We start from the raw sequence: 109,882 nt of genomic DNA, 5'->3' as shown, positions 1-109,882 counted from the left end.
TCCTCAGCGCCGCCGCGTCCAGCCGGTCGTTGACGAACACGCAGACGGCCGGATAGCCGGCCGCCAGGGCGGCGGTGGTCGCGTCCAGCCGGGCCTCGAAATAGTCGATGGCGTGGCCGCCGGCGGCGTTGGCCCGGTCGAGGAAGCGACGGTCATAGGCCTTGGTCGAAAACACGGCGACGCGCACGGGCAAGCTCCAGACTGTGGAATGCGGCGACTATCGATGGTTCGTGCGATTGCGCCTAGCCCGGGGCTCAACCTATCCTCGCTTGAAGGCCTTCGCCGCCCAGGAGATCGACATGTTCGCCCGCACGCTCGCCGCGCTCTGCCTGCTCGCCGCCGCCACGCCGGTCCTGGCGCAGGACGCTCCCCGCACCGAGACGGTGCATTTCGCCAAGGGGACCTCTTCCAAGACCATCAAGGGCTCGATCAAGGGCTACGGCGCGGTGAACTACAAGGTCGGGGTCGCGGCCGGCCAGACCCTGAAGGTCGACTTCAAGCCGACCAACGCCTCGGCCTATTTCAACATCACCGCCCCTGGCGCGGACGCGGCGCTGTTCATCGGCTCGACCTCGGGAAACAGCGCGACGGTCAAGATCCCGTCCAGCGGCGACTACACCGTGCAGGTCTACCTGATGCGCAACGCCGCGCGCCGCAACGAAACCGCCAGCTACACCCTGACCATCGCCGCCAGATGAGCCTTTCGAGACGTGAACTCGGCCTCGTCCTGGCCGCCGGCCTGATGGCGCCCGGCGCGGCCCTGGCCCAGGGCGCCAAGGCCAGCTCGGCGGTGGAACTGGCCCGTACGAGCGAGAGCCTCAAGCCCGGCCAATGGGTGTGGGCCCCGCAGATCGCGCCCAAGGGGCCGGTCGTGGTGCATGTCGACCTGTCGCGGCAACTGGCCACGGTCTATCGCAACGGCGTGCGCATCGCCGTCTCCACCGTGTCCAGCGGCAAGGAGGGTCACGAGACGCCCACCGGGGTGTTCACGATCCTGCAGAAGGACGCCGACCACCGGTCCAGTCTCTACAACAGCGCCCCCATGCCCTATCAGCAGCGGCTGACCTGGGACGGGGTGGCGCTGCACGCCGGAGGCCTGCCGGGCTATCCGGAAAGCCACGGCTGCGTGCACCTGCCGATGGGCTTCGCCAAGCTGCTGTTCGGCATCACGCCGATGGGCGGCACGGTGATCGTGGTCGGCAAGGCCGGCGACCCGCCCGCCGACATGCCCAGCGCCGCCGGGGTTCTGGGCATGCCGATGAACGCCGGCTTCGAAGACGGGGCCGAACCGCCGCCCTACGGCGAGGACTGGCGCTGGGCGCCGGAGGCCGCGCCGACGGGGCCCGTCACTATCATCGCCTCGCGCAGCGACAGCCGAGCGGTGGTGCTGCGCAACGGCGTCGAGATCGGCCGCGCCGGCGTCGTCTTTCCCGACGAGGACTTCCAGACCCACGTGCTGGTCTGCACCGGCGTCGAGGGCGGCGTGCCGCGCTGGGCCTATGTCGGCGCGCCCGGACACGAGGACGAGGCCGACCGGCCGCTCGATCCCGAACTGATGGCCAAGACCAGGATGCCCGACGGCTTCCGCAAGGCGGTGCGCACGGTGATCGTCCCCGGCACGACGATCCTGGCCACCCAGTCGCCGGTGCTGCCCGACACGACCGGCAAGCATCTGACGGTGCTGTCTTCGGGGCGGTAGGTTCGCAGGCCCTTTTCAACCGAGCTTCCCCGCGAAGGCGAGGATCCAAGCGGCGTCAAGAGCTTGTCAAAAGAGACGCCACGCCAGCTGAACGTCGGCTTGGGTCCCCGCCTTCGCGGGGATTGTACGGATAGGTGGAACGGGGAAGGAAAGACCCCCTCACGCCACCAGCGCCGCGCTTCGCCGGATGGCCGCCTCGGCCTCGGCGACCAGGTCGGCGACGATCCGCCCGGCCGGCAGCACCTGGCGGATCCCGCCGGCGCTCTGGCCCATGGCCAGGCAAGAGCGGTCGGGGTCCAGGCCCTCGGTCTGGCCGCCGATGCCGCCCAGCACGCCTGCCTGGACGCTGGCCATGGCCTGCAAGGGGAAGGGCTGGATCTCGCCTGGGCGCGTCTCCCAGTCGTCGACATAGGGGTTGGCGCGCACCCGCATCGGCTTGCCCGAATAGCAGCGGGTGCGGACGGTGTCCTCGTCGCGGGCGGCCAGCACGGCGTCGCGATAGACCTCGCCGGCGTGGGCCTCGACGCTGGCGATGAAGCGGGTGCCCATCCAGACGCCCTGGGCGCCCAGCGCCAGGGCGGCGGCCAGGCCCCGGCCGTCGTGCAGGCCGCCGGCCGCGATCACCGGAATGTCGACCGCCTCCACCGCCTGGGCCACCAGCGGCAGGGTCCCGACCAGGCCGGTGTGGCCGCCGCCCTCGCCGCCCTGGCAGATCACCGCGTCGCAGCCGGCGTCGCTCGCCTTCTGGGCATGGCGCACCGTGCCGCAGACCACCATCACCTTCAGGCCCGCCGCGTGCAGCCGCTCGATGATCGGCGAGGGCACGCCCAGGCCCGCGACGAAGGCGCTGGCGCCCTCCTCGATGATGACGTCGACACTGGCGGTCAGGGCGTCGGGCGTGGCGGCCAGCAGGTCGACCCCGAACGGTCTGTCGGTGAGGGCGCGCACCTGGCGCATCTGCTGGCGGATGAAGTTCGGCGAGGTTCCGGCCATGCCCAGCACGCCATAGCCGCCGGCGCTGGAGACCGCCACCGCCAGCGGGGCGTAGGACACCCCGCCCATGCCGGCCAGCAGGATCGGGTGCTCGACGTGCAGCAGGTCGCACAGCGGCGTGCGCAGGGCCATGGCGGGTCTCCCTATCGTTGCGGCCCTTCGGCGGGGCCTTGGGCGATGAGTGTGCGCCCGACGCCGGCCGCCGCAATCCTTCCGCGACGGCGCCTTGTGAAGCGGATGTGATTGTTCACTCACTTTCCTGTGGCGGGCGAGCCTTGGTCGTGTTTTCCTCTCCAGGTTGGATCTGGGAGGCTGGCATGAGCAGGCGGATCGGATTTTCGGCGGCCCTGGCCGGGCTGCTGGTATTGGCGAGCGGGGCATCGCAGGCGGCGGCCGGCGAGGCGGCGATCGGCGACCTGATCGGGCTGGCGCCCGTCGAGGTGCGAGCCCGCCTGACCGGCGCGCCGTCCGAAACGCCGCTGACGCGCGGCTTCGAGGTCGCCCACGGCGGCGGAACGGACGTCTATTTCACCCTCGACCAGCTGGTCGCCGATCCCAGGCGGCTGCGCCAGCAGGCGGTCTGGCGCACCTATGGCGACGGCCCCCTCGACCCGGAGGCCCCGATCTGCCGCTCGCGGCTGGCTTCGGGCGCCGGTGAACCGGGAAAGGGCGATCCGGTCCTGGCGTTCCGCGACGGACGGCTGGCGGCGGTGCTGAGGCCGGTGCGGACGGCGGCGGGACCCCGGCCGCCGGCCCCGCCGCTCGAGGATCGCAAGGCCCATGAGCGCTGGGTCCGCCAAAGCCGTCCCTCGCCGTTCGCGCCGGCCTTCGGCCAGTTGCCGCTGGAGGACGGGCGGGGCTTTCTCGGACGCTGGTCGAAGGACGCGGCGGATCCGGCCGATCGGTTGTCGGCAGCCTGCGCGCCGGGGCCGCGCCCGCCGGTCGTGGGCAAGTCCGCCAGGCGCCCGGGGCTGAGCAACAGCGACATGCAGGGCCTGGCCCTGTTGCCGTTCGCGGTGAAGCTGCCGGCCATGAACCGCGATCGCGAACGCGCGCGCGAGCGAGGGGCGGCGATCCTGGCGGGGTTGAGCGTGGGCCAGCGCCTGCCGCGGGACCCCAAGGCCTTCGCGCGCGACCAGGACGGCCTGCGCTGGCACGCCTCGAACCGTCCCGACTATGGCGTGCTGACCATCGACCTGGGCGGCTGGAAGAGCCGCAATCTCTCCGACAAGCGCGACGCGGTCCTGGTCGGGGTGGAGGACGGGGTGGTGACCTGGATTTCGCCGCCGGGCGGCGCGGGGCCGCACGCGGGCCTGCTATGCGTCGACGGCGAAGGGCTGGCCGGCGCGCCGCGCCCCGGCTGCTGGGGCTGGGGGAACTACAGGCCTTAAGCGCCTCAGCGGCGCTCGTCGTCGAGAATGCGTTCGGGGTCCAGCTCCGGGGTCCAGAAGCAGGCGGCCATGGCCGACAGCATCAGCGCGATCATCGCCAGAAGTCCGCGCGGCGGGGTCAGGCCCACGATGTCTTGCGGGGTCATCTCTCTCGTTTCCTCGTGAGCCGGCGCCGCGCTCTGACGTCGAGGCTGCCGGTCACGAGGAAAGCGTCTCACCGAAGCTCTGGTTCGACAAGTGTATAAATTTCAATACCTTATTCTGGACTTTCGGGTCCAGAAATCACCTCTGGCGGCTTGGGCGAGGCGAAGGCCGCGGCGGCGGCTTTCGTCTTTTCGACGCCGGCCCGCGCCGCGGCGGCCTTGGCGGTCACCTCGGCGGCGTAAGCCTCGGCCTCGCCCCGGGTCTTGATCGCCGCCACCCGGGCCTGGATCGCCGCACCCGCGGCCGGGTCGCCATTGGTCAGGGCCAGGTCGGTCTTGGCCATGATGTGCAGGAAGCCGATGGTGTTGCCGGCGCCAGGCAGGGGCTGAGCCGCGACCTCGGCCGACATTGGCGCGGGACTCGCCGAAGCGGCCACCGCCTCGGGCGCCGGATCGTTCAGGGTCACCGGGCAGTCAGTGCGCGCGGTGGCCAGCGACAGCAGCGGCAGCACGGTGCTGGCGTGCTGGTCGCGGGCCGTCATGTACGGCAGGCCCCACAGGGCCTCCAGCGTGGCCGGCACCGAGGCGTGATCGTACTGGGTATGGCTCACCGAGGCCTTCGGGATCAGCGGAGAGACGATCACGGCAGGCACCCGCACGCCGTACCGGTCGAACAGGAAGCCGCCCGAGTTGATCGCCACGTCCTGGGGCGAGCCGTCGTTCGGCGGCGTTGCGCCGTAGGGGGTGACGGCGTCGTGAAAGCCGCCGTGTTCGTCATAGGTGACGATCAGCAGGCTGCGCGCCCAGCCCGGCGAATTGCGGATCGCCTCGTAGGTCGCCTTGATCAGGGCCTCGCCCTTGGCCATCGAGTCCATGGGATGCTGCGAGGAGCCGCCGACATAGGTGCCGCCCTAGATGTCGCCGTAGTTCGGCTCGATGAAGGTGTAGGGGTAGGGGTAGGGGCCCAGCAGGTCGTCGGCGAAGCTGGAGAAGGCTTCGGTGTCGATCTTGTAGGTCACGCCCTTCAGCGACGACACCTGGGGAATGCCGCCCAGGGTGTTGCCTTCCTCGTCGACATAGATCCGCCAGTTCATGTGGGCGGTGTTCAGCCGGTCGTAGATCGAGGCGCCGCTGGGATAGGTGAAGCCGCTGACGGTCTCCCACTTGGCGATATAGCTTTCGCCCGGCGAGTCCGACCAGCCGGCCGACGAGGCGCCGTGCACGAAGAAGCGGTTGGGCCAGGTGGGGCCGGGCAGCGACGACCACCAGCGGTCGCAGACCGCGAACTCGGTGGCCAGCTGGTAGATCACCGGCAGCTGGTTGGGCGTGTCGAAGCACAGCATGATGTCGCCATACTCGGCCTGGGTCGGCAGGTAGGCGGGGTTGTGGTCCTTGAGCTCGCTGGTGCTGGTGGCGTAGTTGGCCACGAAGCCGGTCGCCGTGGGCGATCCGTAGCTCGACCAGGGGCTATGCACGGCGCCCTCGCCGCACAGCTGTTCGTAGACGTCGGCGAACTCGTGCCCGGGATCGGTGGGCATGGCGGTCGGGGCCGGCGTGGCGCAGAAATATTGAACGCCTTTGTATTCGTTCATGTTCTGGCTCGAGGAGCCGACGATCCCCGGGATGCCGGAAAAGGCGAAGATGTTGTCGAACGAGTGGTTCTCCAGCATCAGCACGAAGACGTTGTCGACCTGGGCCAGCGGCGAGGTCATCTGCATCTGCGCGGACGTGCCGCCCGAGGGCAGGGGGATCTTCAGGGCGCCGGTGTCGACGGTCAGGGTGATCGATTGCCCGGCGTCGGGCGATTGCAGCTGGCACTCGGTCCAGTTGTCCGAGCCGACGCTGTGGAACACGCCATGGGCCGTGCCCTCCTCGACCACCAGCTTGACGGCCCAGTAGTCCTTCACGGTCAGAGAGCCCAGGCCTGTGTTGAAGAACACGGTCATCGGACCGACCTTGCCGTTGGGCGGGATCGTCCAGGTCTGGCTGGATATGCCGTAGTCGGAATTCTTGTGCCACAGCGTGACGATGGTCGGATCGCCGACGTTGCTCTGGATGTAGATCTGGCAGGAGTGCTTGGTGGACATCGACGCCTCCCCTTGGGCCGGTCGCCGTCAGGGCGCGGCCAGGCGAGGAGAAGCATCACGTCCAGAGAGTGGCGATCGCAACCTTAAATAGAATATTTCTTTGTGCGATTGTTACTTGCGCCTGGGCGCGATCGCTTATCGCCGGAACAGGTCGTAGGTCTGCGCGATGACCTGGCGGGTCAGGTCCCATTCGACCGCCGCCATGGCCTCCTCCCGCGTGAAGAACCTGGCGTCGGCGGCGTCGTCGCCGGCGTGGGGCTCGCCGCCGGTCCATTCGGCGGCGTAGTCGAACATCACGAAGTGGCGGGTGGTCTCGCCGGTCTCGCGCGAGGTGAAGACGCCGTCGACGACATCAATGAGGCCCAGAAGCCTGGCCTCCACCCCCGTCTCCTCGCGCAGTTCGCGCAGGGCGGCCGCTTCCGCCGTCTCGCCGAACTCGATGCGCCCGCCCGGCAGGCTCCATTGGCCCAGGCGAGGCGGCGTGCCGCGCTTGATCAGCAGCACCTCATGCCCCCGCAGGCAGATGACGCCGGCGGTGGGAGAAGGGGTCGGGGCGGGGGTAATCATGCGAAACCAGACTTCAGATCTACCGTCGAGCGCTCGCCCACCTGGGACATGCACTCGCCGAGCCAGTCTTCCGCCGCCTTGCGCCCGCGGGCCTTGAGGTCGGTCAGGAAGCTCCACTCGGTATTGAACTTGGACGCCAGCGACAGGTCGGCCAGCGGCCCGTCGGCCTTGATGGCGTGGACGAGCATGCGCCGATAGCGCCCCCGGGCATTGTCTTTCAAGAGGCCTTCGTCGAGCAGCTTCTGCACGAAGCCGATGGCGCGAAGCTCCGAGGACAACGCCGCGTTGAAGGTGATCTCGTTCAGGCGGTCCATGATCTCGCCCGGCGACTTGGGCGTCTCGTCGCGGACGAAGGGGTTGAGGCTGACCAGCAGGATGTCGTCGGGGGTCTGGTCGTAGAACAGCGGCCACAGCGGCGGGTTGGCGAGAAAGCCGCCGTCCCAGTAGGGCTCGCCGTCGATCTCGACCGCCTGGAACACCTGCGGCAGGCAGGCGCTGGCCATCACGTGGCGGGCGGTCAGCTCGGTCTCGCGGAACACCTTGGCCTTGCTGGTCCGCACCGCCGTGGCCGAGATGTAGAGCTTGACCGGCGAACGCTCGCGCAGGGCCGCAAAGTCGATGGTCTCGTCGAGGATGTCGTGCAGCGGGTTCAGGTTGAACGGATTGAATTCGTAGGGGCTGAGCGACAGGGCCAGGGTCTCGGCCATCCGCCAGCCGGGCGTGTTCTTGATCCAGTCGGTCGCGCCTCCGAACGCGCTTGTCCAGATGCTGGTGTCGCCGAAGACGTTGCGGCCGCCGTTGCGGTTGACCTGCTTCCAGAAGTCGTCGAGCGCGCTCTTGGCCCCGTCGCGGCCGCCGGCGATCAGGCCCGAGGTGAAGGCCACCGCGTTCATGGCCCCGGCCGAGGCGGCGGTGATCGCCTGGATCTCCAGGCCCTCCTCCTCCAGCAGGCGGTCGATGACGCCCCACTCGAAGGCGCCGTGCGCCCCGCCGCCCTGCAGCGCCAGGCTGATCGGGCGCGGCCCCTTGGGCTTCTTCCTCAGCGGCGCGATGGGCATGGGGCGGCCTTCGTGCTTGGAGCCTGATGCTCGTCTTTCGGTTTCGACTGTCGATCCGCCCCCGAACCGACCGACGTGAAGGCTACTGCGCGGTCCAGCCGCCGTCGACGGTGAAGGCCGCGCCGTTGGCCGAGGCGCCCAGGTCGCTGACCAGGTAGAGCAGCTGGCCGGCCAGTTGCTCGACGGTGACGAACTGCTTGGTCGGCTGGGCGGCCAGGATCACGTCCTTCATCACCGCCTCCTCGCTGATGCCGCGGGCCTTGGCCTGGTCGGCGATCTGGGCCTCGACCAGCGGGGTCTTCACGAAGCCGGGGCAGATGGCGTTGCAGGTGATCCCCTGTTGGGCGACCTCGAGCGCGATGGTCTTGGTCAGGCCCAGTATGCCGTGCTTGGCGGCCACATAGGCCGACTTGTAGGGCGAGGCGACCAGCCCATGAGCCGAGGCGATGTTGACGATCCGCCCACGCCCCTGCTCCTTCATGATCGGGATCGCCGCCTTGGCGGCGTGGAACGCCGACGACAGGTTGATGGCGATGATCAGGTCCCACTTGTCGTCGGGAAACTCGTCGACCGGGGCCACGTGCTGGACGCCGGCGTTGTTGACGAGAATGTCCAGCTCGCCGAACTCGGCCTTGGCGGCGCGCACCATGTCGGCGATCTCGACCGGCTTGGTCATGTCGGCGCTGTGGTAGAGCACTTCGACGCCGTGCTTTTCGGCCATCTCGGCGCGGGTGCGCTCGATGGCGTTCATCTCGCCCAGGCCGTTGAGCACGATGTTGACGCCCTGTGCGGCCATGGCGTCGGCGAGCGCGTGCCCGATGCCGCTGGTCGAGCCCGTGACGATGGCGACTTGACCCTGCAACCCGAAATCCACGGCCATCGGCGCGCTCCTGCTGTCCTGCCCGACTTGCTGCATTGCAGCATATAGCTCGCTATCGCGAAGAGCGAGCGCTTATAAATTCACCGATAGATGAAATTATGGCTGCGGGCGAGCGAAAACCCAGTCGGCCTGCGTGGAGAGGTCGGGACGGAAGCTGTAGCCGTCGAGATCGAAGGCCTTGAGGTCCTCGGCCTTCTCGACACGGCCCTCGATGGCGTAGCGGGCCATGCGGCCGCGCGCCTTCTTGGCGTAGAAGCCCAGCACCTTCAGGGCCCCGGCCTTCTCTTCCTTGAAGTGGCAGGTGACGACCGGCAGCTTCAGGGCCTTGGCGTCGACGGCGCCGAAATATTCCTGGCTGGCCAGGTTCACCAGCGTCGGGTCGGCGTGGTCGGCGGCGGCCTCGTTGAGGGTCTTGGCGATGGTCTCGCCCCAGAAGTCGTAGAGGTTGGCGCCGCGCTTGGTCTTAAGCCGGGTGCCCATCTCCAGGCGATAGGGCTGCAAGGCGTCCAGCGGTCGCAGCACGCCGTAGAGGCCCGACAGGATGCGCAAGGCGCCTTGCGCCCACTCCAGGGCCGGACGGTCCAGTTCGCGCGCGGCCAGGCCCGCATAGACGTCGCCGTTGAACGCGATCACCGCCTGAAGGCCGTCTTCGACCTCGGGGTCGAAATGCTGGAACCGCTCGCGGTTCAGGTCGGCCAGCTTTTCGGAGATGTGCATCAACCGGCGCAGGTCGGCCGCCGTCAGCTTGCGGGTGACCTTGGCCAGTTCCGCGATCTGCGGCTTCAGGGCCGGGGTGGTCAGGGGAAGGACCTGATCCGGGGCGGTGAAGTCTAGCGACTTGGCGGGAGAGATGACCATCAGCATGGGGGTGCAGATAGAGGCTTTGGTCTCGCTTCGCCAGCACCGGGGGCTGAGGAGCCGACCCTTAAGGTCGATCGCTTCTCCGCCGAGCATCCCCGCAAAGGCGGAGATCCAAGCCGAGTCAGCGGGTCTTGGCGCGGTATCTGGTCGATCCTGAAAGTCAGCTTGGGTCCCCGCCTTCGCGGGCAATTTGCCCGCGCCCGTTCACGCCAGGGTCAGCACCAGCGGTCCGTTGCGGGTGGCCACCAGGGTGTGCTCGTACTGCACCGTGGCCTCGCGACCCGGCGGACGCAGGGTCCAGCCGTCGTCCAGTTCCTCGACCCAATCCGCGCCCAGCGACAGGAAGGGCTCGATGGTGAAGACCAGGCCCTCGGTGATCACCCGGCGGTCGCGCGGCTCATGCCAGGTGGGGATCTCCTTGGGCGCGTCGTGCAACGAGCGGCCGACCCCGTGGCTGGCGAGGTTGCGCACCAGGCTGTAGCCGTTCTTGTCGGCGAAGGCCTCGATCGAGCGGCCGATCTCGTTCAGCCGGCCGCCGGGCCGCACCGCGCGGATGCCGGCCCACATCGCCCGCCGGCCGTCGCGGCACAGGCGCTCGATGCGCTTGGACGTCGGCGGCACGGAGAAGCTGGCCCCGGTGTCGCCGAAATAGCCGTCCAGCTCGGCCGAGACGTCGATGTTGATCAGGTCGCCGGCCTTGATCACCGTATCGCCCGGAATGCCGTGGGCGCAGTCGGGGCCCACCGAGATGCAGGTCGCGCCGGGAAAGTCGTAGGTCAGTTCCGGGGCCGAGCGCGCGCCGTCCTTCTCCAGCAGGGCGCGGCCGATGTCGTCCAGCTCGCGGGTGGTCATGCCCGGCTCCAGCGCCGCGCCCATGGCCGTCAGCGTGCGGGCCACCAGGGCGCCGACCGCGCGCAGCTTGTCCAGCTGGTCCTCGTTGTCGATGGTCATGCGCTGGTGGTCGCCGGCAGGTGGGGCGCATCGACGCCGGCCTCCTTCAGCTCGCGCGCCACCAGTTCCTGGAAGGTCAGGCCGGGGTTCAGCTCGCTGAGCATGCCGATCCTGATCCAGAAGGCCGCTTGGCCATTGATCGACCGGTACGAGGCCTTGCTGGCCCGACGCAGCTGTTCGTGCAGCTCGTCCTCGATGTTGACGATGCCCATGGCCTCGCTCTCGCATATACGTTTCGTATATGACTTATATGGTCGAGCGGTGGCCGGGGGCAAGAACCCTATTGGGCCGCCTGGGCGACAGCGCCCTGGTTCTTGGCCGCCGCCGTCAGGCGCTTGGCGTGGGTCTGCACCTGGCGCAGCGTGGCGCGGGTCATGGCCGCGGTGGTCTCGGTGAGCGCGTCGTCGACGCCGACATAGGTCGGATAGGCCGCCAGGTGGTTGGCGACGATCAGGCCGAAATAGCCCTGCAGGCTGTCGTAGTCGACGTCGGGCGGATCGGCCGCGAAGGTCTGGTGGGCGATCGGCTGGTAGCTGTTGAAGCCGATCAGGCCGTGGGCCAGGCCGTCCAGCGAGGCCAGCAGGGCGTCCATCGCCAGCTTGAAGGCGATGTCGCCGGTGTTGGTGAAGAAGCCCGTCAGCTTCACGTCGTTCCAGGCCGTGGGCACGACGTCGTGGGCGTTGACGAGGTCGGTGTTGAACGGGACCGGGCCGGCGTTGGCCGACCCTGGGGCGGGCGCCGGGAAGAAGTGGGTGTAGAGCACGGCGAAGTCGGGATTGCCCGGCGTCGGGCCGGCGCTGGGCAGGGTCAGCGCGGTGGCGCCCACGAACGGGCCGCCGTTCTGGCCGAGGGCCGCCATGGCCAGGCTGGGCGACAGCGCCCCGCCCAGGCTGTGGCCGGCGAAGATCACCGTCCCGCCGGGATTGGCCTTGGTCCAGCTGGTCACAAAGGCCTGGATCCCGCCGGCCTGGGGATCGCGCAGGGCCAGCAGGGCGGCGATCCCGGTCGCCGTGGCGTGCGAGATCTTCGGCGCGGGCGCGCCGTCGAAGCCGCCATTGCCGTAGGGCCAGTCGACCTGGCGGACGATCGAGAAGTCTTCCGCCAGCCAGTCGTAGGCGTCGTCCTCGTTGGTGCCGGCCATGGCCACCACCAGGCAGGGCGCGCCGGCGACCGTGGCGCTCGCCGCGTAGAGCATGTTGTCGGCGTAGTAGAGCGCGGTCGGGTCGGCGCCCTCGTGGCTCGACGCCACCGGACCCCAGGCGATCGACCAGTCGGCGATCCTGCTGGCGTTGTCGGTCAGGAAGGTCTCGACCGACTGGCGCACGTGGGCCTCGAGATTGGCCAGGGTGTCGACCTTGTCGGAGGCGGCGTTCGACAGCCAGGACAGGCAGAAGGCCTGCTGCTGCAGGGTCAGGCTGGTCGCGGCGGTCTGCGGCATGGTCGCCTCCGATGGCTTGGGCGCCGGGCCCTTGGAGTGTCGAAGGGGACGGTATCACGTCTTCAACTTCAAGATGTGACCGGCCGCACATGGGCCCCGCGTCGAGTTACTTTCCATCGTGGAAAGTTTCTACTTGCCGATATGGAAAGTGATCGCTAGCTTTCCGATATGGAAAGTAAGGAAACGCCCGTGAGCCCCACCTCCTCGATCGATCCCGCCGAGGCCGCCCGCATGCTGGCCGAGGTCGAGGCCGCCAACGCCGACCTCGCGCGCCGCGCCCGAGCGCCGATCTGGTATCACCCGGCCCTGGGGCTGCTGACCGGCGGCCTCGTGGCGGTCCAGGGCCAGGCGGTCCCGCTGATGCTCGGCGCCTACCTGGTGTTCGTGGTCGGGCTGCTGCTGCTGGTGCGCGCCTACAAGCGCCGCACCGGCCTGTGGATCAACGGCTATCGCGCCGGCCGCACGCGTTGGGTGTCGGTCGTCCTGGCGGTGCTGACCGCGCTGTCGGTCCTGGGCTCGGCCTGGCTGACCCGCGAGCACGGCCTGGCCGCTGGGCCGCTGGTCGTCGGCGCGGTCATCGCGGTGATCGTCACCATCGGCGGTTTCGTCTGGGAGGCCGCGTTCCGCCGCGACCTGCGCGACGGCGGCTCTCTGTGAGCGCCGCCGCCCTCGATCCGGTGATCCACGCCCCCAACCGCCTGCAGATCTGCTGCATGCTGGCCGGTGTCGACACCATCGACTTCTCCACCCTGCGCGAGGCGCTGGATGTCTCGGAGTCGGTGCTTTCCAAGCACTTCAAGACGCTGGAAGAGGCCGGCTATCTCAAGGTCGCCAAGACCCCGTCCGACGGCCGGGTGCGCACCTGGGCCTCGCTGACCGCCGCTGGCCGCAAGGCGCTGAAAGGGCACCTGGCGGCGCTGAAGGCGATGATGGCGGGCGTGCCGGAGATCTGAGGTGTATTGCCAAGCTTTTCAGGCATGGGTCTTGTGGGGGCAACGGAGTTCTCGCATGCGCCTTTTCCTCGGCTTCGTCCTCGCCTTCGTCCTGGGCCTCGCGCCCGGGGCGGCGCTCGCCGGCTGGGAGGCCACCGAGTGGGGCATGACGCCCGAGCAGGCCCAGGCCGCCATGCCGGATCTGAAGCCGGTGAAGTCCGGCGAGAAAATGGACGTCGGCCAGGTCAAGAGCGCCGGGCCGTTCATGCTGGAAGGCGTGAAGGGCAAGGCGGAGCTCTATTACGGACCCGCGGGCCTCGAGCGCGTCGGGGTCAAGCTGCCCGCCCAATCCTGCAAGGCGGTCGGCGACGCCATCCTGCGCCAGCGCGGCAAGCCGCTGGTGGTCTCCGACCAGGTCCTGTTCTTTCTGTTCATCTGGCACGACGAGCCCGGCCAGACCCGCATCCGCCAGATGTTCAGCCCGCAGGCCGGCATCTGTTCGGTGTATTTCGAACGCCTGTCGACCTATCGCGACGGCGACCTCCAGCGGGCGGCCGCCAAGCCGTGACGCGGGCCGCCCTTTTCTTTCGCGCGCCGCCCGCTAGGAAGGCGGGATGAACGAGACCCTCGCCCTCGCGGCCGCCCTGGCCTGGCCGCTGCCGATGATCGTGGCCCTCTATTTCGTGGCCCGCACCCGCGCGCTGAAGCTGCGCCTCATCTGGGCGGTGCTGTGCTTCGTTGGCGTCGGGGCCTTCTGGATGCAGCCGTCCACCGGCCAGTGGGGCTTCGTGCCCTTCGCGGTCAACATCCTGGGCCCCGGCCAGGCCGGCGGCTTCCTGAAGTCGACCTTCCCGGCCGGCGCGGTGCTGTCGCTGATCGCCGTCTACTTCGCCCGCCGCAAGGCCAAGGCGGCCCAGAGCGACGCCGCCTAGAACAGCACCCGCGGGTTCATGATCCGCTGCGGGTCGAGCGCGGCGCGGATGGCGCGCAGGGCGGCGACCTCGATGGGGTCCTTGTAGGCCAGGGCCTCGACCGACTTCATCGCGCCCAGGCCGTGCTCGGCGCTGATCGAGCCGTGGAAGCTGGCGGCGATGTCGTGGACGATGTGGGCGCCGGCCTCGCGGGCGGCGTCATGGGCGTCGTCGTCGCCGCCCTGGGGTTTCAGCACGTCGTAATGGACGTTGCCGTCGCCGACATGGCCGAAGGCGACGATGCGGGTTCCGGGGAAGGCCTTGTCGATCGCCGCGTCGGCCTGGCCGATGAAGTCGGGGATCTTGGAGACCGGCACTGACACGTCGTGCTTCCACACCGCGCCTTCGGGCTTCTGGCCGGCGGAGTGACCTTCGCGGATGTGCCAGAAGGCCTTCATCTGGGTTTCCGTCTGGGCGACCGCCGCGTCGGCGATCAGGCCGCCTTCCAGGGCGCCGGCCAGCAGGCGTTCCAGCGCCGCCTCGGCCGCGCCGGGCTCGCCGCTGGCGATCTCGATCAGCACGTACCAGGGATGCTCCGTGGGCAGAGGATCGCGCAGGCCGGGCACGTTCTTCACGGTCAAGGCGAAGCCCAGGCGGCCCATCAGTTCGAAGGCCTCGACCGCGCCGCCCGTCTCGTCCTTGGCCCGGGCGAGCAGCTGGATGGCCTCGGCGGGGGACGAGAGGCCGACGATGGACACGGCCCGCGAGGCCAGCGGCGCGTGCAGCTTCAGGGCCGCGGCGGTGACGATCCCCAGCGTGCCCTCGGCGCCGATCAGCAGCTGCTTCAGGTCATAGCCGGTGTTGTCCTTGCGCAGGCGCTTCAGCCCGTTCCAGATCTCGCCATTGGGCAGCACCGCCTCGATCCCCAGCACCTGCTCGCGCATCATGCCGTAGCGCAGCACGGCCGTGCCGCCGGCGTTGGTCGAGATCAGGCCGCCGATGGTGCACGAGCCTTCCGAGGCCACGCCCACCGTGAACCGGCGGCCGACGGCGGCGGCCTGCTGGTGGGCTTCATGGAGGGTGACGCCCGCTTCCAGCACCATCACGTCGTCCAGGGCGTCGACGTCGCGCACGGCGCGCAGCTTCTCGGTCGACAGCAGGATCTCGCCCTGCGGGATCTGGCCGGCGACCAGGCCGGTGTTGCCGCCCTGCGGGGTGATCGCCACGCCTTCGGCGGCGCAGATCCCCACCACGGCGGCGACCTCGGCGGTGCTGCGCGGCGTGACCAGCAGCGGCGTCTCGCCTTTCCAGCGCCCCCGCCACTCGACCAGCTTGGGCGCCAGCCGCTCGGGATCCTGGCTCCATCCACCCTCGCCCAGCACGGACTTCAGGCGCGAAACGACATCGGCGGGAACGGGCTTGGTCATGCCGCCAGGATAGGGCGGAATGGGGGAGGGGAGAAGGCGGGCTATGCGCTCCGCCCCCCATCCTCCCGTCATTCCCGCCCTTGTGGCGGGAAGCCCTGGTTCCTCCCGCACGTGAAGCGCCAGCGGACTGCTTGGCAGTCCGCCCCTCCCGCCTTTGCGGCTGACAGAGGGGTTCCCGCCACAAGGGCGGGAAAGACGGGAGTGATTGGGGGGGGCGAAAGGGGAAGGGCGGGAACCCGCGCTACTTCCCGTCGCGGAACGGATCGGCCGGATAGACGCCCAGGATCTCGAAGCGCTCGGAGAAGAACTTCAGCTCGTCGAAGGCCAGGGCCAGGCTGCGGTCCTCGGGGCGACCGTCGACCTCGGCGTAGAAGAAGGTGGCCGTGAAGGCGCCGTTCTCCATGTAGCTTTCCAGCTTGGTCATGTTGACGCCGTTGGTGGCGAAGCCGCCGAGCGCCTTGTAGAGCGCGGCCGGCAGGTTGCGCACCCGGAACACGAAGCTGGTCACGCAGCGGTGGGTGAACGACGGGGCCGGCGGGGCCGGGTCGGCGGTCATCACAAGGAAGCGGGTGGTGTTGTGGCGCTCGTCCTCGATGTCGCGCGCCAGGATGTCGAGGTCGTAGATCTCGGCGGCCAGGGCCGGCGCGACGGCGGCGCGGGTCGGGTCGGGCTTGGCGGCCAGGGCCTTGGCCGCGCCAGCGGTGTCGCCCGCGCCCTCGGTCGAAAGGCCCAGGCGCTTGAGGCTGTGCCGGCATTGGCTGAGCGCGATCGGCATCGAGACGGCGGTCTTCACGCTGTCGAGCGTCACGCCCTTGTTGGCCATCAGCTGGAAGCGGATCGGCTTGAAGCGCTCGCCGATGATCTTCAGGCCCGAGGCGGGCAGCAGGTGGTGGACGTCGGCGACGCGGCCGGCGATCGAGTTCTCGATCGGGATCATGCCCAGCTGCGCCGCGCCGGTCTTGATGGCCTCGAACGCCTCCTCGAAGGTGGCGCAGGGCAGGACCTGGTAGTCGGGGAAGTAGGTGCGGCACGCCTCGTGGCTGTTGGCGCCGAGTTCGCCCTGGAAGGCGATGGTCTTGAGGGTGCTCATCTAACTCTTCAGTTCTTTTCGGCGTGGTCGCGGGCGGCCTGCAGGTCGGACGGATTGTCGACGGAGATCGGAGCCTCGTCCGCCACGGCCGCGCGGATGGTCAGGCCCAGCTCCATGGCCCGCAGCTGTTCCAGCTTCTCGCGCCGCTCCAGCGGCGAGGGCGCGGCGGCGTTGAAGGCCTCCAGCGCCGCGCGGCGATAGCCGTAGATGCCGATGTGGCGCCAGACCGGCGCGTCGCCGTAGAGGGTCGAGCGGGTGAAGTAGAGGGCGCGGCCGCTTGCCCCGCCGGCGTCCATGGCCAGCACGGCCTTGACCACGTCGGGGTTGGCGCGGTCGGCGGCGGAGGCCTCCGGCGCGACCACGGTGGCGATGTCGGCGTCGGCATGGGCTTCCAGCTGGCCGGCGCAGGCCGACAGCACGGCCGGGTCGACGAAGGGCATGTCGCCTTGCAGGTTGATGACCACGTCGTGGGCGCCGGTCGGATCCAGCACGGCCAACGCCGCCAGGATGCGGTCCGAGCCCGAGGGCAGGGCCGGGTCGGTCAACACGGCGCGGCCGCCGGCGGCCTCGACCGCCGCCACGATCTCCGGATCGCCGGCCGCCACGGCCACCGGGCCGATGTTCGCCGCCTGCGCCTGGCGCAGCACGCGCACGATCATCGGCAGGCCGCCGATATCGGCCAGCGGCTTGTCGGGCAGGCGGGTGGCCGCCATGCGGGCGGGGATGAGGACGATCGGGTTCATGGTGTCACATCTGGAAGGCGAAACGCGGTTCGCCCGGGTTGCGCACGGGGCGGTAGCGTGTCAGAGACCGGAGCGCAACACGCGCGTGGGGAGACCATGGGGGGACCCGCGCTCATAAATCGGCTCCGTCCACGCAAGACGGGTCAATAAAGAGGCTGACAAGGCTGAGATGAGCGACCTTACGTTCAACAAGATTTTCGGCGGCGTGCTTCTGACCGGTCTGGTCATCTTCGGTCTGCGCGAGGCCTCCGACATCGTCTTCAAGAAGCATGAAGTCGAAAAGCCCGGCTACGCGATCGCCGTCCAGGAAGACACCGGCGGCGAAGGCGCCGCGGCCGCCGAGGTTCCGCCCGACTGGGGTTCGGTCCTGCTGCTGCCGGCCAACATCGAGGCCGGCAAGGCCGTCTCGGCCAAGTGCGCTTCGTGCCACACCTTCACCTCGGGCGGCGCCAACGGCACCGGTCCCAACCTCTTTGGCACCCTGGGCAAGAAGCCGGGCACGCACCCGGGCTTCGGCTATTCGGGCTCGATGACCGACTTCGGCGGCCAGAACCCCGTCTGGGACTACGACCACGTCGACCAGTTCCTGAAGGCTCCGGGCAAGTACATCTCGGGCACCAAGATGACCTTCGCGGGCCTGAAGAAGCAGGAAGACCGCATCGCCATCATCGCCTACCTGCACAGCCTGGGTTCGACCTTGCCGGTGCCGGCTCCGAAGCCCGCCGCCGCGGCCGCTCCGGCCGCCGACGCGGCTGCGGCTCCCGCCGCTGAAGGCGCCGCCGCTCCCGCCGCCGGCGCTCCGGCTTCGGCCGCCGCGACCGCGCCGGCGCCGGCTGCCGCCGACAAGCCGACCGCCGCGCCCGCCAAGCCGTAAGGCTGGTCGCAGCGATCGAAACGAGAAGGGCGCGGAGCTCTGGCTCCGCGGCCTTTTCTTTGTCCCGAGCCGCGATAGGCTCGCCCGCGAAGTTTCCGGGGGATCCGCGCCATGCGTCGTCGACAGTTCCTGCTTTCCGCCGCCAGCGTTCCCTTTCTCGGGACCCTGATGGCCGGCGTCGCCCAGGCCCGCCAGCAGGCGCCCGACCCCGATGTCGACACCTCCGTCGCCAAGCCGGCCTATCCGCAGGGCAAGGGCCCGCGCCTGGCCATCGACGGCGGGCACAACAATTTCCACACCGTGGACGGCCGCTTCGCCCCGTTCGCGGCGGTGGCCCGGGCTGACGGCTATCGGGTGTCGGGCCTGACCGCGCCGTTGTCGGCGCAGAGCCTGGCCGATATCGACCTGCTGGTCGTGGCCAACCCGCTGGCGGCCGTGAACGTCGGCGACTGGACCCTGCCCAACCCGGGCGCCTACACCCCGGAAGAAGCCGCCGCCGTGAAGGCCTGGGTCGAGGCCGGCGGCGCCCTGCTGCTGATCGCCGACCACATGCCCTTCCCCGGCGGAGCCGAGCCCCTGGCCAAGGCCTTCGGGTTTTCGTTCGACAACGGCTTCGCCCAGCGGGTTGGCGGCGGGCCCGAGTTCTTCCAGCGCGCCGATGGCTCGCTGCTGGACGATCCGATCACTCGGGGGATCGACCGGGTGCAGAGCTTCACCGGCTCGTCGTTCCGCGCCCCGCCGCAGGCCCGGCCGCTCCTGGTGCTGCGCGGCGGCTGGAGCGTGGCCATGCCGCGCAAGGCCTGGGAATTCGACGACAAGACCCCCCGCCACGACGGCGAAGGCCTGCTGCGTGGCGCGGCCCTGTCGGTGGGCAAGGGTCGGGTCGTGGCCATGGGCGAGGCGGCGATGTTCACCGCCCAGGTCGCCGGGCCCCAGAAACGCAAGATGGGCTTCAACGCCCCGACCGCCCCGCAGAACAAGGCGTTCCTGCTGAACGTGCTGGGGTGGTTGTCGGGGGCGTGAGGCGAAGATGCTCCCCCTGAAGGGGGAGCTGTCGCGGAGCGACTGAGGGGGAAGTGATCACCAGCTTTGCAGCCGCTCTGACCTCAGGAACTTCCCCCTCCGGTCCTTCGGACCACCTCACCCTTCAGGGGGAGGATCTTGAAGCAATCACCCCGCCTTGCTGAAATCCGGCGCGCGGCGCTCGGCGAAGGCCATGAAGGCTTCGCGGGCCTCGGCGGTCTGCAGGCGCTCGGCGAACAGGGCGCCTTCCTTGTCCATCAGGGCGGCGATGGCCTCGGCGTCGCGCATCAGGCCCTTGGTGACGGTCAGGGCGCCCAGCGGACGCTTGGCCAGTTGGTCGGCGGCGGCGCGGGCGCGCTCGCGCAGTTCCTCGGCGGGAACCACGGCGTTGGCCAGGCCCCAGGCGGCGGCCGTCGTTCCGTCCACCGCCTCGCCAAGGGCGAACATGGCATAGGCGCGGGCGTGGCCGATGCGGGCCGGCAACAGCCAGCTCGACGCGGCTTCCGGCGCCAGGGCCAGGTTGACGAACGGCACGGTCAGGCGCGCGTCCGGCGCGACAAACACCAGGTCGCAGTGCAGCAGCATGGTCGTGCCCACGCCCACGGCCTGGCCGTGGACGGCGGCGACCAGCGGCCGGGTGGCGTTGGCCAGGGCCTTGAGGAACCGCCACACGTGGCGCTCCTCGGTGAAGGCGCCGGTGGCCTGGGCCACGAAGTCGCCCAGGTCGTTGCCGGCGCTGAAGCTGTCGCCGTCGGCCTGGAACACCACCACCCGGATGTCGGGGTTGGTCTCGGCCCCTTCCAGGGCGTCGGCCAGGGCGCCGTACATGGCGTTGCTGAGCGCGTTCTTCTTTTCGGGACGCGACAGGGTGATGGTCAGCACGCCGGCCTCGAGGCTGGTCTTCACGTGCTCGGTCATGCGGGATCTCCCTTGGGGAACTTGGTTTGCAGGCTGGAAAGCCAGCGGGCGACCACGGCGATCTCGTCGTCCGTGAAGCCTTCGGTGAGGTGGGCGTTGAGGTGGGCGAGACCGGCCTTGGCCTCCGCGCGGGCGGCGCGGCCGTGGTCGGTCAGGTGCAGGCGCAGGGCCCGGCCGTCCTTGGGATCGGGTCGGCGCTCGACGAGGCCGGCGCGGGTCATGCGGTCGACGAGGCCGGTCATGGCCGAGGGGGCCAGGTCCAGGGCCTCGGCCGCCTCGCCGATCAGCGCGCCGTCGGCGGACCCCAGATAGAACAGGACCCCCGACTGGGCGGAGGTCAGGCCGTTGCCTTCCGTCGCCAGCTTGGCCTCGATCCAGCGCTGCACGCGCCGGTGGCCGGCGGCGAGCAGGAAGACGAAGCGTCTGTCCGGAGCGGGAGCGGGTGGCGTCGACATGCGGCGACTATATGCTTCGCGTGCGAAATATCAAACGGATGTTTTCCACTTGAATCCCTCTCTCTTCGAGAGAGGGAGGGGCCCGCGCCGAAGGCGTGGGAGGGTGAGAGGTGACAAACTCACCGCGTGAAGAGCGGAAGTCGCGACTTCGACGTCGGGGTGTGCGGTCGGGGGGATTTGCCTGCTGGCGGTGAAGCCCCTCACCCTCCCACCGCTTCGCGGCGGGCCCCTCCCTCTCCCTATGGAAGAGGGGACAAGGTCGCCGCCCGATACCACCCCACGCCCGCTTCATCGACCGTCCGCACCGCCTGGCCGCGGGCGATCAGGCAGTTGAGGTGGGCCAGGGCCTCGCCGGTGGCCATGCCCAGGAGATCGGGGCCGATCGGCCGGGCGAACAGCGCGCCGAACGTATCCACCGCCCGGCGCGGCTCTTCCAGCTTGCCCAGCAGGCGCGAGAGGCCGCGCTCGTGGCCGGCGATCAGCTGGTCGATGCGGGCGTGAAGGCCCCTGAAGGGCGCGTTGTGAGCCGGCAGCACCAGCACCTCGTCGGGCACGGTCGCCTTGACCTTGGCCAGCGAGGTCAGCCAGTCGGCCAGCGGATCGGCGTCGGGCTCGGTGGGGAACACCGAGACGTTGGACGAAATCTTCGGCAGCACCTGGTCGCCCGAGATCAGCAGGCCCAGCGACGGGCTCCACAGGCAGGCGTGGTCGGGCGAGTGGCCCTGGCCGGTCACCACCGTCCAGTCGTGCTCGCCGACCCGGAAGGTCTCGCCGTCGGTCATCCGGCGATAGCTGTCGGGCAGGGCGTGGACGGCGCGGCCAAAGCCCCCGAAGCGGGTCTTGTAGTTGTCGATGGCGTCGTCGTCCCAGCCGGCGGCGTGGAAGAACCGTACGCCGTCCTCGGGCGCCTCGCGGCCTGTGTCGGCCACCAGCATCCGGCACTGGAAATATTCCAGCCGGGTCATCCACAGCCGGCAGTCGAAGCGCCGGGTCAGCCAGCCGGCCAGGCCCACGTGGTCGGGGTGCAGGTGGGTGACGATGACGCGGGTGACGGGGCGGCCCTCCAGCGCGCCGGCGAAGGCGGCCTTCCAGGCGGCGCTGGTGTCCTTGGTGGCCATGCCGGTGTCGACGATGGCCCAGCCCTCGCCGTCGGCCAGGGCCCAGACATTGATGAAGCCCAGCGACCCGCCCAGCGGCTGGCGCAGCCACAGAACGCCGGGCGCGACCTCGACCGCCTGGCCCGAACCGGGTTCGGGCTCGACCTCGAACGGATAGACCAGGCGCGGGCGACGCGGGGTCTCGGCCTCGCCCGGTGTCTCCTCGAACCCGTCGCTCATCGCCGCTCTCTCCCCTTCTGGCCGTCTCGCCAGCCCATTTTTCATGGTCAAGCCGCGCCATGATTGCGCCCCCGTCGGACGACATCTTGACCCTCGATGCAAGGGGGGGCTTAAGTCCGCCCCGAGGAATCCACCCCCAGGAGACTACAGACATGAGGCCATTCGCGATCGGCCTGACGGCCGCCCTCGCGGTCGCCGCGCTCGTTCCGGCCGCCGCCTTCGCGGCGCCGAAGGATGCCAAGCCCGCCGCCGCCGCCGTCGACGCCAAGTCGCGTGAAGCCGGTATGAAGGAAGCCCCGCCCCTGCTCACCCAGGCCGGCGTGGCTTGCCAGGTGTCGGACGCTCGACTGATCGGCGCCGACAAGAAGTCGAACACCTCCTACTACGAAGTGGCCTGTCAGGACGCCATGGGCTTCGCCCTGGTGGCCAAGAAGGACGCCGCGCCGCAGGCCTTCTCGTGCGTCGAGACCGGCCAGCCGGGCTCGGACGGCAAGGATTCGGGCCTGAAGTGCCTGCTGCCGGGCAACGCCGATCCCAAGCAGGGCCTGAAGCCCTACCTGGCCACGGCCGGCGCCAGCTGCGACATGCAGAACGCCCGCGCCATCGGCACCGGCAACAACAACTCGTTCTTCGAAGTCTCCTGCGCCGGCGGCGCGGGCTACATCCTGCAGATCCCGGTGCCGATGAAGGTCGAGGGCACGGTGGCCAACAGCTGCCTGCTGTACGAGGAAACCGGCAACATCTCGTGCAAGCTGACCGACCGCGCCACCCAGCTGCAGGTCGTCGACACCCTGGCCGCCGCCGCCAAGAACAACTGCGCGGTCAAGGACAAGCGCTACATCCTGACCACCAAGACCGACAACTACTTCGAGGTCGCCTGTCAGGACGGCAAGGGCTACGTGCTGCAGCAGGCCACCGCCAACGGCGCCCTGGTCCGCGCGATCGACTGCGCCAACGCTCCGGGCGGCGCAGAGTGCACCCTGACCGACAGCCGCGCGGCCAAGACCGAGCAGGCCGGCCTCTACACCAGCCTCGCCAAGAAGGCCGGCTACGACTGCAAGGTCGAGTCCTACGGCCTGTTCCCGTCGAACGACCCCAAGAAGGAAGTCGTCGAGCTGAAGTGCGCGAACACGCCGCGGGGCGGCATCGGCGTCTTCTCGGCCGCCGACAACCGCGTCTATGACTGCGTCACCGGCGAACTGAACGGCTTCCGTTGCAGCTACACCAAGGCGGACGTCGAGTTCACCCGCCTGTGGGACGACCTGAAGAGCTACAACAAGGCCGGCTGCCAGGTCTCGGGCGCGCGCATCATCGGCCGCACCGACACCAGCGGCTTCGTCGAAGTGGCCTGCGCCGACGGCCTGCCGGGCTGGGTGCTTTCGTACCCGCTGAACCAGGCCTCGCCCAAGCCGAATGAACTCCTGTCCTGCCTGCAGGCCAAGGGCGTCGGCGGCGGCTGCAAGCTGCCGACCAACATCAAGAAGTAAGGGCTTTCCGAAGTCCTGAAGAGGCCCGCCGAGAGCGATCTCGGCGGGCTTTTTCATGCCTCCCCCTGAAGGGGGAGGTGGCCCGAAGGGCCGGAGGGGGGGAAGCGGCTGTTGAGGCGCCGTTATCACTTCCCCCTCAGTCGCTCCGCGACAGCTCCCCCTTCAGGGGGAGCATCTTGCTCAAAGCGCCGCCTCGATCAGCCGCGGCCCCTTGGCCGCCATGGCCTGGGAGAACGCCTCGTCGAAGGCTTCGGCCGTGTCGACGCGCTGCGCCGGCACGCCCATACCTTGCGAGACCGCCACCCAGTCGATGCGCGGATCGCCGATATCCAGCAGCTTGCTGGCCGCCGGCCCCGCCGCGCCCGCGCCGGTGCGGGAAAGTTCGATGCCCAGGATACGGTAGACGTGGTTGGCGAAGACCACGACCACGACGTCCAGCTGCTCGCGGGCGATCGTCCACAGGCCCTGCACCGTATACATGCCCGCTCCGTCGCCGGTCAGGGCCAGGACCTTGGCTTCAGGCCGGGCCACGGCCGCGCCGATAGCCAGCGGGATGCCCTGACCGATCGCGCCGCCGGTCAGCGACAGCCAGTCGTGGGCGCGGGCGGCGCGGGTCTGGGTGAAGATCGGCAGGCCGGCGGTCACCGCGTCGTCCGAGATCACCGCGCCCTCCGGCATGTGGCGGGCGATGGCCGCGCCGATGGCCCAGGCGTCCAGCTTGCCGGCGGGGGCGGGCGGCGGGGCGTAGGGTTCGGCGGGACCGGCGGCGGGGGCCTCCAGGGCGTCGGCCAGGGCGTTCAGCGCCGCCGCCGCGTCGACCTCGCGGCCGCACAGCGTCTCCAGCCCGCAATGCTCGGGCACGAGCACGCTGGGCCGGTCTGGATAGGCGAAGAAGGCCACCGGCCGCTCGGTGGCGACCAGCACCATCAGGTCGGCGCCGTCGAGCTCCTTGAGCGCCTGCTCGCCGAAATAGGGCAGCTTGTCGGGACGGAAGCGGCCCTCGCCGCGCGCCTGGCGGGCGGTGAAGGTGTCGGTCAGAACCCGGATCCCCTGGGCGGCCAGGCGTCCGGCGGCGGCGATCCCGTCCTCGCGGCAGGCGCCCGAGCCCAGCAGAAGCACCGGCGCCTTGGCCGCCTTCACCGCATGGGCGACGGCCGCCACGGTCTCGGCGTCGGGCGCGACCGGGGCGGGGAGCTCGGCCACCCCGCCGTGCACGGTCGCCGCGTTCCAGGCCGCGTCGGCCGGCAGGATCAGGCAGGCGTTCCCGCCGGGCGTCCCGTAGCTGGCGGTGATCGCCTCGGCGGCCAGGGGGGCTATGCTGTCGGCGCACTCGGCCGACTTCACCCACAGCGAGTTGGGCGCGGCCAGGGCGGCGATGTCGCTGTTGAGCGGGGCGTCGAAGCCGCGGTGATAGGTGGCGTGGTCGCCGACCACGTTGACGATCGGGGTGAAGGCGCGGCGGGCGTTGTGCAGGTTGGCCGCGCCGTTGGCGTAGCCGGGCCCCAGGTGCAGCAGGGTGCAGGCCGGCTTGCCCGCGATCCGGCCATAGCCGTCGGCGGCGCCGGTCGCCACGCCCTCGAACAAACAGAGGATCGAGCGCATGCGCGGCTCGCGGTCCAGGGCCGAGACGAATTGCATCTCGCTGGTGCCCGGGTTGGCGAAGCAGGCGGTCACGCCGTTGTCGGCCAGGGTGGTGATCAGGGCGTCGGCGCCGTTCATTGTTTTCTCCCTACTCACTGGATGCTCCCCCTGAAGGGGGAGCTGTCGCCCCCGGGTCCGGCCGCAGGCCGGCCCGAGGATAGACTCCGCGACTGAGGGGGAAGTGCGGTCAGCTTCGCGGAAGCTGAAAACGTCCCCCCTTTCGGCCCTTCTGGGCCACCTCCCCCAGAGGGGGGAGGATCTTAGAACACCATCACGCCCTCGTCCGGCTCGGCCGCGAACAGTCTTTCCAGCTCGGCCGGGCGTCGTTCCCGGGCCAGGGCCTGGTTGATGTAGCCCTTGTCGGTCAGCTCGCCGCTGGCCGCGTCGGGGGCGCCGGGCAAGATCAGGGCGCGGGCCACCTTGCCGCCGCCCCGGGCCTGGGCGTTGAAGCGCTCCAGTCCCGAGCGAACGGCCGCCAGCGCGGCGTCGGTCCCGCCCAGGCGCTCGCAGGTCCTGGGCTCGAGGAACAGCATCAGCCCGACGCCGTCGCGCCCCTCGCCGCAGACCACGGCGTCGGACGCCGCCCCGCCGATGGCCGAGATCGCCGCCACCCGCAGGGCGCCGGCCGCGACGAAGGTGCCGCTGGCCAGCTTGAAATTCTCCACCAGCCGCCCGTCGAAGACGAGACCGGCGGTGGGATCCTCGGGATCGGCCAGCCGGGCGGCGTCGCCCAGGCGGTAGAAGCCCTCCTCGTCGAAGGCGTCGCGCGTCGCCTCCGGCTGGTCGAGATAGCCGGGAGAGACCTGCGGGCCCTTGACCCGGATTTCCAGCTTCTCGCCGGCCGCGACCAGCTTCACCGCCGTGCCCGGCGTGGGCAGGCCGACCATGCCCGAGCGGGCGTTCAGCCAGTGGATGTTGCAGGCCGTCGGGCCGGTCTCGGTCGCGCCGTAGCCGGCCGCGAAGGTGATGCGCTCGCCGGTCGTCGCCAGGGCCACGGCCTGTACCCGGTCGAGGATCGACTGGGCCATCGACGCCCCGCCGTACTGAAGCACCCGAACGCGGGAGAAGAAGGCCTGGGCCAGCGCCCGGTCGCGCTCCAGCTCGCCGACCAGCAGGCCCCAGCCGGCCGGGACCATGTTGTGATAGGTCGGCGAGACCTCGTGCAGGTTGCGCAGCGTGTCGGAAAAGCGTCCGGGCACGGGCTGGCCGGCGTCGATGTGCAGCGTGCCGCCGCGGTGCAGCACCATGTGCAGGATGGCGTTGGCCCCCAGGCTGTGGCTCCAGGGCGCGGAATTGACCAGCACCGGCGGGTCCGGGTCGGCGTAGCAGGCCTCGATCTGGGCGGCGTTGAGGGCGATGTTGGCGTGGGTGCAGATCACCGCCTTGGGCCGTCCGGTCGAGCCCGAGGTCAGCAGCAGCTTGGCGACGTCGTCGCCCCGCGCCACGTCGGCCGCCGGCGGGCTGGCCAGCAGGGCCTCTAACGGCTGGTCGCCGGGACGCAGGTTGCGGCTGGCGATCACCGGCAGGCCGTCCAGGCAGTCGTGGTCCAGGGCCTGGGCGAAGGCCGCCGCGTCGTCGACATAGACCGCCGCCGGCTTAAGCCGCTCGACCGCGTGGGCCAGTCGCGACAGGTCGGCGCCGAGCAGGCCGTACTGCGGCGAGACCGGCGCGGCCGGCGCGCCAAGGCTCATGGCGGCGTAGGCGATCAGGGCGTGGTCGACCCCGTTTCGGGCCAGGATCAGCAGCGGCCGGCCACGCGACAGGCCAAGGCTCGCCAGGCCCCCGGCCAGGGCCGCGACCCGCGCCGCCGCCTCGCCGTAGGTCACCGTGCGCCAGCCGTCCTGCCCCTCGATCCGTTCGGCCAGCCAGACGCGGTCGGGCGCCTCGCCGGCCCAGCGGGCCAGAGGGGCGGTGACCGTACGCACGGCGTCGGAATAGGGCATGGGGTTGCGCAGGATGAGCGCATCGCCGCGACGTTCGACCTCCAAAGCGCGCGGGGCGTAGCGAGCGTCACGGAAGGGAGCGTCGTCGAGGGATTCCATCCCCTTTTATGTCCCGCCGCAAACGCGTGTTCAATCCTCGCCGAGCGCCGTTCGTCGGCGTTCCAGCCACAGCCGTTCGGCCGGGGCGGGATCCAGCGCCAGGGCCCGGTCATAGGCGGCGCGGGCCTCGCCTGGGCGAGAGAGGCGGGCCAGCAGGTCGGCGCGCACGGCGTGGAACGGCCGGAAGGCGTGCAGGCGTTCGGCGTCCAGCCGGTCTACCTCGGCCAGGGCGGCCGGCGGCCCCGCGACCTCGGCCAGGGCCACGGCGCGGTTGAGGCGGGCCACCGCGTCGTCGCGCCAGACCAGCAGGGCGTCGTAAAGGGCCAGGACGGCGCCCCAGCGCGGCGGTTCGTCGAGGCTCTTGCGGCCGCACCAGACGGCGTGGACGGCCGCCTGAAGTTGGCGAGGGCCGGGCCGATCGAGATCGGCGGCGCGGCGCAGATAGCTCTCGGCCTCGTCGATCAGCGGGCGGCGCCAGAGGGCGGGGTCCTGCTGCGACAGCGGCGTCATGGCCCCGGTCTCGTCGAGACGCGCCGGCCGCCGAGCCTCGGCGTAGCGGACCAGCGCCGCCAGGGCCAGGCACTCGGCCTCGCCCGGCGCCAGCTCGGCCAGCGCCGCCGTCAGGTCGAGGATCTCGCGGGCGTAGGCAGCGTGGGCCCCGGCGCCGGCGGCGTCCTCGTGGGCCTTGGAATAGGCGACCTCCAGCGTCGACAGCACCGCCGACAGCCGCTCGGGCCAGGCCTCGGGGCCGGGGACCTCGAAGGCGACGCCCGCCTGGGCGATCTTCTTCTTGGCGCGGGTCAGGCGCTGGAACATCGCGGCCTCCCCGACCAGGAAGGCGCGGGCGATCTCCTGCACCGACAGGCCGCAGACCAGGCGCAGGGTGAGGGCCGCCCGCGATTCCGGGGCCACGGCGGGATGGCAGCAGACGAAGATCAGCCGCAGGCGCTCGTCGGGGATCAGCCGCTCGTCCGAGGCCATGGCGTCCTCCACGGTGGAGTCCGGCTCGGGCGCGTCCGGCGACAGCCGAGATCGCACCGCCCGCTTGCGCAGGGCGTCCAGCGCGCAGCGGCGGGCGGCGGCGTAGAGCCAGGCGGCCGGCTGGCGCGGGACGCCGTCGCGCGGCCAGGTCGCGGCCGCCCGGGCGCAGGCCTCGGCGAAGCCGTCCTCGGCCAGGTCGAGGTCGCGGAAGCTTGCGGCCAGGGCGGCGATGATCCGGCCGCCGGCCTCGCGCGCCGCCCTGTCGAGCTCGGGGCTCACGCCGCCTCGGCCAGCGGGCGCACCTCGACCGCGCCGTCGCCCAGCGGCAGGCGGCGCGCCCAGGCCAGGGCGGCGTCCAGGTCGCGGGCCTCGATCAGGTAGAGGCCGGCCAGCGGCTCGCCCGTCTCGTCATGCGGGCCGTCGTGCAGGGCGCTGCCCCGCCGCAGGGTGGTGGCCGTGTCCGGGCTCTTCAGCGCCGCCTGCCCCCGCAGGACCCCCGCCGCCGAAAGGGCGGCGGCGAAGGCCCGGCGGACCGGCGCCAGCGCGGCGGCGGCGACCTCGTCCTCGTAGACCAGCAGGACGTAGCGCACGGCCTAGCCGCAGTTGTCGCCGGTGGGACGGATCTCGATCTTGCCGCCGGGCGACAGCGGGATCTTGCGCGCCCACTCCACCGCCGCGGCGTGGTCGGCCACGTCGACCAGGTAGAAGCCGCCCAACTGCTCGTGGGTCTCGGCGAACGGCCCGTCGTGGACCACGCCGTCCTGGGTCAGGGTCGAGGCCGAGCCGGTGGGCGCCAGTTCCGACCCGCTCCAGTCGACGCCGGCCGCCTGCAGCGCGTCGGTGAACCGCATGTGCCCGGCGATGACGTCGGCCAGCAGCTTTTGCCCGGCCTCGCCGGCGTAGTGGGTCTCGGTCTCGTAGATCAGCAGCATGTACTTCATGGCGGCTCTCCGTCCGGCGGACGCCCTGTGCGCCGCCTTCGTAGGAGAGACGCGCCGGACCGGCCGCATTCGACAGCGCCGGCGAAAAAAGTCGAGCCCCTGGATCCGGCGCTGGCGCGTTTACCAAAGGCTTCAATGCGGGTAGTTTCGCGTGAAGATTGTGCCTTGGGGGAGGCGACCATGATCCGGCTTGCGGTATTCTGCGACGGCACCTGGAACGGGCTGCAGATGCAGAACCTGACCAATGTGGCGCGGCTGGCGCGCTCGGTGGTGCGCGATCCGCCTGGCCAGAACGGCAAGGCCGGCGTGCCGCAGGTGGTCTATTACGACGAGGGCGTGGGCACCGCGACCGGGGTCAGCCGCACCAGCGATCGCCTCGAAGCCATCCTCGGCGGGGCCTTCGGCGCCGGTCTCGACCGCAAGATCGAGCAGGCCTACCGCTTCATCGTCCTGAACTACAAGGAACCGGACGACGAGATCTTCATCTTCGGCTTCAGCCGCGGCGCCTACACCGCCCGCAGCCTGTGCGGCCTGATCCGCAAGTGCGGCATCCTGCGGCCCGAGCACCTGCAGCGGGTGCCCGAGGCCATGGCGCTCTATCGCAACCGCAAGATCCACCCCGCCGGGCCCGAGTGCCAGGAGTTCCGCGACCGTTATTCGCGGCGCGAGGTGGTGGGCAGCGAGGACCTGCTGCGCAAGGTCGGCGAGACCACGGTGACCCGGCGGGCGGCCGATGCGGCCGAGGGCGAGGAATGCCTGCTGACAGACGAGGTCCGTCGCAGGCGGGCGGTCCGGATCCGCTATCTCGGCCTGTGGGACACGGTGGGCTCGCTGGGCGTGCCCGACCGCTTCCGGCTGTTGTCGGTCTTCAACAAGCGTTTCCGCTTCCACGACACCGAGGCCTCCAAGCTGATCGAGAGCCTGCGGCACGCCATCGCCGCCGACGAGGACCGCCGCACCTTCAGCGCCGCGCCGTTCTCGAACATCCGTGACCTGAACATCACCGCCACCGAGGAGCTCAACGCCGGGATCAAGGCGCGCAACGCGCGGGCCGCCAAGGCCGGGCGCGACGTCGCGCCCCTGGCCCAGGTCGTCGACCGCAGGGCGCCGGGCTACATCCCCTATGCGGAGCGGCGCTACCAGCAGAAGTGGTTCCCGGGCGACCACGGGGCGGTGGGCGGCGGCAATTTCGAGCTGGGCCTTTCCAGCGCCGCCTTGCTGTGGGTAGCGGAAGGCGCGCAGGCGGCGGGCCTGGTGTTCGACGACCGGCCGGACGGCGAGCTGGCCCAGGCCGGGGACCTGACCAATCCGCTGGTCGACTGGCGGATCGGGCGCCAGCCCGGAACGCTGCGGCCGGCCTGGATGACCGACCTCCTGGGCATGATCGGCGGCTATCGCTCGCGGGCGCTGACGATCGGCCGCGACGAGGTGCATCCGGGCGCGCGCCTGCGCTGGACGCGGATGGCCCACTACCGGCCCAAGGTGTTCTCGCCGTTTACCGGTGAGACGCGGCTTGGCCCGCACCGCTATGTCGAGCTGGTGACCGGCCCGCCGTTCCGGCTGCTGTTCCTGCTGGTCCTGGCGGGTGGGGCCCTGCTGCTGGTCTGGCTGCTGGGCGTGATCGCCCACGAGCTCTTGCGGCTGCTGCCCTTCGGGATCGGCGCGCCGGCGGCCGACGTCCTGGCGGGCGTCGGCGCCTGGGTGCGCGGTCTGTTCGGGGGCTAGTGCGCCAGGGTCTCGAGGAAGCGCACCGGCTCGCCCCGGCCCTCGGCGATGATCTCGTCGTCGCGCATGACCACGATGCCGCGGACGATGGTCGCCACCGGCCAGGCCTTGGCCTCGAAGCCGTCGAACGGGGTCCAGCCGGCGCGGTTGGCCATCTGCTCGTGGGTGATGACCTTGCGGGCCTTCATGTCGACGATGGTGAAGTCGGCGTCGAAGCCTTCGGCCAGGCGGCCCTTGTCGGCCAGGCCGAACACGCGGTTGACGCCATGGCTGGTCAGGTCGACGAAGCGCTCGAGGCTGAGCTTGCCGTCCACGACGTGCGTCAGCATCACCGGCACCAGCGTCTGCACGCCGGGCATGCCCGACGGCGAAGCCGGATAGGGGCGGGCCTTCTCCTCGCGGGTGTGGGGGGCGTGGTCGGAGCCGAGCACGTCGGCGATGCCGGCCTCGATGCCGCGCCAGACGCCGGCCACGTGATAGGCGTCGCGGATCGGCGGGTTCATCTGGGCGAAGCCCTTCAGGCGCTCATAGGCCTCGGGCGCGACCAGGGTCAGGTGCTGGGGTGTGACCTCGACGCTGGCGACGTCCTTGTTCAGCGCCAGGAAGTCGATCTCTTCCTTGGTGGTGACGTGCAGCACGTGGATGCGCTTGCCCAGGCTTTTGGCGATGCGCACCAGGCGGTGGGTCGACTGCAGGGCGGCCTGGGCGTCGCGCACCTCGGGGTGGCTGGTCCAGTCGCCGGGGCGCGCCAGGCTGCGGCGCTCGGCCAGGCGGTATTCGTCTTCCGAGTGGAAGGCCGCGCGGCGGTTGACGTGGCGCAGCACGTTCTCGACGCCCTCGTCGTCCTGCACCAGCAGGCTGCCGGTCGAGGCGCCCATGAACACCTTGATGCCGCAGCAGCCAGGCAGGCGTTCCAGCTCGCCCAGGAAGTTGGCGTTCTCGTGGGTGCCGCCGACATAGAAGGCGTGGTCGGTGTGCATCCGGTTCTTGGCGCGCGACAGCTTGTCGGCCAGGGCGTCCGGATCGGTGGTGGTCGGCTCGGTGTTGGGCATCTCGAACACGGCCACGACGCCGCCGAGGGCCGCGCCGCGGCTGCCGCTTTCCAGATCTTCCTTCCACTCCAGGCCCGGCTCGCGGAAGTGCACCTGGCTGTCGATGACGCCCGGCAGAACGGTCAGGCCCGAGGCGTCGAACACCTCGCCGGCGCTGGCCTGCGACAGGTCGCCGATGGCGACGATCTTGCCGCCGCGGACGCCGATGTCGGTGATCCCGCGCCCGGCGTGGTTCACCACCTCGCCCCCACGGACGATCAGGTCGAAGGTCTGGGACATGGGGCGCGCTCCTGCGGGGGTTTGGGGCGGTCTAGGTCTGGAGCGTGCGGGAGGCAACAGGTTTCCTGCCGCCCGCTCAGGGCCCCTTGCCCTCGCCCAGGTCGAACGACACCCGGAACAGGCGGCCGGGGCGGGAGAGCTCGTAGGTGAAGGCCTGGTCGGTCAGGCCCAGCGACCAGACGTTGGTGTTCGATACCGCACGGTTGAGGCGCGTGAACATCGCCTTGGACTCAGCGTCGACCGGGAAGCGTTGTAGCTCGGCCGAGCCTGGCTCCACCGTGTCTCCGCCATAGCGGGACAGCTCGTCCTCGACGCCGTCGGCGTGGCGGTGGTCGTGCTTGAGGCGCAGGCCGCCGCCCTCCAGGCGGGTGACGATCCAGGTGCGCGAGCGGTCCTCGCCGACATGGAAGGGGATGCGGATCTCGCGAGCGTCGCAGCTGGCGACGGTCATGACCAGCTTGGCCTTTCGGAACGGCTCGTCGGCGGCGTCGCCGGCGACGACCTGGCCGGTCAGGGTCTTGTCGCACAGGGCCGTCAGGCGGGCGAAGAACTGGTCGGCCGGCGTCTTGGGGGCAGCAGGGAGGGGCGCGGCGATCGCCGGGGCCGAGAGGCCAAGCAGCACGCACAGCGCAAGGACCGTCTTCACCGGATCAGGCCTGCGGGCTAGCTTCGCCGTCCGGACGCTTGCGGCGGCGCGGCGAGACCTTGAGTTTGGGTTCGGCCTCAGGCGCGGGCGGGGAGGCGGGCATGTCGAGCGGCAATTCCGGCGCGGCTTCGCTGGCCGTGGGACTTTCGAGCGGCGCCTCGATCGGCGTCTCCACCGGCGCTTCGGCCTCGACGGCGGGCTCGGGCTCTACGGCCGTCGGCGGAGCGGCGCTGGCGCGGGCCTCGTTCAGCAGCTCGATCGCGGCGCGCGCCACCTTGGCCACCGGCAGGTCGCTCATGTGGCGGATGGCCTGGGAGAGGTCGGGGTCGACGGCCTTGAACTGGTCGAAGTCGCGGGGGCCGCGCACGGCGCGGGTCAGCGGGCCCCACGGGCCGTAGCGGCGCTCGTCCGACGGGCCGAACAAGCCGACGGTCGGCGTGCCGGCGGCGGCGGCGATGTGCATCAGGCCGCTGTCGTTGCCGATGAAGAGGTCGGCGCGCTTCAGGCAGGCATAGGCGGTCAGCAGGTCGACCTTGCCGGTCAGGTCGATGCATCTGCCTCGGGCGGAAGCCATGCGCAGCTCCTCGACCATGCGGCCGTCCTCGGGACCGCCCAGGATCAGCAGGCGTCCGCCCTCCAGCCGGCCGCCGGGACCGAGCAGCTGGGCGGCGGTCTGGGTGAAGCGCTCGATCGGCCAGACCTTGCCGATCCAGTTGGCGGCCGGGCCCATGGCCAGGATCGGGCCGGCCGGCTCGCCGCCGCGCGGGGCAAGCATCTGGTCGGCCAGGGCCTGGACTTCCGGGGTGATATAGAGGTGCGGCGCCGGCGGCTCGCCGTCGATCTTCAGCACGCGGGCGGTCTCGACCACCTTGTGGGCGATCTCGCCGGGGGTCTTCTTCCAGATCGCTCGCTTCTCGCGACGCAGGAAGAGGGCGGTCGCCGAGCCCCGCAGGTCGACCACCAGGCCCCACTTCTTGTGGCGCACCTGGTTCCACAGCTTGAACCAGTGGCCCTTGCCCTTGCCCTTCTCCATGACGATCACGCGATCGAGGCCGGGCACGTGGGCGAACAGCGGCGCGGCCAGCGGGCCGGCGACGATGGTGAAGCGGGCGTTGGGAATCTCGTCGGCCAGCATTTTGATGAGGCCGGACGACAGCACGGCGTCGCCAATACGCGTGGCGGTGATGAAGAGAATCGGGAAGGCCCGCTGTGTCATCGGTCCATGTATAGGGTGAACCGGCTGTCAACGCATCCCGTTATCCCGCTTAAGCTTTCTTGAGCTGAAAGACTGGCGTCGGCGTCGCCTCGGCGCCACATGTGCGGCCATGAGCAACATGCGTCTCGCCCGCCTCCCGTCCCGCGCCGTCATCGCCGTCGCCGGCCCCGACTGGCGAAGCTTCCTGCAGGGCCTGCTGACCCAGGATGTCGACAGCCTGGCGCCGGGCGAGCTGCGCTTTTCCGGCCTGCTGACCCCGCAGGGACGGCTGCTCTACGACCTGTTCGTGGCCGGCCTGCCGGACGGCGCGCTGCTGGACGTGGCGGCCGAGCACCGCGACACCATCGTCGCGCGCCTTTCCATGTACCGCCTGCGGGCCAAGGTCGAGATCGGTCCGATCGACCTGATGGTCGCCGCCGCGTTCGATCCCGCCGGTGCGCCAGTGACCGGCGAGGGGCTCTACGCCGATCCGCGCCTGCCGGCCCTGGGCGCGCGGGTCTACGGTCCGGCGAGCGAGCCCGACGCCGACGAGGCCGCCTACGAGGCCCATCGCCTGGCCCTGGGCGTGCCCGGTCCGGCCGACTGGCTCAGCGACAGGAACTATCCGATCGAGGCCGACTTCGATCTCCTGGCCGGCATCGACTTCAAGAAGGGCTGCTTCGTCGGCCAGGAGACGACCAGCCGCATGAAGCGGCGCGGCACGATCAAGAACCGCATGCTGCCGATCGTCTTCGACGGTCCTCCTCCCGCCTTCGGCGCCGAGGTGCTGGCCGGCGAGCTTCGCGCCGGCGAGGTGCTGAGCGGAAGCGACGGCCGCGCCATGGCCCTGCTGCGCCTCGACCGCATCGAGGGCGCGCAGTTGACCGTCGACGGCCGCCCGGTGCGGGTGGAACGGCCCGAGTGGGTTCCGCAGACGCCGGCGGCGGGCTGACCCGCCGCCTTCGTTCCACGATCTAGCGGCAGCGACCGTAGCGGTCGGGCGAGGCGCCGGGACCGCCGCGCCAGCCGGGCGGGTTTTCCCAGTTGGTTCCGCGACCGCCATGAGGACCGGGCGGGTTGTCGTCACGGTCGAGCCAGCAGCGACGGGCCTGGTTCCACCAGCCGTGGTCGGGGTGCCAGTAGCCCCAGCGCGGGTTGTAGTAGTAGCCGCGGCGATAGTCGAAGCGGACCCGTTCGCCTTTCCAGCGGTAGTAGCGGCGATCGGGCGAGGCGCCGGGGCCGCCGCGCCAGCCGGGCGGGTTCTCCCAGTTCGTGCCGGGACCGCCGCGCGGACCGGGCGGATTGTCGTCGCGGTCGCGGTGCTGGGCCAGGACGGGGGTGGCGGTCATGGCCGCGGTCGCCAGGGCGAGCATGGCCAGGGTTCGGAAAGCGCGCATCAGCGGCTTCTCCTTGGTCTTTGGCGTCCCTCTGAACAGCCAAACGCGCGAGACCGGCGTTTCCGTCGCGGGCTTGCGAATGTTCCCTGAAAGTTCTGGTTTTCGGCGCGCGGTCTGCTAGCGTCGCCGCATGACAGAGATCCATCGCTGCACCTGGCGGGGCATGAACGGCGACCCGCTGTACGAGGCCTACCACGACACCGAGTGGGGCGTGCCCGAGTGGGACAGCCGCGCCCTGTGGGAGAAGCTGGTGCTAGACGGCTTCCAGGCCGGGCTGTCGTGGATCACCATCCTGCGCAAGCGCGAGGCCTTTCGCGCCGCCTTCGCCGACTTCGACCCCGAGGTCGTGGCCCGCTTCGGCGAGGCCGACCGCGCCCGGCTGATGGCGGACGCCGGCATCATCCGCTCCAACGCCAAGATCGACGCGGCCATCGCCGGCGCGCGGATCTATCTCGACATGCGCGAGCGTGGCGAGGACTTCTCGCGCTTCCTGTGGGACATCGTCGGCGACGCCCCCATCCAGAACGCCTTCACCGGCATGGGCGACGTGCCGGCCCAGACGCCGCTGGCGGTCGACATGGCCAAGGCCCTGAAGGCCAAGGGCTACAAGTTCTGCGGCCCGGTGATCGTCTATGCCTTCATGCAGGCGGTCGGCATGGTCAACGACCACTTCGTCACCTGCTTCCGCCACGAGGACTGCAAGGCGCTGGGGCATCGCCACTGACGGGGTCTTCCGGGGGCGCCGTCGCTGGGCGGGCTCAGCCGTTCCGTGCTAGAGGCGAGGGCGTAGCGTTCGGGGGCGTGTCGCGGCATGGAATGGGTGTTCATCGTCGGCCTGACGGTGTGGATCGCGGTGCAGCACCAGTCGCTGGACCTGGTGAAGCGCCAGCTGAGCAAGGCCTTGGCCGAACTCGAGGGCCTGAAGGCCTCGCGGAACTGGTCCGAGCCCTCCGCGCCGCGTGAGGCCGCCGCGCCGCTCCCGCCCGAGCCGATCCAGCCTGAGCCGAAACCTTCGCCCTGGGCTATCGAGCCGAAGGCCGCCGAACCGCCGCGCGCGCCGCCGCCTGCCGAACCGGTCTCCGATCCCAGGCCCATTCCAGCGCCGGCCCCGCGTCCGGCGAGCGTCGCCCGGCCGATCATCACCCGCGAGACCGCCTCCACCTGGCTGGCCGAGAACGGCCTGGCCTGGATCGGCGGCGGGGGCCTGGCGCTGGGCGGCCTGCTGCTGGTGGCCTATGCGGCCCAGAAGGGGATCTTCACCCCGCCGCTGCGGATCGCCGCGGCGGTGGTGCTGGGCGCCCTGATGGTGCTGGCCAGCGAGTGGATCCTGCGCCGCAAGGCCGATATGAGCCGCCACCTGCTCGCCGCCGCCATCGCCGCCGGGGCCGGGGCGGTCACCCTGTACGGCGCGGTCTGCGCCGCGCACGGCCTCTATCACCTGATCCCGTTCTGGCTGGCGGCGAGTCTGGCCGCCGCCGTGTCGCTGGGCCTGCTGGCGCTGTCGCTGCGCCACGGCGAGCCGCTGGCCCTGGTGGCCATGGTCGGCGCCGCCGCCACCCCGATCGTCACCGACATCTCGTCCTGGTCGCCGGTCGTCTTCGAGGCTTACGCCCTCCTGATCGGCGCCACCGGCTTCGTGCTGGCCGCCGGCCGCCGGTGGGGCTGGACCAGCCTGGCCACCGCCGCCGGCGTGGCGGTGCTGAGCCTGCCGCCCCTGGCCGACCGGCAGCACGCGGCCGCCGCCGTCCTCGTCGCCCTGGCCGCCGGCGGACCGCTGGCCGCGCTGTGGCGTCGCCGGCGGACGGGCGAGACGGAAGCAGAGGTGCTGCGCCTGCGCCAGGCGGCCATGACGGCGCTGCTCGGCGCGGCCGTGCTGGCCCTGGCGGTCTGGTACGCCCCGCCCAGCCCCGCCGGGGCCGCGGCCGGCGTGCTGAGCGCGGTCCTGCTGGGCCTGACCGCCCTGGCGATCGCCACGCGCGTGGCGCCGCCCGGCCTGTTCGCCGCGCCGGCCATCGCCACGGTCTTCGCCGCCATGACCTGCCTGCTGTTCGAGGGCGACGACGTGGGGATCGCCGCGCGGCCGCCGTGGCTGCACCTGCTGCTGGCGACGGCGCCGCTGACGGCCTTGCCGGCGGCGTTGCGGCTGCACGGGCGCCAGCGGACGCAGCTGCTGGCCATCGCCGGGATCACGACGGCCGTGGCCGCCAGCCTGGCCTGGGTGCTGCTCGACGAGGCCCGCTTCGGCTACGCCTGGAGCCCTGCCGCCCTGCTGGGCGCGGGCATGTTCGGCCTTTCGACGCTGATCGCCCGCCGGTCCGAAGAGCCGTCGCGGGACCTCGGTCTGGCGCTGTGGCTGGGGGCGGCCGCCGAAATGGTCTTCCTGGCCGTTCACGGCGCCGTCCAGCCGAGGTTCGAGCCGGCCGCCTTCGCCGTGGCGGCCCTGGCCCTGGCGTTCGCCGCCCGCCGGCTGCCCTGGCGAGGCCTCGCCGAGGCCAGCGTCGTGGCCGGCCTGCTGGCCCTGGTCGTGATGCTGCGCCCGGCCTTCATCGGTCCGGCGCTGGAGGGACGCTTACCGCTGCCGCTGCCGCTGGTGGCGGCCGTGTCGGGCGCGGCCGCCGCGATCGCCTTCGCCGCCGCCTGGCTGCTGAAGACCGCCGGACGCCGCAACGAGGCCGAGGCGCAAGGCGCCTCCGCCCTGATGGTTCTGCTGCTGGGCCTGTTCATCGGCGTGCACGTGGTCGTGGTCGGCAAGCCCGGCGGCGCCTCGACGTTCCTGCTGGAGGCCTCGCTGCGGACCCTGATCCTGCTGGCCGCGGGCCTCGTGCTGGTGCTGCGGCAGGGGCCGGTCGACGGCCCGCTGGCCCGTTGGCGCACCCTGCTGGTGGTCGGCGCGGGCCTCGCCCATGGCCTGCTGCTGCAAGGCCTGGTCGCCAACCCCTGGTGGGGCATGGGCGAGGTTCCGGCCGGACCGCCGCTGTTCAACACCCTGCTGCTGTCCTACCTGGCGCCGGCCCTGCTGCTGGCCGTCGCGGCGTGGCGACGACCGGTCGACGCGGCCGGGCGCGGCTGGGTTGTCGGGGCCGCCGCCTTCGGCCTGCTGTGGGCGGTCATGGCCCTGCGTCACGGGATCCATGGCGGGGCCATGGGCGTGGCGGCGATCGGGCGCGGCGAGATCGCCGGCTATGCGGTGCTCGCCCTGGTCGCCGCGCGCGGCTTCCTCGACCCGCGCCTGGCGGCGCGGCCGGCCGCCAGCTGGCTGGCGCGGGCCGCCCCCACGATCGGCTGGATCGCCGTGGTGCTGGCCATCCTGGTGTTCGGCCTGCTTGCCAATCCCTGGTGGGGACCCGAGCAGGCGAGGCTGTCGCCGCTGATCGCCGCCCTGCTGCTGGCCCTGGCCCACGGCGCGGGCGCGGCCTTGCTGCTGGAGCTCGGCCGCCAGGGCGGGCCGTTCGGAACGACGGCCAGGGCCAGCGCGATCGGCGTGCTGTTCGTGCTGGTCAGCCTGATCGTCCGCTACGGCTTCCATGGTCCGGCCATGGGCGCCTCGATCGACGCCGGCGGGCTCGAGACCTGGACCTTCTCGGCCGTGTGGGCGGCCTTCGGCCTGGTGGTCTTGAGCCTCGGCTCGGCCCGCAAGGACGCGGTGCTGCGCTGGGCGGGCCTTGTGGTGCTGCTGCTGACCGCGGCCAAGGTGCTGCTGGTCGACCTGGCGCGGCTGGAGGGCGTGGTCCGCGCCGCCTCGTTCCTGGCCGTCGGCGCGCTGCTGCTGGGCGGGGCCGTGCTGGTGCGCCGCCTCAACGCCCGGACGGCGAAGACGCCAGAGCCGCCCAGCGCCGACTAAGCCGGCCCGTCAACTCCCGGGCGTCGGCGTCTCCAGGCTCTTCAGCCGGTTGACCGCGTTGGTGTTGCCCGGGTCGAGCGCCAGCGAGCGGCGGTAGTGGACGATGGCGGCGGCCTTGTCGCCGTTGACGGCATAGGCCTCGGCCAGGCTGTCCTGGGCGTTGCCGCTCTTGGGGAACAGCTCGGCGGTCAGGGCCAGCACCGACAGCGCCTTGGCCGGTTCGCCGAAGGCCAGCAGGCGATAGCCCCAGTCGTTCAGCTCGTGCTCGGCCGGCTTGAAGCCCGGGGCCTGGCGCTGCCTGGCGATCACGCCGGCGAAGGCGGTCTTCGGCTGGCCGGCCAGCGCCGCGCGCAGGGCCGCGACCCCGGTCAGCTTCATGCCGGGGATGAAGAGCTGGGCGATCTCGTCGATGGCGTCCTCGGGCGTGCCGCCGGCCAGGTTGCTGAGGATCGCCACGCCGACCTTGTCGTCCGGATAGAGGTAGACGGCGTTGCGGCTGCCGCCGGTCATGCCGACGACCAGGCGGTCGGGCCGCTCCAGCACCAGCCAGCCCATGCCCCACTGTCCCAGCTGGCCGTCGGTGTAGGGAACCTGGGTCCACATGGTCTTGCGCGCGGATGGACCCAGCAGACGGCCGTCCATCAGGGCGATCATCCAGCGGCCCATGTCGTCGCCGGTGCTGTCGAGGCCGGCAGCCGCGCGGGCCAGCGGCGAGAACACCTCCTTGCGCACGCTAGGCTCGTCGGGCGTTGCCTGGCGATAGCCATAGGACGTGGCGCGCGAGGGACCCGGATCGCGGCTGTCGCCGTAGCGCGAGCTCGCCATGCCGGCGATGGCGAACTGCTCGCCGCCCAGGGGCGTGGTGACCGGCAGGCCGCGCAGGCGGTCGATCGCCATCTGCACCAGGGCGTAGTTGGTCTGGCAGTAGTGGAAGCGCTGGCCGGGGGGAAACAGCACCGGCGCGGCCAGGGCCTCGTTCCAGGCGACGGCCTCCTCGACCGCGCCGTCCTTCTGGCGTGGCACGAAGTCGGGCAGCCCCGACGTGTGGCTGAGCAGGCGACGCACCTGGATGGAGCGCCAGGTCTCCGGCAGGCCCTCCACGTAGGCGCCGATCGGCTTGTCGAGATCCAGCCGCCCGGCCTCGACCTCGCGCATGGCGGCGACGCCGGTGAAGGCCTTGGTGATCGAGTTGATCGGGAAGGTGGTGGTCGGCGTCACCTTGGCGCCGACGGCGAGGTCGGCCACGCCGTAGGCGCGCGAGAAGACGATCGCCCCGTCCTTGACCACCACCACCTGCGCGCCGGGCACGTGGCGCTCGGCCATGAACCGCCGCACGAGGGCGTCCGCGCGGGCGGCCGGGTCCGGTTCGGCCGCGAAGGCGAGCGGCGAAGCGACGAAGGTGGAAGCGGCGAGCGCCGGACAGGCCAGTCCGGCCGCCAGCAAGGCGCGGCGGTTCATGATGCGATTACCCCTGGAGCCGTCCCCGCCCCGGCGGGCAAGGGACCAGCCCCGCGCGCGGCGGGCCAGTTAATCTTCGGTCATGCGGCGCCGGTTTCCTTCGAAGGCGAACCCGCCTAGGAAGACCCCATGCCGACCGGACCCGACATGATGCTGGAAGCCGCCTGCGGACCGGGACCGGTCTGCGGGGTCGACGAGGCCGGCCGCGGGCCGTGGGCCGGGCCGGTCAGCGCCGCCGCCGTGATCCTGGATCCGGCGCGGATACCCAAGGGGCTCAACGACTCCAAGAAGCTCTCGGCCAAGGCCCGTGCGGCCCTGGAGGCCGAGATCAAGGACATGGCTGTCGCCTGGTGCGTGGGCATGGCCAGCGTAGAGGAGATCGAAGAGCTCAACATCCTGCACGCCGCGGGCCTGGCCATGCGGCGCGCGGTCGAGGGCCTGTCGGTGAAGCCAAGCTTCGCCCTGGTCGACGGCAACTACCGCTTCGTCCTGCCGTGCGAGGTCAAGACCGTGGTCAAGGGCGACAGCCTGTCGTGCTCGATCGCGGCCGCCTCGATCCTGGCCAAGGAAGCCCGCGACCGGATCATGGTCGAGATGGACACGGTCTATCCCGGCTACGGCTTCGCCGGCCACAAGGGCTATCACGCCCCGATCCACCTGGAAGGCCTGAGGAAGCTTGGCCCCTCGCCGATCCATCGCCTGGGCTGGGCGCCGGTGAAGCTGGCCCTGGCGGGCGGGCTGGCGGGCGGGCTGGCCGGCCCGTTGGACGGCGACGAAGCCTAGGTCGCGCTCAAGGCCGCTTTGCAGGCCTTCCAGCGCGGCGACTTCGGCGTGACGACCAGCTTCAGGGCGTTGTGGTCGGCCATGAGCACGTCGCCGCTGATCGGGAACGGGCCAAAGACATTCGTCAGAAAATCGGGGGCGAAGCCCTCGCCGCCGCGAACCCGCAACACCTCGCCGTCGGCGTCCAGCGTGAACAGGCCGTCCTTGGCGCGAACCAGCGCCAGCCGCTGCCTGGGCAGTTCGAAGAACTCGGGCGAAGGCGATCCGCCGGTGACGAACCGGGCCTCCACCTTCCGCAGGCGTCCGGCGGCCGTCAGCTCGAACAGCCCGCGCCGCGCCACGACATAGGTGCGGTCCAGCGAGGCCAGGCGGACCACTTCGGGATGGCGGCCGAGGGCGGCCGTGGTCCCCTCGGGGATCGGCGTCAGCACGCCCCGCCGATAGAGGGCTAGTCCCTCGTCGCCGCGGATCACCAGGCCTTCGCCGCCGGTCAGGTCGTAGGCGCGCGCCAGTTCGTCGAAGGCCGGCCAGGCGGGGGCGCTCATGGGAACGAACCGCTGCTCGACCAGGCGTTGCCAGCCCAAGGGAGCGCCTGGCCTGACGCGGCCGAAGCGGATGATGTCGCCGGTCGTCGGCGAGGCGGCGGTCCACCAGCCGCCCGGGTCCAGTTTCCTGTCATGGATCGCCGTCACGTCGACGATACCAGCGCGCCGGGACGAGGCCGGATCCGGCGACAGGGCCAGCACCAGGTGGTCCTGGTAGGTGGAGAGCAGGGCCACGCCGGCCTTGGGCACGGGCCGGACATCCACGATCCTGTCATCTTGCCGCCAGCGCAGCGGGGGAAGGCGGCCGGCCCTGCGCCAGGCGCCGTCGGTGTAGCGAACCGCCAGGGCGCCGTCGTCGCCCTCGAACAGCGCCGCGCCGAGGCCCGGCAGGTCATGGATGTCGATCACCCGGGCGACGCCCGCGGCCGTCAGGCTGGCCTGTTCGGACCAGGGCGTGACCGCGTCGCCGCGGACCTGACGGACGCGCCCCTGGCGCAGCACCAGGGTCAGGTCGGCGTCCTCGATCCGGCGGATGACGGGGCCGCCTGGCAAGACCTGGTCGCCAAGCTTGCCGATCGGCGCGAAGGCGGTCGCGCCGGCCTTGCGGGCCAGGACCACGTCGCCGCGCATGCCGACCACGCGGTCCAGGGCGGGCTCGTGGACCATCTCGAGGTCGAACAGGTCCCTGGGTGTCGGTCCGGGATAGGGGACGTAAGAGCCCCGGGCGTCGATCGTCCATTCCCCGCCGCGATTGTAGGGACGGATCCAGGGCTCGTCCGAGCCGGGGATCATGCGCACATTGGCGACCATGCGGTGGACCGCGTCGATGTCGGCCTTGGTCGGGCGGCCGTCCGCCACGGGCATGGCGCAGAAGCGGTCGGACCAGGCGTCCGCTGGCCGCGCCGGGGCGAGCGACGGAATCTCGGGCTCGGGGGGCGGGGTCTTCGCCTCGGGAGTGCAGGCCCCAAGGCCCAGCAGCGTCGCCAGCAGCGCCCATCGGTTCATCGCCGCTCAGGCCTCCGCTTCCCAGACCGCCAGCGCCCCCAGCTGGCGCAGGCGCGTGAACAGGCGCTTGAGGTTGGCGTGGTTGGCCTGCGCCATGGCGACCAGGCGGGGCGGCGCGTCAGGCGGCGCGGCGGCGACCCAGCCATCGGCCCGACGCAGGCAGAAGCCCTGCGCCTCCAGCCCGTTGAGGTGGCGGCGGACGGTTTCGGCCGGCACGCGCAGCGAGCGGGCCAGGCCCGCCGTTCGGGCGGCCTGCCCGGTCGTGGCCGGATCGCGGGCCCAGGCCGGCAGGTCTTCGGCCGCCAGCGCCTCGATATTGGCCACCACCAGTTCCAGCAGCACGCGGCTGGCGATCAGGGCCCCGGTCAGCGCGATCAGGTCGTTGCAGGCGCGCAGCACGTACTCCGACAGCGCCCAGTTCAAGGCCCGCAGGGGCGGGGGTCCGGCTCCGGCCGGCGCCGACTCGTCCGTCGCCAGGGCGCCGATCGCCTTCAGATCGTGATGAAAGCGGCGGGCCCGATCGCTGCGGGCCTGCATCTGGACGCGGTAGGCGTCGGTGGTCACCGCGCCGTTGGGGACAACCACGCCCTGCGGCCCGACCACGCACAGGCCCTCGCGCGCCAGCCGCAGCACCCGCCGGCGCACGGTCTCGAACGGCAGGACCAGCGACTGGGCTACGGCGTTGACGCTGACCGGCCGCCGCAGGTCGTCGGGCGCCGACTCCGCCGCCCCGCCATAGACGGCCATCAGCGCGGGGTCGCGCATCACCGTGGCCATGTTGGCGTCCAGCGCGGCGGTCAGGATCCAGGCGTCGAGCAGGTCGTGGTCGCCGCGGGTGATCTCGATGGTGTCGCGCACATAGACCAGCGAGGCGCGGACTTCCTCGCCAAGACGGCGCGCCGGCGCGGGTGCGGAGGGGCGGGATGTCGCCGGCGGGTCAAGCATCGCTGGAACAGAGCAAGCGCGAGGGCCGGGCGCAAGACCGCGGAACGCTCAGAATGAGTAGCGAGACGAGTATTTTTCTCCCGCGCGCGCCGCTTACAGTCCGCGCCGTCCGATTGCGGCCGTTCTCGGGGGAGGGCGGGCCGCGAACCGTTCGTGATCCGGCTGGGGGGCTGGAGCCGACGGGGGAGCGGGAAGCGTGCGGGGGCGCGCCTCCCGCTCCTGGGATCTTCCTTGGAAAATCGATCAGCGTCGCCGCGCCGCCAGCGCCCAGGCCGTCACCGCGATCGACGCGCCCAGCGCCGCGGCGCCGATCCAGTCCCAGATCCCGTCGTCGAGCAGGGCGGCCACGAGGCCAAAAAGGCTGAGCGCCGCCACCACGGCGGGAACGCGGAACACCTGCCATAGCGAAAGATGCGGGCGGCTCATCGCACGCTTCCACGCTTGACCAGCCACAGATAGACGCCCGAGCCCAGGATCACGATGGTGGCCAGGTCGAGCAGCGCCCACAGGATCTTCAGCGGCAGGCCGCCGTAGTCGCCGAAGTGCAGCGGCTGCGACAGCGACAGGGTCTTCACGTACCAGGGCGTGGGGGCCACGGCCGACAGCTGGCCGGTGCGGGCGTCGATCAGGGCCGGGGTGGTCAGGTGCGCCGTCAGCGGCGTGTCGCCGTGGAAGAACACCGCGTAGTGGTGGTCGGTCGAGTAGCTGCTGCCGGGGAAGGCCACGAACTGCAGCTGCTTGCCCGGCAGGGCCAGCTTGGCGCGCTCGACCGCGGCCGCCAGGGAGCTGCGCTCGTTCGAGGGCGCGGGCTTGTCGTAGGCCTGCGTCAGCTCCTTCAGCGCCGTGTCCTTCCAGTAGGCGATGATCGGCGTGGCCAGGGTGTTGACGACGCCGGTGACGCCCACGACCAGCACCCAGGCCAGGGTCACCGCGCCCAGCAGGTTGTGATAGTCGAGCCAGCGGGTGCGGGCGGCCTTGCGGGCCCGCACCGTGCCGAACGGGAGCTTGCGCATGAACGGGGCGTAGAGAACGACGCCCGAGACCAGCGCGGCCACCAGCAAGAGCCCCATGGCCCCCAGGAACAGCATGCCCGCCAGGCCCAGAAACATGTCGGTGTGCAGCTGGAGCAGGAACTCCATCACCGGATGGCCGGCGACCGAGGGCGCCGGATCGCCGCTGGTCTGGTCGATCGGCTGGAAGCTGTAGCCCGCCTTGCCCGGCTTGACGGTGGTGACGTTCACCACCGGCCGTTCGACGTCGAAGCTCATGAAGGCGGCGACCTCGCCCGGCTTGCGCGCGAGCGCCGTCTCCAGCACCTGGTCGAGGCTGAGCCTGGGGCCGTCCGGGTGGGCCGGCGTCCAGGCCTGGTGCATCGCGACCTCCTCGATCTCGTGGGTGAACACGAGCGGCAGGCCGGTGACGCACAGCATCAGCAGGAACAGGGTCGAGACCAGGCTCGACCACTTGTGGACCCACGACCAGGCGCGGAGCGTCGACGACTTCATCGGGGTCTTAGAAGTCCGTGGTGACCGACAGGCGCAGGGTGCGCGGGGCGCCCAGCGTCAGGTAGTTGGCGCCCGGATAGCCGCCGACGGCCACCCACTGGTTCTTGTCGGCCAGATTCTCGATGCGGGCCCGCAGGGTGATCGGACGGTCGCCGGCCTCGAAGGCATAGCGCGCGCCGATGTCGAAGCGGGTCCACGAGCCGAGCTTGACCGTGTTGGTCGCGTTGGCGGCCTGCGAGCCGGTGTAGACCGCGCGGCCCTCCAGGGTCAGGCCCTCGAGCGCGGCGAGGTCGTACTCGACATTGAGGTTGGTCTGGAACTCCGGCACGCCGATCGGGGCCTTGCCCTCCAGCGAGGCGTCGAGGGCGCGCTCGACCTTGGCGTCCAGCCAGGTCGCGCCGCCGATCAGGCGCAGGCCCGGCGTCAGCTCGCCGTAGGCGGTCAGTTCGACGCCCTGGTTCTTCTGCTCGCCGCCGGCGCTGTAGATGCGGCTGGCGGTGTCGAAATACTCGCTGGGCTGGGTGGTGCGGAACAGGCTGACCGTACCGCCGAAGGAGCCGGCGTCGTACTTGGCGCCCAGCTCGGTCTGTTCGCCGCGGAACGGCGACAGGATCTCGCCGGCGTTGGCCACGGCCACGCCGTTGACCGCGCCAGGGGCCGTCTTGCCGGGGATCAGGGCCTGCGCGTAGTTGGCGTAGAGCGAAACCTGGCCGGTCGGCTTGTAGACCACGGCCACCGCCGGAGTGGTGGCGTCGCCGTCATAGGCGCCGCTGCGCGCGCCGGTGTTGTAGTCGTACGAGCGGGTCTCGATCTCCTGGTAGCGCACGCCGGCGGTGACCAGCAGGCGCTCGTCCAGGAACGACAGGGTGTCGGCGATCGCGACGCTGCGGGTCTTGGAGCGCTCGGTGACGTTCGGGTCCGACAGCGAGCCGCCGATGAAGAAGTCGGCCGCCGGCTTGGCCACCTGCACCGGCGTATAGAGGCTGCTGGTGAAGCCCGCGAAGCTGGAGAAGGCGTAGGCGTTGCGCGACTTCAGGTTCACCTGGGCGATCGAGGCGACGAGGCTGTGGCCCACCGAGCCGGTCTCGAACCTGGCGCGCAGGCCCGCGTCCGCCGAGACGATGGTGTCCTTGCGGACGTTGTCGAAGCGATAGGCGCTGATCGTGCCGTCCGCCTGGGCGGTGGGGTTGGCCAGGACGTTGTCTTCCTTGCCCTTGCGGCCGCCGATCGCGGCCCAGGCGCTGACGCCGTCGGTCAGGTCGAACTCGCCGCGGGCCGCGCCGAACAGCTGGCGTTCGTCGGTATAGGTCCAGTCCTGGGCGAAGTTCTTGCCGGCCGAAGGGGCCTTGGGGATGGCGCCGGCCGGGGTGACGGTCGGGCGCGGGGCGTCGATGTGGTGGTCCTGCCAGCCGAGGTCGGCCGAGAAGCGGGCGCGCTCGCCGCGGCGGTCCAGGCCCAGGCCGATGACCTTCAGGTCGCGGTCCTGGCCGTCGATATTGGTCTCGCCGCCGTGCAGGCCCAGGTTCAGGCGCGCGCCGTAGGCGTCGTCCTGGCCGAAGCGGCGGGCCACGTCGGCGGTGGCGTAGAGCTGCTCGCCGCCGTCCCAGCCGGCGGTGACGCGGGTCAGCGGCGCACTGCCGGCCCGCTTGGGTACGAGGTTGAAGGCGCCGCCGACGCCGCTGCCGCCCGGGGCCGCGCCGTTCAGGAAGGCGTTGGCGCCGCGGAACACGTCGACGCGCTCGACCAGCTCGGCGGCCACGAACTGCCGGGGCAGCACGCCGTAGAGGCCGTTATAGGTCATGTCGTCGGAGTAAACGGGGAAGCCGCGCACCACGTACAGCTCCTGGAAGTTGCCGAAGCCCTTGGTGACGCGCACCGTCGGGTCGTTCTGCAGCACGTCGCCGATGCTGATGGCCTGCTGGTTGCGGATCAGCTCCTCGGTGTAGCTGGTCACCGAGAACGGTGTGTCCATGGTGTCGAGCGCGCCGAGCAGGCCCACCCGCGCGCCCTTGGCGACCTGGCCGCCGGCATAGGCGGGCGGCAGGCGCACCTGCGAGCCGGTGACGATCACTTCCTCGACGGCCGTGGCGTCGGCGTCCTGCGCCAGGACGGGGCTCGCGGCCAGGGGAGCGAGCAGGGCGGTGGACAGCAGCAGGGCGAGGCGGGGCGACACGGGACTTCTCCGACAGGTGAGAATGCGTCGCGATAGAGGGAAAGTGCTGAGGCTGCAATGTCTGAGCGCGTTAGGCGGGGATTCAAAATTTATATACTTTTGATTGCGTCCGCTCTCGTGCTTTGCTGGTCGAACTCGGTTAGGTCGGGCGTAGCTTCAACGGCATGGGCCGCATTCAATCGTTTCAAGAAACGCGTTTCGCACGATCCTTCACCTTAACATCTCCTAGATTTTTGTTGATCGTTATGCTTATGCTTCTTCTTGCAAGATGCGATACTTTTTCTGGATCTGGATCAGATCCCGCTACGCAATGTGAATCTGCGACTTGATGAATCCAGACCCTTCCTTTTACAATTTCTAAATTGCCTAGATCCTCGCCGGATATTGGGTCGATTACCCTCTGTCCGACCTCGTAGATTAGATACGAATATCCAGTTTCTACGCCGTCTGATTTTCCGGCGTTAAGTACGACTTGGTAGTCGTTCAGAACCATGGCCACGTAAAGGTCATTGATATTTTTTGTCATTGGCCGTTACTCTTTTATGATGATTCCTGGTCGCAGAAATACGCGACCGCGAACGCCGTCATTGTTTTCTGACAGTTTCAAAGCAATTTCTGTATTGATATCCGGATCGTAAGATATTTCCATAAGGGATCGCTTATCGGCTTGAACATTGGTTACTATGCATGTTCCGAGTAGCAATTCGTGATTTCCATCTTTATAGTATGCTCTTGCGGCCATGTCGAAGCCTATATGGTCATTTGGTTCTGTTAATAGGCTTCGCCCTGAGTTCAGTACTTGATCAATTTTTATTGAAACGACTGGTTTGCTATCGCGTTGTGAAAGGTGCCAGAGCAGCGATATAATAAGAGAAATCAAAATGGCCGAAATCGCCCCGGTTATCCAGACGCTAACCTGCCACTCCGCGGGGACAAATCTTGTCGCGTAGCCATAAATCCCTCCGGTCAGGCCGAAGGGCCAGGCAAATTCCTTTATTACTCCAACTATTTTTTTGAGCACGCGCCACCCCTAGGTTGTGAAGCGCTAGCTTAAATTTGCTTCTCCGTAAACGTATAAAGCGGCAACTACGGAGTGTGTGGCGTTAGTATCCGGCCCTTCTAAAAGCCCTACGGCCGCCGCCAACCGGTCGGTCGGCCCACGCCCGCGGCGTCGATGCGGGCGACAGCCTCGGCCAGGGGCTCGATCGCCACGGCCATGTGGTGGGCGTTGGCGTGGACGATGGTGTCGCGGTCCAGCAGGATCGCCACGTGACCCTTCCAGAACACCAGGTCGCCACGCCGACGGTCGGCCTCGTCGATGGGCTGGAAGAACGAGAACTGCATGTCGGTGTCGCGCGGGACGGCCTGGCCCGTGGCGGCCAGCGCCTGCTGCACCAGCCCCGAACAGTCCAGGCCCAGGCTCTCGCGCCCGCCCCACTGATAGGGCGCGCCCAGGAAGCCCTGGGCGACCTCGGCCGGGTCGACCGCGCTGGCCAGGCCGATCGGCGCCAGGTGGGCCTCGATAAACCAGCCCGTGCCCGCGCCCTTGGCGAAGCGGCCTTCGCGGGCCTCCACCGTGACCAGCGCGCCCAGGGAATAGAGGCCTTCGGGGCGCGACTTGATGTTGGGCTCGCTGAACGCATAGGTCCGCAGGACCGCCACCTGGTGGGTCGCCGGCTCGCCCAGGGGGGCCAGATCGGCCTGCGCGACCCAGCCCACATAGCCGTCGCGCGCGCCCTGGCCCCAGGCGAAGCCGTCCTTGACGTCGAGCACGGAAAAGCGCTCGCCGAACAGCAGCTGGGTCCATTGCTCGGCGTCGGCGTCCGGGGCCTTGCGCAGGGCGGCGGCCGGTACCGCGACCTGCCAGGCCTTGGGCGCGTCGTAGCGCTCTGCGGCCACCACGCCCTGCAGGGCGGCGTCGGCGAGGTCGGGGCGGGCCAGGGTCAGGCGCGGATCCATCAGGCGAACCTGCTCTTCAGCATCGCGTAGAGGCCGCGGATGGCCTGGGCCTCGCCGCCGCTGGGACGACCGGGCGCGCCCTTGGGGTTCCAGGCGAAGATGTCCAGGTGCACCCACGCGCCCGTGGTCGGGGCGAAGCGTTGCAGGAACAGGGCTGCGGTCACAGAGCCGGCCTGGGCCCAGCCGTCGGGATCGTTCTTCAGGTCGGCGATGTCGCTTTCCAGCGCCTCGCGATAGCCGTCCCACAGCGGCATGCGCCAGACGGGGTCGGAGGCCTTGCGGGCCCCGGCCTCGATCTCGCCGGCCAGGGCGTCGTCGGGGGTGTAGAACGGGATCACCTGCGGGCCCAGCGCGATGCGCGCAGCCCCGGTCAGGGTGGCCAGGTCGATGGTCAGGGCCGGCGACAGTTCGGCCGCCCGGGTCAGGGCGTCGGCCAGGATCAGGCGACCCTCTGCGTCGGTGTTGCCGACCTCGATGGAGAGGCCCGCGCGGCTGTCGAGCACGTCGCCCGGACGCATGGCGTCGCCGGCGATGGCGTTCTCGACCACCGGGACCAGTACGACCAGGCGCACCGGCAGCTTGGCGGCCATGACCATGCGCGCCAGCGCCAGGGCGTGGGCGGCGCCGCCCATGTCCTTCTTCATCAGCCGCATGCCGGCCGAGGGCTTGATGTCCAGGCCCCCGGTGTCGAACACCACGCCCTTGCCGACGATAGCGACGACGGGGTTCTTCTCGTCGCCCCACTGGATCTCGAGCATGCGCGGCGCACGTTCGGGCACGGCGGCGCGGCCCACGGCGTGGACGGCCGGATAGTTCTGTTCCAGCAGGTCGTCGCCGACGATCGCCGAGAAGCCGGCGCCGAACTGCTCGGCGATCTCGCGGGCGATGGTCTCGATCTGGCGGGGACCCATGGCGTTGGCCGGGCTGTTGACCATGTCGCGGGCCAGGGCGCAGGCGTGGGCGATCGCCTGGACCTCGGCGACGTCGACGCCGTCCGGCGCGACAAGGCGTCGCGCTCCGTCGGCGCCCCGGGCCTTGAAGCGGTCGAAGCGATAGGTCCCCAGGGCGAAGGCCAGGGCGATCTGGGCCGGGTCCAGGCCCTCAGGCGCGGCGTGCAGGCGATAGTCGCCGGCCGGCAGCTTGGCCGGCAGGGCGCGGAAGGCCATGGCGTCGGCCCTGCCCCCCTTAATCCGTTGTCCGAGGCCGAAAAGCACGCGGTCCAGCGCGCCTTCGGGGGTGGGCACGGCCACGGTCTGGCCGGCCTTGGCCGAGAAGTCCGACAGCTGGGCGAAGCCGCGCACGAAGCTGGGCCGCGCGTCCAGGAACGCCGCCAGCTCGTCTTCCCAGAGGGCGTGCACCGGGATCACGGGACCATCGGCGGCGCCGCGCGAGGAGGCGGTGATCAGGGGTTCGGTCATGGGCCGGGGCCTTCGCGAATTTATGCTTAACGATTCCTTGAGGGGGCCGCGCGATGCTCGGCCGACCTTCCGGAGACATGCCTTCCATGTGTCGCAAGCCCGCCCTGCTCGCAACCGTCCTGACGCCCATTCTTCTGCTGAGCGGTCCGGCCCTGGCCGCCGACAAGGGCGACAAGGCGGGCAAGACCCCTGTCAGCGCCCCTGTCAGCGCGCCGGTCGCCGCCCAGCCGGCCGCGCCGCGCAAGGCCGGCGCCGCCGAGCGCGCCGAGGCCGCCCGCATGGACCCGCTGGCCCGCGCCGCCTTCTGGAGCGGTGAATTCGAGGCCGACCCGCGCGACGCCGAGGCGGGGGTTGGACTGTCCCAGGCCCTGCGCGCCCTGGGCCGCTATGAGGACGCCGCCGCCGCCGCCGGCCGCGTGCTGGTTTCGCATCCCAACAATATCGACGCCCTGCTGGAGTCGGCGCGCGTGCAGCTCGCCCGCGGCGAGGGCTTCTTCGCCATCGAGCCGGCCAGGACCGCCGCGGCCGCCGCGCCGAAGGACTGGCGTCCGCAGTCGCTGCTGGGCGTGGCGCTCGAGCAGTCCAAGCGCGACGACGAGGCCCTGGCCGCGCACCGCCAGGCGGTGGCCCTGGCTCCGAACGAGGCCGCCCCGGCCGCCAACCTGGCCATGTACCTGGCCGGACACGGCGATCTCGCCGGCGCCGAGGCCCTGCTGCGCAAGGCCGTGGCCATGCCGTCCTCGACGATCCAGATCCGCCAGAACCTGGCCTTGGTCGTCGGCCTGCAAGGCCGCATCGACGAGGCCGAGCGCATGGCCCGCCAGGACCTGCCGCCGCAGATGGTCGACAACAACCTGGCCTGGCTGCGCGCGGCGTTGGGCCAAGGCTCCGCCACGCGCACCTGGGGCGCGGTCAAGGCCGGCGGCTAGGGCGCCAGCGTCACGCCCACATCCGGCCGGGTCTCGCCATTGACCTGGGCCAGCCAGGCCGCTGCGATCGCCTCGGGGCCCTGCGAGCGCCGGGCGTGCAGCCAGCGCGGGGCGTCGGCGACGAAGCCGGCCCAGGCCTCGCCGTAGCGCTGGTCGAACCCTCCCGGACCCCAGTCCTGCCGCCGCTTGGCGATGCGGTCGGGCGCGAAGAAGAACGCCGGCCTGGGCCCGGGCAGGGCGCCCTGGCGTCCGCCGGCCTCCCAGTGGGCGCCGCCCACCAGCATCGAATAGGCCAGGTCCTCGCCGAAGGTCTCGTGCAGGCTGCGCAGCACGCCCGCGTCGCCGGCGAAGTCAACCGAGACCGCCGGCCGCTCGATCTTCGCGCCCGGCAGGTCGTCATAGGCCAGCACCCGGTCGTAGACGCCCAGGCCCTCGACGAAGGCGCGGCCGCGCGGCGAGGTCAGGCCGACGACCTTGGCCGTCCCGCGTTGCTTCAGCAGGTGGGCCAGGCCGATCGCGGTCTTGGCCGAGGCGCTGGTCAGCACGACGGACGCCGCGCCGAACCCGGCGTGCTCGTCGAGGAAGTCCTCGATCAGGAACGAGGTGATGAACAGCGGCTGCAACAGGGCGCGGTGGTCGTCCTGGCCCTGGTCGTCTTCCACCGCCAGATAGTGGTTGTAGGCGGCCGCCAGCCCCTGGCGATGAGCCGCCGTGTCGACGAGACCCGCGCGGCCGGGCCGCGCCTGCACCGTCAGGTGCGTCGACATCGGCAGGAAGCCGTAGAACCGCCGCCCGACCGCGACCTCGGGATGGGCCGAGGCCTCGACCCTGGCGTGACCCCAGACCGGCACGCGGCCCCAGCCGTCGGGACCGGGAAAGAAGTCCCAGTAGCGCATGGTCTCGCCGAAGGCGGCGTAGGTGACGTTGTTGGCGGTCAACGCGAAGTTCTCGACCGCCAGCCGCACCTGGCCGTCCTCCAGGGGCGGCGGCTCGGTTGCTTCAAAGCGCGTAGTGCGCAGGTCGGACTTGGCGACCAGAAAATCCCAGGCCATGGCCAGCCTCCCTCGTCGATCGACGAGCAGGAGTAGGCGGCCGGCCTTGCTGGAAGTCAAACGATTGTTTGAAACGTCATCTTTCAATGCCGTCATCCCGGCCGGAGGTCCGCGTGGCGGACCGCGGAGCCGGCAACCCAGGGGCAGCCGCATTGAGTCAGCCGCCTCTTGGAGGTGGAGCTCAAGCACCGCGCCCAGTCCCACTGGGCCCCGGATAAGCGCTGCGCGCTTTCCGGGATGACGAGAGTTGGGAGACAGCGTGTCGAAACTACCCCACCGCAAACAGCCGCAGCGCCGCGTACTGTAGAAGCATGATCGTCTTGGCGTCGCGGATGCGACCGTCGTCGATCATCGCCAGAGTCTCATCGATCGTGACCTCGTGGACGGCGATGTCCTCGCCCTCGTCGACCTCGCCACCGCCCGCCGAGACGCGGTCGCCGGGGCCATACTCGCCGACGAAGAAATACAGGCGCTCGGTCACCGAGCCGGGGCTCATGAAGGCGTCGAAGATCTTGCGCACCTTGTCGACGCGAAAGCCGGTCTCTTCCTCGACCTCGGCGCGGATGCGGGTTTCGGGCTCGGCGTCGTCGAGAAGGCCGGCCGGCGCCTCGATCAGCAGGTCGTCGTGGCCGTTGACGAAGGCCGGATAGCGGAACTGCCCGACCAGCACGACGGTGCGACGGGTCGGGTCGTAGAGCAGGATCGTCGCGCCATTGCCCCGGTCGTAGGTCTCGCGCGACTGCCGCTGCCAGGTTCCGTCGGCGCGCAGGTAAGAGAAGGTGGTCTTCTTCAGCGTGTACCAGTCGTCGGACAGCACGGTGACGTCCTCGACGCGGATGCGATCGGCGATGGACATGGCGAAACTCCGTTACAGGCTTCGTGCTCGCGGCCTGGCGGCGAGCCTCAGGCGATCTGCTGCGGCGCCCGCCGGGCCTGCGTCAACCCGATGTTCGCCTCGACGACGAAGCGGCTGCCCTGGCCCAGGGTGCTGTCGACGCTGATCGTCCCGCCCATGGTCTCGACGATCTGGCGGGTGATGCTGAGGCCAAGGCCGGTGCCGCCCGCATGGCGCGAGGCGTCGCCGACCTGCTCGAACGGCCGGAAGATGGCGTCCAGCTGGTCGCCCGCGATGCCGACACCGGTGTCCTCCACCGTGAAGCGAAGGCGCGCCGTCTCGCCGCCCTCGCCCTTCAGGCGCTCGACCCGCAGGGTGACCGAGCCGGCGTCGGTGAACTTCACGGCGTTGCCCAGCAGGTTGATCAGCACCTGCCGCAGCCGCTTGGGATCGGCGACGATCTGGGAAGGGACCTCGCGCGCCAGGGCGACGGCGAAGTCCAGGCCCTTCTCCTCGGCGCGCAGGCGGAACATCTGGTCCAGTTCGGCCAGGCACGCGGCCAGGTCGAAGGCGACCGGCTGCAGGTCGAGCTTGCCGGCCTCGATCTTGGCCAGGTCGAGAATGTCGGTGATCACCGCCAGCAGGTGCTCGCCGCTGGAGCGGATGGCGTCGACGGCCGTGCGCTGCTTGGGGTCGAGGTTCCCGCGGCTGAGCCAGTAGCTGTAGCCGATCACCGCGTTCAGCGGCGTGCGCAGTTCGTGGCTCATGTGGCTGAGGAACTGCGACTTGGCGGCGTTGGCGGTCTCGGCGGCGATGCGGGCGTCGGACAGGGCGAGGGCCTCGTCGGCCTGCCGGCGTTGGCGGGCCTCGAAGTCGCGGCGCATGCCCAGCAGGCGGTGCACGAGGAACGCGCCGATCATCACCAGCCAGACGCCCAGGATGATCAGGTACCACTGCTCGTCCGACAGCTGGACGCCCTCGGCGCGCACCGAGTCCATCGACACCGCCAGCCGGCCGGGCTGGGCCCCGCTGACGGCGACGGCGATCGCGCGCACGTCGGAGAAGGTGGGGGTGACATCCCGGCGCGCCAGGCCGTGGCTGGTCAGCCACCACTGCTCGGGCTCTAGCCGGTCTAGCGGCAGGACGATGGCGTTGGCGCCCGGCGTGACCGAGACCTCCGTCGCCAGCGGCACGTCCAGGTCGCCCAGCCGTCCGCGCAGGGCGGCCGGCGGAGCGGTCTTGACCAGCACCTTCAGGCGATCGGCCTCGCCGCGCCAGTGCAGGCGCAGGGTCAGGGTCTGGAACCGCGAGAAGTCCAGGCCCCGGGCCTTGGAGCCGAGGGCCAGTTGCAGGCCGTAGCCGCAGTAGGGATAGGCGACGCCCGCGCGGATCTCGCACGACCAGGCCATCGGTCGGTCCGGATCGGACGTCACGGTCGAGCGGCCCCCGGTCTCGTCGTCGGCGAAGGCGTAGCCGGCGAACTGGGCCGATCCCGGCGTCAGTTCCAGCGCCTGGCGGGTGAGGGCGCTCTTGCCCAGCACCGCGGCGAAGGTGACCAGCACCAGCAGGAAGATCACCGCCTCGACCTTGAGGTGACGATAGCGCAGCCAGCCGGCGTCGTTCTCGTTCGACGCGGCAGGCCGATCGGCCCGGCGGTCGAGGAAACGGAACGGACGCTGGGGCACGAGGCGCTCCTGAAGGGCCTGCGCGGCCGCGGGAAAAGCGAGGAGCGGCGACCCTACGCGGTCATGTTTGATCGCCGTTTAACGGCGGGCGAAATTTCTTGCCGAACCGTCACGAATTGGCGGGTTTGCGTCTTTGCCGTGTCAATGTGTCGTGGTTCAACCGGGCATGGGGCGCACGACGCCGCCCCGACCCCGTCATGGAGCCGCCGCATGTCCGTCCGTCGTCAGCTTGTCGCCGCCGTCGCCCTGGCGGGCATGATCTCGGGGGCGGCGGTCGCGCCGGCCCGCGCCCAGATCCCGTCGAACCTTCGCGACCTGGTGGGCGCCCGCGCCGCCGGCGGCGAGAGCGAGTTGCAGGCCCGCGGCTACGCGCTGGACCACGTGGACGAGGGCGGCTCGGCCAAGTTCGGCTACTGGCGGCGCGGCGACGAGTGCGTGCAGGTCACCACCCGCGACGGCCGCTACCTGACCATCGTCGAGGCCCGCGACATGTGCCGCAAGAAGAGCTCGGGCTCCGACGCCTCGGCCGTCGTCGCCGGCGTCGCCATCGTCGGCCTGGCGGCGGCCCTGGCGGCTCACAAGAAGAAGCACGACGACGCCGACCGCGACCACGACGCCGAATACGAGCGCGGCTACCAGGCCGCGCTCTACGGCTCCGACTACGACGACCGCCACGAGAGCGAGGGCTATCACGAGGGTTTCCTGGCCGGTCAGTCCGAGCGCGACAATCGCCGCTTCTCCAACTCCCGCTACGTGCGCAACGCGCCGCGCGCGGCCCAGGACGCCTGCTCGCGCCGGGCCGACGAATACCAGAGCCGTCCCTACGGCAGCAGCGTGCCGATCAGCGTCCGCGACCTGGGCCGGGGCGACTGGGAGCTGACCATGGCCACGGGCTCGTACCGCTCGCGCTGCACGGTCTCGGCCGGCGGCCAGGTGCGGGCGATGACCCCCTACTGAGCGGTCACAGCAGCGCGGCCGGCACCAGGATCAGCAGCATGTAGCAGGCGGCGCGCGCCAGGGCGCCGAGGGCCGTCACGGTCGCGGCGCGGCGGCTGATCTCCAGGCGCCTGGACAGCCAGCGGACCTCGGTCAGGACCAGCCAGGCGGTCGCCGCCAGGATGACGGCAAGGCCGGCCGTGGTCCAGGCCGGGCCACCCCGCTGAACCGCCGACAGGCCCAGCGATAGGGCCAGGGACGTCGGCGCGGCCAGATAGCACTGGGCGTAGAACGGCCGGCGCAGGGTCCTGCGCGAGACGGCCACGCCCTGCTTGCGCAGCAGGGTCAGGGTCACGACCAGCGGCGTCAGGCCAAACAGCAGGCACCGGAACATCAGGAGGTTCTGCTGCGAGCCGAAGATCGTCTTGGCCAGCGGCGTGGCGCCCACCGGCTGGGGCGAATGGGTCGCCCAGCCGATGAGGTTGGCGATCACCAGGGTGATGATCAGCAGCACCGGCGGGTTGAGGGCGTCGTCGTAGCGCTGGTCCTCGGGCTGGCCTTCCTCGCGATCGGAATAGGCCATGGCGGTGAGCGGCCGGGTGACGATCCGCAACATGGTGCGCGGGTAGAAGTAGAGCCAGGTCATGGCTTCGAAGAGCAGCTCCTCGAAGCTTCTCAGGATCTTCAGCAGGTCCACGGCGTGCGCCTCGTTCGTCGCTCCATCCGGTGATAGCAGCGGCGTTCGGCGGCTTTCCAGCCTTTCGACCGTCGCGGGCGCATCGGGCGCTATACACGCTTCGCGAAGCCGGGCCTTAATCCCGCGACAGCGGAGCTTCGAGCATGGCCACCCGGCGCGACTTTCCCTACTACCGTGGCGAGCCGGTCGCCTTGTCGGGCCTCGGCTGGACGCTGGCCCTGGGCGGCTGCGTCGCCGGCTTCCTGGCCCTGATCCTGATCCCCCGCGGCGAGGCGGGCCAGGCGCCGGGCCTCATCGGCCCCTTGCTCTTCGTGACCCTGCCCCTGGTCGGCCTGGCGCTGGCGGCGGGCAGGGGATGGACGGCGCTGTTTCCGCGACCCACCGGTCGCGACCTGCTGCTGGGCCTGGCGTTCATGCCGCTGGCGCTGCTGGTCTCCGGCGTCGTGGCGTTCTTCTATGGCAAGGGAGGGCTGGCGCAGGCCAATCCCGTCGCCGGGATCCTGCTTCACCTTAAGCCCATGGAGCGGGCGGTGTTCATCGCCGGGACCGCGCCGCAGCTGCTGGGCGAGGAACTGGTGACCGTCCTGCCCTTCCTGGCGATGCTGACCCTGTGCCATCGGCGGCTGGCCCTGCCGCGAGGCGTGGCGATCATCGTCGCCTGGATCGCCTCGGCGATGATCTTCGGCGCCCTGCACCTGTCCACCTACGGCTGGAACCTCGTCCAGGTGCTGCTGGTGATCGGGATCGCGCGGCTGGTGCTGACGATTCCCTATCTGCTGACCAGGAGCGTCTGGGCCTCGTTCACGGCGCACATCTGCCTGGACTGGTCGATCTTCGCGCTCGTGCTATTGCAGGCCGCGCGGACCTGAGTGGCCCAAGCCCTTGGCCTGACTCAGCTTCCGGCGCTTTTGCGCGGTTGACATCGTCCGGCTCGTCGCTTATCCACCGCCCCTCACTCGCGGGGCCGACCGGTTTCCGCGTCAACGCTATTAGTTTCGGAGCCACGTCGTGAAGCGGACATTCCAGCCGTCGAAGCTCGTGCGAGCCCGCCGTCATGGCTACCGCGCCCGCATGGCCACCAAGAACGGCCAAAAGATCGTCGCGCGTCGCCGCGCCAAGGGCCGTAAGCGCCTGACGGCCTAAGAGCGGGTTTCCCGCTCTTCTTTCCTGCCTCCGGCAGGATCGTACGACATGACAAAAGCCGCCCCTTCCCAGAACCAGGCCTCCAGCCTGCGCCGGAAAGGGCGGCTTTTTTCATGACCGATTCCCAAGTCTCGGCCGCCGCCCCGCAGAAGGGGCCGAAGATCGAGCGCCTCAAGGTGCGCGCCGACTTCCTCAAGGCCGCCAAGGCGCCCTCCCTGTCGCGCGGCGCCGTCTTCATGCAGCTGCGCCCGCGGGCCGACGAGGACGCCCTGATCCGGGTCGGCTTCACCGCTTCGAAGAAGGTCGGCGGCTCGGTGGAGCGCAATCGCGCCAAAAGACGCCTTCGAGAGGCGGCCCGGCTGCTTCTACCCCTTCATGGACGCCCCGGTTGCGACTATGTGTTCATCGCTCGCGGCGGCACGCGCTCGCGGCCGTGGGGGCGTTTGCTTGACGATGTAAAAGCCGCGCTGATAAGCCTCGCGGCCGAAATCGACCGCGGGGGCAAGCCTGCCCAATCTGGGGCTGCCGCTCCCGCGCCCGCCTCACCCTCTTCGCACGCGCAAGCGCCCGAACCCTCCGATCCCGGTTAAGTCTCAATGCAGAACGACAACAAGAACACGCTGGTCTTCATCGTCAGCGCGTTGGCGATCCTGATCGGCTACCAATTCTTCGTGCTGGGCCCGAACCAGAAGAAGCAGGAAGCCGCCGCCCGCGCCAAGAAGGCCGCCGAGGCTCAGGCCGCGGCCGCCAATCCGGGCATGGCCATCGGACCGGACGGCAAGCCGCAGCCGATCAAGCTGTCGCGCGAAGCGGCCAAGGCCGCCAGCCCGCGCATTCCGATCGACACGCCCACCCTGTCGGGTTCGGTCTCGCTGAAGAGCGGCAGCGTCGACGACCTGCTGCTCAAGCGCTATCGCCAGACCACCGACAAGGCCTCGCCGCCGGTCGAGCTGCTGCGCCCCGCCGGCGCGGAGAACGCCTTCTTCACGCTGTTCGGCTGGAGCGGCCAGAACATCGGCGCCATGCCGGGCCAGGACACGGTGTGGACCGCCGCGCCGGGCCAGACCCTGCGTCCGGGCTCGCCCGTCACCCTGACCTATGACAACGGCGCTGGCCTGGTGTTCAACCGCACCATCGCGGTCGACGCCGACGCCATGTTCACCGTCACCGACAGCGTCCGCAACAACGGCGGCCAGCCGGTCTCGATCACGCCCTACGCCTCGGTGCGCCGCTGGGGCGTCCCGGCCGACCTCGGCAAGAACCACATCGTCCACGAAGGGGCGATCGGCATGCTGGGCGAGAAGGACTACAAGCTCGAGCAGTCCAAGTACCAGAAGTGGAAGAAGGACAAGCCGCAGCAGACCATCACCTCGGTCGGCGGCTGGACCGGCATCACCGACAAGTACTGGCTGACGGCCCTGATCCCGACCCAGAACGAGCGCATCAACGCCCAGTACAACGTCACGCCCGTCGGCGGCGTGGACGTCTACGAAGCCAACTTCGCCGCCGTCGCCAAGACCGTGAACCCGGGCCAGGCCGTCACCGAGACGACCCGCCTGTTCGCCGGCGCCAAGACCGTGCCGCTGCTGCGCAAGTACGAGTACGGCGACGGCCAGGCCCCGGCCTGGTGGCAGTTCTGGGACAAGAAGGCCCAGGCCATCCCGCGCTTCGAGTGGGCCGTGGACTGGGGCATGTTCGCCCTGATCACCCGCCCGATCTTCAACGTGCTGGAGGTCTTCTACAAGCTGGTCGGCAACTTCGGCATCGCCATCATGCTGCTGACCGTGACCCTGAAGCTCATCCTCTATCCGCTGGCGGACAAGAGCTACGAGTCGATGGCGAAAATGAAGAAGGTCGCTCCCGAGGTCGAGAAGCTGCGCGCCAAGCACAAGGAAGACCCTGCCAAGCAGCAGCAGGAGATGATGGCGCTGTACGCCAAGGAGAAGATCAACCCGTTCATGGGCTGCGTGCCCATGCTGATCCAGATCCCGGTGTTCTACTCGCTCTACAAGGTGCTGACGGTCACCATCGAAATGCGGCACGCGCCGTTCTTCGGCTGGATCCAGGACCTGTCGGCGCCGGATCCGACCACCATCTTCAACCTGTTCGGCCTGATTCCGTGGGATCCGGGCATGCTGCCCTTCGTCGGCGCGATGATCGCCCACCTGGGCGTGTGGCCGCTGCTCTACGGCTTCACCATGTGGCTGACCACGGCGATGAACCCGCCGGCCGGCGACCCGATGCAGCAGAAGATCTTCCAGCTGTTCCCGATCATCTTCACCTTCACGCTGTCGGGCTTCGCCGTCGGCCTGGTGATCTACTGGTGCTGGAGCAACGTGCTGACGATCATCCAGCAGTACATCATCATGCGCCGCTACAAGGTCGAGAACCCGATCGACAAGATCATCGGCCGGCTGACCGGCAAGTCCGCGACGGCGACCTGATGACCGATCCGATCGAACCGCTCTACTCCGACGAGGAGATCGAGGCGGCCCGGGTGCTGTTCGCCCAGCCGGTCTCGTTCATGATGGGGGCCGTCCGCATGGACGGCCTGCCGCCCGCCGATCTGCCGGAAGTGGCCTTCGCCGGCCGCTCCAACGTCGGCAAGTCGAGCCTGATCAACGGCCTCGTCGGCCAGAAGTACCTGGCCCGCGCCTCCAACGAGCCGGGCCGCACGCGCGAGCTGAACTTCTTCCTGCTGGCCGAGCAGCTGCGGCTGGTCGACCTGCCGGGCTACGGCTTCGCGCGCGTCTCGCGCACGACGGCCAGCAAGTTCCAGGACCTGGGTCGCCAGTTCCTGCGCGGCCGCCCGAACCTCAAGCGGGTCTATCTGCTGATCGACGCGCGCCACGGCCTCAAGAAGGTCGACGCCGAGGCCATGGACGCCCTCGACATCTCGGCGGTGTCCTACCAGATCGTCCTGACCAAGGCCGACAAGATCAAGCCGCCCGAGGTCGACAAGGTCGTGGCCGAGACGCTGAAGGCCATCGCCAAGCGTCCGGCCGCCTTCCCGCGGGTGATCGCCACCTCGTCGGAAAAGGGCCTGGGCCTGCCGGAACTGCGCGCCGAGATCGCCCGGACCTGCCTGAGCTAGCATCCTTCTCCCCTTGCGGGAGAAGGTGTCGGCGGCAGCCGACGGATGAGGGGTCTCTCAGAAATCAGACGCCGCGATAGCCGATCAGCTGTTGCGGCGTTTTGCGTTTGCACGACCCCTCACCCGACCCCGCAAGGGGAGAGGGTTAGGGTAATCCGTGCACGGATCATCCGCTTACCTACATAAAACCGCAATAAAACTGTCGTCGAAACTTCTCTGGCTCAGAAGTTGTGGCGAAACTATGCCCTCCCCCGACAAGAACACCCGTGTTCTCCAGGTGTCGGGCCTGGGCGCGGAGTGTCCGTGGGGATATTCCGATGAAGAAGACCGCTCTGCTGGCGCTGTGCGCCATCGCTCCGCTGGCGCTCGCCGCCCAGGCCGCGGCCGCCGACCTGGCCGACGCCCCCATCGCCACCGCCGCCGAAGAACCGGTCACTGCTTCCGAAGTGGTCGTCCAGGCCGGCATCGCCTATCGCAACCGCACCGAGGAGACCGCTCCGGTCCTCGAATACGGCCTCGACTACTTCCAGCGCTTCGAGCCGCTGAGCGCCGGCGACGCCCTCAAGCGCGTGCCGTCGGTGGCCTTCCTGTCGGACGTGCTGGAATCTGACGGCGTGCGCCTGCGCGGCCTCGACCCGGCCTACACCCAGATCCTGATCAACGGCGAGAAGGTTCCGGGCGCCGGTTCGGGCTCGGGCGCGTTCGGCGCCGGCGCCGACGGCTCGTTCTTCGTCGACCGCATCCCCGCCGAACTGATCGAGCGCATCGAAATCGTCCGCAGCGCCAGCGCCAACCGCAGCGGCGACGCCGTCGCCGGCGCCATCAACATCGTGCTGCGCGACGCCTACGCCCTGGACGGCGGCTTCGTCCGCGCCGGCGCGATGATGTTTGACGACAAGCGTATCCGCGAGACGGTCGGCGGCGTTTGGGGCGGCCAGGTCGGCCCCGGCCGCCTGCTGGTCGGCGCCAATCTGCAGGGCCGCCGCAATCCCAAGCTCAAGACCAGCCTGCGCTACGACGAGCCGAACGGCACGCTCGACAACAGCGAAGTCCAGACCGACACCCGCAACGGCACCGACTATTCGTTCAACGCCAGCTACCAGGTTCCGGTGGCCGGCGGCGACCTGTCGCTGGCCGGCTTCTTCGTCCGCACCGACCGCACGCAGGACGAGGACTCGATCGAGTACGCCAAGGACATCCGCACCAACGCCAACATCCAGACGATCAACAACAACGACGTCCAGATCGACCAGGACAGCTGGTCGCTGACCGGCAAGTACAAGCGCGACATGCTGGGCGGCCGCACCTCGGTGAAGCTCGGCTACGCCGGCTTCAAGGGCAAGGAAGACGAGTTCGAGGACGAGATCGAGTACCTGCGCGACGCGATCCCGTTCCCGGACGGCGACCGCATCACCCGCGACAAGTCGCGCCGCGAGATCGACGACACCGAAGTCTCGGCCAAGCTCGAGCACGAGCGTGACCTGTCGTTCGGCGCCGAACTCGAGTTCGGCCTGCAATACGAGAAGAAGGAACGCGACACCTACTTCACCGAGGTTCCGCGCAACCGCTACAACCTGCCCCAGGCCAACCCGCCCGCCTTCGGCGCCTACGCCCCGATCGCCGGCGGCGACTCGACCTTCGAGCAGACCCGCCTTGACCCCTACGTGATGCTGTCGGGCAAGTCCGGCGCGCTGAAGTGGGAAGCCGGCCTGCGCTACGAGACCACCGACGTCTCGATCGAGGACCGCACCGCGGGCGAGAGCTACGACACCGACTACAAGATCCTGCTGCCGTCGGCCTCGGTGCGCTACAACCTGACGGCCAGCGACCAGTTCTACGCCGCCACGGCCCGCACGGTCCGTCGTCCGAGCTTCGAGTACCTGTCGCCGGCGACCCTGGAAGCCGAACTGGGCGACAACGACTTCATCGGCGTGCCCACCCTGAAGCCGGAAACGGCCTGGGGCCTGGACGTCGGCTACGAGCGCCGCCTGGGCCGCGCGGGCGTCGCCGGCGTCAATCTCTTCTACCGCAAGGTCAACGACCTGCTGGAGCTCTACAACACGGGCGCCGAAGGCAGCGAAGGCGACGGCACCTTCGTCTACTCGGCGCGCAACGCCGGCGACGGCAAGGTCTGGGGCATCGAGTTCGACCTCTCGACCCCGCTGACCGTCATCGGCCTCGAGAACACCGGCGTGTTCCTGAACTACTCGTGGCTGGACAGCGACATCGACGACGAGTTCGGCTCGCGCAAGTTCAACAGCCAGTCGGACTACGTGCTGAACGTCGGCTTCATCCAGGACCTGCCGACCTGGGGCGCCTCGTTCGGCGTGACCTACCGCAAGCAGGGCGAGGCCTACAGCCGCGTCGTCGGCGAGGAAGTCACCACTACCTACGGCGGCGACCTGGAGATGTTCGTCGAGAAGCGCATCGGCAAGGACATCACCATCCGCCTGACCGGCTCGAACCTGCTGGACGCCTCCAAGAAGGAGAGCTTCAACAAGTTCACCACCATCGAGGACCAGGTCGACCGCAGCTTCGACGAGTACGAACTCGAGCGCGAGCAGGCCGGCCCGGTGTTCCAGCTGATCGCCCGCATGGCGTTCTGATCGGAAGCCTTCCGGTTCGAATGAAGAAGGCGGCGTCCGAAAGGGCGCCGCCTTTTTCTTTGTTCCTCCCCCGTGAAGCGGGGGAGGGGGGCCACGAAGTGGTGGAGGGGGCGAGACCGGGCTCAGAGGAGGCGGTCGCCCCCTCCGTCACGCTGCGTATCCGCAGCGCGCCACCTCCCCCGCTGAAGCGAGGGAGGAGTAGGAGGATCGTTCAAGCCGCGCGGCCGTTGCCCTCGTCGGTCATGAAACCCATCAGCACGTCGATGCGCTTGACCAGCTCGGCGCGGGCCATGGCGCCGGTGACCTCGACCTGGGTCATGGCGCTGAGCGCGTTGGCGGCTTCGATCAGGCGCGGTTCCTTCACCGCCTCGCCGACGGCGCGCAGTTCGGCGGCCTGGGCGGCCAGGGCGCGGCGGGCCTGGGCCGGATCGCTGTCCAGCGACTGGGCGGCGGACTTGACGATGCGCAGGGCCTGGGAGAGGCGGGCGGCGGGCGTGCCGGCCGCGTCGGCCTTGCGCTTGCGCGGACCCTTGTACTCGGCCGAGTTGAAGCGGCGGCGGTCGGGGCCGACGTACTGCACGGCCTCCACCCAGTCGCGCGGCTTCATCGTCACCGCTTCCAGGCGCCGTTCCAGGTCCTTGATCGTGAACGGCTTGCGCATGAACTCGTGGATGCCGGCGTCGCGGGCGCCGAAGATCGCTTCGGCCGTGGCTTCGGCGGTGCACATGATGATCGGGGCCTGGCGGCAGGCCAGGTCGCTGCGGCGGATCTTCTTGGCCAGGGCCAGGCCGTCGACGCCGGCGCTGGCGTGCTCGACGAAGATCATCTGCGGGTCGACGGTGCGCACCATCCCCCAGCCCTGCTCGATGGTCGGGGCGGAAAAGACCTGCACGTTGCCCACGTGGCGCAGCTGGTCGCCCAGCAGGCGGACGGCGGCCGTGCTCGGGTCGACGACCAGCACGCGCTGCATCTTGGCGGCGATGCGCTGCAGGGTGCGAGGGTTGCCGTCGAACACGGGGCGGGGTCTCCAGAGGATCGGACCCGACTCTTACGCCCAGGAGGGTAAAAAACCGCTTGATGAACGGGCGCGGTCCCGTGCGTCAGATCGACGGCTTCAGATCGCCAGCGAGGCCGAAAGCCCGGAGTCGAAGTCCTGCAGGATGTCGACGGCTTCCTCCACGTCGACGATGGCCGGCTGGCCCTCGGGGAAGCGGTAGCGCCAGAAGCTGGCGATGTGCGAGATGACCCCGACCTTCTCCCCCAGCGACAGGAACATGTCGGGCGCGCGCAGCAGGAATTCGCGGAAGGCCTGCGGCTTGCCGTTGTCGATCAGGTCCTCGAAGGCGTCGTCATAGACCTTGATGGTGCGCAGCACGGCGGCGCGTTCCAGCACGACGCCCTGTTGCAGGCGCTTGCGGGCGTCGTCGACATAGCGGGCGGTCTCGGCCTCGCGGGCGCCGGTGATGACCATCTGGCCGATCTCGCCGGCCGTGGCGGTCAGCTGCGGCCACAGGCGCGTGAGCATCCACTTGTAATAGAGGAAGCCCTTCCAGCTGAAGACGCCCTCCTTGAAGCTCTCGCCTTCCAGCACCAGGGTCTCGCGCAGCGGCTCCAGCCGCTCGTCGACGTCGGTGGACAGCAGGGCCTCGACCAGGCGAGCGGCGGCCGCGCCGTTGACCCGGCCGCTGTCGCGGTAGGCCAGGTCGATGAGCCGCGAGATCTCGACGGCGACGAAGCCCTGCATCTGCTCCAGGTCGCTCGGCGACAGGGCGAAGTAGCACGGGGCCACGATCATGCCGTGGCGGCGCAGGTGCTCGCGCAGCAGAAACGGGTCCAGCGACGGCAGCATGTCGATCATGCGCAGCGTGGCCAGGTCCCGCGTCATGTCCGACGGGTCGTTGCAGGCCTCGCGCAGCAGGTCGATCCAGCCGCGCTGGCCGACGAAGAACGACTGGCCGCCCAGGGAGAGGTCGCTGCGCTCGAACGGAATGATGATCTTGGTCGCCGTCGGCCGCGCTTCGTCGAACAGGAACAGGTCGTCGCTGCGCAGGCGGTGCTTGACGATCAGGGCGTTGTTCAGGACCCGGTTTCGAAACAGCGGGTGCTGGGAATATTCGGGGCGCTGGCTGCTGTCGGCGGCGATGGCCAGGAGGTTCAGCACCCGGCTGGTCGACGCGGTGCGCTCCAGGGCGCGCAGGCTGCGCGTCAGACGGTCCGGCTTGCGGACGGGAGCGAGCTTTCGGCGCGCGGACAAGATCAGGAGCCCCCTTGGTTACGGGGGAGGTTGTAGCGCTGGCGGCCTAAACAAACGCTAACCGTGACCGCAGGTAGTCCCCGGAATGGGGATTAGCGGATGGCGGGAGCCAAATCCTCCCCCCCCGAAGGGGGAGGTGGCCCGGAGGGCCGGAGGGGGAAGCGGCTGCTGAACCTCCGCAACCCCTTCCCCCCTCAGTCGCTCCGCGACAGCTCCCCCTTCAGGGGGAGCATCAGAAAGGTCACCCCTCGAAAGGATCCCTCATCAGGATGGTGTCGTCGCGCTCGGGGCTGGTCGACAGCAGGGCCACAGGGGCGCCGATCAGTTCCTCGACGCGGCGGACGTACTTGATGGCGTTGGCGTTGAGGTCCTTGAACGAGCGGGCGCCGGCGGTGCTTTCGCTCCAGCCTTCCATCTCCTCGTAGATCGGCTCGGCGGCGGCCTGGTCGCGCATGCCGGCCGGCAGGTAGTCGACGACCTTGTCGCCGATCTTGTAGCCGACGCAGATCTTCAGGGTCTCAAGGCCGTCCAGCACGTCCAGCTTGGTCAGGGCGATGCCGTCGATGCCGTTGATGGCCACCGACTGGCGCACCAGCACCGCGTCGAACCAGCCGCAGCGGCGCGGACGGCCGGTGTTGACGCCGACCTCGCGGCCGACCGTGGCCAGGTGCTTGCCCACTTCGTCAGAGAGTTCGCAGGCGAACGGACCCTCGCCGACGCGGGTGGTGTAGGCCTTGACGATGCCCAGCACGTAGCCCGGGCCCTTGGGGCCCATGCCCGAGCCGGCGGCGGCCTGGCCGGCGACGGTGTTGGACGAGGTGACGAACGGATAGGTGCCGTGGTCGACGTCCAGCAGGGCGCCCTGGGCGCCTTCGAACAGGATGCGGCGGCCGGCCTTCTTGGCCTGGTCCAGCACCCGCCAGGCCGGCTGGGCGTAGGCCAGGATCTGCGGGGCGATCTCCATCAGCTGGTCGAACAGCTGGGTCGCGTCGGCGTCGGGCAGGCCCAGGCCGCGACGCAGGGCGCCGTGGTGGCTGAGCAGGCGCTCGATCTTCGGCTTCAGGGCTTCCGGATCGGCCAGGTCGGCGACGCGGATGGCGCGACGGCCGACCTTGTCCTCGTAGGCCGGACCGATGCCGCGGCCGGTGGTGCCGATCTTCTGGCTGGAAGCGGCTTCACGCGCCTGGTCCAGGTCGCGGTGCAGCGGCAGGATCAGGGTGGCGTTGTCGGCCAGCACCAGCAGGTCGGGGGTGATGTTGACGCCCTGGTCGGCGATCTTGCCGATCTCGGTCAGCAGGTGCCACGGGTCGACGACGACGCCGTTGCCGATGACCGAGGTCTTGCCCTGCACGACCCCCGACGGCAGCAGGGCCAGCTTGTAGACCTTGCCGTCCACCACCAGCGTATGGCCGGCGTTGTGGCCGCCCTGGAAGCGCACGACGACGTCGGCCCGGTTGGAGAGCCAGTCGACGATCTTGCCCTTGCCCTCGTCGCCCCACTGGGCGCCCACGACGGTCACGTTGGCCATGATAGAGATATGCCTTGTCACCTGCCCGGTAGCGCCCGCGGCCCTTCGACAGGACTCGGCGGCGGACGTTGTCTCGATTGTAGGTGACGAGCGGGGGCCGTCAGGCGGCCCCCACGAAGTCAGAAGGCGTAAAGCAGGCGCACGCCCAGATCGTCAAGCCCCTGGTTCTTGCCCTGGTGGAAGATCTGGCCGTTCGACAGGTGGACGTAGGACAGCTCGGTCGCCCAGCGGTCGTTGAAACGGTAGCCGAGCGCCAGTTCCGGCTGGAACAGCACCTTCGAGCCGAAGTCGATGCGGGTGTTGTAGAGCTTCAGACGGCGCTGGATCTCGGCCTGGCTGATGCCGGGCTCGTTGACCGGCGGCAGGCCGGTCTCGCCGTCGGTGTAGGCCAGGCCCATGCCCGGACGGAAATAGAAGCCGCCCTTGTCGCCGAAATCGATCGGCCAGGAGAAGCCGGCGGCCACGAAGTTGGAGGTGTTCTCGCTGTTCAGCGAGACGAAGGCGTGGACCTGCGGCTTGCCCAGCCAGGTCAGGTTCTCCAGGCGATCGGTGCGGTAGCCCAGGTGCAGGTCGACCCCGTCCTCGCGGCCGGCGGCGCCCAGGCCCACGGCCTCGCCGATGAAGGTGACGTCGTGCTTGTAGGCGCCGACGATCAGTTCGCCGGCCGAGGCGGCGGTGGCGCAGGCGAGCGCGGCGCCGGCCACGGCGGCCAACAGTGCGAATTTCATGGTCTCTGACCCCTCAGCAGTATCCGGCTCCCTTATGGCGCGAACCGTCGGTGCGAGCTAGAGCAGGCGATCGAATGCTGTGGCCGCGTGGCCACATAGCCACTGAGCCATTGAGGGGCCTCATGACCGTCTCGCTCGCCGACATCCAGGCCGCCGCCGAACGCCTCAGGGGCCAGGCCGTGGTCACGCCTCTGCTGGAGAGCGCGGCCCTGTCGGACCGCCTGGGCGGTCGGGTGTTCGTCAAGCCCGAGACCCTGCAGCTGGCCGGCGCCTTCAAGTTCCGCGGCGCCTACAACCGCCTGTCGCAGTTCACCGACGAGGAGAGGGCGCGCGGCGTCGTGGCCTTCTCGTCGGGCAATCACGCCCAGGGCGTGGCCCTGGCGGCCGACAAGCTGGGCATGCCGGCCCTGATCGTCATGCCCGCCGACGCGCCGTCGGTGAAGGTCGAGGCCACGCGCGGCTTCGGGGCCGAGATCAGCTTCTTCGACCGCTTCAAGGAAGACCGCGAGGCCATCGCCGCGCAGATCGCCGCCGAGCGCGGCATGATCGTCGTGCCCTCCTACGACGACCCGCACATCATCGCCGGCCAGGGCACGGTGGGCCTGGAGATCATCGCCCAGGCGGAAGGCCTCGGCGCGACGCTGGACAAGGTGCTCTGCCCCATCGGCGGCGGCGGCCTGATCGCCGGGACCTCGACGGCGGTGAAGGCCCTTTCGCCCGCCACCCAGGTCTGGGGCGCCGAGCCGGCCGGCTTCGACGACACCCGCCGCTCGCTGGGCAGCGGCCATCGCGAGGTGATCGATCCCGACGCCCGCTCGTTCTGCGACGCCCTGCTGGCCCCGACGCCGGGCGCCCTGACGTGGCCGATCAACAGCCGCACCCTCACCGGCGTCGCCGCCGTCACCGACGAAGAGGTCGCCGCCGCCATGCGCTGGGCGTTCATGAACCTCAAGCTGGTGGTCGAGCCCGGCGGCTGCGTCGCCCTGGCCGCGGCGCTCGCCGGCAAGATCGACGTGAAGGAGCAGACGGCGGTGATCGTGCTGTCGGGCGGGAACGTGGATCCGGCGGTGTTCGCGGGGGTGCTGGGGGGCTAGTCGCGATCCTTCTCCCGCAAGGGGAGAAGGATCAGCGATGGGTAATCCTCTTTTTCTCAGCCCCCTAGCGGCGGTCAAAACCTCCCGCTAGGGTCCGCGACCTCGAAACGAACCGCTCGAAAAGAGTAGCGACGATGAAACGCCTTCTCCTCGCAACCGCGCTGATCGCCGCGCCCATGCTCTCGCATGCCGCCGACGCGCCCAAGATCGATCCCGCCAAGCTGTCGCAGCACATCAAGGTGCTGTCGTCGGACGAATTCGAGGGCCGCGGGCCCGCCACCGAGGGCGAGAAGAAGACCGTCGCCTATGTCGTCGAGCAGATGAAGGCGATCGGCCTGGAGCCGGCCGGCGACCTGCAGACCGACGGCAAGCGCGCCTGGACCCAGGACGTGCCGCTGGCCAAGTTCGAGATCGCCGGGCCTGTCAGCGCCCACATCATGGCCGGTCCCGACCACGTCATGCTGGCCCAGGGCGAGCAGATCGCCATCCGCGCGGCGATGACCAATGTCGACAAGGTGTCGATCAAGGACGCCCCGCTGGTCTTCGCCGGCTACGGCGTCACCGCGCCCGAGCGCAACTGGGACGATTTCAAGGGCCTGGACGTCAAGGGCAAGATCGTCGTCGTGCTGATCAACGACCCGGACTTCGAGACCGGGCAGGGCGACTTCGGCGGCAAGGCCATGACCTATTACGGCCGCTGGACCTACAAGTACGAAGAGGCCGCCCGTCGCGGCGCCGCCGGCCTGCTGATCGTGCACGAGACCGCGCCGGCCTCCTACGGCTGGGCCACGGTGAAGAACTCCAACACCAACACGATGTTCGACATCGTGCGCAAGGACCCGGCCAAGAGCCATCCGGCCCTGGAAGGCTGGATCCAGCGCGACCTGGCCGTCGACCTGTTCAAGAAGGCCGGCCTCGACTTCGAGGCCCTGAAGAAGCAGGCCCAGACCCGCGACTTCAAGCCGGTGGACCTGAAGGCGACCTTCTCGGCCGACTACGCGGTAAAGCACGAGGTCATCGTCTCCAAGAACATCGCCGGCCGCGTGAAGGGCACGAAGTATCCGGACGAGACCATCATCTACAGCGGCCACTGGGACCACCTGGGCGTGGGCCTGCCGGACGCCACGGGCGACAAGATCTACAACGGCGCCGTCGACAACGCCGATGGCATCGCCGCCCTGCTGGAGCTGGGGCGCGCCTTCAAGGCCGCGCCCGCGCCGCAGCGCTCGGTGATGTTCCTGGCCGTGACCGCCGAGGAAAAGGGCCTTCTGGGCTCGGAATACTACGCGGCCAACCCGCTGTTCCCGCTGGCCAAGACGGTCGCGGACCTCAACATCGACGCCCTGTCGGCCGCCGGCCCGGCCAAGGATGTCACCACCTCCGGCGACGGCAAGGTCGACCTGCAGGACATGCTGGTGGCCAAGGCCAAGGAAGAGGGCCGCTATTTCACGCCCGATCCCGTGCCGCAGGCCGGCCACTTCTACCGCTCGGACCACTTCCCGTTCGCCAAGCGCGGCGTGCCGGCCATCTCGGTGGGCTCGGGCAGCGATCTGGTGAAGGGCGGCAAGGAGGCCGGCGAGAAGGCCGAGGCCGACTACAACGCCAACCGCTACCACCAGCCGGCCGACGAATGGTCGGCGGACTGGGACCTGTCGGGCCAGGCGATGGACATCGGCCTGTTCTACAAGGTCGGCGCGGACCTGGCGAATTCGCGCGCCTGGCCCGAGTGGCAGGCGGGTTCGGAGTTCAAGGACCTGCGCGACAAGACCAAGGCCGAACGCAAGTAAGAGAAACTAACCCATGCGCTCCCCTCAGCCGTCATCCCGGCCGGAGCGCAGCGTAGAGCCGGGACCCAGGGGCCGCGCGCGCCGCCCCTGGGTCCCGGATAGCGCCTGCGGCGCTTCCGGGATGACGATCTATTTTGTGATTTCCCTAAGATGACCGCCTCCGTTTTCGACCTCTTCAAGCTGGGCGTCGGCCCTTCCAGCAGCCACACCATGGGCCCGATGACGGCGGGGGTGATGTTCGTCGAGCGGCTGCGCGCCGCCGGCAAGCTGCCCAGCGTCGCCCGGGTCGAGACCCGGCTTTACGCCTCGCTGGCCCTGACCGGCAAAGGCCACGCCACCGACCGCGCCGTGATCCTGGGCCTGATGGGGTTCGCGCCCGCCGACCTCGATCCCGACGCCGGCGAGGCTGCGCTGGCCGAAACCAAGGCGACGCAATGGATGATGCTCGGCGGCGAGGTCGGCATCGGCTTCGACGAGGCGCGCGACATCGTCTTCGCCGGCCACGAGCGCCTGCCCCAGCACCCCAACGCCCTGACCTTCAGCGCCTTCGACGCTGACGGCTCCCTGCTGATGGAGCGCACCTATTTCTCGATCGGCGGCGGCTTCGTGCGCGACGAAAGCGAGATGGGCCGCAACGCCCCGCCCGAGGAGGGCCCGGCCATCCCGTTCCCGTTCGAGAGCTCGGCCGACCTTCTCGAACGCGCCGATCAGGCGGGCCTGACCATCGCCCAGGTGATGGCCGCCAACGAACTGGCCCGGATGAGCGAGGGCGAGATGAACGCCGGCCTCGACCGCATCTTCGGGGCCATGGAGGCCTGCATCGACCGGGGCATGCGCGAGGACGGCGTCCTGCCCGGCGGCCTGTCGGTGAAGCGCCGCGCCCGCCAGATCCACCAGACCATCCTGGGCCGGATGGAGCGCCAGATGAGCGATCCGCTGGCGGCCATGGATTTCGTCAACCTGTGGGCCATGGCGGTCAACGAGGAGAACGCCGCCGGCGGCCGTGTCGTCACCGCCCCGACCAACGGCGCGGCGGGCCTGGTGCCGGCGGTGCTGCGGTTCTTCGTGCGCTTCCACAAGGGCGCGCCCGAGCAGGTGCGCATCTTCCTGCTGACGGCGGCGGCGATCGGCGCGCTCTACAAGCGCAACGCCTCGATCTCGGGGGCCGAGGTCGGCTGCCAGGGCGAGGTGGGCGTGGCCTGCTCGATGGCGGCCGGCGGCCTCTGCGCCGCCCTGGGCGGGACCAACGCCCAGATCGAGAACGCCGCCGAGATCGGCATGGAGCACAATCTGGGCCTCACCTGCGACCCGATCGGCGGCCTGGTCCAGATCCCCTGCATCGAGCGCAACGCCATGGGCGCCATCAAGGCCATAGACGCCGCGCGCCTGGCCCTGCTCGGCGATGGCCAGCACTCGGTGTCGCTCGACAAGGTCATCGCCACGATGAAGCGCACCGGCGAGGACATGAACGAGATCTACAAGGAGACCTCGCTCGGCGGCCTGGCCGTGGGCCTGTCGGTGAACCGGGTGGAGTGCTGAGGCGGACCTAGGCCTGGAGGCGCTCCAGGCGTCGCGCCCAGACGTGCTGGACGTCATGCAGCGTATCGATGACGTCATGGGCCGGACGGTTCGATAGCGCCAGCTGGCGCTGGTAGATCGCGATGAACGTGTTGAGCGATGTCTTGGTGATGTCGACGAACGATCGGGCGGCCGAGACGACGAGCAGCCCGTCGATGTGCTTCGACAGCGCGTGAGTCCGGTCCAGCGGCGAGACCCAGGTCCGGATGTCGATCCGGACGAGCGCGGTTTCATGGGTAGAGGCGGCCCGGTCGAGACCGACCAGGTACTTCCGGGTCGGCTGCTCGGCCGTGGGGTGGTCGGCCGCGGCGGCGGCGAGCTCGATGATCAGCCGGGCTTCCGACTTCGAGAGGGCGGCGAAGTCCGCCTCCAGGGCGCCGGGGGCGTCGCCGGCCCCGTAGCCATAGCTGTGGTGCACGATCTTATCCAGCGCCACGACGGGCACGTTGGCGTTGTCGTGCGGCTCCGGCGGCGCGCGGAACGCCGCCTCGTCGAGCGCATGCCGTTCGGCCGCCAGTCGCCCCAGCGCCAGGACGGCCTCGCCGTCGGCCCCTCTGTCCAGCAGCGTCTTCAGCGGCAGCAGATTGGTCATGGCGGTTCCCTCGCGTCGAATGGTCAGGCGCAACTTCCGCGAGGCGAATTAACAAACTCCACCGACGGCGCCTCTTCCCACCTGATCGCCGATAATTAGAATGAGTGTTTGAAAGAGCGCCGCCCCCGTCCCAGGTTAGAGCGGCCCGGCAGGAGGAACCCATGCGCGACTACCTGAAGTTCTACATCGACGGCCAGTGGGTCGAGGCGAAGTCCGACAAGACGGTGGACGTCATCAACCCTGCGACGGAAGCCGTCGCCGGCCGGGTGACCCTGGGTTCGGTGGAGGACGTGGATCTCGCCGTCCGCGCCGCCCGCAAGGCCTTCGCCAGCTATTCCCAGACCAGCCGCGAGGAGCGCATCGACCTGCTCGAGCGGATCATCGCCGAGTACCAGAAGCGCTTCGAGGACATGGCCAAGGCCATCACCGAGGAGATGGGCGCCCCCGCCTGGCTGGCCCAGCGCGCCCAGGCGGCGATGGGCATCGCCCACGTCCAGACCTCGCTGCAGGTGCTGAAGGACTACAAGTTCGAGGAAGATCGCGGCACGACCCGCCTGGTGAAGGAGCCGATCGGCGTCTGCGCCTTCATCACGCCGTGGAACTGGCCGGTGAACCAGATCGCCTGCAAGGTCGCGCCGGCCCTGGCGGTCGGCTGCACCATGGTGTTGAAGCCCTCCGAAGTGGCGCCGTTCTCGGCCTGGGTGTGGACCGAGATCCTGGAAGCCGCCGGCGTGCCCGCGGGCGTCTTCAACCTGGTCAACGGCGACGGCCCCACGGTCGGCGCGGCGCTGTCGAGCCATCCTGAAGTCGACATGGTGTCGTTCACCGGCTCGACCCGTGCCGGCATCGAGGTGGCCAAGAACGCCGCCCCGACGGTCAAGCGCGTCCACCAGGAGCTTGGCGGCAAGAGCCCCAACATCATCCTCGATGACGCCGACTTCCAGCGCGCCGTCGGCGGCGGCGTGGCCTCGGTGATGATGAATTCTGGCCAGTCGTGCAACGCCCCGACCCGGATGCTGGTCCCGGCCAAGCGCATGGACGAGGTGATCGCCATCGCCAAGGCCGCCGCCGAGGCCCACACGGTGGGCGACCCGAGCGGCAATTCCAAGCTCGGCCCGGTGGTCTCCGAGGTGCAATGGACCAAGATCCAGGGCCTGATCCAGAAGGGCGTCGACGAGGGCGCGACCCTGGTGGCCGGCGGCCCGGGCAAGCCGGAAGGGCTTGAGACCGGCTACTACGTCAAGCCGACCGTCTTCGCCAACGTCACTCCCGACATGACCATCGCCAAGGAAGAGATCTTCGGCCCGGTGCTGTCGATCCTCGGCTACGACAGCGTCGACCAGGCCGTGGCGATCGGCAACGACACCGAATACGGCTTGGCCGCCTACGTCTCAGGCGGCGATCCCGCCGGCGTCCGCGCGGTGGCCGCCAAGCTCCGCGCCGGCCAGGTCAACCTCAATGGGGCAAGTCCCGACCTGATGGCCCCGTTCGGCGGCTACAAGATGAGCGGCAACGGCCGCGAATGGGGCGACCACGCCTTCGGCGAGTTCCTCGAGACCAAAGCCATCCTCGGCTACGCCCCCAAGCAGGCGGCGGAATAGGTCGACCTGCCTTCTCCCACCGAGTTCTCCTTCTCCCATGGGGAGAAGGAGGGACCCGCGCCGCAGGCGTGGGAGGATGAGGGGTTAAGGTGTTTGCCGGAGTGCTGGCACGCCGGTTGAGGCCGTCACCCCTCACCCTCCCAGGCTATCGCCTGGACCCCTCCCTCTCCCCTCCGGGAGAGGGGCGGAAACGCATCACCAGCTCACGCTGGCCCTCGTCAGCACCAGGGTCTTGTCCGAGATGCCCCAGCCCATCAGGCCCTCCGGCTTGGCGCCGGGCGAGGGGGCGGCGCGGGGCCAGCCTTCGCGGGTTTCGAGGGCGGCGGCTTCGACGCGGCCGGCGCCGTTCAGGCGGCTGAAGCTCAGGGTCACGCCGTTGGGATCGGGGGCATGGTAGGTCAGGCTAGTCCACTCGCCGCGCTTGGTGGTCAGGGGCACGGGGCGGCCGTTCAGGCGCGCGCCGGCCAGCATGCCGTCGGGCTTGATGCGCAGAGTGACATATTCGGCGCCGGGGCCGGGGATCACCCGCACCAGCAGGCGCTCGCCGGCGTGTTCCATGATCAGCTGCGGCGGGTCCAGCGGCACGGGCCGGGCCTCGGCCATCCAGACCTTGGAGCGGAAGAACGGCGGCAGGTCCTTCTGGGCCGGGGTTCCGCCCTGGGCGGCCAGGGCCCCGCGCGACCAGGCGTCCAGGCGCGGCAGGGTCGAGATCCGCCAGGCCTGGCCGCTCGACAGGTCCGACAGGTGGGCGGCTTCGGTCAGCTCGGGCCGGGTCGGCGTGGCGCCGGCCAGCACGGCGTAGGCGACGAGGCCGCCGCCGACCGCCGCCACCAGGGTGGCCGGGATGGCCGCCAGCTTCAGGGCCGAGAAGTCGTGGGCCAGCGGGATCAGGGCGGGCAGGGCCAGCAGGCCGAACGCCGCCAGGATCGCCGGCAGGCCAACGCCCAGCCCCGCGAAGGTCCATGCGCCCCAGGCGCCGACCTGGACGACGACCACGATCGCCGACAGGGCGACGCAGGCGGTCAAGGCCCAGGCCACGCGGCGGTCGCGGGTGCCGCCCTTGGCCAGCACCAGCACGGCGGCCAGGGCTGCGACCAGCAGCGGCCAGACGGCCATCACCGAGCCGCCGGGCAGCAGGATCATGGCCGCGATCGCGATGGCCAGAAGGCCGACGAGGGCGCCGATCCAGGCCCCCAGCACGCCGACCGGCTTGCCGAGCGCGGCCCAGACCAGCACGGCGCTGGCGACGCCCAGGCCGGCGCCGACCGGGTCCAGGGCGGGGGGACCACCGATCAGGCAGGTCGCGCCGCCGGCGGCCAGGGCCAGGAGGCTCGGCCAGATCCGCGCCGCGCCCTTGGCCTGGCCGATGACCACCGCCAGGGCGACGCCGACCAGGATAGCGGTGCAGCCCAGCAGCAGCGGGTCGAAGCGACCGAGCAGGGCGTAGTGGGCCTGGAGGTCGGCGATGTTCAGCAACTTGCCGGTCAGGTGCAGGACAAGGCCGCCGGAGGTTCCGACCAGCAGGAAGCCGGCGAGGCCCTTGAGCAGTTCGACGGCGCTGGTTCCCCGGATCATCAGGCCGCGGACCTGGGCGTACAGCACCAGCACCCCCGCCAGGCCCAGGAGGCCCCAGGCGACCTCGACCGGATAGCTGACCAGGAACAGGCCGAAGACGTCGGAATAGACGGCGTTGGGCGCCTTGCCGGGCAAGGACGCAGCGGTGGCCAGGGCGCGGGCGGTGGGCAGCACCTGGTCGCCGAAGTGCTGCAGGCTGCCCTGGTCGAGGTGGTCGGCCTTGGCCAGCGGCGTATGATAGGCCAGCTGGTCGTCGATGAAGGCGAAGTTCAGCCCCGGCAGGCCGGCCTTCACCGCGTGGGTGAAGTCGGTGTCGTTGGGCATCTTCTCATAGACCGCCGCGGCCAGCGAGTTGGCCGCCGGCCGCCTGGCCTCGCGGGCGAAGAGGGCCATCAGGGCGCCGTTCTGCGGACCGGTCTGGAACATCGCCGCCCGGCCGCTGTCGCCGCGCGCTTCCATGTTGATGACCACGCCGACCTTCTGGCGCAGCGGGTCGCGGGCGAAGAACGCGTCGGCGCCCAGCAGGCCCTGTTCCTCGCCGTCGGTGAACAGGAAGATCACGTCACGGGCGGGCGTCGGCCCGGCCTTCAGGGCGCGGGCGACCTCGAGGGCGGCGGCCACGCCGGCGGCGTCGTCGGCCGCGCCCGGCGAATTGGCCACCGAGTCGTAGTGGCTCATGATCAGCACGGCGGGCTTGGATCGGTCGGCGCCCGGCAGCACGCCGATGACGTTCTGCACCGAGCCGGCGACCAGCCAGCGGCCGTCGTTGCGCGGGGCGGTGTAGCCCTCGTCGGCGCGGACCGACAGCTCCAGCCCCAGCGACGAGACCCGGGCCATCAGGTGGTCGCGGACCCGGACGATGTCGGTCGAGCCGGTGGGGTGGGGACGCAGGGCGATGGTCCGCACGTCGGCCATGGCGCGTTCTGCGGAGAACGCGTCGGGCGGGGCGCTGGCGGGAACGACGGGCGGCGATCTCTGCGCCAGGGCGGCCAGCGCCAGGCCCAGCAGCAGGCAGATCCAGAAACCCAGAAGTCTGATCGCTTTCATGCGCGGCTCGCCCTCGCGTCCATCCCCGGCGATTCGCCCCCTCGTCGAGGGTGCGGGTGTTCGCGCGCGGGGGGAACGGGAAAGGCGGGCGTGCGGAGCGAAAATGGCCTCGGGCGCTAGGGTTTTCCCTAGCATGGCGGCGCGGGGCGGCCGCGCTATGCGTCGAGCCCTCCGTCACTTCTATCGAGGTCATCGATGAGCATCGTTCCCGCCTTCGCGATCCTGGCCATGGTGGCCGGCGCGCCGCCCCAGGCGACGGGGCCGACCGAGGCGAACGGCAAGGCGATCGCCATCTCCGGGACCGACCACGTCGAGACCCTGCCGTGCGATGGCCGCGCCGTGGCGATCACCGGGGTCGACAACACCGTCACCCTGACTGGCACGTGCCGGAGCCTGGAGATCTCGGGCAGCGGCAACACCGTCACGGCGACCATCGCGCCCGGCGGCGTGCTGTCGGTCACCGGCACGGACCAGAAGGTGCGCTGGCGCTCCACCGGCGAGGTCCGCCGCAGCGTGACCGGCGTCGACAACCAGGTGGTCCGCGAGAAGTAGCTCGGCCTTGTCCGACGCATGCCGCGCGAGCGTAGGTATCTCAAGGGTTGTGCGTGGTAACCCTGCCTCCCCAGGATTGATAGCGATGGTTTTCGGACCATTAGAGTCCTGGGAGGAAAAGATGTCGGATCCGGTTTCCATCTACGAGCACGCCCAGTCCATAGGCGGACTTTGGCCCCCTGTTCGAAACTGGCCGTTCGGGGTTCCCGCGTTTTCCTGGAGCGAGACCGCGCCGCTGGTGGGCGTCGTGCACACGTTCAACGTCGAGCCGGGCGTGGCGAATGTGAACTATTCGACCTATGCGCTCAGCTGCGAGAACGGCGGGCAGGTACTCGACTACTACCTGGTCCAGCTGCAGGGCGAGCTGCGCTATCCGGTCGTGCCCAATCCCGACGAGTCCAGTCTCTACTGCGACGGCTATCGGATCGAGATCGTGCCGCACAACCCCGCCGCCAGGCTGAGGGAGGGCGCGCCCCAGTCGTCGCCGGGACAGAGCACCGTCAGCACGTCGCTGACCACGACGATCAGCGGCAATATCGGCTTCATGGGCGACACCCCGACGGGCGGCCTCGGCGGCTCGGTCAGCACCTCCCATACGCGCTCGATGAGCCTGCCGGGCGTCGTGGTCGAGTATGACGGTCTGCAGGACGCCGAGACCGCCAAGTGGACCTTCGCCGTCGACGACCAGTCGCCGGTGGCCAAGCACGATTTCAGCCATGACGAGAGCGCCCTGTTCTCGATCGATCGCGCGGCGGGCGGCGATGGCCTGGCGCTGGAGGTGCGGATCACCTTCATGGTGTCGGACCACGGCGGCGGCGGTTCGCGCTTCTTCGACGAGTACGCCTCGGCCCTGCGGCGGATGGTCGGCGACGCGTTCCGGAACACCGGCGAGCGGTCGGGCGAGATCACGCTGACGCCGTTGATCATCCAGATCCCGCAGCCGGCCGCGCCCAAGGCCAGGACCGAGGCCGCCTGACATGACCAGCCTCGACGCCTTTCCGGTGACCGGGACCTTCCTGGTCGCGCGCTTCGCCGGCCTCTTCGCCATGGGCAATCCGGTCGACCCGAACGGACCGATCGATCCCGAGCCCGAGCCCGAGCCCGATCCGCCGGTCGACCCGGAAGACCCGGACGATCCCGACATCCCCGGCGAGCCTGACGATCACGAGATCCCCGAGCCGGAGCCGCCGCCCGCGCCGCCGCCGACGCCCGAGCCTCCTGCGCCTCCCGAGCCCGCGCCGGAGCCTCCGCCGGTGGCCGAGCCCGTGGATCCGGCGATCCCCGACGGTCCCGAGAACGACTGACGCCGATCCGGCTCCGCCCCCCGCGTTCGGGGCGGGGCCGTCCTTGCGCCGGTTGCCTCCGTCGCGCGCCGCTGGCACGGTCGCCGCCGAGCGGTCCTCGGCGCCGCGCGGAGGCGCATCGTGACCCCGTTCCATCACGTGCTGGCCAACAACCTCGTGGCCAACATCACCAACTTCACGGTCTGGTTCGCCCTGACCTTCTACGTCTACCTGGAGACCCGTTCGGTGTTCGCCACGGGCATGATCGCCGGGGTCTATCTGGTGCTGACGGCGGGGTGCGGCTTCTGGTTCGGCAGCCTGGTGGACCATCACCGCAAGAAGACGGCGATGCTGGCCTCCAGCCTCGTCTCGCTGGGCCTCTACGCCGTGGCGCTGGCGGTGCACGAACTGGCGCCGAAGGGCGCGATCGCCGACGTCGGCCGACCCTGGCTATGGGCCTTCATCGGCCTGTGCATGCTGGGCGTCATCGCCGGCAACATCCGTGGCGTGGCCCTGCCGACCCTGGTGACGATCCTGATTCCGGAGGGCGAGCGCGACAAGGCCAACGGCCTGGTGGGCATGGTCAGCGGCATCGGTTTCCTCACCACCTCGGTGATCAGCGGCTTCCTGGTGGCCTGGGGCGGGATGCGGCTGGCGCTGGCCGTCGCCCTGGTCCTGACCCTGGCGGCCTTCGTCCACCTGCTGGCCGTGCGGGTGGACGAGCCCCGCGCCGTCGCCGAGGCGGGCGAGCACGCCGCCCCGCGCCGGGTGGACATCGCCGGCACCGTGCGGGTGATCGCCGGGGTGCCAGGGCTCTTCGCCCTGATCCTGTTCGCGACCTTCAACAACTTCCTGGGCGGGATCTTCATGGCCCTGCTCGACGCCTACGGCCTGTCGATGGTGTCGGTGCAGGCCTGGGGCCTGCTGTTTGGCGTGCTGTCGACGGCCTTCATCCTGAGCGGAATCGTCATCGCGCGGACGGGCCTGGGGCCCAGCCCGTTGCGCACGCTGCTGCTGGTCAACCTGGTCACCTGGGGCGTCTGTTGCGTCTTCACCCTGCAGTCGTCGATCTGGCTGCTGGCGGCCGGATGTTTCGTCTGGATGCTGCTGGGGCCCTATGCCGAGGCCGCCGAGCAGACCACCCTTCAGAAGGTCGTGCCGCTGGAGCGCCAGGGCCGGGTCTTCGGCTTCGCCCAGTCGGTGGAGCAGGCCGCCTCGCCCCTGACCGCCTTCCTGATCGGCCCGCTGACCCAGTTCGTGGTCATCCCGTTCATGACCAGCGGCGCGGGCGCCGACGCCATCGGCGACTGGTTCGGCCGCGGGCCCGACCGGGGGATCGCGCTGGTGTTCACCCTGGCCGGCGTGGTCGGCGTGCTGGCCACCGTGGCGGCTTTCAATTCGCGGCCCTACCGGCAGCTGAAGGCGGCGTACGCGGCGGGGTGAGCGACGAGGAGAAGCGGCGCGTCGTGCTCCTCAAGTGATCCTGCGACCGCTGCTCGGCTTTCGATTGCGAACCAGTTCTGCGGCGATCTGGCTCTTCGACTTCAAGGTAGTGCGCCCGAAGCCGAGCGCGATCATTCCGCCAGCGCCCAGGAAAACTACTACGACAGGCAGGCGGCGCCACCCGTCGCAAGGGTCAGGGCGATCGCACCAGTGGTGACGGTTACCGCTGGCGCGAGACCTGCCCTATCCAGCAGGTCGGCGGCGTCATCCGCGTTGCCGGCAGCCTCTTCCAGCTTGTCGGCGTCATCCATGCATCGATCGGCCAGAGCGGCCGGCTTTGTTCCGTCGGCTCTCATCACTTCCAACGAAAAAGGGCGGCCCTCGCGGACCGCCCTTTCCCTGCCCCAGGCGCCCGTCGCCGGGCCCCTTAGCCGTTTTGCCTAGAACTTCGCCCGCAGGGTCACGCCGTAGGTGCGCGGCGCGCCGAGGAAGGCGTCGTAGGTGAGGGTGTCGGCGGCGGGGTTGTAGACCTTGTTGGTCGCCGACAGGCCCGAGGAGCCCTGCAGCGGGCCGTTGAACACCACCTGGTAGTAGTCCTCGTCGAACAGGTTCTGGGCCCACAGCTCGACGGCCCACTTGTCGTCGGCGTCGCCCAGGCCGACGCGGGCGTTCACCAGGGTGAAGGCGTCCTGCATCTTGAAGGGGAACAGGTCCGAGCCGGTGTTGTATTCCGAGGAATACTTGGCGCCGATGTTGTACTTGGCCTTCAGCGTGCCGCCGACGGCGTGCTCGTAGGTGATCGAGCCCGAGGCCGACCATTCCGGGGCGAACGACATCTGCGAGCCCGGCAGCAGGGCCAGGGCGTTGGTCGGGTCGTTGGCCACCGGCTGGTCGCCGTACTCGGTCTTGGCGTAGGTCAGGCCGCTCTGGACGGTCAGGCCGCGCACCGGGGTGAACCACAGGAAGTCGACGTCGACGCCCTTGGAGGTCACTTCCTCGACCGAGCGCACCGCGAACGACGTGCCCAGGAAGGTGTTCAGCTGGAAGTCCGAGAACTTCTGGTAGAAGCCCGTGACGTTGAACAGCACCGTGCGGTTGAACAGGGTGTTCTTCAGGCCCAGCTCGTAGCTGTCGACGAACTCGGCCGGGAACGAGGTGTCGTTGATCGGCACCACGCCGACGCCGCCCGAGGGCGTGCCGTTCGACGACTGGGTGCGGTCGAGGTTGAAGCCGCTGCCCTTGTAGCCGCGGGCGTAAGAGCCGTAGGCGAACACCGACGGGTTCAGGCGGTAGCTGGCCTTGACCGTGCCGGTCCACTCACGCTCGCTCAGGCTCTGCTCGGTGCCGCGGCCGTTGAACAGCGGGTTGGCCCAGGGCAGGCACATGTTGCCGACGACGGTGGAGACGATGCTGGTGCCGGTGGCGGTGCCGAACAGCGCGGCCGGGACGCCGCGGCCGACCAGGGTCGAGGCCACGCGGGCCTGGCCCGCCGGGGTCAGCAGCACGCCGCAGGCGTTGGAGGCGCCGGTCTGGTAGGTCGACAGGTCCTTCTCTTCGGCCGTGTAGCGCAGGCCCACGGTGACGTCGAAGGCGTCGGTGATCTTCAGCGTGTTGTTGGTGAACAGCGCGATGGTCTTGGAGCGCTGCTTGTAGGTGTCGTGCAGGCCGGTGCCGGCGGTGAACGAGCTGCCGTAGGGCAGGGCGGTGATCTGCGAGGCGAACAGCGCGCTGTTGGCCTGGTTGACCGTGATGCCGGCCGGGGCCAGGGCGCCGGCGACGCCCGACAGGACGATCGTCGACATGTAGGCTTCATAGTCGGCGCCGAAGCGGAAGTTGGCTTCGTTGTCCAGGCGCTCGTCGGCCAGGAAGGCGCCGACCAGCCAGTTCAGGCGCTCGGTGCTGCCGGCCAGGCGCAGTTCCTGGCTGAAGGTGGTGAACTCGGCGTAGTTGGTGCCGTCCTTGGCGCGATAGGTGATGTCGGCCGAGGTGAAGTCGCTGTCCTGGCCGCTGTCGATGCGCCAGTTGCGGATGGCGCTGATCGAGGTCAGCGTGCCGATCGGCAGGTCGATGTCGGCCTGCAGCGAGACGCCCTTGTCCTCGATCTCCTGCGGGGCGCCGCGGTTGGAATAGGCCACGCGCTCGAAGGGCTTGGCCGGGGTGGAGATGCCCGGGCCGGTCGACAGGGCGTTGATCACGGCCGCGGTCGGGCCGGTGCGGATCTGCACGGCGCCGCAGCAGTTCTCGTCGCGCTTGGTGTAGTCGGCGATGATCTTGAAGGTCGAGTTGTCGTCCGGCACGAACAATAGCTGGCCGCGCACGGTGTAGAAGTTCTGGTCGGCGTCTTCCTTCTCGGTGCTCGGGCCCTCGCCCGTGACCACGTCGTTGAAGCCGTCGCGCTGGCGGGCGGCGGCGTAGAGGCGGCCGGCCCACTTGTCGCTGCCGAACAGCGGACCGGTGACCGAGGCGGCCGCGCCCTTGGCGCCGTAGTTGCCGGCGGTGACCTCGGCGTTGGCGCCAAAGCCGAACTCAGGCTCCTTGGTCATGATGTTGATGACGCCGGCCGAGGTGTTCTTGCCGAACAGGGTGCCTTGCGGGCCCTTCAGAACCTCGATGCGCTCCATCTCGCCCAGGTCGCCGAACGACACGCCGTTGCGCGGGCGATAGACGCCGTCGATCACCACGCCGACCGAGCTTTCCAGGCCGGGGTTGTCGCCGACGGTGCCGACGCCGCGGATGCGGGCGGTGGTCGAGGCTTCCGACGTGGTCGAGGTGACGGTCAGGCCCGGCGTCAGGATCGTCAGGTCCTTGATGTCGCGCACGCCCGTGTCCTGCAGCAGCTTGGCGCCGACCGCGGTGACCACCACCGGGGTGTCCTGCAGGTTCTGCTCGCGCTTCTGGGCGGTGACGATGATGCTGTCGACGGTAAGGGTTTCGGGCTCCTGGGCGGCCGCCGCGGCCGAGTCCTGAGCATGGGCGACGCCGACGGCGGCGACGCCCGCGAGCACGACGGCGGAGGCCGTGCCGCGAAGCACCTGGGTAAAGCGCATTTCCTACCTCGGTTCGTTATGACGAGAGCGCTTGCACCGCCCCCGCCGGTTTTTTGATTGGCCTTCACCCGAACGATCGTTCGAATGGACAGCCAATGGTTATGGGCGGTCCGTATGCTCGGCAAGCAAAAACCTTGCTGTGAAACGGTTCCAAGGTTCCTGTTGCGAAACTGCGACAGCGTTATGCGAACATGCCGAGCTTCTTAAAACGGTCCTCTCGGCCGCCTCGACTTGCGCCGAGGAAGGGGCGGGCGCATCTGGCGTCCATGCCGGTCAATGCACGCTACCGCCCCGATTCCCGCTTCGCCCTGCTGGGTGGAGAGTTCGCCGACCCGGTGGCGGCCGCCGATTTTCCTGAAACGATCCTGCGGTTCCGCAATGATCGGGCCGCGGCGAGCGTGGGCCTGGAGACGCTGACCGACGCGGAATGGATCGCGCACTTCGGGCGGTTCCAGCCCCTGCCGGGCGCCCAGGCCCAGCCGCTGGCCATGCGCTATCACGGCCACCAGTTCCGCTCCTACAATCCCGAACTCGGCGACGGCCGGGGCTTCCTGTTCGCTCAGGCGCGGGAAGACGGAACCGATCGCCTGCTCGACCTGGCCACCAAGGGCTCGGGCCAGACCCCCTGGTCGCGGCACGGCGACGGCCGCCTGACCCTGAAGGGCGGCATGCGCGAGATTCTGGCGGCCGGGCTGCTGGAGGCCCTGGGCGTCCCCACTTCGCGGGCCTTCAGCCTGATCGAGACCGGCGAGGCCCTGACCCGCGGCGACGAGCCCAGCCCGACCCGCTCGGCGGTGCTGACCAGGCTGTCGCACAGCCACATCCGCTTCGGGACCTTCCAGCGCCTGGCCTATTTCGATCGGGCCGACCTGATTTCCAAGATGGTCGACCACGTGGTCGAGACCTATTTCCCGCACCTGGCCGACGCGCCCGACCGGCCGACGGCGATGTTCGAGGAGGTGGTGACCCGCACCGCGCGCCTCGTCGCCCGCTGGATGACGGCCGGCTTCGTCCACGGCGTGCTCAACACCGACAACATGGTCGTCACCGGCGAGAGCTTCGACTACGGCCCCTGGCGGTTCCTGCCCAGGAACGACCCCAACCTCACGGCCGCCTATTTCGACCATTCGGGCCTCTACAGCTTCGGCCGCCAGCCCGAGGCCGGGTTCTGGAACCTGCAGCAGCTGGCCACGTGCCTGGTGCTGGTCGCTCCCGACCAGGCCGGTCTGATCGCGGCGCTGAACCGCTTCTCCGACGCCTACAAGGACGGCCTGCGCGAGGCGATGATCGCGCGGCTGGCGGTGAAGAGCCAGGGCGAGGAGGCCGATGTCGAGCTGGTCAACGCCGCCTTCAAGGCCCTGGCCGAGGGCAGCAAGCTGGCCGGCGGCGAGGCCCTGCGCTGGGAGCCGTTCTTCTTCGACTGGTTCGGCGGCGAGGCTTCGCAAGTCCGGGCGCTGGAGGGGCCGCGCGGCGCGCTCTACCAGGATCCGGCCTTCGCCGACTTCCGCACGCGGCTGTCGGCCTTCGAGCCGGATCGTCCCGTACGCCTGGAAAATCCCGTGTTCGGACGAACCGAGCCGGAGGAGCTGCTGATCGAGGAGGTCGAGGCCCTGTGGGCGCCGATCGACCAGTCCGACGACTGGGCGCCGCTGAACGCCAAGCTGGCGCGGATCGAAAACGCTCGGGCGGCCTATGACTTCGATGTGTGAACTGGACGACTGACATAAGTTTGAGGCATTTATGCCGCATGCTGAGTTTTCCGGAGTCGCAACCGGAACCAACGTCAAGCTTGCGATTTAAGCGTGCTGGACGGCGGTCTATCAACCCCGCGGCCGACCCCTTCCCCCGAGGGCGGCGGGACAAGGTGGAGAATAACGCATGCGCATCTTCCAACCGATCATGCTGGTCTGCGCCGTGGCCCTGTCGTTCATCGGCGCCCTTGGCCTCCCGGGCTGCGCCCGCGCCATCGGCGAAGCGCTCTCGGACAAGCCGGAACTGGCTTAAGCCTCCTTCTCCCCTTGCGGGAGAAGGTGTCATCCGCAGGATGACGGATGAGGGGTCTTCCAAACGGGTGACGCCTCACCCAGCCCATATGCCGTCGCGGCGGCGCCGGTCATCAACCCCTCACCCGACCCGCTTGGCGGGCCACCCTCTCCCGCAAGGGGAGAGGGGCAAATCTGCCACACCGGCCGCAACTTCCGCGCGCGCTGCTCGCTCGGCCCCTGGCGCGGACTGGCATAAGCCTGTAATCGCCCGCCTCCCGATAAGGACCTCGAAGACCATGGCGCGCAAAGCCCCAGCCTTCATGACCGTCAGCTACCAACTCGACCTGCAGGTCGAGGGTAACGACGCGTGCATGCTGGAGGGGAAGACGGCCTAGGTCCGAAAGGATTTCGGGAAGTACGAAGAAAACCCCTCCTGGCCTTGGCCGGAGGGGTTTTTCGTTTTTGCGCGGAAGTTCCAACGACCATGACGCCGGGAGGGGCGGATTGGAAAGGAGAAGCCGATGAGCGGCTTCATGCACATCGAAAGCGGGGGCGCGCCGATCAAGGCGTGGACCCAAGGCGTGCCGATCGAGGAGTCGGCGCTCAAGCAGCTGCGCAACGTCGCCAGCCTGCCGTTCATCCACGAACACGTGGCGGTGATGCCCGACGTGCACTGGGGCATGGGCGCCACCGTGGGCTCGGTGATCCCGACCTGGAAGGCGATCATCCCGGCCGCCGTGGGCGTCGACATCGGTTGCGGCATGATGGCGGTGCGCACCTCGATCCGCGCCGAGCACCTGCCCGACAACCTGCTTGCGATCCGCTCGTCGATCGAGGCGGCCGTGCCGCACGGCCGCACCGACAACGGCGGGCGCAACGACAAGGGCGCCTGGCAGACCGAACCGCCGGCGATCGCCGCGGCGAAGTGGGTCGACCTGAAGGCCGGATACGACGACATCGTCGAGCGCAACCCCAAGGCCGGCCATCCGCGCGGGTTCGGGCATCTGGGCACGCTGGGCACGGGCAACCACTTCGTCGAGCTGTGCCTCGACGAGGCCGGCGACGTGTGGGTGATGCTGCACTCGGGCTCGCGCGGGGTCGGCAACCGGTTCGGGACCTACTTCATCGAGCGGGCCAAGCACGAGATGCGCCGCTGGTTCATCAACCTGCCCGACGAGGACCTGGCCTACTTCGCCGAAGGCAGCGACGGCTTCGTCGACTACGTGCGGGCGGTGGCCTGGGCCCAGAAGTACGCCCGGGCCAACCGCGAGGTGATGATGGACCAGGTCCTCTCGGTGCTGCGCGAGCGGTTCCCCGACCTGATGGTGACGCAGGAGGCGGTGAACTGTCACCACAACTACGTCTCCAAGGAGAAGCACTTCGGCAAGGACGTCTACCTCACCCGCAAGGGCGCGGTGTCGGCCAAGGCCGGGGAGCTGGGCATCATCCCCGGCTCGATGGGCGCCAAGTCGTTCATCGTGCGCGGCAAGGGCAACCCGGACTCGTTCTGCACCTGCTCCCACGGGGCGGGCCGCGCGATGAGCCGCAACGAAGCCAAGCGCCGGTTCACGGTGGAGGACCACGTCGCGGCCACGGCCGGCGTGGAATGCCGCAAGGACGAAGGCGTGATCGACGAAACGCCGATGGCCTACAAGGACATCGACGCGGTGATGGCCGCCCAGAGCGATCTGGTGGAGATCGTCCACACGCTGCGCCAGGTCGTGTGTGTGAAGGGCTAGCCGCGTGACAGCCGAAAGTGTGCGCGGTTTTCGCGCCCGTCACGCGGCCGCTTGGAGACGAGCCTGTATGCAGGCTCCGGGACGCCGTCCGGTCGTAAGACCGGGCGGCGTTTCCGCGTGTGATTACCCATTGTGGGCGAGCGGTGCGTACACGGCGCGCGTCTGTTGCTAAGCCGCTGCTCAAGGTTGATCTGAGGCGCGCGTCATGCCCACGGAAGTCCCGTTCCCGACCCGGCCCTTCTACATCATCTCCAAGCTGGCCGGCGACGAGCGCCTGGCCCTGGCGAAAGGCGACGGCGGCAAGGTGGTGCTACAGCCGTTGGTCGGCGCCTTCGAGCAGTTGTGGACGGCGCAGGACAACGCGAAGGACGGTTCGGTGCTGCGGCACCTGGCCAGCGGGCTGGCCCTGACCTATCGAACCCGGCGCCACTCGACGCCCAGGGCCGGCGGCTACGAGACGCCCGAGGGGGTCGTGCACCTGACGCCGTTCGTTCCCGGCGAGGTGCGGCAGGTCTGGCGGGCCGAAGCGGTGAACGGCTGGGTCGCGCTGAACACCCGGCTCGACTGGGAGCGCAAGCTGAACGTCTATCGCTCCGACCCGGGCGGCGACATCGGCGTCTACCCCTGGGATCGCGGCGCCAACAACGAGTGCTGGGACCTGCGGGTCGAGACCGGCCAGGCGATCGTCGCCGACATGCGGTACGTCGGGCAGGGGTCGGTCGAGCTCGAGTATCTGGCCGGGCGGCCGGGACCGGTCATGACGGTCGACAACCGCGCGGGCGACACGCTGCTGACCGACGTGCGCTGGGCGGCGCGCAGCTACAGGATAGAGCGTGCGTTCGTCATCGACGAGGCCAGCAAGCGCGGCGGTCTGCCGGCGCTGGGGCCGGTCTTCGGTTTCCACCTCGCCGCGGAGGGCGCCCCCGACCGCCAGGTTCTGGAGCGCCCGATCGGTCCCATGACGGAGGGGCGTTCCGATGACCTGGAACTGGAGATGGTGGACGACCCGGCGCAGGTGCTGATCGAGGTTCCGCCGGGACGGGTCTATGGCTACCAGGTGGTGGTCGAGTACGCCCGGGTCGTCGCCCCGTTCACCGCGACCCTGAGCCTGGGCTCGTCGGTCTCCGGCCGTATCTCCGGCGAGGCGGTGATCAAGGGGCGGTTCTTCGGCGTCAATCCCGTCCGCAGCGAGATCCAGGTGCTGGACCTCACCGCGGTCGGCGTCGATGGGGGACAGGGCGACCTGGTCGGCTCGCTGGAGCCGGCCTAGGCGGGCCTGCCTAGAGGGCCCCTCGCGCGTCGCAGCCACAGTTCGGCGACGATCAGGTTGGGAACCCAGGCCAGGAACGAGATGGCGCGGTACCAGGGCAGGAACGGCAGGTCGAGGACCATCACCAGCGGCAGGTAGAGCCGCAGGGTGACGGCCGCCAGGGTCAGGGCCCAGGAGCGGATCATCCAGCGGCGGTGCTCGACAAAGCGCCCCCGCACGGCCGCGCGCCAGCCCAGGACGTTGACGGCGATCCAGATGACCGCGAGCAGGCCGAAACCCGCCGTGGCGATCGGTCCGGCGTGGGAGCCGGGCGCCAGGACCAGGCCCGCGACGCCGCCGACCAGGCATCCCAGCACATAGACCCGGCCGGTCCAGCGATGCGGCGAGGCCGCGCCCCGGCGCAGGGCGGGGATGAATTGCAGCGACCCCAGCACCAGCGCGGTGACCGAGCCGGCGATGTGGATGAACAGCCACGGAACCCCGCGCGGATTGCCCAGCGCCTGGGCCGGGGTCTGGGGCGGGCTTAGCAGGTAGCGCGCGGAATAGGCGGCGATCCCCAGGCAGAGAAGGCCGATGACGATCCAGGCGAGGCGGGCGCGCCAGGACATGGGCGCTGGGTGGGGCGCTGGCTGGGGCGCGGGTCGGAGGGCGGCGGTCGTGGCGGTCAAGGTGAAGCGTCCCCGTTGCGATTTGGCGCAACCTCGTTGCCGGACGGACGGCGGCTCGCTAGGCCTTGCTTCGCGAACGGCGCCGGGGCTGCGCGAACGGGACGGCATGGACAGCGGGACGGACAGGGCAGGCGGGAGCGCGGCCGCGCGACGGTGGGCGATCGATCTGGCCATGCTGGTGGCGATCGGCCTGGTGATGGGGTTCCTGGGCCCGTTCGCCTCGGAGCGCGCGCCGGTGGTGCAGCGCTATGTCTACTGGATGATCTGCATGGTCGGCGGCGGGCTGATCGGCATCGGCGTGGACGCCGTTCTGAACCGGTTCGTGCCCGCGACCTGGCCCCGGGTGATCGTGGTCTCGGTGCTGATGACGCCGCTGGTGTCGCTGTTCGTGCTGACGACCGAGCACTTGGTCATGGGCGGGGCTTTCAAGCCGCACGGCTATGTGCGCCTGCTCTGGCAGGTATGGCCGATCTCGCTGGCGGTGATGGTGGTGCGGGCCCTGGCCTGGCGACGGGCGGCCGCGCGGGTCGAGACCCGGACCGTCATCGCCCCGCCGCTGCCGCAGGCCGAGGCGGCGTTCCGCCGGCGGCTGTCGGCCAAGCGGCGCGGGGCGCGGCTGATCGCGGTCGAGGCGCACGACCACTACCTGAAGGTCCATACCGACGCCGGCGTCGAGATGATCACCCTGCGCTTCAGCGAGGCCCTGGAGGAGCTGGCGCAGGCCCATGGCTGGCGCGTCCATCGCTCGTGGTGGATTGCGGCCGAGGCGGTGGAGGCGGTGCGCTGGCGGCGCGGCGTGGGCGAGGCCAGTCTCGCCGGCGGTCTCGTCGCGCCGGTCAGCCGCACCCACGCGCCGGTGCTGAAGGACGCCGGCTGGTTCTAGGCGCCATCAACCGTCATCCCGGACAAGCCCTGCGGGGCTTTCCGGGATGACGAGGAGAATGATCCTCACGCCAGGACCGGCATCTTCTCCAGCAGCTTGTCCAGCGTCACCGGGTACTCGCGCACCCGCACGCCGGTGGCGTTGTAGACGGCGTTGGCCACCGCCGCGCCGACGCCGCAGATGCCCAGCTCGCCCACGCCCTTGGCCTTCATCGGCGAGGACATCGGGTCGGTCTCGTCCAGGAAGATCACCTCCTGGTGCGGGATGTCGGCGTGCACCGGCACCTCGTAGCCGGCCAGGTCGTGATTGACGAAGAAGCCGATGCGCTTGTCGACCACCAGCTCCTCCATCAGCGCCGCGCCGGCGCCCATGACCATCGCGCCGATCACCTGGCTGCGGGCCGATTTCGGATTGAGGATCCGGCCCGCCGCGCAGACTGCCAGCATCCGGCGGATGCGGATCTCGGCGGTGTCGGCGTCGACGCCGACCTCGACGAAGTGGGCGCCGAAGGTCGACTGCTGGTGGGTCTTGGTGAGGTCGCCGTACTCCATGAAGTCCTCGGCGGTGACCGGGCCCGAGGCGGCGGCCTGTTCCAGCGGCAGGCTCTGGTTGCCCAGCTTCACCCGGCCGTCGGCGAACTCGGCCTTGGCGGGATCCAGGCCCAGCTTGCCGGCCACGGCCTCGCGCAGTTTCACGCAGGCGGCGTAGACCCCGGCTGTCGAGCTGTTGGCGCCCCACTGGCCGCCCGAACCGGCCGAGACCGGGAAGCTGGAATCGCCCAGGCGGACGTTCACGCGGGTCAGCGGCACGCCCATCATCTCGGCCGCGGTCTGGGCGATGATGGTGTAGCTGCCGGTGCCGATGTCGGTCATGTCGGTCTCGACCGTGACGACGCCGCTGGTCTCCAGCCGCACGCGGGCGGCCGACTTCATGACGAGGTTGTTGCGGAAGGCCGCCGCCACGCCCATGCCGACCAGCCAGCGGCCGTCGCGGACCTGGCCGGGCTTGGCCCGACGGCTCCAGCCGAACTTGTCGGCCCCGGTGCGCAGGCACTCGTTCAGCCGCCGCTGCGAGAACGGCCGGCTGGGCTTTTCCGGATCGACCTGGGTGTCGTTGATCACGCGGAAGTCGACGGGGTCGATCCCCAGCTTCTCGGCCAGTTCGTCGACCGCCACCTCCAGCGCCATCAGGCCGGGGGCCTCGCCGGGCGCGCGCATGGCGTTGCCCTCGGGCAGGTCGAGCACCGCCAGCCGGGTTTTCGTCATGCGGTTCTCGCCCGCATAGAGCAGGCGGGTCTGCTGCACGGCCGTCTCGGGCCCGCCGCCGGGCAGGTCGCCCGACCAGCTCTCGTGGCCGATGGCGGTGATCTTGCCGGCGCGGTCGGTCCCGATGCGGATGCGCTGGATGGTCGCCGGCCGGTGGGTGGTGTTGTTGAACATGAAGGGCCGCGTCAGGGCCACCTTCACCGGCCGTCCCGCCGCCTTGGCGCCCAGGGCCGCCAGGATGGCGTCGGCCCGCACGAACAGCTTGCCGCCGAAGCCGCCGCCGATGAACGGCGACATCAGCCGCACGTTCTCGCGCGGGATGCCCAGGGTCTTGGCGACGTCGCCGGCGCCCCAGGCGATCATCTGGTTCGAGGTCCACAGGCTGAGCTTGTCGCCCTTCCAGGCGGCGATGCTGGCGTGCGGCTCCATCATCGCGTGGCCATGGTCGGGCGTGGTGTAGGTCTCGTCCAGTTTCACCGGCGCGGCGGCGAAGGCGGCCTCGAAGTCGCCGACCGCACTGTCGGGCCCGCCGTCCTTGGGCTTGGTCGCGCCGTCCTTGACCGAGGCCAGGTCGAAGTCGCCCTTGGCGCGCTCGTAGTCCACCTTCACCAGGCCGGCGGCGGCGCGGGCCTGTTCGAAGGTCTCGGCGACCACGATGGCGATCGCCTGGTGGTAGTGCTGGATCTCGGGGCCGCCCAGCAGCATTGCGGTGTTGAAGTCGCCCTTGGTCAGCTTGCCGGCCTCGGCCGCGGTGACGATGGCCAGCACGCCCGGCGCGGCCTTGGCGCGCGAGGTGTCCATCGAGACGATGCGCCCCTTGGCGATCGCCGCGCCGACCACATAGCCATAGGCGATGTTCGGGATCGCGTCGTGGCGTTCGTAGGCGTAGGGGGCGCGGCCGGTGGTCTTCAGCGGGCCGTCGATGCGGTCGACCGGCTTGCCGACCACCTTCAGCTGGTCGATCGGGTTGGTGGTGGCGGGGGTGTCGAATTTCATCGCTTAGGCCCTCGCTTCGGCCACGGCCGCGCCGATGGCGCGCTGCGCCAGGGTCAGCTTGAACGCGTTCTGGGAGGTGGTCCGGGCGCCGGCCAGCAGGCCCTCTGAGGCGGCTTTCGCGCCGCGCGGCAATAAGCTTTCCGCCGCCTCCACCCGCCAGGGCTTGTGGGCGACGCCGCCCAGGGCGATGCGGCCCGAACCGTCCTTGTGGATGACGCTGGCCACCGACACGAGCGCGAAGGCGTAGGAGGCTCGGTCGCGCACCTTGCGATAGGCGTGGACCCCGCCGATGGGCTTGGGCAGGGTCACCGAGGTGATCAGCTCGCCGCGCGCCAGGGCCGTTTCGATCTGGGGCGTGTCGCCCGGCAGGCGGTGGAAGTCGGCGATCGGGATCGAGCGCTCGGTCCCGTCCGGGGTCACCGTCTCGACCGTGGCGTCCAGCACGCGCAAGGCCACGGCCATGTCGCTGGGATGGGTGGCGATGCAGGCCTCGCTGGCGCCCAGGACGGCCAGGCTGCGGGTGAAGCCGCCGATCGCCGAGCAGCCCGCGCCGGGGGTGCGCTTATTGCAGGGCATGTTGGTGTCGTAGAAGTACGGGCAGCGGGTGCGCTGCAGGAGGTTGCCGGCGGTGGTGGCCTTGTTGCGCAACTGGCCCGAGGCGCCGGCCAGCAGGGCGCGCGACAGCACGCCGTAATCCTTGCGCACGCGCTTGTCGGCCGCCAGGTCGGTGTTGCGCACCAGGGCCCCTATGCGCAGGCCGCCGCCCTTGGTCGGCGCGATCTCGTCCAGCTTCAGGCCGTTGATGTCTACGAGGCGCGCGGGCGTCTCGATTTCAAGCTTCATCAGGTCGAGCAGGTTGGTGCCGCCGGCGATGAAGCGGGCGGTCGGGTCGGCGGCGACGGCCGCGGCGGCTTCGCGCGGGCTCTTGGCGCGCTCGTAGGTGAAGGCCCTCATGCCTTGCCCTCCGCCACTTCGGCCACGGCCGCGACGATGTTGGAATAGGCCCCGCAGCGACAGATGTTGCCGCTCATCCGTTCACGCAGCTCGTCTTCGCTGAACTGGACCTTGGCGTTGAGGTCGGCGGTGACGTGGCTGGGCACGCCGGCCTTGATCTCGTCGAGCACCGCCTTGGCCGAGCAGATCTGGCCCGACGTGCAGTAGCCGCACTGGTAGCCGTCGTGCCGGACGAAGGCCGCCTGCAATGGGTGGAGCTTCTCCGGCGTTCCCAGACCCTCGATCGTGGTGATCGCATCGCTCTCGTGCATCACCGCCAGCGACAGGCAGGAATTGATCCGCCGGCCGTCGACGATGACCGTGCAGGCGCCGCACTGGCCGTGGTCGCAGCCCTTCTTGCTGCCGGTCAGCTTCAGGTGCTCGCGCAGGGCGTCCAGCAGGGTGGTGCGGGTGTCGAGCTCCAGGCTCTGGGGCTGGCCGTTGACCGTGAAGGACACCTTCATCAGCGTGGGCATGACCGAAGGGGCCGGCTCGGCGGGCGCGGCGTCGGCCAGGCCCGGGGCGGCTACAACGCCTACCGCGGCGCCGGTCGCCATCACTTCGCGCCTGGAAAGCTGAAGGTCGTCGAGTATCGCCATCCCATCCTCCGGTCCTCCACGCGCCAAGGGGCCGCGATTAAAGCGGCTGGGCGCGCGGGCGGTTTCGTCGCGGGTGTCGGCCCAGCGAAAGACGCGAAGCGTAACAGCGGCGGGGACGGCGTATTAGTCGCCTGGCGGTGCATGGGGTGTTGAGCGCTGCTCAACAATCCAGATCGGGTTTCGCGCGTTCGGGCGGTCGTCCCGGAGCGATCGGAGCGGTCGCGGCGTTGTCCTGGCGACCAAGATGGAGATCGCATGGACCTCGACACCAAGCCCGACACTCACCCGGACCAACAGCCCAAGCCGGTCAAGCGCAAGCACGTCAAGGTGCTGGCCCTGGTCGCGCTCGTCATCGCCGTGTTGGCGGTGGTGATGTTCGTCGGCTTCAACACCTTCTACGCGGTGGAAGCGACCTAGGGGTCCTAGGCTTCGCCCTTGCCGCCGCCCGAGCGCTGGAACAGTTGCAGCGTGCGCAGCATCGACAGGCGGGCGCTGTCGGCGTGGTGGCCGCTGGGAGCGACGAAAGCGTGGCCGGCGTCGTACTGGAAGATCGGCAGGTCGGGATGGGCCGTCTCGATCGCCGCCACGTCGGCCGGCGGGATCATCTCGTCGGTCTTGCCGAAGTGCAGGATGGTCGGGACCTTGGGCGTCTCGTCGCGATAGCGCACGATATCGCCGCCGTAGAAGCACGAGACCGCCGCCACCCCGTGGGCGCGGGTCGAGGTCAGCCAGGCGGTGGTGCCGCCGAAGCAGAAGCCGAGGACGAACACCGGCCCCTCCAGCGCGTCGATGGCGGCCTGGACGCGCGGAACGCTGGCCGCGCCCCAGCCGGCCTGCTCGCCCAGCGCCATGCGCTGATCGAGGATCGCAGGCTCGGTGTTGAGTTCGGGCCAGGGGGCGTCGGCGCTGTCCAGCAGGTCGGGGGCGATCACCTCGTAGCCGTGCTCGGCCAGGCCTTCGCTGAACTCGCGGATGTGCGGGGTGATACCCCAGATGGCGTGCAGCACGACGAGGCCGCCGCGGCGGGCCTCGCCCGGCTGGACGTGGAAGGCCGACAGCGGGCCGCCGTCACGGTCGCACAGGGCGATGCGGGTTCCGGTGGTGCTCATGCGCCGGCCCCGCCAAGGGAGGCGGCGACCTCCTCGAACAGCGCCACGGTGCGCTCGCGAGCCAGTTCGGCGTCGGCGAGGTCGCTGTCGGGACGGCCGTCGTTGTTGAAGCCGTGGCCGCTGGCTTCGTAGACATGGACCGGAACGTCGGGGTGCGTGGTCCAGATGGCCGCCTTCGTGGCCTCGGCGTCGATGTGCGCGTCCTGGGCGCCCAGGTGGACGATCACCGGACAGTGCAGCGGCAGGGCGGCGTTGGCCCGCACCTGGCTGCCGTAATAGCTGGAGCCGGCCGCCAGGCCTTCCAGCTTCGAGGCCGCCAGCCACACCAGCGAACCGCCCATGCAGTAGCCGACGGCGAACACCGGACCCTTGTCCTTCAGGGCGTCGATGCAGGCCTGGATGTCCGACAGCATGGCCGGCATGCCCACCTTGCCGACGGCGGCGACGCCGTTCTGGAAGCCTTCGGGGTCGTGCTCGGCGACATAGCCGGGGGTGACGCGGTCGAACAGCGATGGCGCGATGGCCTCGTAGCCGCGCGCGGCCCAGCGCGCGAGGTCGGCCTGCACGTACTGGTCAAGGCCGAAGATCTCCTGGATCACCACCACCCCGCCCTTGCGCGGACCTTCGGGCTGCACGCTGAGGGCGGAGAACTCGAAGCCGTCGATGGCGGAGGTCAGGGTCAGGGTCTGCGACATGGGATCTCCGGCGTCTTCGAAGCGTCTTGCGGGCGCGCGCATCCAGAACCGCGCCGCCCTTCCGGTCAAGGCGCGCCGTCGTCGAAGTCCATCAGCCGGACGTGCGGGACCTGGGCGCGGATCATGTCCGGCAGGTCCTCGCTTGCACGGCCCACGTTCAGCGGATCGCTCACGCCGCCTTTCCCGAGCGGTCGGCGAACAGGTGCGGCGCGCGGCGGTGGATGGCGCTCCGCAGCGCCTTTCGGGACTGGTCCAGGCTGGTGGCGTCGATATCGACCACGAACGGACCATTGCGGCCCGAGACCTGCTGCTCGACGACTGGCGGCGGCGTCAGGATCAGCCGCAGCACGCGGCCGTCCTCGCCCAGGTCCTCGAACTTGGCCGACAGGATGCGCGACCAGGGCAGGAAATAGAGCGGGTCCTTGCGCGCGTCGCGCCAGCTGAGGCCGTCGCCGGCGATGATGATGCGCGGGGTCCGGTCGCGCATGACAAAGGGCGTGCTGATCAGGCACCAGGCCCCGAGCAGGATCGGGAAGATCCATGGCGGGTGTTCGCCCTGCACGCTGCGCCAGCCCATCCAGCCGGCGATGACCAGCAGGACGGCGGCCGAACTCAGCGCGGACTTGCGCCAGTCGCGGCGCACCAGAAGCGGGCCCGCCTCGGCGATGTCGGTCACGGCGTGATCCTCACCGCGGCGCCGTCGCGCACCAGCGTCCAGACCTCTTCTATCTCGGGATCGGCGAGCGCTATGCAGCCGTCGGTCCAGTCCTGGCCCTTGTAGAGCGCCGAGAGCGCGCCGCGGCCGTTGGGCAGGCCGTGGATCATGATGTCGCCGCCGGGATCGATCCCCTTGGCGCGGGCCGCCGCAGTCTGGGCCGGGGTCGGGTAGCCGATGCGCAGGGCCAGGTGATAGCGGCTGCGCGGGTTGCGGCCGGTGATGCGGTAGTCGCCCTCGGGCGTGCGCCGATCGCCGGAGCGGACCTTGGGCGCGAGACCGCCGCCGCCCAGCGAGATCGCATAGGTCCGAACCAACCGGTCGCCGGCATAGAGGCTCATGCGATGGGCGGCCTTCTCGACCACGATGCGATCCACCGAGCCCTCGACGGCCGGCGGCCCGGCGGCGGTCGCGCCGCAGCCGGCCAGGGCCAGGACCGCCAGGGCGGCGAGAACGGGGCGCATGCGGAAGTCTTTTTGCCTCAGTCCGTCGCGCCCAGCCGCTCGCGCAGCATCTTGACCACGTCCGCCTTGCTGATCGGCGGCGACAGCATGGTCTCACCCGGGGCCATGCCCGAGATCAGCCGCACCGTGGCCGGACCGTCGACAGTCACGTCGGAGATCTCGACGCGATAGGCGCCGAGAACCAGCTCGCCCTTGCCGTCCTCGATCTGGACGATCTGGGGATCGCTGTCGGAAAGGGCCTCGCGGCTGGCGCCGGCGACGACCTGGAACTCGACCACGCCGTCGCGCAGCTTGCCGTCGGGCGAGATCCGGCCCTGCACAGGTCCGCCGTAACGCAAGCCCAGCAGTTCGGTGAACGGCGCGGTCGCTCCCGACTTGGTGTACGGCGCCGGCGCCAGCAGCTTCTCGGGGCGGCCGGCCTCGGAGATCTGGAAGACGCTGCCGGGGCGCAGGCCGTCGGCGTAGGACCGGGTCAGGGTCTCGAAGCGGCCGTCGTCGTCCTTGTCGGCGAAGCAGTAGACATCGCCCGCCGCGGGCTTCTGGCGGCGGCAGTAGATGGTGCGACCGTCGATCACGGCCGGCCACAGCGTCTCGCCGGCGGCGCCCAGGCGGGGCTTGTCGTCGGGCGTCTTGGTCAGGGTCACGCCAGGCGCGGGCCGCACCACCTGCACGCCGATCACGGCGCGCTGGTCGACCGAGCGGGCGGCGAACGGTTCGAGCGCCTGCTCGACCACCAGTCGCGACTGCGGCGGGGCCTTGTCGAGCATCGGGGTCAGGCTCTGCTGCACGCCGGGGGGCAGGTCGTCCCAGGTCTTGGGGAGCTGGAAACGGATCGGCGGCGAGGCCGACGTCTGCCGGTTGGCGCCGGCCGGCGGGATCTTCAGCGGCTCGCGCTGGACCGGGGGGATGGCCAGCGGCGGCGCGGCCGGCTTGGCCTGCTGGGCGGCGGCGGGAAGGGCGGCCAGGCCGGCGGAGGCGAGTCCGGCGGCGGCCAGCAGAATGGCGGTGATCGAGCGGCTCATCGGTACACGTAGGTGGTCGTGGTGGTGATCGACAGCGTCACGCGGTCGACCTGAGCGGGGATGGCCTCGACCACGCGGTAGCGCAGGTCGCCCTCGGGGGTCAGGCCGAGCACATCGATGCGCGAGCCGCGGACCGTGATGCTGGCCGGCTTGTCCTCACCTTGCAGCGGGCGGGTGGCGCCGCCGTTGCGGATGGCCTGGAAGCCCAAGGGGCTTTCGAAGGCGGGCTGGACGGTGACCGTGCCGGGCTTGACCGGTTCGCCTTCCTTGGCCCGGGGAGCCTGGGCGTTCCAGATCAGGCCGAAGTCGACCGAAGGCCCTTCGGCATAGGGCGTGCGCTCGTAGGCGACCGAGGTCTCCAGCGGCTTGGGCGCGCCCAGGGTGAACACGAACAGGGCCACGTTCATGAACGGCGAGCCCGACGGCCGCACCTGATCGAAGTCGCCGTCGGCGTCGATGTCCTCGAAGCACGAGAAGGTTGCGCTGGACCACCAGCGCTTGCCCTCGCTCACCGCGCAGTAGGCGAAGCCGCCTTGCGAGGGCACGCCGAACATCTTGGCGCCGGCGGGGAAGACGGTGGCCTTCTTACCGCTGCCCAGGGTCGCCTGGGCGGTCAGGCGCGCGGCGCGCGGGGCGACGGCCTGCTGCACGAGAAGCGGCTCGCCCTTCTTGGCGACCTGCACGCCCTCGGGCGCGGTCGTCGGCAGGATGACGTAGCTGGCCGACTGCGTGCGGGTCTGGGCGGCGGCCGGGCCGCCGACGGCGGCGAGGGCCGCCAGCAGGGCGCCGCCAACCCAAGCGGCGCGCCCGAACGATACTGATTTCACGCTGAGCCAAGCTCCCCCGAACAATTGCGGTGAAGCTTGGCTGAAACGCGAACTATTTCAAGTCCGCAATCAAACGTTGAAGCGGAAGTGCATCACGTCGCCGTCCTTGACGACGTATTCCTTGCCTTCCGAGCGCATCTTGCCGGCTTCCTTGGCGCCCGCCTCGCCGTTCAGCTTGACGTAGTCCTCGTAGGCGATGGTCTCGGCGCGGATGAAGCCCTTCTCGAAGTCGGTGTGGATCACGCCGGCCGCCTGCGGGCCGGTGGCGCCCACAGGGATCGTCCAGGCGCGGGCTTCCTTGGGGCCGACCGTGAAGTAGGTCTGCAGGCCCAGGAGCTTGTAGGCCTCGCGGATCAGGCGGTTGAGGCCCGGCTCTTCCAGGCCCAGCGTCTCGAGGAACTCGGTGCGCTCGGCCTCGTCCAGCAGGGCGATCTCGCTCTCGATCTGGGCCGAGATGACCACGCTCTTGGCGTTGTCGGTCTTGGCGCGCTCGGCCACCAGGTCGGAGAACTTGTTGCCCTTGTCGGCGCTGGCTTCGTCGACGTTGCAGACATAGAGGGCCGGCAGCGAGGTCAGCAGCTGCAGCATGGCCCAGGCCTTGGCGTCTTCCTTGTCGATCTGGGCGGCGCGGGCCGGCCGGCCGGCGCGCAGCTGCTCCAGCGCCAGGTTGATCAGGCGCAGGGTGGCGATCATTTCCTTGTCGCCGCCGCTTTTGGCGCGCTTCTCGACGTTGGGCAGGCGCTTTTCCAGGCTTTCCAGGTCGGCCAGCATCAGCTCCATCTCGATGATCTCGAGATCGGCGATCGGGTCGATGCGACCTTCGACGTGGGTGATGTCGCCGTCCTCGAAGCAGCGGGCCACGAAGGCCACGGCGTCGCAGTCGCGGATGTTGGCCAGGAACTGGTTGCCCAGGCCTTCGCCCTTGCTGGCGCCGCGGACCAGACCGGCGACGTCGACGAAGTTGATGCGGGCCGGGATGATTTCCTTCGAGCCGGCGATGGCGGCCAGGGCGTTCAGGCGCGCTTCCGGCACGGCCACGTCGCCGGTGTTCGGCTCGATGGTGCAGAACGGATAGTTGGCGGCCTGGGCCGACGCCGTCTGGGTCAGGGCGTTGAACAGGGTGGACTTGCCGACGTTGGGCAGGCCGACGATGGCGACTTTCAGGGCCATGGAACTCTCGTGAATTTCGTTGGGCGGGCGCTTAGCACGGATCGCGCCGGAAGTCCGCCCTCACCACATCGGATCGATGTCCGCGCCCTTCAGGGCCTCGGCGATGCGCTGGCGGGTGGCGTCGGTGACGTCGTCGGGCAGGGCGTCGGGGTGGAACCAGCCGATCTCGTGGATCTCGCCCTGCTGCGCCGCTTCGCACGGCTCCCAGGCGTGGACGCGGTAGAAGAGGACGTGGTCGCCCGGATGGCGCGGCTCGTTGCTGTGCACCGACAAGAGGGTGGGGCGGCCGATGACCCGCACGCCGGCCTCTTCCTGCATCTCGCGGACCAGCGAGGTCTCGGCGATCTCGCCGCGCTCGACCCCGCCGCCCGGCAGGTACCAGCCGGGGACATAGGTGTGCTGGATCATCAGCACGCGGCCTTCTTCGTCGGTGACGAGGCCGCGCACGCCCAGCGTCAGGCCCCGGGTCATGCGGAACCAGGCGTAGATGAAGGGGCGGGTGTAGGGTTCGACTTTACGGCGCCAGAGCATGGCGCGCAGGCTAGGCTGTTTCGGCGGCGAGGGGCAGGCCTTGCTCCACCGAACATTGGCCGCTAAAGCCGGAGGCGAGGAAACAACAACCAAGCCGGAGCGGCGCCAACATGCTCGCGATCCTGATCATCGCCATCTTCCTGGGCGTCATCGTCGGCCTGAACGCCTTCGAGTTCGGCCGCATCGACTAAAGGCGAAGGCCTTCCGGGGCCACGCGTCTCTAATATTCTCCCGTCATTCCCGCCCTTGTGGCGGGAAGCCCTGGTTCCGCTCGCACGTGAAGCGCCAGCGACGTGCTTGGCGCGTCGCCCCTTTCGCACTTGCGGCTGACAGAGAGTTTCCCGCCACAAGGGCGGGAATGACGGGATAGTATAAAGCGGACTTTCGCCGCTCTCTAATCCCCCACCCGCGCCATCAGTCGCCGGCCGCCGGCGCGCATCAGGAAGCGGGTCTCGGCGTTGGCCGGGATGCGGGGGTCGTCCCACAGCGCCAGCTGCAGCCAGGCCTCGACGCGCAGGCGGCGGGTGAGGCCGCGCGCCGTCTCGAAGGCGTCGCCCAGTTCGCGCACGGCCCGGGCCTCGACGGCCTCGGCCACCGCCTCGCCGTCGGCCAGCATCGGGTCGGCCCCGGCCAGAACCCAGGCGCGCACGTCCTCGCGGGCCTCGGGCGACGGCGACAGCTCCTCGGCGAAGAACAGCGGCCAGTGGGCCAGCGGGCGGCGGCCTGCGGAAAGGTCGCCGGCCGCCAACTCCAGGGCGCGGCTCAGAAGCTGGTCGCGGGCCACGGGCGAATGGGCCAGATCCTCGGCGTGCAGGGCCAGGCGCGTGGCGGTCTCGCGCGGCGAGGCGCCGGAAGAGGCCTGTTCCACATGGTCGGCGGCGGCCAGCAGCGCGGCCGCGGCGGCGGTGCTCAGGCCATGGCCGGGACTGGGGCAGGGGCCCGGTGCTTCGTCAGCCCTCATTGCGCACCGCCAGCACCTTGATCGAGCGCACCCGGCCGCCGGTTTCCGCCCACGAAAAGCGCTGGCCGGGCTTGAGGCCCAGCAGCGCAGCCCCGACCGGGGCGGTGACCGACACGCGATGCTCGTCGATGCTGGCCTCGTGCGGCAGGCAGAGGCGGATGGTGCGCGTCCGGTCGCGGTCGAGGTCGTGATAGTCGACCTGCGAGCCCAGTCGCACGCGGTTGGCGGCCAGGGCGCCCTCGACCACGGCGGCGCGTTCGAGCTCGACGGCCAGCAGGGCCTGGCCCGGCGCGGCGCTGGGGTGGGCCACCAGGGCGGCGAGAGCGTCGTAGTCCTCGGCGCAGACGGTGATCGGCGGACGCGGATCGCGTTTGGAGCCAAGTGGGGGGACAGGCGGGGAGGCGGGCATCGAAGCGCTCCTGGCGTTTGGCCATGCGGCATGGCGCGGCGTCGCAGCCGTCGCCGCACGCCGTAGTAATTGGGTTATGGGCGCAAGTTTTCTGGACCTCGACCGGTTATGTGTCGAAGTCTTGCGCAACGCTGTTGTCTATCTGATTTTCGTCCCGAGCCCGGCGCAGGCGCGTCGATAGGGGCTCGGGACTAGGCTCCTGCGATGAGGTGGCCCGCCCTATGCTGCTCGCGATTGAAGAATTCGATGCGATACATGGTGGCGGCATCATAGGACAGGCAGCGCTGCTGTCAAATCAGGCAGATGGCGGCGAGCATGGTTCGCACGACGTGGGTCGCCGAGGCGGCCTGCTGTTTTCCCCGCGCGCCGAAGAAGCAGCTGGTCTGGTTCGAGAACTCCGCTCACCTGCCGCCGCACGAGGAGCCCGGCAAGTTCCTGGTCGAACTGGTCGACAAGGTGCGGCCGCTGGCGGTGGAGAAGTCGGCGAAGTAGGAAGGCTGCATGTCCAGCTCTTCCTCCTCCCCATCCTCGCGCGGCGGCGCGCTCGTCACCGGCGCCGGACGTCGGATCGGGCGGGTGCTGGCGCTGGAGGCGGCGCGGGCGGGGTACGATGTGGCGGTGCATTACCGCGCCGCGCGGGACGAGGCCGAGGCGGTCGTGGCGGAGATCGCGGCGCTGGGCCGTCGGGGCGTCGCCGTGCCGGGCGAGCTTGCCGATCCGCACATCGGCGAGGCCCTGGTCGGGGCGGCGTCACGGGCGATCGGGCCGCTGGCCCTGCTGGTCAATTCGGCCTCGACCTTCGAGGACGATCGGGTCGACGACCTCACGGCAGGCAGCTGGAACCTGCACATGGACGCCAACCTGCGCGCGCCGGTGCTGCTGGCCCAGGCCTTCGCCGCCGCCCTGCCGGCGGGCGCCAAGGGCCTGGTCGTCAACCTGGTCGACCAGCGGGTGCTGAAGCCCAATCCGCAGTTCTTCAGCTACAGCGTCTCGAAGGCCGGCCTGTGGTGGGTGACGCGGACGCTGGCCCAGGCGCTGGCGCCGGCCATCCGCGTCAACGCCATCGGGCCGGGGCCGGTGCTGGCCTCGATCCACCAGGCGCCCGGCGAGTTCGAGGCCGAGGCGGCGGCCACGCCTCTGGGCGGCCCCGTCGATCCGGCCGAACTGGCCGCCGCGATGCGCTATCTCATTGACGCGCCGTCGGTCACGGGCCAGATGATCGCGGTCGACGGCGGCCAGCACCTGGCCTGGCGCACGCCCGACGTCCTAGGTTCCTGAAGGCCCCCGCCCTTGTCCGCCTCCCCCCTCTCCGAAACGCCGTTCCCGGCGCCCGCCCTGGCCCCAAAGACCGCCAAGGTCATCGTGACCAAGGTCTTCGTTCGCGGCCTCAAGGTCGACGCCCATATCGGTGTCTACGACCACGAGCACGGCCGCGTGCAGCCGCTGGTCATCGATGTCGAGCTCGACGTGGCCGCCAGTCACTGCGAGGCGCTGGGCGACACGGTGAACTACGAGACCATCCGCACCGCCGCCCAGGACATCGCCGCCGCCGGACACATCGATCTCGTCGAGACTTTCGCCGAGCGGCTCGCCCAGGCCTGCTTCGACGACCATCGCGTCACCCGCGCCCGGGTGCGGGTCGAAAAGCCCCTGGCCCTGGCGCCGCACGCCGCCGCCGCCGGCGTCGAGATCACCGCCGTCCGCGGGTGAGCGACCTTCTCCACAGCGCCCGCCTGGCTCCGTTCCAGCCCGAAACGGCCTGGAGCCTGGAGGGCGGGACGCTGGTGGAGCGCCGCGGCGGGCGCGAGCGCCGCTTCGACCTTGCCCATCTTCGCCGCTTTCGCCTGGCCATGCCGCGCGGGGGCGGACGGCGGCGCGCCCTGATGCTGAGCTTCGGTCGCCGGCGCGTGGCCATCGCCTCGCAGAGCTGGCGCGGGCCCGGCCTCTATGACGATCGGCTGGAGAGCTTCGCGCTGCTGGTCCGCGCGGTCGCCGCCGTCGGCGCTGATCTTGCGCCCCATGCCCGGTTCGAGACCGCCGGCTTCAAGCTGCGCGACGCCGTCACCCTGGTCGCCGGCCTGCTGGCGGTGGGGGCGGGGGCGCTGCTGATGCTGGCGATCTCGTCGTCGATGCGGGGCATGGCCATCGATCTGGCCGCGCGCATGGGCTTCCTGCTGCTGCTGATCTTCGCGGGCGCGCCCTGGCTGCCCCGGGGCGAGGCGCTGGATCCGCACGACCTGCCGGCGCGGTGGCTGCCCTAGGGGCCTTGCCGGGACCCGGCGCGCGCTCTACGTCCGAGGCCATGATCAGCTACCGACCATCCTTTCCCGACGACGGCGAGCGCGTCGTCGAGATCTGGCGCCGCGCCGTCGACGCCACCCACGATTTCCTCAAGCCCGAGGACCGGGCCGCCATCGAGGCCGAGGTCCAGGCCTTCCTGCCGACCGCGCCGATGTGGCTGGCGGTCGACGAGGCCGACGTCGCCGTCGCCTTCATGCTGGTGGACGGCGCGCACATGCAGGCGCTGTTCGTCGATCCCGACCATCGCGGGACGGGCGTGGGCCGCAACCTCGTCACCCTCGCCCTGGCCACGCAACCGAACCTGACCACCGACGTCAACGAGCAGAACGCCCAGGCCGTGGGCTTCTACGAGCGGATGGGCTTTGTGGTCACCGGCCGGTCCCCCGTCGACGGCCAGGGGCGGGCCTATCCGCTGGTTCATCTGCGCAAGGGCGGCTGATCGGGCTGTTCTTTCGGAAGCTTCATTTGCATCGGCGCGCGTTTTTGGCGAGCATCCGCCAAACATCGCCTTTCGATCCAGGAAGCCCGTGACCGACGTTCAGCCCGACCCCGCCGTCCCGTCCACCCCGCAGGACGACAAGACCCTGCCGATCATCGCCTACGCCTGCTACATCGCCGGCTGGGTGACGGGCATCTCGCCGGTCATCGGCGTGATCCTGGCCTATGTGTCCAAGGCCTCGGCGCCCGAATGGCTGCAGAGCCACTACGTCTTCCAGATCCGCACCTTCTGGCTGTCGCTGCTGTTCGGCCTGCTCGGCGTGCTGACCCTGATCATCGGCATCGGGGCCCTGATCCTGATCGCCGTGGGCATCTGGGTGACCGTGCGCGCCATCGTCGGCCTGTCGTGGCTGCTGAAGGGCGAGGCCTATCCGACGCCCCGCAACTGGATGCTCTGAGGCCCGATGAGCGACGTCGTCCAATCCGGCCCGCAGGCCGAGCGCCACGCCGAGGACAAGATCGTCCCGGCCGTGGTCTACGGCCTCTATCTGCTGGGCTTCAGCAACGGCCTGACCTTCTTCATCGGCCTGATCGTCGCCTATGTGCAGCGCGGCCAGGCCGGGCCGATCAACGAGAGCCACTACACCTTCGCGATCCGCACCTTCTGGCTGTCGATCGCCTGGTTCCTGCTCGGCGGGGCGCTGGTGCTGTTCGGCATCCCGCTGTCGCTGGTGCTGATCGGCGTGCCGATGATCATCGCGGGGGTGGCGATCATCTCGGCGATCAGCCTCTGGTTCGTCGTCCGCTGCATCGCCGGAATCGCCTTCCTGGTGCGCGGCGAGGCCTATCCGCGACCGCGCACGTGGTTGATTTAGAGGCAGGAACGCGCCTGGGCGCCCGCGCTGGCGACTTCCAGGTTATCAACGTTCCCCTGACAGGCGAGTATGCTCGACGCCGGTCGCCCGGTCCTATGACTTTCCGCCCCTGGCGGAAGTAAGTCGTGGAGGGGGCGACATGCTGGCTCGCATCGTAGGGATCATCTTGGGGCTGATCCTGACGACGTCGGGATACGTGATCTCAGGCCTGGGCACACTGGGGAGTTGGGCCTTCGGTTGGGATCTCGGCCCGTTCGAGCCGCATCGGACGACCGCCGGTTGGGCGGCGATGACGTTGGGGGGAATCCTTCTCGTCGCCGCCCTGCTGCCCCGCAAGGGGACGTCGCGTCGGGGGATGCGACGCAGGAAAGGGAGCGCTCGCGGGGGCGAGCGTTCCCTGACCAAACCCTTCGACATGGACGGGCCTCAAATGGACGGACCCGAGCCCGCCTCGCCGGTTTCGGCTATAGCGGCCCCCATGACGATCGTTCCCGCCGTTCAAGCCGCGCCTGCGCCCGCACCGACGCCCGTGGGCGCCACCGAGTTCGAAACCTTGCGCGCCGAGATGCTGGCCCTGTGCGGGTCGGAGGCCTGGAACCCCGCCGCCCGCGTGCTGGCCCGGCTGGTCCGCGCCGCCGAAAGCGACCGTGAGCGGACGATCGCCTATCGCGACCTCGGCGATTTCGCCACCGCGCAGGGCCGCCATGACGACGCCGCCGAGGCCTACGAGGAAGCCGTGTCCTACGCCCGCATGGTGCGGAAGGCGCGGCCGGGCGATCCGTCGGCGGACGAACTGCTGGCCGGCGCCCTGGCCGGGGTGGGCGACACCGCCGAGGCGGAAGGCCGCCTGAACGAGGCCCTTGCCGCCTTCGAGGAGGCGCTGGCCCTGCGCCGCTCGCCCGGCGGCCGTGAAGCCGCCGATCCCGGCGCGCAGCGGGCGCTGTCGGTGGCGCTGGAGCGGCTCGCCGACCTGCGCGAGGACCGCGGCCACCGCATGCGCGCCCTGGACCTCTATCGCGAGAGCTACGACGTCACCGCCCGACTGGCCGCCGCCGACCCGGCCCGATTCGGCCTCGACCTCGTCGCGACGCGGGCGCGGCTGGAGGAGATCGAGGCGCGGGTCGCGGGGTAGGGCCCTTTCTCCTCCCCCGTGAAGCGGGGGAGGCGGCGCGCTGCGGATACGCAGCGTGACGGAGGGGGGCGAGGGACGGAGCGCGGTGCGTGAGGCCGCCCCCTCCACCGCTTGGCGGGGGAGGAGAAAGGCCGCTTGTAGCCAAGCTTTCCGCCCGCCATCATCCGCCGCTTTCGGGGCTTGCGTCCCCGCATCGGGGGAAGTCATGGTCTATCTGCGCTGGCGGCGCTTCATCGAGATGGCGTCGCTGGATCGTCCGTGGCTGGGCGACCTGATGGAGAAGCGCAAGGGCGAGGCGTTCCGAGCCGCGCCGGTCGAGCGCTGGGACCAGGAGTATCGCGACGGCGTCTACGACCGGCTGCACCGCTCGGACCAGCGCCACCATCACCGCCTGCTGGCGGCCATGATCGCCGACCGCTGGCCCAGCCCCCGCGTGCTCGAGATCGGGGCCGGCGAGGGGGTGTTCTTCGAGGCCCTGCGCAATCACCGCCCGGCCCGCTATGTGGGCGTCGACTTCTCCGAGCCGGCCGTGGTCACTGGCCAAAAGCGCCTGTCGACCGAGATCGCCTCGGGCCAGGTCGAACTGCTGCTGGGCGACGGCCGCACCTTTCGCACCGATGAGGCCTTCGACGTGGTGGTGTTCTCCGAGTGCATCGAGCACCTGGGCGAGGTCGAGCCGCTGATCGAGCATTATCGGGCCATGCTGGCGCCCGGCGGAGCGGTCGGCTTGACCATGTGGCTGTCGCTCAAGCCGTTGCGCCTGTGGCGGCGGTTGAAGGCGATGGGACAGGTGTATGACGAGGCGGTGGTCAACACCCCCTGGGGCGGCGGCTGGCTGGTGGCGACGGTGGGGGTGAAGGAGTAGGAACCTCTCCCTGTGGGGGAGTGATCGCGAAGCCGGCGAACGTTTCGGAAGCTGAGAACGGCCCCCCTCCGGCCCTCCGGGCCACCTCCCCCAGGAGGGGGAGGATCTACGTGGCCAGATGCTCCCCCTCTGGGGGAGCTGTCGCGGAGCGACTGAGGGGGCCAGCCCCGGTCAAAGAAAAACCCCGGAGCGTCGCCGCTCCGGGGCCTATCAATTCAAAGCTCGAAACCAGCCTTTACGCCGGCACGACCTCTTCGCGACGCACGAGGGCCGCGTAGGCGTCCATCAGGCCCAGCGACAGCTTGCCGGGCGTGAAGGTGAACTCGCCGATCTCGGCCACCGGGGTGACTTCGGCGGCGGTGCCGACGATGAAGCATTCGCTGAAGCCGGCCAGCTCTTCCTTCTCGATGTGGCGCTCGACCACCTCGATCCCCTGGCCCTTGGCGATCTCGATCACCGTGCGACGGGTGATGCCGTCCAGGAAGCAGTCGGGCTTGGGCGTGTGCAGCACGCCGTCCTTGACGAAGAACACGTTGGCGCCGGTCGCCTCGGCCACGTAGCCGCGGTAGTCCAGCATCATCGCGTCGGTGTAGCCGTCCTTCTCCGCGGCGTGCTTGGAGATGGTGCAGATCATGTAGAGGCCGGCGGCCTTGGCGGCGACGGGGGCCGTCTTCGGGTCGGGGCGGTTGTACTTCGCCCAGGTCAGGCGGATGCCCTTGGCCTTCAGCGCCGGGTCGAAGTAGCTGGGCCAGTCCCACACGGCGATGGCCACGTGGATCTTGGTCTGCTGCGCCGAAACGCCGATCATCTCGCTGCCGCGCCAGGCGATCGGGCGCACGTAGCAATCGCTCAGGCCGTTCTTGGCGGCGGTCGCCTTGCAGGCCTCGTCGATCTCGGCCACCGTGTAGGGGATCTTGAAGTCGAGGATTTCGGCCGACTTGAAGAGGCGCTCGGTATGCTCGGTCAGCTTGAAGATCTCGCCGCCGTACATGCGCTCGCCCTCGAACACCGACGAGGCGTAGTGCAGGCCGTGCGTCAGTACGTGCACCTTCGCCTCGCGCCAGGGAACGAACTGGCCATCCAGCCAGATCCATCCGTCGCGATCATCGAAGGGAACGAGAGACATCGGTCCAATACCTCCTTATTTGGAACCCGGTCCTTAGACGCCCGAGGAGCCCGAAGGTCAAACGAAATGGACGCCCGAGCATGACGCCACACGCCGATCCCCGCCTGATCCTGCGCGAGGAGGAGCTCGACGGCGGCCTGGAGTTGATTCTCCTGGCCGAGGCGGCCCTGTGGGCGGCGGTCGACGGCGTGCTGGAGACGGAAGGGCCGGGCCTGGGGCGCTCGCATTGGCGCGCGGCCTTCCTGCTGCGCCGGCGTCCGGGCATCGGCGTGCAGGACCTTTCCAAGCTCACCAGCCTGTCGAAGCAGGCGGCCAGCAAGACCCTTTCGGACCTTCAGCGCCTGGGCCTGGCGGAAAAGGCCTCGGGCGATCTCGACGCGCGCCGCCGTCCGGCCGTGCTGACCGAGGCCGGCAAGGCCTTCGAGGCGCGGGTCAGCGAGCGGCTGCGGGCGCTCCTGGGCCGTGCCTATCGCACCGGCGGCCTCGACGGGGTGCCGGGGGCGCGGCGGATCCTGGCGGCCCTGGCTGGACCTCGCCAGGGGGTAGGCGTCAATCGAAGGGAGGCGCTGTGAGCCCCGAGGAAAGGCGCGACCGCCACCTTCTGGTCGTCGACGACGACGACCGCATCCGCGAACTGCTCAAGCAGTTCCTCAGCCGCGCCGGCTTCCGGGTCAGCGCCGCGGCCGACGCCGCCCACGCCGACCGCCTGATCGGGGTGATGGATTTCGACCTCCTGGTGCTCGACGTGATGATGCCGGGCGAGGACGGCTTCGCCTTCACCAGGCGGGTGCGGGCCAAGGGCGGCGAGGTCGGCCGCATGCCGATCCTGATGCTGACCGCGCGCGACACCACCGGCGACCGGATCGAGGGCCTGACCCACGGCGCCGACGACTACCTGGCCAAGCCGTTCGAGCCGCAGGAACTGCTGCTGCGCATCGAGTCGATCCTGCGCCGCGCCGCGC

At 70.0% G+C, this 109,882-nt stretch carries 111 protein-coding genes and 2 pseudogenes (2 of these 113 cut by a window edge); 49 read left to right on the top strand and 64 right to left on the bottom strand.

The features are described from left to right. On the bottom strand, positions 1–187 hold the start of the coding sequence (locus tag V6S85_RS18640) for a 2-hydroxyacid dehydrogenase (RefSeq protein ID WP_334349871.1). The gene continues 830 nt to the left of window position 1, outside the view; 187 of the gene's 1,017 nt are visible here — the first part of the coding sequence; its start codon is at positions 185–187; the stop codon falls past the left edge of the window. A gap of 112 nt (positions 188–299) precedes the next feature. Between V6S85_RS18640 and V6S85_RS18635 the strand changes: the two genes are divergently transcribed. Together V6S85_RS18635 and V6S85_RS18630 are read left to right on the top strand one after the other, a co-directional pair. Further along, entirely contained in the window at positions 300–698 is a 399-nt protein-coding gene (locus V6S85_RS18635) for a hypothetical protein (RefSeq protein WP_334349870.1), read from the top strand. Then, positions 695–1,699: a L,D-transpeptidase gene (locus V6S85_RS18630; protein WP_334349869.1), complete on the top strand. Its 1,005-nt coding sequence runs from the start codon at positions 695–697 to the stop codon at positions 1,697–1,699. The genes V6S85_RS18635 and V6S85_RS18630 overlap by 4 nt, the downstream gene beginning before the upstream one ends. A gap of 159 nt (positions 1,700–1,858) precedes the next feature. Here V6S85_RS18630 and V6S85_RS18625 read toward each other — a convergent pair whose 3' ends face one another. Continuing rightward, positions 1,859–2,824 (bottom strand): NAD(P)H-dependent flavin oxidoreductase, encoded by a 966-nt coding sequence (locus V6S85_RS18625; protein WP_334349868.1) that lies wholly within the window; start codon positions 2,822–2,824, stop codon positions 1,859–1,861. A gap of 185 nt (positions 2,825–3,009) precedes the next feature. On the opposite strand from V6S85_RS18625, the gene V6S85_RS18620 reads away from it, so the two are divergent. Then, positions 3,010–4,083 (top strand): hypothetical protein, encoded by a 1,074-nt coding sequence (locus V6S85_RS18620; protein WP_334349867.1) that lies wholly within the window; start codon positions 3,010–3,012, stop codon positions 4,081–4,083. Between the two features lie 5 nt (positions 4,084–4,088). Here V6S85_RS18620 and V6S85_RS18615 read toward each other — a convergent pair whose 3' ends face one another. From V6S85_RS18615 to V6S85_RS18570, 10 genes and pseudogenes are all read right to left on the bottom strand, one after another. Beyond that, on the bottom strand, positions 4,089–4,229 hold the full coding sequence (locus V6S85_RS18615) for a hypothetical protein (RefSeq protein WP_164467264.1): 141 nt from the start codon (positions 4,227–4,229) through the stop codon (positions 4,089–4,091). A gap of 110 nt (positions 4,230–4,339) precedes the next feature. Beyond that, positions 4,340–5,104, bottom strand: a pseudogene (locus tag V6S85_RS18610) (alkaline phosphatase family protein); the annotation flags it as partial. Between the two features lie 33 nt (positions 5,105–5,137). Next, positions 5,138–6,313: an alkaline phosphatase family protein gene (locus V6S85_RS18605; protein ID WP_334349866.1), complete on the bottom strand. Its 1,176-nt coding sequence runs from the start codon at positions 6,311–6,313 to the stop codon at positions 5,138–5,140. A gap of 135 nt (positions 6,314–6,448) precedes the next feature. After that, the gene (locus tag V6S85_RS18600; protein WP_101717207.1) at positions 6,449–6,880 is read right to left on the bottom strand and encodes an NUDIX hydrolase; all 432 of its coding nucleotides are present in this window, start codon (positions 6,878–6,880) and stop codon (positions 6,449–6,451) included. Then, a complete protein-coding gene (locus V6S85_RS18595; protein WP_334349865.1) occupies positions 6,877–7,938 on the bottom strand; it encodes a patatin-like phospholipase family protein in 1,062 nt (353 codons plus the stop codon). The genes V6S85_RS18600 and V6S85_RS18595 overlap by 4 nt, the downstream gene beginning before the upstream one ends. An 82-nt stretch (positions 7,939–8,020) precedes the next feature. Further along, a complete protein-coding gene (locus tag V6S85_RS18590) occupies positions 8,021–8,818 on the bottom strand; it encodes a 3-hydroxybutyrate dehydrogenase (protein WP_116569056.1) in 798 nt (265 codons plus the stop codon). Positions 8,819–8,914: 96 nt separating this feature from the next. Next, on the bottom strand, positions 8,915–9,682 hold the full coding sequence (gene yaaA / locus V6S85_RS18585; RefSeq protein ID WP_334349864.1) for a peroxide stress protein YaaA: 768 nt from the start codon (positions 9,680–9,682) through the stop codon (positions 8,915–8,917). A 201-nt stretch (positions 9,683–9,883) separates the two neighbouring features. Next, positions 9,884–10,630, bottom strand: a complete 747-nt coding sequence (gene map, locus V6S85_RS18580; protein WP_334349863.1) for a type I methionyl aminopeptidase — start codon at positions 10,628–10,630, stop codon at positions 9,884–9,886. Then, positions 10,627–10,842, bottom strand: coding sequence for a ParD-like family protein (locus V6S85_RS18575; RefSeq protein ID WP_116569059.1), 216 nt, complete (start codon positions 10,840–10,842; stop codon positions 10,627–10,629). The genes map and V6S85_RS18575 overlap by 4 nt, the downstream gene beginning before the upstream one ends. 68 nt (positions 10,843–10,910) lie before the next feature. Next, complete coding sequence (locus tag V6S85_RS18570) at positions 10,911–12,068, bottom strand: lipase family protein (protein WP_334349862.1); 1,158 nt, start codon at positions 12,066–12,068, stop codon at positions 10,911–10,913. A 189-nt stretch (positions 12,069–12,257) separates the two neighbouring features. Here V6S85_RS18570 and V6S85_RS18565 point away from each other — a divergent pair, with 189 nt between their 5' ends. The 4 genes from V6S85_RS18565 to V6S85_RS18550 are packed head-to-tail and all read left to right on the top strand — an operon-like array spanning position 12,258 to position 13,932. Next, the gene (locus V6S85_RS18565; RefSeq protein WP_243410618.1) at positions 12,258–12,725 is read left to right on the top strand and encodes a hypothetical protein; all 468 of its coding nucleotides are present in this window, start codon (positions 12,258–12,260) and stop codon (positions 12,723–12,725) included. Next, positions 12,722–13,021, top strand: coding sequence for a transcriptional regulator (locus V6S85_RS18560; protein ID WP_116569062.1), 300 nt, complete (start codon positions 12,722–12,724; stop codon positions 13,019–13,021). Before V6S85_RS18565 ends, V6S85_RS18560 begins: the two co-directional genes overlap by 4 nt. 55 nt (positions 13,022–13,076) lie before the next feature. Continuing rightward, on the top strand, positions 13,077–13,568 hold the full coding sequence (locus V6S85_RS18555; RefSeq protein ID WP_116569063.1) for a hypothetical protein: 492 nt from the start codon (positions 13,077–13,079) through the stop codon (positions 13,566–13,568). Between the two features lie 46 nt (positions 13,569–13,614). Beyond that, the gene (locus V6S85_RS18550) at positions 13,615–13,932 is read left to right on the top strand and encodes a hypothetical protein (protein WP_101717218.1); all 318 of its coding nucleotides are present in this window, start codon (positions 13,615–13,617) and stop codon (positions 13,930–13,932) included. On the opposite strand, the gene V6S85_RS18545 is transcribed toward V6S85_RS18550, so the two are convergent. From V6S85_RS18545 to V6S85_RS18535, 3 genes are all read right to left on the bottom strand, one after another. Beyond that, positions 13,929–15,338 (bottom strand): FAD-binding oxidoreductase, encoded by a 1,410-nt coding sequence (locus tag V6S85_RS18545; RefSeq protein WP_334349861.1) that lies wholly within the window; start codon positions 15,336–15,338, stop codon positions 13,929–13,931. The genes V6S85_RS18550 and V6S85_RS18545 overlap by 4 nt on opposite strands. Positions 15,339–15,579: 241 nt before the next feature. After that, a complete protein-coding gene (locus tag V6S85_RS18540; protein ID WP_116569065.1) occupies positions 15,580–16,428 on the bottom strand; it encodes a prephenate dehydratase in 849 nt (282 codons plus the stop codon). A gap of 8 nt (positions 16,429–16,436) precedes the next feature. Then, complete coding sequence (locus V6S85_RS18535; protein WP_116569066.1) at positions 16,437–17,171, bottom strand: 3-deoxy-manno-octulosonate cytidylyltransferase; 735 nt, start codon at positions 17,169–17,171, stop codon at positions 16,437–16,439. Between the two features lie 169 nt (positions 17,172–17,340). Here V6S85_RS18535 and V6S85_RS18530 point away from each other — a divergent pair, with 169 nt between their 5' ends. Together V6S85_RS18530 and V6S85_RS18525 are read left to right on the top strand one after the other, a co-directional pair. Beyond that, positions 17,341–18,045, top strand: a complete 705-nt coding sequence (locus V6S85_RS18530) for a c-type cytochrome (RefSeq protein WP_334349860.1) — start codon at positions 17,341–17,343, stop codon at positions 18,043–18,045. A 111-nt stretch (positions 18,046–18,156) separates the two neighbouring features. Beyond that, entirely contained in the window at positions 18,157–19,068 is a 912-nt protein-coding gene (locus tag V6S85_RS18525; RefSeq protein ID WP_334349859.1) for a DUF4350 domain-containing protein, read from the top strand. A 147-nt stretch (positions 19,069–19,215) separates the two neighbouring features. On the opposite strand, the gene V6S85_RS18520 is transcribed toward V6S85_RS18525, so the two are convergent. From V6S85_RS18520 to V6S85_RS18510, 3 genes are all read right to left on the bottom strand, one after another. After that, positions 19,216–19,986 (bottom strand): enoyl-CoA hydratase, encoded by a 771-nt coding sequence (locus tag V6S85_RS18520; protein WP_334349858.1) that lies wholly within the window; start codon positions 19,984–19,986, stop codon positions 19,216–19,218. Beyond that, a complete protein-coding gene (locus tag V6S85_RS18515) occupies positions 19,983–20,441 on the bottom strand; it encodes a MarR family winged helix-turn-helix transcriptional regulator (protein ID WP_116566204.1) in 459 nt (152 codons plus the stop codon). Before V6S85_RS18515 ends, V6S85_RS18520 begins: the two co-directional genes overlap by 4 nt. A gap of 239 nt (positions 20,442–20,680) precedes the next feature. Next, complete coding sequence (locus V6S85_RS18510; protein WP_334349857.1) at positions 20,681–21,778, bottom strand: MBL fold metallo-hydrolase; 1,098 nt, start codon at positions 21,776–21,778, stop codon at positions 20,681–20,683. 152 nt (positions 21,779–21,930) lie between these two features. Here V6S85_RS18510 and V6S85_RS18505 point away from each other — a divergent pair, with 152 nt between their 5' ends. Continuing rightward, the gene (locus tag V6S85_RS18505) at positions 21,931–23,265 is read left to right on the top strand and encodes a hypothetical protein (protein ID WP_116566200.1); all 1,335 of its coding nucleotides are present in this window, start codon (positions 21,931–21,933) and stop codon (positions 23,263–23,265) included. 180 nt (positions 23,266–23,445) lie between these two features. On the opposite strand, the gene V6S85_RS18500 is transcribed toward V6S85_RS18505, so the two are convergent. The 5 genes from V6S85_RS18500 to V6S85_RS18480 all read right to left on the bottom strand — a co-directional run bounded on the left by V6S85_RS18500 (position 23,446) and on the right by V6S85_RS18480 (position 28,870). After that, entirely contained in the window at positions 23,446–24,984 is a 1,539-nt protein-coding gene (locus V6S85_RS18500; protein ID WP_334349856.1) for an acetolactate synthase large subunit, read from the bottom strand. A gap of 182 nt (positions 24,985–25,166) precedes the next feature. Continuing rightward, positions 25,167–26,948, bottom strand: coding sequence for a feruloyl-CoA synthase (locus V6S85_RS18495; protein ID WP_334349855.1), 1,782 nt, complete (start codon positions 26,946–26,948; stop codon positions 25,167–25,169). A gap of 30 nt (positions 26,949–26,978) precedes the next feature. Then, positions 26,979–28,208, bottom strand: coding sequence for an RNA polymerase sigma factor (locus V6S85_RS18490; RefSeq protein ID WP_334349854.1), 1,230 nt, complete (start codon positions 28,206–28,208; stop codon positions 26,979–26,981). Then, a complete protein-coding gene (locus tag V6S85_RS18485) occupies positions 28,205–28,519 on the bottom strand; it encodes a YciI family protein (protein WP_334349853.1) in 315 nt (104 codons plus the stop codon). The genes V6S85_RS18490 and V6S85_RS18485 overlap by 4 nt, the downstream gene beginning before the upstream one ends. 3 nt (positions 28,520–28,522) lie before the next feature. Then, the gene (locus V6S85_RS18480; RefSeq protein WP_334349852.1) at positions 28,523–28,870 is read right to left on the bottom strand and encodes a YciI family protein; all 348 of its coding nucleotides are present in this window, start codon (positions 28,868–28,870) and stop codon (positions 28,523–28,525) included. A gap of 180 nt (positions 28,871–29,050) precedes the next feature. Between V6S85_RS18480 and V6S85_RS18475 the strand changes: the two genes are divergently transcribed. After that, the gene (locus tag V6S85_RS18475; RefSeq protein ID WP_165828763.1) at positions 29,051–30,595 is read left to right on the top strand and encodes a DUF2235 domain-containing protein; all 1,545 of its coding nucleotides are present in this window, start codon (positions 29,051–29,053) and stop codon (positions 30,593–30,595) included. Here V6S85_RS18475 and V6S85_RS18470 read toward each other — a convergent pair. The 3 genes from V6S85_RS18470 to V6S85_RS18460 all read right to left on the bottom strand — a co-directional run bounded on the left by V6S85_RS18470 (position 30,592) and on the right by V6S85_RS18460 (position 33,788). Continuing rightward, entirely contained in the window at positions 30,592–31,926 is a 1,335-nt protein-coding gene (locus tag V6S85_RS18470; RefSeq protein WP_116490222.1) for a dihydroorotase, read from the bottom strand. The genes V6S85_RS18475 and V6S85_RS18470 overlap by 4 nt on opposite strands. 76 nt (positions 31,927–32,002) lie before the next feature. Continuing rightward, positions 32,003–32,572, bottom strand: a complete 570-nt coding sequence (locus tag V6S85_RS18465) for a hypothetical protein (RefSeq protein WP_442885692.1) — start codon at positions 32,570–32,572, stop codon at positions 32,003–32,005. Between the two features lie 4 nt (positions 32,573–32,576). Further along, a complete protein-coding gene (locus V6S85_RS18460; protein ID WP_334349851.1) occupies positions 32,577–33,788 on the bottom strand; it encodes a glycosyltransferase family 9 protein in 1,212 nt (403 codons plus the stop codon). Between the two features lie 109 nt (positions 33,789–33,897). Between V6S85_RS18460 and ygfZ the strand changes: the two genes are divergently transcribed. After that, a complete protein-coding gene (gene ygfZ, locus V6S85_RS18455) occupies positions 33,898–34,719 on the top strand; it encodes a CAF17-like 4Fe-4S cluster assembly/insertion protein YgfZ (protein WP_334349850.1) in 822 nt (273 codons plus the stop codon). Positions 34,720–34,741: 22 nt separating this feature from the next. On the opposite strand, the gene V6S85_RS18450 is transcribed toward ygfZ, so the two are convergent. Beyond that, positions 34,742–35,164 (bottom strand): hypothetical protein, encoded by a 423-nt coding sequence (locus V6S85_RS18450; protein ID WP_334349849.1) that lies wholly within the window; start codon positions 35,162–35,164, stop codon positions 34,742–34,744. Positions 35,165–35,294: 130 nt separating this feature from the next. On the opposite strand from V6S85_RS18450, the gene V6S85_RS18445 reads away from it, so the two are divergent. Next, positions 35,295–35,888: a DNA-3-methyladenine glycosylase I gene (locus V6S85_RS18445; RefSeq protein ID WP_116566178.1), complete on the top strand. Its 594-nt coding sequence runs from the start codon at positions 35,295–35,297 to the stop codon at positions 35,886–35,888. Positions 35,889–35,975: 87 nt separating this feature from the next. Continuing rightward, on the top strand, positions 35,976–39,005 hold the full coding sequence (locus tag V6S85_RS18440; RefSeq protein ID WP_334349848.1) for a DUF2339 domain-containing protein: 3,030 nt from the start codon (positions 35,976–35,978) through the stop codon (positions 39,003–39,005). A 9-nt stretch (positions 39,006–39,014) separates the two neighbouring features. Here the strand turns inward: V6S85_RS18440 and V6S85_RS18435 are convergent, their stop codons facing one another. After that, a complete protein-coding gene (locus V6S85_RS18435) occupies positions 39,015–40,463 on the bottom strand; it encodes a serine hydrolase (protein ID WP_334349847.1) in 1,449 nt (482 codons plus the stop codon). A gap of 129 nt (positions 40,464–40,592) precedes the next feature. Here V6S85_RS18435 and V6S85_RS18430 point away from each other — a divergent pair, with 129 nt between their 5' ends. Beyond that, positions 40,593–41,246 carry a ribonuclease HII gene (locus V6S85_RS18430; RefSeq protein WP_334349846.1) on the top strand — a complete coding sequence of 218 codons (654 nt, stop codon included), beginning with the start codon at positions 40,593–40,595 and terminating at the stop codon, positions 41,244–41,246. Here the strand turns inward: V6S85_RS18430 and V6S85_RS18425 are convergent. From V6S85_RS18425 to V6S85_RS18385, 9 genes are all read right to left on the bottom strand, one after another. Next, a complete protein-coding gene (locus V6S85_RS18425; protein WP_334349845.1) occupies positions 41,243–42,796 on the bottom strand; it encodes a hypothetical protein in 1,554 nt (517 codons plus the stop codon). The two genes, V6S85_RS18430 and V6S85_RS18425, sit on opposite strands and share 4 nt — an antisense overlap. A 6-nt stretch (positions 42,797–42,802) precedes the next feature. Further along, positions 42,803–43,741, bottom strand: coding sequence for a hypothetical protein (locus V6S85_RS18420; protein WP_334349844.1), 939 nt, complete (start codon positions 43,739–43,741; stop codon positions 42,803–42,805). Positions 43,742–43,984: 243 nt separating this feature from the next. Further along, the gene (locus tag V6S85_RS18415) at positions 43,985–44,167 is read right to left on the bottom strand and encodes a hypothetical protein (RefSeq protein WP_243410505.1); all 183 of its coding nucleotides are present in this window, start codon (positions 44,165–44,167) and stop codon (positions 43,985–43,987) included. After that, complete coding sequence (locus V6S85_RS18410) at positions 44,164–45,246, bottom strand: PepSY-associated TM helix domain-containing protein (RefSeq protein WP_116566164.1); 1,083 nt, start codon at positions 45,244–45,246, stop codon at positions 44,164–44,166. Before V6S85_RS18410 ends, V6S85_RS18415 begins: the two co-directional genes overlap by 4 nt. A gap of 7 nt (positions 45,247–45,253) precedes the next feature. Continuing rightward, positions 45,254–47,419, bottom strand: a complete 2,166-nt coding sequence (locus V6S85_RS18405) for a TonB-dependent receptor (protein WP_334349843.1) — start codon at positions 47,417–47,419, stop codon at positions 45,254–45,256. 184 nt (positions 47,420–47,603) lie between these two features. Continuing rightward, on the bottom strand, positions 47,604–47,945 hold the full coding sequence (locus V6S85_RS18400) for a hypothetical protein (RefSeq protein WP_334349842.1): 342 nt from the start codon (positions 47,943–47,945) through the stop codon (positions 47,604–47,606). A gap of 6 nt (positions 47,946–47,951) precedes the next feature. Then, entirely contained in the window at positions 47,952–48,440 is a 489-nt protein-coding gene (locus V6S85_RS18395) for a hypothetical protein (protein WP_334349841.1), read from the bottom strand. Positions 48,441–48,547: 107 nt separating this feature from the next. Further along, a complete protein-coding gene (locus V6S85_RS18390) occupies positions 48,548–49,378 on the bottom strand; it encodes a C40 family peptidase (protein ID WP_334349840.1) in 831 nt (276 codons plus the stop codon). Then, entirely contained in the window at positions 49,378–50,796 is a 1,419-nt protein-coding gene (locus tag V6S85_RS18385; protein ID WP_334349839.1) for a leucyl aminopeptidase family protein, read from the bottom strand. Before V6S85_RS18385 ends, V6S85_RS18390 begins: the two co-directional genes overlap by 1 nt. 86 nt (positions 50,797–50,882) lie before the next feature. Between V6S85_RS18385 and V6S85_RS18380 the strand changes: the two genes are divergently transcribed. After that, positions 50,883–51,725: a tetratricopeptide repeat protein gene (locus tag V6S85_RS18380; RefSeq protein WP_334349838.1), complete on the top strand. Its 843-nt coding sequence runs from the start codon at positions 50,883–50,885 to the stop codon at positions 51,723–51,725. Here V6S85_RS18380 and V6S85_RS18375 read toward each other — a convergent pair. From V6S85_RS18375 to V6S85_RS18365, 3 genes are all read right to left on the bottom strand, one after another. Beyond that, positions 51,722–52,777: a DUF2855 family protein gene (locus tag V6S85_RS18375; RefSeq protein WP_334349837.1), complete on the bottom strand. Its 1,056-nt coding sequence runs from the start codon at positions 52,775–52,777 to the stop codon at positions 51,722–51,724. The two genes, V6S85_RS18380 and V6S85_RS18375, sit on opposite strands and share 4 nt — an antisense overlap. Positions 52,778–53,045: 268 nt before the next feature. Then, positions 53,046–53,633, bottom strand: a complete 588-nt coding sequence (locus V6S85_RS18370; protein ID WP_334349836.1) for an NUDIX domain-containing protein — start codon at positions 53,631–53,633, stop codon at positions 53,046–53,048. Positions 53,634–53,680: 47 nt separating this feature from the next. Continuing rightward, positions 53,681–55,297: a sensor histidine kinase gene (locus tag V6S85_RS18365; protein WP_334349835.1), complete on the bottom strand. Its 1,617-nt coding sequence runs from the start codon at positions 55,295–55,297 to the stop codon at positions 53,681–53,683. Positions 55,298–55,507: 210 nt separating this feature from the next. Here V6S85_RS18365 and V6S85_RS18360 point away from each other — a divergent pair, with 210 nt between their 5' ends. Then, a complete protein-coding gene (locus V6S85_RS18360; protein ID WP_334349834.1) occupies positions 55,508–56,254 on the top strand; it encodes a hypothetical protein in 747 nt (248 codons plus the stop codon). A gap of 4 nt (positions 56,255–56,258) precedes the next feature. Here V6S85_RS18360 and V6S85_RS18355 read toward each other — a convergent pair whose 3' ends face one another. Next, positions 56,259–56,930 (bottom strand): hypothetical protein, encoded by a 672-nt coding sequence (locus V6S85_RS18355; RefSeq protein WP_116566147.1) that lies wholly within the window; start codon positions 56,928–56,930, stop codon positions 56,259–56,261. Positions 56,931–57,073: 143 nt separating this feature from the next. Between V6S85_RS18355 and V6S85_RS18350 the strand changes: the two genes are divergently transcribed. The 6 genes from V6S85_RS18350 (at position 57,074) to V6S85_RS18325 (ending at position 63,773) form a co-directional block, all read left to right on the top strand. Continuing rightward, positions 57,074–57,799 (top strand): CPBP family glutamic-type intramembrane protease, encoded by a 726-nt coding sequence (locus V6S85_RS18350; protein WP_334349833.1) that lies wholly within the window; start codon positions 57,074–57,076, stop codon positions 57,797–57,799. 139 nt (positions 57,800–57,938) lie between these two features. Beyond that, positions 57,939–58,073, top strand: a complete 135-nt coding sequence (rpmH, locus tag V6S85_RS18345) for a 50S ribosomal protein L34 (RefSeq protein ID WP_012284717.1) — start codon at positions 57,939–57,941, stop codon at positions 58,071–58,073. Positions 58,074–58,186: 113 nt separating this feature from the next. Further along, positions 58,187–58,663 (top strand): ribonuclease P protein component, encoded by a 477-nt coding sequence (gene rnpA, locus V6S85_RS18340; RefSeq protein WP_116566143.1) that lies wholly within the window; start codon positions 58,187–58,189, stop codon positions 58,661–58,663. A 6-nt stretch (positions 58,664–58,669) separates the two neighbouring features. Beyond that, positions 58,670–60,517 carry a membrane protein insertase YidC gene (gene yidC / locus V6S85_RS18335; protein ID WP_334349832.1) on the top strand — a complete coding sequence of 616 codons (1,848 nt, stop codon included), beginning with the start codon at positions 58,670–58,672 and terminating at the stop codon, positions 60,515–60,517. Then, positions 60,517–61,167 carry a ribosome biogenesis GTP-binding protein YihA/YsxC gene (yihA, locus tag V6S85_RS18330; RefSeq protein WP_334349831.1) on the top strand — a complete coding sequence of 217 codons (651 nt, stop codon included), beginning with the start codon at positions 60,517–60,519 and terminating at the stop codon, positions 61,165–61,167. The genes yidC and yihA overlap by 1 nt, the downstream gene beginning before the upstream one ends. A 317-nt stretch (positions 61,168–61,484) precedes the next feature. Further along, on the top strand, positions 61,485–63,773 hold the full coding sequence (locus V6S85_RS18325) for a TonB-dependent receptor plug domain-containing protein (protein WP_334349830.1): 2,289 nt from the start codon (positions 61,485–61,487) through the stop codon (positions 63,771–63,773). Between the two features lie 211 nt (positions 63,774–63,984). Here V6S85_RS18325 and V6S85_RS18320 read toward each other — a convergent pair whose 3' ends face one another. From V6S85_RS18320 to V6S85_RS18305, 4 genes are all read right to left on the bottom strand, one after another. Next, the gene (locus V6S85_RS18320) at positions 63,985–64,743 is read right to left on the bottom strand and encodes a response regulator transcription factor (protein ID WP_116566216.1); all 759 of its coding nucleotides are present in this window, start codon (positions 64,741–64,743) and stop codon (positions 63,985–63,987) included. Between the two features lie 144 nt (positions 64,744–64,887). After that, complete coding sequence (locus tag V6S85_RS18315; RefSeq protein ID WP_116490249.1) at positions 64,888–66,033, bottom strand: hypothetical protein; 1,146 nt, start codon at positions 66,031–66,033, stop codon at positions 64,888–64,890. A gap of 235 nt (positions 66,034–66,268) precedes the next feature. Then, positions 66,269–67,555 carry an adenylosuccinate synthase gene (locus V6S85_RS18310; protein WP_116490250.1) on the bottom strand — a complete coding sequence of 429 codons (1,287 nt, stop codon included), beginning with the start codon at positions 67,553–67,555 and terminating at the stop codon, positions 66,269–66,271. A gap of 119 nt (positions 67,556–67,674) precedes the next feature. After that, positions 67,675–68,283: an acyloxyacyl hydrolase gene (locus V6S85_RS18305; RefSeq protein ID WP_116566133.1), complete on the bottom strand. Its 609-nt coding sequence runs from the start codon at positions 68,281–68,283 to the stop codon at positions 67,675–67,677. A 122-nt stretch (positions 68,284–68,405) separates the two neighbouring features. Here V6S85_RS18305 and V6S85_RS18300 point away from each other — a divergent pair, with 122 nt between their 5' ends. The 4 genes and pseudogenes from V6S85_RS18300 (at position 68,406) to V6S85_RS18290 (ending at position 72,703) form a co-directional block, all read left to right on the top strand. Beyond that, complete coding sequence (locus tag V6S85_RS18300) at positions 68,406–69,377, top strand: threonine ammonia-lyase (protein WP_334349829.1); 972 nt, start codon at positions 68,406–68,408, stop codon at positions 69,375–69,377. A 134-nt stretch (positions 69,378–69,511) separates the two neighbouring features. After that, positions 69,512–71,164 carry a M28 family metallopeptidase gene (locus V6S85_RS18295; RefSeq protein ID WP_334349828.1) on the top strand — a complete coding sequence of 551 codons (1,653 nt, stop codon included), beginning with the start codon at positions 69,512–69,514 and terminating at the stop codon, positions 71,162–71,164. Positions 71,165–71,196: 32 nt separating this feature from the next. Further along, positions 71,197–71,263, top strand: a pseudogene (locus V6S85_RS26665) (hypothetical protein); the annotation flags it as partial. Between the two features lie 51 nt (positions 71,264–71,314). Further along, positions 71,315–72,703 carry an L-serine ammonia-lyase gene (locus V6S85_RS18290; RefSeq protein WP_334349827.1) on the top strand — a complete coding sequence of 463 codons (1,389 nt, stop codon included), beginning with the start codon at positions 71,315–71,317 and terminating at the stop codon, positions 72,701–72,703. A 7-nt stretch (positions 72,704–72,710) separates the two neighbouring features. Here V6S85_RS18290 and V6S85_RS18285 read toward each other — a convergent pair whose 3' ends face one another. After that, positions 72,711–73,334 (bottom strand): hypothetical protein, encoded by a 624-nt coding sequence (locus V6S85_RS18285; RefSeq protein WP_334349826.1) that lies wholly within the window; start codon positions 73,332–73,334, stop codon positions 72,711–72,713. Between the two features lie 161 nt (positions 73,335–73,495). On the opposite strand from V6S85_RS18285, the gene V6S85_RS18280 reads away from it, so the two are divergent. Continuing rightward, the gene (locus V6S85_RS18280) at positions 73,496–74,935 is read left to right on the top strand and encodes an aldehyde dehydrogenase family protein (protein WP_334349825.1); all 1,440 of its coding nucleotides are present in this window, start codon (positions 73,496–73,498) and stop codon (positions 74,933–74,935) included. Between the two features lie 195 nt (positions 74,936–75,130). Here V6S85_RS18280 and V6S85_RS18275 read toward each other — a convergent pair whose 3' ends face one another. Then, positions 75,131–77,557, bottom strand: coding sequence for a M20/M25/M40 family metallo-hydrolase (locus V6S85_RS18275; protein ID WP_334349824.1), 2,427 nt, complete (start codon positions 77,555–77,557; stop codon positions 75,131–75,133). Between the two features lie 195 nt (positions 77,558–77,752). On the opposite strand from V6S85_RS18275, the gene V6S85_RS18270 reads away from it, so the two are divergent. From V6S85_RS18270 to V6S85_RS18255, 4 genes are all read left to right on the top strand, one after another. Then, positions 77,753–78,109, top strand: coding sequence for a DUF3060 domain-containing protein (locus V6S85_RS18270; protein WP_334349823.1), 357 nt, complete (start codon positions 77,753–77,755; stop codon positions 78,107–78,109). A gap of 121 nt (positions 78,110–78,230) precedes the next feature. Then, positions 78,231–79,085 (top strand): hypothetical protein, encoded by an 855-nt coding sequence (locus V6S85_RS18265; protein ID WP_334349822.1) that lies wholly within the window; start codon positions 78,231–78,233, stop codon positions 79,083–79,085. A gap of 1 nt (position 79,086) precedes the next feature. Next, positions 79,087–79,413, top strand: coding sequence for a hypothetical protein (locus V6S85_RS18260; protein WP_334349821.1), 327 nt, complete (start codon positions 79,087–79,089; stop codon positions 79,411–79,413). A 120-nt stretch (positions 79,414–79,533) separates the two neighbouring features. Further along, on the top strand, positions 79,534–80,835 hold the full coding sequence (locus V6S85_RS18255; protein ID WP_442885688.1) for an MFS transporter: 1,302 nt from the start codon (positions 79,534–79,536) through the stop codon (positions 80,833–80,835). Between the two features lie 158 nt (positions 80,836–80,993). Here V6S85_RS18255 and V6S85_RS18250 read toward each other — a convergent pair whose 3' ends face one another. Continuing rightward, complete coding sequence (locus V6S85_RS18250) at positions 80,994–81,146, bottom strand: hypothetical protein (protein WP_165828762.1); 153 nt, start codon at positions 81,144–81,146, stop codon at positions 80,994–80,996. A gap of 129 nt (positions 81,147–81,275) precedes the next feature. Then, positions 81,276–83,882 carry a TonB-dependent receptor gene (locus V6S85_RS18245; protein WP_116566113.1) on the bottom strand — a complete coding sequence of 869 codons (2,607 nt, stop codon included), beginning with the start codon at positions 83,880–83,882 and terminating at the stop codon, positions 81,276–81,278. A 266-nt stretch (positions 83,883–84,148) separates the two neighbouring features. Here V6S85_RS18245 and V6S85_RS18240 point away from each other — a divergent pair, with 266 nt between their 5' ends. The 4 genes from V6S85_RS18240 (at position 84,149) to V6S85_RS18225 (ending at position 88,876) form a co-directional block, all read left to right on the top strand. Beyond that, positions 84,149–85,591, top strand: a complete 1,443-nt coding sequence (locus V6S85_RS18240; RefSeq protein WP_334349820.1) for a protein adenylyltransferase SelO — start codon at positions 84,149–84,151, stop codon at positions 85,589–85,591. 169 nt (positions 85,592–85,760) lie between these two features. Then, the gene (locus V6S85_RS18235; RefSeq protein ID WP_058349058.1) at positions 85,761–85,886 is read left to right on the top strand and encodes a hypothetical protein; all 126 of its coding nucleotides are present in this window, start codon (positions 85,761–85,763) and stop codon (positions 85,884–85,886) included. Between the two features lie 502 nt (positions 85,887–86,388). Next, positions 86,389–87,606, top strand: coding sequence for an RtcB family protein (locus V6S85_RS18230; RefSeq protein ID WP_334349819.1), 1,218 nt, complete (start codon positions 86,389–86,391; stop codon positions 87,604–87,606). Between the two features lie 205 nt (positions 87,607–87,811). Further along, a complete protein-coding gene (locus V6S85_RS18225; protein ID WP_334349818.1) occupies positions 87,812–88,876 on the top strand; it encodes an RICIN domain-containing protein in 1,065 nt (354 codons plus the stop codon). On the opposite strand, the gene V6S85_RS18220 is transcribed toward V6S85_RS18225, so the two are convergent. After that, on the bottom strand, positions 88,873–89,484 hold the full coding sequence (locus V6S85_RS18220; RefSeq protein WP_334349817.1) for a DUF2306 domain-containing protein: 612 nt from the start codon (positions 89,482–89,484) through the stop codon (positions 88,873–88,875). The two genes, V6S85_RS18225 and V6S85_RS18220, sit on opposite strands and share 4 nt — an antisense overlap. Positions 89,485–89,650: 166 nt before the next feature. Here V6S85_RS18220 and V6S85_RS18215 point away from each other — a divergent pair, with 166 nt between their 5' ends. Beyond that, entirely contained in the window at positions 89,651–90,427 is a 777-nt protein-coding gene (locus V6S85_RS18215; RefSeq protein ID WP_116566103.1) for a LytTR family DNA-binding domain-containing protein, read from the top strand. Between the two features lie 65 nt (positions 90,428–90,492). Here the strand turns inward: V6S85_RS18215 and paoC are convergent, their stop codons facing one another. From paoC to paoA, 3 genes are read right to left on the bottom strand one after another with little or no spacing between them, the layout of a single operon-like run. After that, positions 90,493–92,688, bottom strand: coding sequence for an aldehyde oxidoreductase molybdenum-binding subunit PaoC (paoC, locus tag V6S85_RS18210; protein WP_334349816.1), 2,196 nt, complete (start codon positions 92,686–92,688; stop codon positions 90,493–90,495). Positions 92,689–92,691: 3 nt separating this feature from the next. After that, the gene (locus tag V6S85_RS18205; RefSeq protein WP_334349815.1) at positions 92,692–93,642 is read right to left on the bottom strand and encodes an FAD binding domain-containing protein; all 951 of its coding nucleotides are present in this window, start codon (positions 93,640–93,642) and stop codon (positions 92,692–92,694) included. Continuing rightward, positions 93,639–94,280, bottom strand: a complete 642-nt coding sequence (paoA, locus tag V6S85_RS18200) for an aldehyde dehydrogenase iron-sulfur subunit PaoA (RefSeq protein ID WP_334349814.1) — start codon at positions 94,278–94,280, stop codon at positions 93,639–93,641. The genes V6S85_RS18205 and paoA overlap by 4 nt, the downstream gene beginning before the upstream one ends. 255 nt (positions 94,281–94,535) lie before the next feature. On the opposite strand from paoA, the gene V6S85_RS18195 reads away from it, so the two are divergent. Beyond that, positions 94,536–94,697 (top strand): hypothetical protein, encoded by a 162-nt coding sequence (locus V6S85_RS18195; RefSeq protein ID WP_165828761.1) that lies wholly within the window; start codon positions 94,536–94,538, stop codon positions 94,695–94,697. Positions 94,698–94,702: 5 nt separating this feature from the next. Here the strand turns inward: V6S85_RS18195 and V6S85_RS18190 are convergent, their stop codons facing one another. From V6S85_RS18190 to V6S85_RS18145, 10 genes are all read right to left on the bottom strand, one after another. Continuing rightward, the gene (locus tag V6S85_RS18190) at positions 94,703–95,389 is read right to left on the bottom strand and encodes a dienelactone hydrolase family protein (RefSeq protein ID WP_334349813.1); all 687 of its coding nucleotides are present in this window, start codon (positions 95,387–95,389) and stop codon (positions 94,703–94,705) included. Then, positions 95,386–96,084, bottom strand: coding sequence for a dienelactone hydrolase family protein (locus tag V6S85_RS18185; protein ID WP_116566093.1), 699 nt, complete (start codon positions 96,082–96,084; stop codon positions 95,386–95,388). The genes V6S85_RS18190 and V6S85_RS18185 overlap by 4 nt, the downstream gene beginning before the upstream one ends. A gap of 169 nt (positions 96,085–96,253) precedes the next feature. After that, positions 96,254–96,760, bottom strand: a complete 507-nt coding sequence (locus V6S85_RS18180) for a hypothetical protein (protein ID WP_334349812.1) — start codon at positions 96,758–96,760, stop codon at positions 96,254–96,256. Beyond that, positions 96,757–97,263: a L,D-transpeptidase family protein gene (locus V6S85_RS18175; protein ID WP_334349811.1), complete on the bottom strand. Its 507-nt coding sequence runs from the start codon at positions 97,261–97,263 to the stop codon at positions 96,757–96,759. The genes V6S85_RS18180 and V6S85_RS18175 overlap by 4 nt, the downstream gene beginning before the upstream one ends. Before the next feature lie 17 nt (positions 97,264–97,280). After that, positions 97,281–98,285, bottom strand: a complete 1,005-nt coding sequence (locus V6S85_RS18170; RefSeq protein WP_116566087.1) for a hypothetical protein — start codon at positions 98,283–98,285, stop codon at positions 97,281–97,283. Continuing rightward, a complete protein-coding gene (locus tag V6S85_RS18165; protein WP_334349810.1) occupies positions 98,282–99,112 on the bottom strand; it encodes a hypothetical protein in 831 nt (276 codons plus the stop codon). Before V6S85_RS18165 ends, V6S85_RS18170 begins: the two co-directional genes overlap by 4 nt. A gap of 69 nt (positions 99,113–99,181) precedes the next feature. Further along, positions 99,182–100,282 carry a redox-regulated ATPase YchF gene (gene ychF, locus V6S85_RS18160; RefSeq protein WP_109102615.1) on the bottom strand — a complete coding sequence of 367 codons (1,101 nt, stop codon included), beginning with the start codon at positions 100,280–100,282 and terminating at the stop codon, positions 99,182–99,184. Positions 100,283–100,342: 60 nt separating this feature from the next. Continuing rightward, a complete protein-coding gene (locus V6S85_RS18155; protein ID WP_116566083.1) occupies positions 100,343–100,813 on the bottom strand; it encodes an NUDIX domain-containing protein in 471 nt (156 codons plus the stop codon). 394 nt (positions 100,814–101,207) lie between these two features. After that, the gene (locus V6S85_RS18150; RefSeq protein ID WP_334349809.1) at positions 101,208–101,774 is read right to left on the bottom strand and encodes a hypothetical protein; all 567 of its coding nucleotides are present in this window, start codon (positions 101,772–101,774) and stop codon (positions 101,208–101,210) included. Continuing rightward, complete coding sequence (locus tag V6S85_RS18145) at positions 101,764–102,183, bottom strand: GreA/GreB family elongation factor (RefSeq protein WP_334349808.1); 420 nt, start codon at positions 102,181–102,183, stop codon at positions 101,764–101,766. The genes V6S85_RS18150 and V6S85_RS18145 overlap by 11 nt, the downstream gene beginning before the upstream one ends. Positions 102,184–102,498: 315 nt before the next feature. Between V6S85_RS18145 and V6S85_RS18140 the strand changes: the two genes are divergently transcribed. From V6S85_RS18140 to V6S85_RS18100, 9 genes are all read left to right on the top strand, one after another. Continuing rightward, complete coding sequence (locus tag V6S85_RS18140) at positions 102,499–102,675, top strand: hypothetical protein (RefSeq protein WP_165828760.1); 177 nt, start codon at positions 102,499–102,501, stop codon at positions 102,673–102,675. Positions 102,676–102,684: 9 nt separating this feature from the next. Beyond that, positions 102,685–103,461: an SDR family oxidoreductase gene (locus tag V6S85_RS18135; protein WP_334349807.1), complete on the top strand. Its 777-nt coding sequence runs from the start codon at positions 102,685–102,687 to the stop codon at positions 103,459–103,461. A 12-nt stretch (positions 103,462–103,473) separates the two neighbouring features. Continuing rightward, positions 103,474–103,893 carry a dihydroneopterin aldolase gene (gene folB / locus V6S85_RS18130; protein ID WP_165828759.1) on the top strand — a complete coding sequence of 140 codons (420 nt, stop codon included), beginning with the start codon at positions 103,474–103,476 and terminating at the stop codon, positions 103,891–103,893. After that, positions 103,890–104,444 carry a hypothetical protein gene (locus tag V6S85_RS18125; RefSeq protein ID WP_334349806.1) on the top strand — a complete coding sequence of 185 codons (555 nt, stop codon included), beginning with the start codon at positions 103,890–103,892 and terminating at the stop codon, positions 104,442–104,444. Before folB ends, V6S85_RS18125 begins: the two co-directional genes overlap by 4 nt. 41 nt (positions 104,445–104,485) lie before the next feature. Further along, on the top strand, positions 104,486–104,923 hold the full coding sequence (locus V6S85_RS18120) for an acetyltransferase (RefSeq protein ID WP_334349805.1): 438 nt from the start codon (positions 104,486–104,488) through the stop codon (positions 104,921–104,923). Between the two features lie 88 nt (positions 104,924–105,011). Continuing rightward, positions 105,012–105,380: a DUF4870 family protein gene (locus V6S85_RS18115; RefSeq protein WP_116566071.1), complete on the top strand. Its 369-nt coding sequence runs from the start codon at positions 105,012–105,014 to the stop codon at positions 105,378–105,380. A gap of 6 nt (positions 105,381–105,386) precedes the next feature. Beyond that, the gene (locus tag V6S85_RS18110) at positions 105,387–105,797 is read left to right on the top strand and encodes a DUF4870 family protein (protein WP_116566069.1); all 411 of its coding nucleotides are present in this window, start codon (positions 105,387–105,389) and stop codon (positions 105,795–105,797) included. A gap of 139 nt (positions 105,798–105,936) precedes the next feature. Beyond that, complete coding sequence (locus V6S85_RS18105; protein ID WP_116566067.1) at positions 105,937–106,929, top strand: tetratricopeptide repeat protein; 993 nt, start codon at positions 105,937–105,939, stop codon at positions 106,927–106,929. Between the two features lie 205 nt (positions 106,930–107,134). Then, positions 107,135–107,794, top strand: coding sequence for a class I SAM-dependent methyltransferase (locus V6S85_RS18100; RefSeq protein WP_116566065.1), 660 nt, complete (start codon positions 107,135–107,137; stop codon positions 107,792–107,794). Between the two features lie 235 nt (positions 107,795–108,029). On the opposite strand, the gene V6S85_RS18095 is transcribed toward V6S85_RS18100, so the two are convergent. Then, on the bottom strand, positions 108,030–108,920 hold the full coding sequence (locus V6S85_RS18095; RefSeq protein WP_116566063.1) for a branched-chain amino acid aminotransferase: 891 nt from the start codon (positions 108,918–108,920) through the stop codon (positions 108,030–108,032). Positions 108,921–109,000: 80 nt separating this feature from the next. Here V6S85_RS18095 and V6S85_RS18090 point away from each other — a divergent pair, with 80 nt between their 5' ends. Both V6S85_RS18090 and V6S85_RS18085 read left to right on the top strand, forming a co-directional pair. Continuing rightward, positions 109,001–109,492 (top strand): MarR family winged helix-turn-helix transcriptional regulator, encoded by a 492-nt coding sequence (locus tag V6S85_RS18090; RefSeq protein WP_101716807.1) that lies wholly within the window; start codon positions 109,001–109,003, stop codon positions 109,490–109,492. Continuing rightward, positions 109,489–109,882, top strand: the 5' portion of a protein-coding gene (locus tag V6S85_RS18085; RefSeq protein WP_116566059.1) for a response regulator. Its footprint extends 308 nt past the window's final position; 394 of the gene's 702 nt are visible here — the first part of the coding sequence; its start codon is at positions 109,489–109,491; its stop codon lies off the right edge, out of view. The genes V6S85_RS18090 and V6S85_RS18085 overlap by 4 nt, the downstream gene beginning before the upstream one ends.

It is taken from the genome of Caulobacter sp. CCNWLW153, from assembly GCF_036889365.1.
Classification (GTDB): Bacteria; Pseudomonadota; Alphaproteobacteria; order Caulobacterales; family Caulobacteraceae; genus Caulobacter; species Caulobacter radicis.
Note: the sequence above shows the minus strand (reverse complement) of the source record. Positions and strands in the feature narration are given on the sequence as shown.

Excerpts from the sequence above, each read along its gene's own strand:
- V6S85_RS18595 (WP_334349865.1), bottom strand. The coding sequence starts at position 7,938 with ATGCCCATCGCGCCGCTGAGGAAGAAGCCCAAGGGGCCGCGCCCGATC.
- V6S85_RS18605 (WP_334349866.1), bottom strand. The coding sequence starts at position 6,313 with ATGTCCACCAAGCACTCCTGCCAGATCTACATCCAGAGCAACGTCGGC.
- V6S85_RS18235 (WP_058349058.1), top strand. The coding sequence starts at position 85,761 with ATGCGCATCTTCCAACCGATCATGCTGGTCTGCGCCGTGGCCCTGTCG.
- V6S85_RS18300 (WP_334349829.1), top strand. The coding sequence starts at position 68,406 with ATGACCGTCTCGCTCGCCGACATCCAGGCCGCCGCCGAACGCCTCAGG.
- V6S85_RS18185 (WP_116566093.1), bottom strand. The coding sequence starts at position 96,084 with ATGTCGCAGACCCTGACCCTGACCTCCGCCATCGACGGCTTCGAGTTC.
- V6S85_RS18555 (WP_116569063.1), top strand. The coding sequence starts at position 13,077 with ATGCGCCTTTTCCTCGGCTTCGTCCTCGCCTTCGTCCTGGGCCTCGCG.
- V6S85_RS18615 (WP_164467264.1), bottom strand. The coding sequence starts at position 4,229 with ATGACCCCGCAAGACATCGTGGGCCTGACCCCGCCGCGCGGACTTCTG.
- V6S85_RS18175 (WP_334349811.1), bottom strand. The coding sequence starts at position 97,263 with ATGCGCCCCGTTCTCGCCGCCCTGGCGGTCCTGGCCCTGGCCGGCTGC.
- V6S85_RS18225 (WP_334349818.1), top strand. The coding sequence starts at position 87,812 with ATGCCCACGGAAGTCCCGTTCCCGACCCGGCCCTTCTACATCATCTCC.
- yidC (WP_334349832.1), top strand. The coding sequence starts at position 58,670 with ATGCAGAACGACAACAAGAACACGCTGGTCTTCATCGTCAGCGCGTTG.
- V6S85_RS18110 (WP_116566069.1), top strand. The coding sequence starts at position 105,387 with ATGAGCGACGTCGTCCAATCCGGCCCGCAGGCCGAGCGCCACGCCGAG.
- V6S85_RS18620 (WP_334349867.1), top strand. The coding sequence starts at position 3,010 with ATGAGCAGGCGGATCGGATTTTCGGCGGCCCTGGCCGGGCTGCTGGTA.
- V6S85_RS18590 (WP_116569056.1), bottom strand. The coding sequence starts at position 8,818 with ATGGCCGTGGATTTCGGGTTGCAGGGTCAAGTCGCCATCGTCACGGGC.
- V6S85_RS18450 (WP_334349849.1), bottom strand. The coding sequence starts at position 35,164 with ATGCGCGCTTTCCGAACCCTGGCCATGCTCGCCCTGGCGACCGCGGCC.
- V6S85_RS18550 (WP_101717218.1), top strand. The coding sequence starts at position 13,615 with ATGAACGAGACCCTCGCCCTCGCGGCCGCCCTGGCCTGGCCGCTGCCG.
- map (WP_334349863.1), bottom strand. The coding sequence starts at position 10,630 with ATGACCATCGACAACGAGGACCAGCTGGACAAGCTGCGCGCGGTCGGC.
- V6S85_RS18190 (WP_334349813.1), bottom strand. The coding sequence starts at position 95,389 with ATGAGCACCACCGGAACCCGCATCGCCCTGTGCGACCGTGACGGCGGC.
- V6S85_RS18410 (WP_116566164.1), bottom strand. The coding sequence starts at position 45,246 with ATGAAGTCGTCGACGCTCCGCGCCTGGTCGTGGGTCCACAAGTGGTCG.
- V6S85_RS18415 (WP_243410505.1), bottom strand. The coding sequence starts at position 44,167 with ATGAGCCGCCCGCATCTTTCGCTATGGCAGGTGTTCCGCGTTCCCGCC.
- V6S85_RS18505 (WP_116566200.1), top strand. The coding sequence starts at position 21,931 with ATGAGGCCATTCGCGATCGGCCTGACGGCCGCCCTCGCGGTCGCCGCG.
- V6S85_RS18140 (WP_165828760.1), top strand. The coding sequence starts at position 102,499 with ATGGTTCGCACGACGTGGGTCGCCGAGGCGGCCTGCTGTTTTCCCCGC.
- V6S85_RS18400 (WP_334349842.1), bottom strand. The coding sequence starts at position 47,945 with ATGACAAAAAATATCAATGACCTTTACGTGGCCATGGTTCTGAACGAC.
- V6S85_RS18325 (WP_334349830.1), top strand. The coding sequence starts at position 61,485 with ATGAAGAAGACCGCTCTGCTGGCGCTGTGCGCCATCGCTCCGCTGGCG.
- V6S85_RS18440 (WP_334349848.1), top strand. The coding sequence starts at position 35,976 with ATGGAATGGGTGTTCATCGTCGGCCTGACGGTGTGGATCGCGGTGCAG.
- paoC (WP_334349816.1), bottom strand. The coding sequence starts at position 92,688 with ATGAAATTCGACACCCCCGCCACCACCAACCCGATCGACCAGCTGAAG.
- V6S85_RS18220 (WP_334349817.1), bottom strand. The coding sequence starts at position 89,484 with ATGTCCTGGCGCGCCCGCCTCGCCTGGATCGTCATCGGCCTTCTCTGC.
- V6S85_RS18105 (WP_116566067.1), top strand. The coding sequence starts at position 105,937 with ATGCTGGCTCGCATCGTAGGGATCATCTTGGGGCTGATCCTGACGACG.
- V6S85_RS18600 (WP_101717207.1), bottom strand. The coding sequence starts at position 6,880 with ATGATTACCCCCGCCCCGACCCCTTCTCCCACCGCCGGCGTCATCTGC.
- V6S85_RS18250 (WP_165828762.1), bottom strand. The coding sequence starts at position 81,146 with ATGGATGACGCCGACAAGCTGGAAGAGGCTGCCGGCAACGCGGATGAC.
- V6S85_RS18540 (WP_116569065.1), bottom strand. The coding sequence starts at position 16,428 with ATGAGCACCCTCAAGACCATCGCCTTCCAGGGCGAACTCGGCGCCAAC.
- V6S85_RS18090 (WP_101716807.1), top strand. The coding sequence starts at position 109,001 with ATGACGCCACACGCCGATCCCCGCCTGATCCTGCGCGAGGAGGAGCTC.
- V6S85_RS18375 (WP_334349837.1), bottom strand. The coding sequence starts at position 52,777 with ATGGCCTGGGATTTTCTGGTCGCCAAGTCCGACCTGCGCACTACGCGC.
- V6S85_RS18305 (WP_116566133.1), bottom strand. The coding sequence starts at position 68,283 with ATGAAATTCGCACTGTTGGCCGCCGTGGCCGGCGCCGCGCTCGCCTGC.
- V6S85_RS18270 (WP_334349823.1), top strand. The coding sequence starts at position 77,753 with ATGAGCATCGTTCCCGCCTTCGCGATCCTGGCCATGGTGGCCGGCGCG.
- V6S85_RS18635 (WP_334349870.1), top strand. The coding sequence starts at position 300 with ATGTTCGCCCGCACGCTCGCCGCGCTCTGCCTGCTCGCCGCCGCCACG.
- V6S85_RS18460 (WP_334349851.1), bottom strand. The coding sequence starts at position 33,788 with ATGACACAGCGGGCCTTCCCGATTCTCTTCATCACCGCCACGCGTATT.
- V6S85_RS18245 (WP_116566113.1), bottom strand. The coding sequence starts at position 83,882 with ATGCGCTTTACCCAGGTGCTTCGCGGCACGGCCTCCGCCGTCGTGCTC.
- V6S85_RS18385 (WP_334349839.1), bottom strand. The coding sequence starts at position 50,796 with ATGACCGAACCCCTGATCACCGCCTCCTCGCGCGGCGCCGCCGATGGT.
- V6S85_RS18630 (WP_334349869.1), top strand. The coding sequence starts at position 695 with ATGAGCCTTTCGAGACGTGAACTCGGCCTCGTCCTGGCCGCCGGCCTG.
- V6S85_RS18145 (WP_334349808.1), bottom strand. The coding sequence starts at position 102,183 with ATGCCCGCCTCCCCGCCTGTCCCCCCACTTGGCTCCAAACGCGATCCG.
- V6S85_RS18515 (WP_116566204.1), bottom strand. The coding sequence starts at position 20,441 with ATGTCGACGCCACCCGCTCCCGCTCCGGACAGACGCTTCGTCTTCCTG.
- V6S85_RS18360 (WP_334349834.1), top strand. The coding sequence starts at position 55,508 with ATGTCCGTCCGTCGTCAGCTTGTCGCCGCCGTCGCCCTGGCGGGCATG.
- V6S85_RS18430 (WP_334349846.1), top strand. The coding sequence starts at position 40,593 with ATGCCGACCGGACCCGACATGATGCTGGAAGCCGCCTGCGGACCGGGA.
- V6S85_RS18530 (WP_334349860.1), top strand. The coding sequence starts at position 17,341 with ATGAGCGACCTTACGTTCAACAAGATTTTCGGCGGCGTGCTTCTGACC.
- V6S85_RS18280 (WP_334349825.1), top strand. The coding sequence starts at position 73,496 with ATGCGCGACTACCTGAAGTTCTACATCGACGGCCAGTGGGTCGAGGCG.
- V6S85_RS18480 (WP_334349852.1), bottom strand. The coding sequence starts at position 28,870 with ATGAAGTACATGCTGCTGATCTACGAGACCGAGACCCACTACGCCGGC.
- V6S85_RS18320 (WP_116566216.1), bottom strand. The coding sequence starts at position 64,743 with ATGCAGCGCGTGCTGGTCGTCGACCCGAGCACGGCCGCCGTCCGCCTG.
- V6S85_RS18475 (WP_165828763.1), top strand. The coding sequence starts at position 29,051 with ATGATCCGGCTTGCGGTATTCTGCGACGGCACCTGGAACGGGCTGCAG.
- V6S85_RS18195 (WP_165828761.1), top strand. The coding sequence starts at position 94,536 with ATGGACCTCGACACCAAGCCCGACACTCACCCGGACCAACAGCCCAAG.
- V6S85_RS18525 (WP_334349859.1), top strand. The coding sequence starts at position 18,157 with ATGCGTCGTCGACAGTTCCTGCTTTCCGCCGCCAGCGTTCCCTTTCTC.
- V6S85_RS18135 (WP_334349807.1), top strand. The coding sequence starts at position 102,685 with ATGTCCAGCTCTTCCTCCTCCCCATCCTCGCGCGGCGGCGCGCTCGTC.
- V6S85_RS18295 (WP_334349828.1), top strand. The coding sequence starts at position 69,512 with ATGAAACGCCTTCTCCTCGCAACCGCGCTGATCGCCGCGCCCATGCTC.
- ychF (WP_109102615.1), bottom strand. The coding sequence starts at position 100,282 with ATGGCCCTGAAAGTCGCCATCGTCGGCCTGCCCAACGTCGGCAAGTCC.
- yaaA (WP_334349864.1), bottom strand. The coding sequence starts at position 9,682 with ATGCTGATGGTCATCTCTCCCGCCAAGTCGCTAGACTTCACCGCCCCG.
- V6S85_RS18500 (WP_334349856.1), bottom strand. The coding sequence starts at position 24,984 with ATGAACGGCGCCGACGCCCTGATCACCACCCTGGCCGACAACGGCGTG.
- paoA (WP_334349814.1), bottom strand. The coding sequence starts at position 94,280 with ATGGCGATACTCGACGACCTTCAGCTTTCCAGGCGCGAAGTGATGGCG.
- V6S85_RS18215 (WP_116566103.1), top strand. The coding sequence starts at position 89,651 with ATGGACAGCGGGACGGACAGGGCAGGCGGGAGCGCGGCCGCGCGACGG.
- V6S85_RS18155 (WP_116566083.1), bottom strand. The coding sequence starts at position 100,813 with ATGCTCTGGCGCCGTAAAGTCGAACCCTACACCCGCCCCTTCATCTAC.
- V6S85_RS18495 (WP_334349855.1), bottom strand. The coding sequence starts at position 26,948 with ATGGAATCCCTCGACGACGCTCCCTTCCGTGACGCTCGCTACGCCCCG.
- rnpA (WP_116566143.1), top strand. The coding sequence starts at position 58,187 with ATGACCGATTCCCAAGTCTCGGCCGCCGCCCCGCAGAAGGGGCCGAAG.
- V6S85_RS18275 (WP_334349824.1), bottom strand. The coding sequence starts at position 77,557 with ATGAAAGCGATCAGACTTCTGGGTTTCTGGATCTGCCTGCTGCTGGGC.
- V6S85_RS18265 (WP_334349822.1), top strand. The coding sequence starts at position 78,231 with ATGTCGGATCCGGTTTCCATCTACGAGCACGCCCAGTCCATAGGCGGA.
- V6S85_RS18520 (WP_334349858.1), bottom strand. The coding sequence starts at position 19,986 with ATGACCGAGCACGTGAAGACCAGCCTCGAGGCCGGCGTGCTGACCATC.
- V6S85_RS18510 (WP_334349857.1), bottom strand. The coding sequence starts at position 21,778 with ATGAGCGACGGGTTCGAGGAGACACCGGGCGAGGCCGAGACCCCGCGT.
- V6S85_RS18350 (WP_334349833.1), top strand. The coding sequence starts at position 57,074 with ATGGCCACCCGGCGCGACTTTCCCTACTACCGTGGCGAGCCGGTCGCC.
- V6S85_RS18535 (WP_116569066.1), bottom strand. The coding sequence starts at position 17,171 with ATGAACCCGATCGTCCTCATCCCCGCCCGCATGGCGGCCACCCGCCTG.
- V6S85_RS18545 (WP_334349861.1), bottom strand. The coding sequence starts at position 15,338 with ATGACCAAGCCCGTTCCCGCCGATGTCGTTTCGCGCCTGAAGTCCGTG.
- V6S85_RS18445 (WP_116566178.1), top strand. The coding sequence starts at position 35,295 with ATGACAGAGATCCATCGCTGCACCTGGCGGGGCATGAACGGCGACCCG.
- V6S85_RS18575 (WP_116569059.1), bottom strand. The coding sequence starts at position 10,842 with ATGGGCATCGTCAACATCGAGGACGAGCTGCACGAACAGCTGCGTCGG.
- V6S85_RS18625 (WP_334349868.1), bottom strand. The coding sequence starts at position 2,824 with ATGGCCCTGCGCACGCCGCTGTGCGACCTGCTGCACGTCGAGCACCCG.
- V6S85_RS18205 (WP_334349815.1), bottom strand. The coding sequence starts at position 93,642 with ATGAGGGCCTTCACCTACGAGCGCGCCAAGAGCCCGCGCGAAGCCGCC.
- yihA (WP_334349831.1), top strand. The coding sequence starts at position 60,517 with ATGACCGATCCGATCGAACCGCTCTACTCCGACGAGGAGATCGAGGCG.
- V6S85_RS18095 (WP_116566063.1), bottom strand. The coding sequence starts at position 108,920 with ATGTCTCTCGTTCCCTTCGATGATCGCGACGGATGGATCTGGCTGGAT.
- V6S85_RS18310 (WP_116490250.1), bottom strand. The coding sequence starts at position 67,555 with ATGGCCAACGTGACCGTCGTGGGCGCCCAGTGGGGCGACGAGGGCAAG.
- V6S85_RS18290 (WP_334349827.1), top strand. The coding sequence starts at position 71,315 with ATGACCGCCTCCGTTTTCGACCTCTTCAAGCTGGGCGTCGGCCCTTCC.
- V6S85_RS18470 (WP_116490222.1), bottom strand. The coding sequence starts at position 31,926 with ATGTCCCAGACCTTCGACCTGATCGTCCGTGGGGGCGAGGTGGTGAAC.
- V6S85_RS18380 (WP_334349838.1), top strand. The coding sequence starts at position 50,883 with ATGTGTCGCAAGCCCGCCCTGCTCGCAACCGTCCTGACGCCCATTCTT.
- V6S85_RS18240 (WP_334349820.1), top strand. The coding sequence starts at position 84,149 with ATGCCGGTCAATGCACGCTACCGCCCCGATTCCCGCTTCGCCCTGCTG.
- V6S85_RS18100 (WP_116566065.1), top strand. The coding sequence starts at position 107,135 with ATGGTCTATCTGCGCTGGCGGCGCTTCATCGAGATGGCGTCGCTGGAT.
- V6S85_RS18120 (WP_334349805.1), top strand. The coding sequence starts at position 104,486 with ATGATCAGCTACCGACCATCCTTTCCCGACGACGGCGAGCGCGTCGTC.
- V6S85_RS18370 (WP_334349836.1), bottom strand. The coding sequence starts at position 53,633 with ATGTCCATCGCCGATCGCATCCGCGTCGAGGACGTCACCGTGCTGTCC.
- V6S85_RS18570 (WP_334349862.1), bottom strand. The coding sequence starts at position 12,068 with ATGCCGCAGACCGCCGCGACCAGCCTGACCCTGCAGCAGCAGGCCTTC.
- V6S85_RS18230 (WP_334349819.1), top strand. The coding sequence starts at position 86,389 with ATGAGCGGCTTCATGCACATCGAAAGCGGGGGCGCGCCGATCAAGGCG.
- V6S85_RS18390 (WP_334349840.1), bottom strand. The coding sequence starts at position 49,378 with ATGGATCCGCGCCTGACCCTGGCCCGCCCCGACCTCGCCGACGCCGCC.
- V6S85_RS18150 (WP_334349809.1), bottom strand. The coding sequence starts at position 101,774 with ATGAGGGCTGACGAAGCACCGGGCCCCTGCCCCAGTCCCGGCCATGGC.
- V6S85_RS18170 (WP_116566087.1), bottom strand. The coding sequence starts at position 98,285 with ATGAGCCGCTCGATCACCGCCATTCTGCTGGCCGCCGCCGGACTCGCC.
- V6S85_RS18420 (WP_334349844.1), bottom strand. The coding sequence starts at position 43,741 with ATGCTTGACCCGCCGGCGACATCCCGCCCCTCCGCACCCGCGCCGGCG.
- ygfZ (WP_334349850.1), top strand. The coding sequence starts at position 33,898 with ATGAGCAACATGCGTCTCGCCCGCCTCCCGTCCCGCGCCGTCATCGCC.
- V6S85_RS18435 (WP_334349847.1), bottom strand. The coding sequence starts at position 40,463 with ATGAACCGCCGCGCCTTGCTGGCGGCCGGACTGGCCTGTCCGGCGCTC.
- V6S85_RS18260 (WP_334349821.1), top strand. The coding sequence starts at position 79,087 with ATGACCAGCCTCGACGCCTTTCCGGTGACCGGGACCTTCCTGGTCGCG.
- V6S85_RS18425 (WP_334349845.1), bottom strand. The coding sequence starts at position 42,796 with ATGAACCGATGGGCGCTGCTGGCGACGCTGCTGGGCCTTGGGGCCTGC.
- V6S85_RS18285 (WP_334349826.1), bottom strand. The coding sequence starts at position 73,334 with ATGACCAATCTGCTGCCGCTGAAGACGCTGCTGGACAGAGGGGCCGAC.